The organism is Streptomyces endophyticus, from assembly GCF_035798155.1.
GTDB lineage: Bacteria > Actinomycetota > Actinomycetes > Streptomycetales > Streptomycetaceae > Streptomyces > Streptomyces endophyticus.
This window is the reverse complement of record NZ_JAOZYC010000001.1, coordinates 1-114869: the sequence shown is the minus strand read 5'-3', so window position 1 is coordinate 114869 and position 114869 is coordinate 1. Positions and strand designations below refer to the sequence as shown.

The window sequence follows — 114869 nt, the reverse complement described above, 5'->3', positions numbered from 1 at the left end:
GGGCGAGATAGGCCCAGCCGAAGAAGCCGAGAATGATCACGAGCGAGGCGATCGGCAGCAGACTCCCGTCCCCCAGCGCCGTGTCACCGAGCCGGGACTGCAGGATCGGCGTCAGCGAGAGCACGAGCAGCAGGTGCGGGAAGGCCAGGAACAGGTCCATGACCCGGCTGATCACCATGTCGACCTTGCCGCCGAAGTAGCCGGCGGCGGCGCCGAGCACGGTGCCGAGGACGACGGAGACGACGGTCGCGAGCAGCGCGATGACCAGCGAGACCCGGGCGCCGTGTGCCATGCGCGCGAAGGTGTCGCGGCCCAGGCCCGGTTCGAGCCCGAGCCAGTGCTCGCCGGAGGGGTAGCGGTAGTAGGACAGCGGCAGGCCCGGCGTGCCGTAGTCGTCCAGCACGTCCGGGCTGGTGCTGGTGGTGTACGCGTCCTGGCCCTCGATCGCGGTGAGCAGCGGGGCCAGCACCGCGAAAAGGATCATGAGCACCACCACGACGAGCGCGGCGAGGGCGATCCGGCTGCGACGGATGCGCAGCCAGGCGGTGCCGAGGAGGGAGCGGGCGGCGACCACGGGCGGGCCCGAAGTCACCGCCGCCGAGGGCGAGTTGGGCTCGGCGACGCCGTCGGCGTCGGAGGGCGGCCGAGCGGGCAGCACTGGGGAATCCGTCACGTCGCGTGATCCATTCGGCGCAAGGGGGAAGGTTGGCGGGACGGTATACCAGCTGGGTCGGGCAGCGATAGGGGTAACCGCATCTTGGTATACCGAGGTGCTGAACTAAGCCGCACAGGCGGACATTTAGGCGCCCGTTCGCGCTCCCCGGGTAACCGACGGGCACTCCCGTGGACACCACCTTCCCAACCCGGTATACCAACTCGTACGATCGACCACGTCCGCAACACCCCCACCTCAGGAGGCACTTATGCGCACCCGCTGGCGCGCCCGACACGTCCTCGCCCACCAGGACGGCGGCCACGCGCTGCTGCGGGACGGCGAGGTGGTGTGGCAGGACGACACCGTGATCTACGTCGGACCGCGGTACGAGGGCGAGGTCGACGAGGAGCGCGACCTGGGCGAGTCCCTGGTGATGCCGGGCCTCATCGACCTCGACGCGCTCACCGACGTGGACCACCTCGTCCTGGACTCCTGGGCCGGGCCCGAGCGGGGCAAGGGACTGCAGTGGTCGATGGACTACTTCACCCACCGCCGCCACGACGTTTTCACCCCGCAGGAGCGGGCCACCATCCGCGAGTACGCGCTCGCCCAGCTCGCACTGCACGGCATCACCACCTTCATGCCGATCGCCTCCGAGGTGCACAGCCGCTGGGCCGAGCCCTACGACGAACTGGTCGACATGGCGGGCACCGCGCGCCGCATCGGCCTGCGCGGCTACCTCGGCCCGGCCTACCGCTCCGGGGTCAACGTCGTCCTGCCGGACGGCACCCGCGACGTGGCCTTCGACGAGGAGGAGGGCCGCGCGGGCCTGCGCGACGCCGTCCGCTTCCTGGACCACCTCGACGAGCGAGCCGACCCGCTGCTCACCGGCGTCCTGCTCCCCTGCCGCATCGAGACACTGACCGAGGAACTGCTCGGGGAGACGGCCCGGATCGCACGCGAGCGCGGGGCCCTGATCCGGCTGCACGCGCTCCAGGGCCTGGCCGAGCGCGAGATCATCCAGCGTCGGCACGACGGCCTGACGCCGCTCGAACTCCTCGACAAGCACGGCCTGTTGGGCCCGAACCTGCTCATCCCGCACACGGTGCTGCTCGACCGGCACCCGGCCGTCCACGGCGAGGACCGCGGCGACCTGGCGCTGCTCGCCGCCAGTGGCATCTCGGTGATCCACTGCCCGCAGACGTCCCTGCGCTACAGCGAGATGCTGCACTCGTTCCGCGCCTACCGCGAGGCCGGGGTCAACCTGTGCCTGGGCACCGACTCCTTCCCGCCGGACCTGATCCGCGGCATGGACGTCGGCGTCCACCTGGCGAAGATCGCCGAGGGGCGCTCGGACGCCGCGCCCGCCGAGCACTACGTGGAGGCGGCCACGCTGGGCGGCGCCCGCGCCCTCGGCCGCGAGGACCTGGGCCGGATCGCCGTCGGCGCCCAGGCGGACCTGGTCGCCTTCTCCCTGGACGACATCCGCGACGGGGTCATGGACGACCCGGTCCGTACGTTCCTGCTCAACGGCACGGCGCGGCAGGCCACGAACTCGGTCGTCGCGGGCAACCCGGTGCTGGTCGACGGCGCGCTGCCCGGCACGGACCTGCCGCGACTGGCGCGCGACGCGCAGGCCCTGTTCGAGAAGATGCGCGCGGCCTACAGCGAGCGCGACACCGAGCGCCGTGACACCGGCACGCTCTTCCCGCCGACGTTCCCCGCGTTCCGTGCGGCCGGCTCGGCCGGGCCCGAGAGCGGGTCGCCCGCGTGACACTCACGGCAGAACGCGCCGGAGCCGGGACCGGGACCGCCTCGCAGGTGGAGCGCACCGAGGAGCTGATCCGGGCCGGCGTCCACTCCGGCGCGTACCCGCCCGACTCGCGGCTTCGGGAGCGCGAGCTGGCGGAGGCGCTCGGTGTCTCGCGGGTCCCGGTCCGCGAGGCGCTGATGCGGCTCGCGGCCGAGGGGCTCGTCGAACTGGAGCCGCGCCGGGGCGCCCGCGTGCGCCGGCTGACCCTCCGGGACGTCGAGGAACTCTTCGACCTGCGCCTGAGCCTGGAGGTGTTCGCGGCACGCCGGGCGGCGGAGATCGTCGCGGGCGGGGGCGGTCACGACGGCCTGCGGAGCGTGATGGCCGAGGCCGACGCGGCGACCCGGAGCGCGGACCAGGCCGGCATCGCGGCCGCGAACACGGCCTTCCACGCCGAGCTGATCACCATGACGGACAACCGGCTGCTCCAGTCCTCGTTCCAGCGCTCGCTCGGCCTGATGCACTGGCTGTTCCGGCTCACGGCCACCGAGCACGGCGCCGCACAGCACCGCACCGAGCACGAGCAGATCTGCCGGGCGATCGGCGACGGCCGCCCCCGCCTCGCCGAGGCGCTCACCTACTCGCACATCGACATCCGACGGGAGCCGGTGCTGCGGGCGTTGGCGAAGGTGCTGCCCGCGGAGTAGTCCCGGACGTGCCTCTACCTACCGGGCCGACCCCCCGTTAGCATGTTCGAACTGCGACGATCACCCAGATCGCCGCAGTTGCCCGCATCCGGAACCAAGCCACCAAGTCGGACAATTGAAGACCACACCACCTCCCCTGTCCCTGCCGCACCAGCGCGGCGCCGAGCCCCGGCCGCCCGCCTGGCGGCAGCCGCGCACCCTCCTGTGGATCGCGGCCGGACTGGCGACGCTCGGCTTCCACATCGCCCTGGAGTTCGTGGCGCGCCGCTACGGGCAGCCGGGGCCGATCACCGTGGAGGCCCAAGAGCTGATCTTCGCGCCGCACTCGGGGCCGCTGCTGTACGGCGGCCTGGCGCTGACGATGGTGGTGCTCACCTGGCGGCAGCGGCTGATCGCGGCGTGCGCGGCGGTCGGCATCGACATCGTGTTCTGGCTCGTGCGGTTGATCGTCGGCGCCGACATGAACTTCGGCAACGGCGCGCTGTGGGTGATCCTGGGCATCGCCGTCCTCGGCCTCGCCCGCCACACCGGCCGGGAGAGATCGGTCCTCCTCAAGGGCGCGGGCCTCGGCCTTCTTCTGGTCTTCGGCCACAAGACCGGCGACACCTGGCTCCTCATCACCTCCGAGACCCGCCCGATGGTCCTCGACCAGTACGTGGCCGCCGCCGACCACGCCCTCGCCAACCCGTCGTGGCTGGTCGGCCAGTTGGTCGAGATGACCTCGCCGATCAGCAGCGGCCTGCTCACCGTCGTCTACGGGCAGCTGCCCATGGCCGCCGCCCTCGTCGGCGTGTACCAGCTGCGCCACGTGGCGGCGGAACGCCGCTTCCCTGCCCACCACTTGGTGCGCACCTTCCTGGCCATCGGCCTCCTCGGGCCGGCCATCTACATGCTCTTCCCGGTCGTCGGCCCGCTCTACGCCTTCGGCCCCGACGGCGGCCACTGGGCGGTGGCCGACATCTGGCCGAACACCCTCCCGGCGCTCGGTGTCCCGCACCCGTTCCCGTTCGACGAGATCACCCCGCGCAACTGCATGCCGAGCCTGCACACCGCGTGGGCCATCACCCTGTTCATCCACACCCGCGAGGGCGCCCGCGCGATGCGCTGGGCCGGGACCTTCTGGCTGGTCGGCACCCTCACCGCGACCCTGGGCTTCGGCTACCACTACGGCGTGGACCTGCTCGCCGGCACGGTCTTCGCCCTGTCCATCGAGGCCTCGATGCGCGCCTTCGCGCGCGGCTGGGACCGCCAGGCCACGCTGATGGTGAGCTACGGGGCCGCCGCCCTCACCATGCTGCTCGTGTCCTACCGCTACCTCCCGACCCATATGGCCGCCCACCCCTGGGCGTTCGGCCCCCTGCTCCTCCTCCTTACGGGCTCCGTGGTCCTCCTCTACGTACGGACGACCAGGCAGTGGGGCCCGAAGGCCACGCCTCCGTCACCGCGCCCGTCGAAGGCGGGCTCGGCGGACCCGCAGCCGGAACTCGCATAGCCTCATCGCCAGGAGAAGAAGGTCAACTGGCGCCGCTCACAGCCGACTTGCGGCACGGGTGACGAACGGCGCCGGTACCCTCGGGCCATGTCCCAGACCACCGTGGCGCGCTTCTACGACGAACTGGCCGACGACTACCACCTGATCTACCCGGACTGGGACGCGAGCCTCCGGCGGCAGGGTGCGGCCCTGGACGCCGTGATCGGCCGGGGCGGCGCCGAGGTGCTCGACTGCTCCTGCGGCATCGGCACCCAGGCCATCGGTCTGGCGCTGCTCGGGCACCACGTGACCGGGACCGACCTCAGCCCCCGTGCCGCGGCCCGCGCCGCCCGTGAGGCCGCGGCCCGGGGGCTGCCGCTGCACACGGCCGCCGCCGACATGCGGCAACTCCCCTTCGCCGAGAGCCGGTTCGACGTCGTCGTGTGCGCCGACAACGCGCTGCCGCACCTGCTCACCGCGCAGGACGTGCGCACCGCCCTGGCCGAGATGCGCCGCGTACTGCGCCCCGACGGGCTGCTGTTGGTCAGCACGCGGCCGTACGAGGACCTGCTGCGCGAGCGCCCCGCCTCGACGCCTCCGCAGGTCCACGCGCCCGGCCCCGACAGTGCGGGGCGGACGGTCACCTTTCAGCTCTGGCACTGGCACGACGACGGCGAGCACTACGACGTGGAGCACTTCCAGCTCCTCCCGGACGCGGGAGAGGACTGGCGTGTCCGGGTGCGCCGGGCCCCCTACTGGGCCCTCGGTCAGGAGCGGCTGGCCGGGATCGCGGCGGACGCCGGGTTCGTCGACGGCGAGTGGCGGGCGCCGCGGGAATCCGGCTTCTTCCAACCGCTGTTCGTGGCCCGCTCCGGCGCGTAGGACCTTCCTCAGCCGGTGAAGACCAGGCTGACGTTGTGGCCGCCGAACCCGAAGGAGTTGGCCAGCGCGGCCGACCACTGCCCGGTGCGCCGCTCACCGTGGACCACATCCAGGTCCACGCGCGGGTCGAGTGTGTCGAGGTTGCGCGTGGCCGGCAACGCACCGTCCCTGAGCGCGAAGAGCGCGGCCATGGCGCCCACCGTCCCGGACGCGCCCAGCATGTGACCGGTCATCGACTTGGTCGCCGTGACCGCGGCGTGCCTGCCGATCACGCGGCCGATCGCCGCGGCCTCCGCCACGTCACCGGACTCCGTGGAGGTGGCATGGGCGTGCACGACCCCGATGTCCGCCGGAGCCACGTCCGCGTCGCGCAGCGCCAGTTCCATGGCGAAGGACTGGCCGTCCGCGTCGGACGCCGTGATGTGCTCGGCGCTCGAACTCACCGCGCTGCCGGCCAGCGTGCCGTGGACGCGGGCGCCACGGGCCCGCGCGAACTCGGGGCGTTCGAGCACCATCATCCCCGCACCCTCGCCCATGACGAACCCGGACCGCTCGGCGTCGAACGGACGGGACACCGTCTCCGGGTCCTGCGACCGCGTCGACAGCGCCTTCATCTGGGCGAACGCCGCGAGAGTGAAGGGGTGCAGGCACGCCTCCACACCACCGGCGACCACCACGTCCGCCCGCCCGGCGCGGATCAGGTCCTGCCCCATGGCCAGGGCCTCCGCTCCGGACGCACACGCGCTCACCGGGGTCCTGGCGCCGCCCTTCGCGCCCAGGTCCATGCTCACCCAGGCCGCGGGGCCGTTCGGCATCAGCATGGGGACGGTGAAGGGGGAGAGCCGGCGGATCCCGGAGGCCTCGAAGATGTCGTCCTGCCCCAGCGTGGTGAGCACACCACCGGTCCCGGTGCCGATGACGACGGCGAGCCGCTCCGGCGCGACCTGCGGGGCGCCGGCGTCCTGCCATGCCTCGCGCGCGCTGAGGAGCGCCATCTGCTCGCCGCGGTCCAGCTTCCTGGCCTCGGGCCGCGGAAGCAGTGAGGCGGGGTCCACGGTGAGTCCGGCCGCGACGTGCACGGGCAGCTCCTCGGCCCACTCCTCCTCCAGGAGCCGCACCCCCGACTTGCCGTCCAGCAGCCCCGCCCACGACGCCGGCGCATCGGCTCCCAGAGGCGTCATCGCGCCGACGCCCGTCACTTGCACATGACCGTTCCGAGTCACGTGACCCTCCTCGCATTGTTCAGATGCTACATAGTTGCCGCTCTGGCCTCCCAGCGATCATGCCAGCGGTCAGCGCGACTATCAGGCAAGGAGTCGACCGATTCCTCCGCGCAGCATTGTCGGGTTACGACAAGTACCTCACCACTCACCCGCACACCGCGAACACCCACTCCCGGGACCCGACCCCTTGATTTCCGAGATCGTACGTGCTCGGATCATCTCGGCAGGCGGGTTCGGAAGAACCCCCGGTGACGCCCTCGTACGGCGTCCGCCGCGGTGCTCCCGCATGCCTTCGCACCCTCCGCACCACCCGCACGTGCCATGTACGTCCGCGCTCGTCTCCCGGAGGAACACCCGATGTTCGACTTCTCGTCCGTCGACGTCCTCGACGCCTTCACCCGTGAACTGCAGCTGTGCAAGGTCCGCGAGGGAGAGCACGTCGTCGTGCTCTCCGAGCCCGGCAGCCGTGGTGACTACGTCGCCGCCGCGTTCGGCGCCGCCAAGAGCCTCGGCGCCCACGTCGTGTCCGCCACGGTGCCCGGCGGCAGCCCCGCCCCGCTGCCCAGCACCCACACGGGCGCGGGCCCCGGCCTCGTGTCCGTCCTCAACGACACCGCCGCGCAGGAGCTGTTGAAGGCGGCCGACCTGGTCGTGGACCTGACCCGCGAGGGCTTCATCCACGCCCCGCTGCAACAGGACATCCTCAAGACCGGCACCCGCATCATCTTCGTCTGCGACGCGCCCGACGTCCTCGTCCGCAACCTGCCGACCGAGCAGGACAAGGTGCGCGTCCAGGAGGGCGTGGACCGGGTCCGCGCCTCGTCCGTCATGCGCGTGACCTCCGAGGCCGGCACCGACCTGACGGTCCAACTGGCCGAATCCCACCCGGAGTTCCAGACCGGCTTCGCCGACGACCCGGGCCGCTGGGACCACTGGCCGAGCACGATGGTGCTGTGCTGGCCGGAGATTTCCGACGGGCAGATCGTGCTCGCCGAAGGTGACATCCTGCTGCCGTTCAAGGAGTACGTGCAGCGTCCCGTCACGCTCCATGTGTCGGGCGGCCACATCCAGGAGGTCACCGGCGGCGCCGAGGCCAAGCTGCTCAACACCTTCTTCGACGACTCGCACGACAAGTGGGCCCGCAGCCTCTCCCACATGGGCTGGGGCCTGATGAAGTCCGCCGACTGGTTCGCCACCGCGATGTACGGCAAGGACGAGTTGATGGGCATGGACGCCCGCGCCTTCGCCGGCAACTTCCTGTGGTCCACGGGCCCGCACCCGCACCTCCAGCGTGACTCCTACGCCCACCTCGACATCGCGATGCGCGGCTGCACGGTCAGCCTGGACGGCACGGACGTCGTCACCGCAGGACACCTCGTCGAAGGCTGAACCCCGGTTCCCCACCCCCCCAACGCCGCATCCCTGGAGGAGTCTTGCCTCTCAGCCAGTCCTACGAAGTCACCGTCGTCGGCGGCGGTCTCGGCGGCCTCACCGCCGCCCTGGCCCTGCGCCACAAGGGACTGCGCGTCACCGTCCTCGAACAGGCCGCCGAGCTCGGCGAGGTGGGCGCCGGCATCCAGACCGCGCCGAACGCCAGCCGGGTCCTGATGCGCCTCGGCCTGCGCAAGCAGCTGGAGGCCATCCGCACCGAGCCGCAGGACCAGGTGCGCCGCCGCTGGCAGGACGGCAGCATCATCGGGCTCACGCCGCTGGGCCGCCGCGTCCAGGAGGAGTTCAACGCCCCCTACTGGCACTACCACCGCGCCGATCTGCACCGCACCATCCTCCACGCCTGCACCGACCCGCTGGGCCCGGGCCCCGCCGTCGAGATCGTCACCGGGGCGCGCGTCGTGGAACTGGACCGTACGTCCCCGGACCGTCCCGTCGCCGTCACCGCCGACGGCACCCGGCACGAAACCGATGTCCTGGTCGGCGCCGACGGCATCCACTCCCGCGTCCGCGACCTCATCGGCGCCGAGGACACCCTCGTCTTCTCCGGCGACATGGCCTTCCGCACCCTGATACCCGGCGAGCTGCTCCAGGCCGACCCGGCCACCCGCTTCCTCTTCGACCGCTACCAGAGCACCATCTGGTACGGCCCCGGGCGCCATCTCGTCCACTACCTGATCCGTGGCGGCGAGTGGCTCAACATCGTCGGCTGCGTCCCGTGGAAGGACGAGTACGGCGAGAAGACGACCTTCTCCGGCACCACCGAGATGCTCGTCGACGCCTACGCCGAGTGGGACGACCGCGCCCCGGCCATGCTCGCCAAGGCCAAGGGCGACATCACCTGCTTCCCGCTCTACCACCGCCGCCGCGACCCGAACTGGGTCGACGGCCGCGTGGCCCTCCTCGGCGACGCCTGCCACGCGATGCTCCCCTACCAGGCGCAGGGGGCCTCGCAGGCCATGGAGGACGGGGCCGTGCTCGCCGAGGAGCTCGGCGCGGTGACCCGCGAGGGCATCGCCGGTGCGCTTCAGCGGTACGTCAACCGCCGCGCCCGGCACGCCGGAATGGTCCAGCAGGCCTCGCTGCGCAACCAGGTCTTCTACCGCTTCCCCGACGGCCCGGACCAGCAGGCCCGCGACGCCAAGCTCGGCGAGCGCTACGACGGCGAGTCCGACGTCTCCTACGACTGGCTGTGGCGCGGTACCCCGCTGGACACCTCCGACGACGAGTCCTTCGCCTACCGCCACCACCACTGAGCCGAATCCCCGGCCAGATCCTGCGGCCGGATCCCGCGGCCAGATCCCTCGCCCTGGAGGCCCCGTGCCAACCCCGTACGACCCCGCCACCGACCGCGTCTACGAACGCGCCGGATTCGGCGCCGCCGTTGCCCGCGGCCACCGTCCCGCCCTGATCGTGGTCGACCTGACGCGCGGCTTCACCGAGCCGGGCTTCGCCACCGGCAGCGATCTGACCGCCCCCGTCGAGGCCACGGCGGAACTGGTGCGCGCGGCCCGCGCCGGCGGCGTACCCGTGGTGTGGACGGTCATCGCCTACACACCGGCCGAGGCCGAGGGCGACTCGGTCACCTGGCTCGCCAAGGCGCCCGGCATGCGCGCCCTGCGCGAGGGCGGCGAGGCCGTCGCCCTGGACCCCCGACTGCCGTACGAGGAGGGGGACCAGTTCATCGTGAAGAAGGGTGCGTCGGCGTTCTTCGGCACCGCGCTGGCCTCCCTTCTCACCGGTCTCGGCTGCGACACGGCGGTCGTGTGCGGCGCCACGACGAGCGGCTGTGTGCGCGCCACGGCGGTGGACGCGGTGCAGTACGGCTGGCCGGTGCTCGTACCGGCCGAGGCCTGCGGCGACCGGGCCGCGGGGCCGCACGAGGCGGCGCTCTTCGACATCCAGGCCAAGTACGGGGATGTCGTGGGCCACGAGGACATGGTGAAGTACCTGACGACGAAGGGAGTTTGAGATCATGAACGCGTCTTCCGGAGCCGCACAGGATGCCGGGCAGGATGCCGGGCACGACCGCGAAGCTCGACGGCCGGAGCGTTTCCTCACGCAGCCGGGCCTCGCGGACCTCGCCGACATCCCGGCCGTCAGCCGCTGGGCCCGCAGCGGGGACGTGCGGCTGCACGTCCTGGACTACGGCGGCGACGGCGTCCCCCTGCTGATCCTGCCCGGCATCACCAGCCCGGCGGTCACCATGGACTTCGTCGCCCGTGAACTGACGGATCTGGCAAGGCCGTTGGTCCTCGACATCCGCGGCCGAGGTCTCAGCGACGACGCCGATGACCACTGCCTCGACACCCTGGCCGCCGACACGGAAGCCGTTATCCAGCAGCTGGAACTGGCGGACCCCGTACTGTTCGGCCACTCCATGGGCGCCCGGATCGCCGCCGCCACCGCGGTGCGGGACCATGTCCCGCTCGGCGGAACGCTGTTGGTGGACCCGCCGATGAGCGGGCCCGGCCGGGGACCGTACCCGACGACGCTCGCGGCGTTCACGCGCCAGCTGTCGCAGGCCAGGCGCGGTACGGATGCCGACGAGGTCGGCGGCTTCTGGCCGACCTGGCCGCGCCGCGAGCTGGAGCTGCGGGCCCGCTGGCTCGCGAGCTGCGGCCTGGAGGCGATCGAGCGCGCCCACCAGGGCTTCGAGAGCGAGGACTTCTTCGCCTGGTGGCCCCAGGTACCGGGTCCCACGACGCTGCTGTACGGGGCGAACAGCCCCGTCGTCACCGCCGAGGGCGCCGCCGAGGCCGCCGCCGCGAACACCACGGCGCGCATGGTTCGCATCCCGGACGCAGGACATATGGTCTTCTGGGACAACCCGGCACCGGCCCTGGACCTGCTGCGCACCGCGCTGCGGCAGACCCTCTCGCCGGAGCCGGACCACGCCATGACCACTCCACACGACAGCGGTGCCATGACCTCGCCCTCCACCCCCGAACAGGCCGACGACGTCGCCACCCCCGACGAACTCAGCCACGCCCCGGGCTTCCTGGCCCGCCGCATGTACCAGGCCTATCTCGCCGCCTGGCTGCACGACGTCGACGCGACGCTGACCGGGCCGCAGTTCGCCGTCCTGCAGATCACCGGCGAGAACCCGGGCTGCGACCAGCGCTCCATCGCCGACCTGGTCGCGCTCGACACCTCGACGATGGCCGATGTCGCCCGGCGCCTGGAGAACCGGGGCCTGCTGTCCCGCACCCCCTCACCCGCCGACGCCCGGCGCAAGCTCCTCAACCTCACCGAGGAGGGCCGCGCCACCGTGCACGACGCGAACCTGCGGGCCCGCAAGCTGGACGAGGAGCTGCTGCGGCCGATCCCGGCGGAGCAGCGCGCCGACGTCCTGCGGCACCTTGCGGTCCTCGCCGATCACTGGGAGCGGCTCGGCCAGGAGCACTGACCTCCGCGACCGAACCTCCGTAGTCACGCGTCCGAAGAACACACGCAGGCCCCCGCCCTCATCAGGCATGCCTCAAAACTTGGAGCGAACCATGCCGGACCACCACATAGGGATGATCGTCCCCAGCTCGAACCTCACGATGGAGACCGAGCTCCCCCGCCTGATGCGGGCGCGCGAGGCCGTCTCCCCCGAGGACCGCTTCGTCTTCCACAGCAGCCGGATGCGCATGAAGCACGTCACCCCCGAAGAGCTGCGGGCGATGAACGCGCAGACGGAGCGCGCCGTCCTGGAACTGGCCGACGCCCGGCCGGACGTCGTGGCCACTGCCTGTCTCGTCGCCATCATGGCGCAGGGCCCCGGCCACCACTGCACGGCCGAGGACGAGATCAAGGACGTGCTGCGCGCCCAGGAGGCGCTGGTGCCCGTGGTCTCCAGCGCCGGTGCGCTGCTCGACGGGATCGCCGCGCTGGGCGCGAAGAAGGTCGCCATCGTCACGCCCTACATGAAGCCGCTGACCCGCAAGGTCGCCGACTACATCGAGGACGCGGGCGTCGAGGTGGTGGACGCGCTGAGCCTGGAGGTGCCGGACAATCTGGCCGTCGCCCGGCTGGACCCGCAGGACCTGCGCGAGCACTACAAGCGCCTCAAGCTCGGCGACGCGGACGCGCTGGTGCTGTCCGCGTGCGTACAGATGCCGTCCCTGCCGGCGATCCAGCCGGTCGAGGACGAGCTGGGGCTCCCGGTCCTGTCGGCGGCCACCGCCACCGCGTTCCGGATCCTGTCCGAGCTCGGCCTGCCGCCGCTGGCGCCGAACGCGGGCAGCCTGCTGGCCGCTCCGACCGCGCCGTGAAACCACCGCGTTAACTCCGTGCGCGACCCCTTGCCAAGGGCAATCGTACGTGCTCGGATTAACTCCAATCCCGCTCCCCCGCCTCATCAGAAACTCAGGCACCTCCCGTCGCAGTTCGTCCCCGACACGACCCTGTGGAGCGCACGTGAGAACAGGCGATCAGATCGTTCAGGATCTCCCCTGGAGATGGAACGTCCAGGGCAAGATCTTCATCATCGGAGGTCTCGGCTACCTCTTCGACGCGTACGACATCGCCCTGAACGGCTTCCTCATGCCGCTCCTGGGCCAGCACTTCGACCTGTCCCTCGGTGCACGAGGGCTCGTCGCCACCGCCAACCTGGTGGGCATGGCCGTGGGTGCCATCGCCTGGGGCGCGGTCGCCGACCGGATCGGCCGCAAGAAGGCGTTCAGTGTCACCCTGCTGATCTTCGCCCTGTTCTCGGTCCTGGGCGCGCTCTCCCCCACGTACCCGGTCTTCCTGCTGCTGCGCTTCCTCGCGGGAGTCGGGCTCGGCGGCTGCATCCCGGTCGACTACGCGCTGGTCGGCGAGTTCTCGCCGCGCAAGTACCGGGGCCGGATCCTCACCGCGCTGGACGCGTGGTGGCCGGTGGGGGTGACCCTGTGCGGGCTCGTCTCCACGGCCATGCTCACCCTCGACGGCAACTGGCGCTGGATGCTCGCCACCATGGTGCTGCCCGCGCTGCTGCTGTTCTGGGCCCGCCGCGGCATCCCCGAGTCACCCATCTACCTGACGAAGAAGGGCCGCGAGGCCGAGGCACGGATCGTCATCGACGACCTGGTGGCCCGCACGGGCGCGCCGGTCGAGCCGTACGTCATCCCCGAGCCGGTGCCGGACGAGGGGCCGCGCGGGGTGGCCGCTGCCGCCCAACAGCTGCGCAACATCTGGTCGTTCAGCCCGCGCATCACCTCGGTGGCCTGGCTGCTGTTCGCCACCATCATGCTCGTGTACTACGCGGCGCTGAGCTGGATGCCCTCGATCCTCAAGGAGGAGGGGCAGGGTGACACCGCCGCCTTCATGAGCACGACGCTGATGAGCGGAGTGGGCATCATCGGTGTCCTCGTCTCGACGGCCCTCGTCGACCTGGTCGGCCGCAAGTGGCTGATCGGTGTCTCGGCCCCGGTCGCCTCGCTCGCCCTCGTGATCTTCGCGATCGTGCGGGACATGCCGACCGGCTCGGTCGTGACCATCGGCGTGTTCGGCTTCCTCGCCCAACTCGCCATCCCCGCCCTGTACGCGTACGTGTCCGAGCTGTACCCGACCGAGCTGCGGGCCAGCGGCTTCGGCTGGGCGTCCTCGGTCAGCCGGGCGCTCACCGGTTTCGCCCCGCTGTTCTTTGGTTCGGTGCTGTGGCCCCTGCTGGGCCTTCCGTTGACGTTCGCGGTGCTCGGCGCGGCCGTGCTCCTCGCCGTCGGCTGGATGGCCGTGGCCGCGCCGGAGACGAAGGGACGGGAACTGGACGATCCGGACCTCGACGACGGCAGCGGGTCATCCCCGCGTCAGGAAAACCAGGAAGACCAGAAAGACCAGGAGAACCATGAAACCAGCCCCCTTCGGCTACCACAGGGCTCGTGACGTCGACGGCGCGACCCGGCTGCTCGCCGAGCTCGGCGATGACGCGAAGGTCATCGCCGGCGGCCAGAGCCTGGTCGCCATGATGAACTTCCGGCTCGCACGGCCCGGACACCTGGTCGACATCGCCGGCCTGCGCGAGCTCGACGGGATGCACCGGGACGCGGCGGGCGCGCTGCACATCGGGGCGCTCACCACCCATCACACGGTGGAGAGCGACCCGGAGGGTGTGCTCGGCCACGAGTTCGCGGTGCTGCGCGAGGCCATGCGGTGGATCGGGCACCTGCCCATCCGCACGCGCGGCACGATCGGCGGCAGTATCGCGCACGCGGACGCCACCGCCGAGTGGTGTCTGCTCGCCCTCGTTCTCCGGGCGGAGTTCGTCGCCCGCGGGCCACGCGGTGAGCGCCGCGTCGCGGCCGGGGACTTCTTCCTCGGCTACTACACGAGCGTGCTCGACCCGGACGAGCTGCTGGTCGAGGTCGTCTTCCCGCGCCCGGCCCCGCACGCCGCGCTCACCGAGTTCGCCGAGCGCCAGGGCGACTTCGCTCTGGTGTCCGCCGCCGTGGACCTCGACGTGACGGACGGTTCCGTACGCGGCGGGCGGGTGGCGCTCGGCGGGGTCGCGGCTTCGGTGGTCCGGGTGCCGGAGGCGGAGGCGGTGCTCGCGCGCGGCGGCACCTTCGCCGACTGCGCGCAGGCCGCGTCCGAGGCCGTCGAGCCCCCGTCGGACGCCTCGGGCAGCGCGCACTACCGCAAGCAGCTTGTCCGCACGCTGGTCCTGCGTGCCTGTGAGGAGGCGATGAGCCGATGACACATCCGGTGACACATCCGGTGACACATCCGGCAGACACCAAGGGGCAGTTGACCGGACGGTCGGTGCCGCGCCGCGAGGACCCGCGACTGCTGACCGGGCGCGGCCGGTTCGTCGACGACATCGCGCTGCCCGGCATGCTGCACGCCCAGTTCGTGCGCAGCACCGTCGCGCACGGCGAGCTCGCCTCCGTCGATCTGACGGCGGTGCGTGAGGTGCCGGGCGTGGTCGCGGCCTTCACCGCCGCGGACCTGGACCTCACCGACATCACCGCCGAACTCGGCCGCCCCCGCACGGAGTTCGTGCCCACGGCCATGCCGGTGCTCGCCCGCGACCGGGTGCGCTACGTCGGCGAGCCGGTCGCGATCGTGGTGGCGCGCGACGCGTACGCCGCCGAGGACGGCCTGGAGGCGGCCAAGGTGCGCTACACGACGCTGCCCCCGGTCACCTCCGAGGCCGAGGCCCTGGCGCCCGGCGCCCCGCGCGTCCACGAGGAGGCCGCGCGCAACACCTTGGTGGACGTCTCCCTGTTCGCCACGGAGGGCATCGACGAGGTCTTCGACGCCGCCGATTGTGTCGTGCGGGTCGAGTCGCGCACCGGCCGCCAGAACGCTCTCCCGCTGGAGACGCGCGGGGCCGTCGCCCACTGGGACGACCGGGAGGAGCAGCTCGTCCTCAACACCTGTACCCAGGTCCCGCACCAGGTCAGGACGGTGGCCTCGCGCTGCCTGCGCCTCGACGAGCGGGCGGTGCGGGTCGTCGTGCCCGACATGGGCGGCGGCTTCGGCCAGAAGTGTGTCGTGGGCCGCGAGGAGATCGCCGCGGCCGCCGCGGCGCTGCGCCTGCGCCGGCCGGTGAAGTGGATCGAGGACCGCAAGGACGCGCTGTCCGCCTCGTTCCTCGCCCGCGAGCAGCACTACGACGTCCGGGCCGCCTTCGACGCGGACGGGCACATCCTGGGGCTCGACGCGGACGTGGTGTGCGACATGGGCGCGTACTCCTGCTACCCGTTCACCGCCGGCATCGAGCCGCTGATGGCCTCGGCGGAGATGCCCGGTGTCTACAAGGTGCCCGCCTACCGGGTGCGCGGCCGGGCGGTCACCACCAACAAGGCGCCCACCGCCCCGTATCGCGGGGTGAGCCGCCCGCAGTACGTGATGGTGATGGAGCGTCTCTTCGAGCGCGCCGCCCGCGAGTTGGGCCTGGACGCGGTCGAGATCCGCCGCCGCAATGTCATCACCGAGTTCCCGTACACGGGCGTCAACAACATCACGTACGACCCGGGCTCCTACCTGGAGTCGCTCGACCTGTGCGAGCGGCTCGTCAAGGACGAGGGCTGGTACGAGAAGCGGGCCGCCGCGGCCGCCGAGGGCCGCTACCTCGGCATCGGGTACTCCTGCTTCAGCGAGCGCACCGGATACGGGTCCACGGCCTTCGCGCAGCGCAAGATGCAGGTCGTCCCCGGCTTCGACATCTCCGAGGTGCGGATGGACACCAGCGGCGCGCTCACCGTCACCAGCGGCACGATGAGCCACGGGCAGAGCCACGAGACGACCCTCGCGCAGATCGCCGCCGATGAACTCGGCCTGGAATTGCGGAAGGTGAAGCTGCATCAGGGCGACACCGACCGGATCACGTACGGCTACGGCACGTTCGCCAGCCGCTCCGTCACCATCGGCGGCAGCGCGGTGCGGCTCGCCGCGGCCAAGCTCGGCGAGAAGCTGTGCCGGATCGCGGCGGCGCTGTGGGAGTGCGACCCGGGCGAGGTGGAGCTGACGCGCGGCGGTGTGCGGCGCGCGGACGGCAGCGTCCTCACGTACGAGGAGCTGGCCGACGTCGCGTACCTGCGCGCGCACCTGCTGCCCCGTGACATCGAGCCGGGGCTGAGCGCGACCGCCACCTTCGACGTGTTCAACGACGGCACCTTCTCCAACGCCACCCACGCCGTCGTCGTCGAACTCCACCAGGGCACCGGGCAGGTGGAGATCCTGCGGTACGTGTGCGTCGAGGACTGCGGTGTCGCCATCAACCCGCAGGTCGTGGAGGGGCAGTGCCGTGGTGGCATCGCCCAGGGCATCGCGGGCGCGCTGTTCGAGCAGGTGACGTACGACGCGCAGGGCGAGCCCTCGGCGACCAGCTTCATGGACTACAAGGTGCCGACCGCCCACGAGATCCCCGACGTGCTCATCCACCACCTCGAAACGCCATGCACGTTCAACGAGACCGGCGCCAAGGGCGCGGGCGAGGGCGGCACCATCGGCGCGCCCGCCGCGGTCCTCAACGCCGTCAACGACGCGCTGCGGCCCACCGGCATCGAACTGGACCACACCCCGATCACCCCGGAGACGGTGCACCGCGCCCTGAACCTGGAGTCCTCGAACTTGGAGCCCTCCATATGACCAGCCCCATGACCAGCCCCATGACCAGCTCCGACAACCTGCTCCTGCTCACGCTGAACGTCAACGGCGAGGAGCACGAGGTGATCACCGAGCCGCGCCGCACGCTCGTCGACGTGCTCCGCCACGACCTGCGGCTCACCGGCACACATGTCGGCTGCGAGCACGGTATATGCGGGGCCTGCACGGTCCTGGTCGACGACCGGCCCGCGCGGGCCTGCCTGATGTTCGCCGCGCAGGCCGAGGGCGCCCGGATCCGCACGGTCGAGTCCCTCGCGGACCCGGCGACCGGTGAACTGGGCGATCTGCAGCGGTCGTTCACCGAGCACCACGGCCTGCAGTGCGGCTTCTGCACGCCCGGTTTCCTGATGCTCGCGGACGGGTTCCTCGCCGAGCGTCCGGAGGCGACCAAGGAGGAGATCCGGGAGGTCGTGGCCGCCAACCTGTGCCGGTGCACCGGCTACCAGACCATCGTCGAGGCGATCGACTCCTGCGCCACGGCCCGCCGCGCCGCGTGCGCGAAGACCTGCACCACGATCGAGGAGACAGCATGCAGCTGACCAACACCGTCGTCGTCAACGCCGCTCCGGACGCGGTGTTCGCGCTCGTCAGCGACGTGGAGAAGGTGGCGTCCTGCATGCCGGGCGCGGCCCTTGAGGGCCGGGACGGCGATGCCTGGCGGGGTGCCGTCAAGGTCAAGGTGGGCCCGATCAGCGCCGCGTACGCGGGCACGGTGCGCTTCCTGGAGGTCGATCCGGAGAAGCGCCGCCTGCGCGTGCACGCCAGCGGCGCCGACACCCACGGCAACGGGGACGCCGAGGCCGAGGTGGTCCTGGACATCGGCGAGGCACCGGAAGGCGCGCGCCTCGAACTCAACACGGATCTGCTGATCCGCGGCAAGCTGGCCCAGTTCGGCAAGGGCGCGATCGCCACGGTCTCGGACAGGATCCTTCAGCAGTTCGCGCAGAACCTGGGGAATCTGCTGCTCGATCCGGGGACCGCCCCGGTCGGTTCCCCCGCTGCCGCGACAAAGGCGGCCACCACGACCGGCACGACCAACACCACCGCGCCCGCGCCCGCTCCGGCCGAACTCGACGGCCTCTCGCTCGTCGCGGGCCCCCTTCTCGCCAAGTACGGCCCGGTCGCCGCCGGCCTCGCCGTCGGGCTGTTCCAGGGCTGGATGCTCGGCAAGCTGCGGGCGCAGTCGGCCCAGCTGAAGGACCTGCGCCGGCGAGGGTGACTCGCGCGTGCGGTCACCTGCCGTACGCCGCCGCCTCCCGCGCCGTCGTGCGCAGCAGCGGAACCATGGCGTGGAGTTCCTCGCGGCCCGTGAGGACGACGGTGGCGCCGAGGGAGAGGGCGAGCTGGGGAGGCCCGCCGTCCGGGTCGGTGGCAGGGACGCACAGGGCGATGGAGCGGACCCCGCGCTCGTTCTCCTCCTCGGCCTCCGCCCAGCCGAGCTCCCGGACGCGGGCCAGTTCGGCGCGCAGCTCGTCCGGATCGCTGAGCGTGTTCGGCGAGCTGCGGGGCAGCGGACCGGCCAGCAGACGCTCCTGGTCGGCCTCCGGCCGGGCCGCGACGAGGGCCTTGCCCATCGAGGTGGCGTGCCAGGGGTTGCGCGTGCCCTCGTCGCTGCGCAGTTGCAGGTGCTGGCTGCCCTGGACGGAGCGGACGAGGAGGACCTGGTCGCCGTCGAGGATGCCCGCGATGACGACCAGGCCCGTGCGCTCCGCCAACTGCCGCATGGGGCCCAGGAGATGGTTGAACCCGGCAGGGGTGCGGTGGAAGCCGTGCGCCAGCTCCAGGGCGCGCAGCCCCAGGGCGTAGGTGCGTGCGCTGGAGTCGTGGACGACGAAGCCCTCGTCGGTCATCCGCGCGAGCAGCCGGTGTGCGCTGCTCACCGGCAGCTGCGCGGCGCGCGCGGCGGCGCTGACGCCGAGGCCCTCGGGGTGCCGGGAGAGCGTGGTCAGCAGCCTGAGCCCGCGGCCGAGCATGTCATCGCCCATGGTTCACGCCCGCCCCCACCTGTGTCTTCGTCGCCGGATTGCTCGATTGGTCGCTGCCGAAGTTTACGTGGCGTGCTGTTCGCCGAGCTTGGCAGCCGGCGTCTCCAGCTCCGAGGGCCGTCGTACGAAGGCCATCAGCGCGGCCGAGATCAGGGTGCCGATCGCCATGACGGCGAAGGCGCCCATGTCCCCCATGGAGCTGCCGCGGATCCAGCCGACGAGGTACGTGCCGACGAACGAGCCAAGCGCGCCAAAGGAGTTGACGAGGGCGATGGCCGCGCCGGAGACGTTCTTGGGCGCCTGGTCGGCGACGAGCGCGAAGTACGGCCCGTAGGGCGCGTACAGGCACAGGCCCGCGACGATCAGGAGCACGAACGACATCGCGAACGAGGAGTGCGCGAGGTAGGAGCCGTACAGCGCGAGGGCGGCGACCACCAGCCAGGGCCAGATCGCCAGGCGCCGCTTTCCGCTGCGGTCGGAGAGCTGGGAGTTGACGAGCATCGCGATCGAGGCGAAGAGGTACGGGACCGCCGAGAGGAGCCCGGTGGCGCCGATGCCCTGCCCCGACGCCTCCTTGATGATCGAGGGCAGCCAGAACACGAACCCGTACACGCCGATCGACCAGCAGAAGTACTGGGCGGCCAGGATGAGCACCGGACGTGAGGAGAGCACCTTGCGGTATTCGGCGGTGCGGGCGACGGCGACGGTCGGTTCCTTCGCCAACTCCGCGTCCAGCTCGGCCCGTTCACTGTCGGGCAGCCACCCGGCCTCCGCGGGATGGTCCTTGATCAGCTTGAGGCAGAGCAGGCCCCACACGACGGCCGGCAGGCCCTCGATGATGAACATCTCGCGCCAGCTGGTGGCCTCGATGATCAGTCCGGAGACGGCGGAGAGCCACATCACGGTGACCGGGTTGCCCAGGATCAGGAAGGTGTTGGCACGCCCGCGCTCGCGCTGCGTGAACCAGCGGCCGAGCAGCATCACCATGGACGGCATGACCGCGCCCTCGACCACGCCGAGCAGGAAGCGCACGACGACCAGCCACGTCGGGCTGTGCAGCAGTCCCTGAACGGCGGCGAGCACGCCCCAGGCGATGGTCGAGTACGCGACGAGGCGGCGGGCGCTGCGGCGCTCGGCGTAGATGGTGCCGGGGATCTGGAAGAAGAAGTAGCCCAGGAAGAAGGAGGCGGCGACCAGCGCGTCCATGCCGCTGGACATGTTGAGGTCATCGGCCATGCCGCCGGCCGAGCCGATCGAGTAGTTCGACCGGTCCAGATACGCCAGCGAGTACGTGACGAAGGCGATCGGGATCATGTGCTTGGTCCGCGTGGACGACCAGAATCCACTGCCGCGTGCGGCGCGGGACGACGTCGCTGTCATCCGTCACACCTCCTGATTTCCGTGAGGGTTTTCTGAGGGGGTTCCCGAGGGGATTCCCGTGGCACTTTTCCGTGGGGTAGAAAGTGTTCTGTGGGACGGAAAGACGTTAGGGTCGACGCGTCGCCAGGTCAACAGCCTTGGCCGATCCGCTATTTGCCGCGCTTCGGCTGATGCCGCCCGGAAAGGTGCATGTATGCCCAGCCACGACTCCACCCACATGTCCGCCCGAACCGGACCCGGTTCCGAAGCGCCGGACGTGCTGGTGCCCTGGCCCGACCTCGACCGCGCGCACGGCTCCTGGCCGGACGGTGTGCGCGTCCATGTGTGGGACGGGGTGGAACCGGTCGGTCTCGATGCGGAGCAGCTCGCCCGGATCGGCTACTGGGCCATGCCGTACGCGACACCGGGCGCCGAGAAGCTCCTCCCTCAGCTCCCCGGGCTGCGCGCCGTGCAGTCGTTGAGCGCGGGCGTGGAGAAGCTGCGGCCGCTGCTGCCCGAGGGGGTGGCCCTGCACAACGGTCGCGGGCTGCACGACGCGAGCGCCGCCGAGCACGCCCTGGCGCTGACCCTCGCCGCGCAGCGGGACCTGCCGCGCTGGGTGCGCGATCAGGACGGGGGCCGCTGGGATCCGCACTTCACGCGCTCCCTCGCGGACTCGCGGGTGGCGATCGTGGGCTACGGGTCCATCGGCGCGGCGCTCGAACAGCGCCTGCTCGCGTGCGAGGCCGACGTCGTGCGCGTGGCCCGCCGCGCCCGCCCCGACAGCGACGTCCACGCGGTCTCGGACCTGCCGGAGCTGCTGCCGCACGTGGACATCGCGGTGCTGGTGCTGCCCGAGAACCCGTCCACGGTGGGCCTGTTCGGCGCGGCCGAACTCGCCGCGCTCCCCGACGACGCGCTCGTCGTCAACATCGGCCGCGGCCGCACCCTGGACCCCGACGCGCTGCTCGCCGAGACCCGCACGGGACGCCTTCGTGCGGCCCTCGATGTCACGTCTCCCGAGCCGCTCCCCGCCGACCACCCGCTGCGCGCGCTGCCGGGCGTCCTCATCACGCCGCACGTGGGCGGCGGTTCGGCGACGTTCCGGCCGCGCGCCGAGCGCCTGATCGTCGAGCAGGTACGCCGCTGGGCGGGCGGCGATCCTCTGGTCAACGCGGTGGAGTAGACGGGGAAGTAGAGCCCTCACTTGCCCATCAGGAAAGCAGCGCGTAACTTTCCTGCCGGGAAAGTAAAGCGGGGACGGGAGGGCGAGACGCGTGAGCACGCCGGTCGATGCCGAACAGGCATGGAGGGACCTGCAGCGCATTCGTGTGCCGCAGGAGCGGGTGTACGACGAGGTGGAGCGGTCCGCCGCGGCCGGCTCGGGCAGCCCGTGGGCCACGGCCGCGATCATGTGGCTGTTCCTGGCAGGACTGGGCCTGGACCTGCCCGGGTGGGGCGTGGGTCTGGTCATGGCCGCGTACGTCGCGGTGCTGGGCGGTCTTGCCGTGCGCCATCAGCGGCGCAGCCGGGTGCGCCTGCACCACACCCGGTGCACACCCCGCATGTTCGCCACCTTCGTGGCGGGGGCGGTGGTGACCGGCGGGACGGTGCTCCTCTCCGGCCACCTGGTCGACTCGCTGGAACCGATGCCCGGGAGCCTGATCCAGGCCACGGTCTCGGCGGCGGTGTTCGTGCTCTTCGTGGGGCCGACGGGCCGCTGGGCGGCCAGGTCGGCGCGGGGCCACGAGGCGCGGGCGGCGAACACGGAGGCGGGCCGATGAGCGTTCCCGCGGGCTTCGACGAGCTGATCCATCCCGCCACCCGGCTTTCGGTGGTCTCACTGCTCGCCGCCACGGAGTGGGCGGAGTTCTCCTTCGTGCGCGACAGCCTCTCGCTCAGCGACTCCGCGCTCTCCAAGCAGCTGCACACCCTTGAGGAGGCCGGATATCTGGAGCTCCACAAGGAGGGCGGCGGCCGCAACCGACGCACCCGGGTGCGGCTGACGGACCGTGGGCGCACCGCCTTCGAGGGGCACGTCTCGGCGCTCCGGGCGATCGTCGAGGGCGCCGCCACCGCGGTACCCACCACATCGGGGGCGAAGCGATGAGTGCCGAGCACACATCCGAACGTCCCGTCGTCCACGCCCGCGACATCACCATGGCGTACGGCGACATCGACGTCCTGCACGGCGTGGACCTGGACATCCACCGCGGCGAGGTCTTCGCGCTGCTCGGCCCCAACGGGGCGGGGAAGACGACCACCGTCGAGATCCTGGAGGGCTTCCGGCGCCGTTCCGCGGGGGAAGTCAGCGTGCTCGGCACGGACCCGGAGCGGGGTGACGACGCGTGGCGGGCCCGGATCGGCCTCGTCCTTCAGTCCTGGCGTGATCACGGCCGCTGGCGGGTCGGCGAGTTGCTGAGGCACTTCGCCACGTACTACCCCGACCCGCGCGACCCGGCCGAACTGCTGGCCCTCGTCGGTCTCACCGACCAGGCCGACCGGCAGGTGGCCCGGCTGTCCGGCGGACAGCGGCGACGCCTCGACGTCGCGCTCGGCATCGTCGGCCGCCCCGAACTCCTCTTCCTGGACGAGCCGACCACCGGTTTCGACCCCGAGGCGCGGTACGAGTTCCACGCCCTGGTCGAGCGTCTGGCCCGGGACGAGGGCGTCACCATCCTGCTCACCACCCACGACCTGGTGGAGGCGGAGCGGCTCGCCGACCGGATCGCCATGCTGGTCGGCGGCCGGATCCGGGCCTGCGGCACACCCGCGGAACTGGCCCGGCGGGCCGCCGCCCGCGCCGAGGTCCGCTGGACGTCCGACGACGGGACGGCGCGCCGCGAGCGCACCGCGGATCCCTCGCAGCTCGTCTGGGACCTGCACCGGCACGCGCCCGGCCCGATCGCCGACCTGGAGGTCCGGCGGCCGACGCTCGAGGACACGTATCTGCACATGGTGAACCTGGCGGCCGACGGCACGGACATGGGCCCGGAGCCGGACGAGGACGAGGACGAGGACGAGGACGGGGAGACACGGGCCGCGTGAGGAAGACACCCATGACGAACAGTTGGCGTGCCGGGATCCAGCGCGGCGGCATCGAACTGCGGCACCTCGTGCGCAACGGCAAGGAGATGTCCGGCCACCTGACAAACGTGGTCGTCGCGCTGGTCATCGCCGCCTACATCAGCAGCGACGTGCCGGGCACTCAGACGCCGATGTCCCACCTGGTGGTGGCCGGCTTCGCCGCGTACCTCCTCTTCCAGGTCGGTCTTGTCACGCTCCCGCAGATCCTCGTGACGGAGCGGGAGGAGGGCGCCCTGCTGCGGCTGCGTGCCACGCCCGGCGGGATTCCGGCGTACCTGGTCGCCAAGTGCCTGCTGATCGTGGTCGTTTCGGTCGCCACCTTGGCGCTTCTCCTGGCGGTCGCCGCGCTGGTGGCCGACGGTCCTGTGCCACAGGGGCCCGGCGGCTGGCTGACGCTGGCGTGGGTCACCGCGCTCGGGCTGCTGGCCGTCGTGCCGCTCGGTGCCGCCATCGGCGCGGTGCTGCCCAATCCGCGTGAGGCGCTGGCCCTGATCATGCTGCCGGTGATGGGGCTGCTGGTCACCTCCGGGGCGGTGTTCCCGATCACCGTGCTGCCCGTTCCGCTGCAACAGGTGGCGTCGGTCTTCCCGCTCAAGTGGATGGCGCAGGGCCTGCGTTCGGCGCTCCTGCCGGATGCGGCGCGGGCCGCCGAGCCGGCCGGTTCCTGGGAACTCCCCATGGTCGCCCTGGTCCTGGCCGCCTGGGCCGTCCTCGGCTTCCTCCTGGCGATCCCCCTGCTGCGCCGCGCCGCCCGCCGCGAATCCGGCTCCCGCCTGACGGAACGACACCGGAAGGCGGCGCTCCCGAGCTGAAGCTTGCCGTACAGCCTGGGCAGCGGTTCGCCCTCGGTGATCCAGTTGCGCCGGTCGCGTTCCCCAGGTCCGCCACCGATATCGAGGCGGCCGCGGTCAGAACGTGACCAGGATCTTGCCCAGGAGCCCTCCCGCCTCGAAGCGTTCGTGGGCGGCCCGGATGTCCTCCAGCGAGTAGCGGGCGGCGATGCGCACACGGAGTTCGCCGGTGTCGACCAGCTTGGCGATCGACGCGAGGTCGGCCGCGCTCTCCTGGACGTAGCTCTTGCGCGCTCCCGGCACGTCGGGCAACGGCTCGTCGGAGATCGATACGTAGCGGCCCCCGACGGCGAGGGCGGCGGACGCGTCGAGCCCCGCGGTGTCGAGGACGACCGGGTAGTGGCCGCGCGGCAGGTCCGCCGGGCGGTGCCAGACGTGCTCGGCGCCCAACTCCACCGCCGCCGCCTCGTGTTCGGGGCGGGACACCAGGGCGTCGGAGTGGACACCCATCGAGCGGGCCAGTTGGACGGCCAGGCCGCCGACCGCCCCGGCGGCTCCGACGATCAGGACGCGCTCCCCTGCCGCCAGTTCGGCGTTGCGCAGGGCCTGGAGGGCGGTCACTCCTGCCAGTGGCAGCGCTGCCGCGTCCGCCAGGGGGACACCGGTCGGCGCGGCGGTCACCAGGTGGCCCGGCAGGGCGACCAGGTCGGCCCACGTGCCCCGGCCCGTGGCGATCTGGGCGGACATCGCGATCACCTCGTCGCCCACCTGGTGCGAAGGGTCGTTGCTCGCGACCACGCGGCCGGAGATGTCCCAGCCGAGCGTGGCCGGCAGCGGCGGGCCGACCTCCCAGGCGCGGGTCTTCCAGTCGACCGGGTTCAGGCTGGTGGCCGTGGTGCGGATGAGGACCTCGTCGGCGGCGAGGACGGGCTCGGCGATGTCGTCGACGGTCAGGACGTCGGGGCCGCCGTGGCGGTCGATCCGGATGGCGCGCATGGTGTGAAGGCCCTTCCAGGGGTGCGGTGTTGGTCCACGTGACCGAGGAGACCGCCGACCGGCGACCTCCCCCGCTCACACCTGGAACGCTAAAGTCTCACATCGGTGTGAGAGTCAAGCCGAGTCGAGGAGGATCACGTGCGGATCGGTGAGCTGTCCCGCAGGACGGGTGTCCACGAGCGGCTGCTGCGCTACTACGAGGAGCAGCGGCTGCTCCATCCCGTGCGGCGCCCCAGCGGCTACCGCGAATACGGCGAGGCCGACGTGCACATCGTGCGCCGCATCCGCAGCCTGCTCGCCGCGGGCCTGAGCACCGCCACCATCGCCACGATCCTGCCGTGCCTGCGCGACGAGGACGAGCGCCTGGTGCCGACCTGTCCCGACCTCGTCGGCGACCTGCTCAAGGAGCGGGCCCGCATCTCTCGGGCCATCACCGATCTGCAAACCTCCCGTTCCGCGCTCGACGATGTCATCGCCGCCGCCCCGGCCGACATCGCCGAGCGCGCGAGAGGCGCCCTCACCACGGGCTGACCGTCACCCCGCCTGCGCCAGTGCCACCGTCCGTCCGCCGAGCGCCGCCGAGAACCGGTCCGTGACCTCGGCGAGTGCCTCGGCGGACGGCTTGGCGACGGCCAGTTCTCCGTTCTCGCCGACGGTGACGTCCCGGTCGAGGGTGAACCAGCCCGGCAGGATGTGGTGCGGGCCCATCGAGTTCAGGACGGGGCGCAGGGCGTAGTCGAGGGCCAGGACGTGGGCCGTGGTGCCGCCCGTCGCCAGGGGCAGCACGGTCTTCCCGGCCAGGGCGTACTGCGGGAGCAGGTCGAGGAGCGACTTCAACAGGCCGGAGTAGGCGGCCTTGTAGACGGGCGTGCCGATGACGATGCCGTCCGCCCGCTCGAACCGGGCGACGGCGTCGACGATGGCCGGGTGTCCGAACTCCGCGCCCAGCAGCGCGTCGGCCGGCAGGGTGCGTACCTGCAAGGAGGTCACTTCGTGCCCCTGGCCGCGCAGCCGTTCGTCGAGATGTTCCAGGAGTCGCGCCGTGCGGGACGTGGCGGAGGGGCTGCCGGAGACGGAGAGGATGGTGGCCATGGTGGGGCCTTTCGTGAGAGGTGGGGGGCGGGAGAGGGCGGGCGGCTACGGACACCGCCGGGCGGCGCCGTTCACCATGCGCTCGACACGACCGTGACCGCGGGTGTCAGGCCTTCGCGCAGCGCTTCGAGGAATCCCACGACCTCCGCGGCCACCGAGCGGTGCTGCTTGTCGTTGAGTACGTCGTGGTGGGCACCGTGGACGACGGCCAGGCGGGCGGAGGCCGACTTCTGTGCCGTGAGCGCGAGGGCGTCGCGGTCCGCCAGCGGGTCGGCGTCGCCGACCAGGAGCAGCTGCGGGAGGTCCGCCGCGCTGTCGTGGGCCAGCTCCAACACCCGTTCCGGCACGGGTGTGTTCAGCTCCCCGCGGCGTACGAGGGCGTCGTCCGTGAGCACGCCACGGTGTGTCGGGCAGGAGGTGCGGACGTCGAGTTCCTCGTCCCACGCCTCGGCGGTGGCGGCCGCCCGGCCCGGCAGTCCCGCCAGGACCACGGCGTCCGCGCGCAGCCGGCGCGCCCGGGCCGGGTCCGCGACGAGGGCGGCGACCGCCGCGGCTCCGCTGTCGGAGCCGACCAGGACCAGCGGGGCGGCCGCGGTGCCGCCCGCTTCGGACGCCGTGCCGTCGGCCGCTTCGGCGAGCCGCTCGACCAGGGTGTCGAGGGAGGCGTCGAGGTCGTCGCCGCTCAGGTCCGGGGTGTCGACGACCCGTACGCGGTAGGCGTCCGCGGCGAGCCGCCTGCCGAACCGTTCGTACACGGCACGTGTCTCGCCGCGGCCGGGCACCACGATGACGGTGCCGCGGGTGAGCAGGCCCTCGGGGGCGAGGTGGTCGGTGTACTGGCGGCTCATCGCAGGGCTCCAAGGGGGGCGGTCTCGGTGGTGTGGCGGTTGGCCGGGATCGGCAGGCCGAGGTGGCCGCGCAGGGTGTCGGCCTCGTACGCGGTGCGGAACAGGTCGCGCTTCTGGAGGATCGGGACGACGCCGTCGACGAAGAGCTCCAGTTCCTCCTCGGTGCGGAAGGCGAGGTTGATGCCGTCGAAGGTGCCGGCGTCGAACCACTCCTCGATCCGGTCGGCGACCGTCTCGGGCGCCCCGACGAACGGCGAGCGGCGGAACTCGGCCAGGGACTGGGCGACTTGGCGCAGGGTGAGGTTCTCGGTCCGCGCGCGATCGATGATCTTCGCGGCCCCCGTCCTGCCGCCCCGCTCGGCGAGGTGGGCGACGTCGGGGAACGGCGCGTCGAGGTCGTGGACGCTGAAGTCGTAGGCGCCGAAGGAGCGGCCGAGCAGGGCGAGGTGGCGGTCGAAGTCGTTGTCCTCCTCGAAGATCTCGCGCTCGCGGCGGCGGGCGGCATCGTCGGTGGCGGCGACGACCGGCCCGCCGTGGATGAAGATCTTGATGTGCTCGGGGTCGCGGCCGTGGGCGGCGGTGCGGCGCTTGATGTCGGCGTAGTAGTCCTGAGCCTGCTGGAGGGAGCCGCCGGGCGCGTAGATGCCCTCGGCGACACGGGCGGCCAGGTCGCGGCCCTCCTCGGAGACCCCCGCCTGGAAGATCACCGGCTGGCCCTGCGGGGAGCGCGACAGGTTGAGCGGGCCCGCGACCCTGAAGTGCTCGCCCACGTGGTTCAGTTCGTGCAGCTTCGCCGGGTCGAGGAACACATTGCGCTCGACGTCGGCGGGGAACGCGTCGTCCTCGTACGAGTCCCACAGGCCGCGGGCGACCTCGACGAACTCCAGGGCCCTGCCGTAGCGGGTGGCGTAGTCGAGGTGTTCCTCGAACCCGTAGTTGCGCGAGGTGCCGGTGTCGAAGCTGGTGACGACGTTCCAGCCGGCCCGGCCGCCGCTGATGTGGTCGAGGGAGGCGAAGCGGCGGGCCAGGTTGAACGGCGAGTTGTACGTCGAGCTGGCCGTGCCCACGAGGCCGAGGTAGCGGGTGTGCGTGGCCACGGCGGAGAGCAGGGTGAGGGGTTCGAGCCGGTTGAGGTAGTGGGAGGGGTAGGTGGCGTTGATGAACTGGCTGTCGACGACGAACAGGGCGTCGAACAGGGCGTGTTCGGCGGCCTGGGCCTGTCGTATGTAGTAGTTGATGTCGGTGCTGGCGTTGTTGGCGACGCGCGGGTCCTTCCACAGGCCGTGCTGGCCGGGGCCGCCGACGCCGTAGGGATGCAGCGCGAGGTGGATCTTCTTGCGGGGCATGGGTGTGCCTCTCTGTGGGAGCGGGCGGCGGGTGGCTCAGGCGGGCAGCAGGGCGCGCAGCGCCTCGCGTTCGGCCCGGGTGGCCGGGGCGCCGTGCAGGGTGGGTGCGGAGCCGAGCAGGAGGCGGGTGTAGGGGTGCTGCGGCTCGTTGACGACGGTGTCCGTCGCGCCGACCTCGACGAGTTCGCCCCGGTACAGGACGGCGACGCGGTCGGCGACGCCCGCGACGGAGCCGAGGTCGTGGGAGATGAACACCAGGGCCGTGCCGTCCGCTCGCAGCTCCTTGAGGATCTCCAGGATCTGGACGCGGTTGGCGGAGTCGAGGGCACTGACGGGTTCGTCGAGGATGACGAGGCGGGGGCGCGTCACCAACGCCCGTGCCACGGCGACGCGTTGGCGTTGCCCGCCGGAGAGCTCGCCGGGCAGTCGGCCCAGCAACTCCTCGCTCAGCCGCACCCGTTCGAGGTACGCGCGGATCCGCTCGGCCGCCTCGGCGCGGGGCACGCCGCCGACGCGCAGTGGCTCGCTCAGGGACTCCTCGATGGTCAGGTCCGGGTCGAGGCTGCGCAGCGGGTCCTGGAAGACGTACTGGATCACGCCCCGGCGGCGCAGGCCGCGCCATTGGCGGCGGCTGTGGGAGGTGACGTCCGCTCCCCCGATGGCGATCGTGCCGGATGTGGTGGGGACGAGGCCGAGGACGGCGCGGGCGAGCGTGGACTTGCCCGACCCGGTCTCGCCGATGAGTCCGAGCGTCTCGCCGGGAGCGACGCTGAGCGAGACCCCGCGCAGGGCCTGGCGGCGGCGCCGTCGGGGCCCGTAGTGGACGTCGAGCGAGGTGACGTCGAGAACTGAACTCGCCGCCCCGGTCGGCTTGTTGTCACTCATGCGTCCTCCTTGACGGAAGCGGCCGACGTCCCCGTGCGGAACCTTTCGAGGCCGTACAGCTCGTGTTCGGCGATGAGCAGCCGGGTGTACGCGTGCCGTGGGGCGTGCAGCACCTCGTTCGTAGGGCCCTGTTCGACGACGGTGCCCTCCTTCATGACCAGCACCTCGTCGCACAGCTGGGCCACCACGGCGAGGTCGTGGGAGACGACCACGAGGGCCAGGCCCGCGCGGTCGCGCAGGTCGGCCAGGAGGTCGAGGATCTCCGCCTGGACGGTGACGTCGAGTGCCGTCGTGGCCTCGTCGGCGATGAGGACGCGGGGCTCCGCGGCGATCGCGGTGGCGATCAGGACGCGTTGGAGCATGCCGCCGGAGAGTTCGTGGGGGTACTGGTCGTAGCTGAGTTCCGGGTCGCGCAGGTGCACGGTGCGGAGCAGCTCGATCGCCTTCCGCCGTGCCTCGCGCCGGTTCAGGCCCTTCTTCACGCGGAGCACCTCGGCGAGCTGTGCGCCGACGCGGATCGAGGGGTTGAGGTAGGAGGCCGGGTCCTGGAAGACGGCGGCGATGGTGGTGCCGCGCAGCCGGGTCCACTGCTTCGTGGTGAGGGTGGCGGTGTCGGTGCCTTCGAGTTCGACGTGGCCGCCGGTGATCTCGAAGTGCGGTGGCAGGATGCCGAGTGCGGCGCGGCAGGTGAGGGTCTTTCCGCTGCCGGACTCGCCGACGATCCCGATCGTGGTGCCGGGCCTGAGGTCGAAGCCGACGCCGTGCACGATCTCCCGGTCGGTGGCCGTGTCGGCGATGCGTACGTCGCGCAGGGACAGCACGGGGGCGGCCCGGATGTCGTCGTCGCGGTCCTGTTCGCGGGCGAGGTCGGTGGGCGCTGTGGTCATGTCGTACCTCCGGCGGGGGCGGTCTCGTCGAGGCGGTTCCGGCCGGCGCCGACGGGGGTCCGGCCGCTCGCGGCCGTGCCGGACACGTCGCGGATCGCGTCGGCGAGCAGGTTCGCGGCCCATACCGTCGCCATGATCAGGAGCGCGGGCGGGAGCGGGGCCCAGGGCTGCTGGCCGAGGTAGCCGAGGTCGGAGGCGAGCAGCCCGCCCCAGGTGGGTTCGGGCGGCTGGACGCCGATGCCGAGGAACGTCAGGCTCGACACGATCACGAACCCGGTGCCGATGGTCTGCGCGAGGGCGACCGCGAGCGGCGGCAGCACCTTCGTCCAGACATGGCGTCGGACGATCCAGCCGATCGAGGCCCCGGAGATCAACGCGGCCTCTACGTACGGGGATCGGGCCACCGCCAACGTGGCGGCGCGGGACACCCGGTAGAACAGCGGGGACACCAGCACACCCGTCACGAGCATCGCCTGCGTGATGCCATTGCCCAGCAGCGCGATCACCGCGACCGCGAACAGCAGGAACGGAAGCGCGACGAGGGTGTCGGCGAGGCGCAGCGTCAGCCACTCGAAGACCCGGCCGAGGTACACCGACAGGATTCCCGGGATCGACCCCACGACCAGTGCGGTCAGGGCGACTTCGAGCGAGCCGAGGACACTGACGCGGGATCCGTCGAGGAGCCGACTGAGCACGTCGCGGCCGAGGTAGTCGGTGCCCAGCCAGTGCTCCCCCGAGGCGGCGGCGAGGGTGTCACCGCTCGTCGCGAGGGGGCCCTGCGGGGCGAGCAGCGGACCGAAGAGGGCGAGCAGGGCGACGACGGTGAGGATGACGACGGCGATGCGGCCCGTGGTGAGGGCGAGGATGCGGCGCACCATGGTGGCTCACACCCCCCGCTGGGCGGCCGGCGTCACGCGCGCCAGGACCAGGTTGACGATCAGGTTGAAGCCGACGACGAGGACGATCGACACCACGAGCACTCCTTGTACGGCGGGTACGTCGCCTGCCTGCGCGGCGTCGTTGGCGAACCGGCCGAAGCCCTGGAGGCCGAAGATCCATTCGGTGACGACGGAGGCACCCACGAGAGCGGGGAACTTCAGGCCGAGGGTGGCGAGCGTCGGGCCGAGAGCGTTGCGCAGGACGTGCCCGAGGAAGATCCGCCGGGGGCTCAGACCCCGGACGACGGCCCCGGTGACGTAGTTCTCCAGGGAGGCGGCGATCAGGCTCGTCCGCAGTTGGCGGGCGACGTCAGCGACGACGTCGCAGCTCAGCGCGAGGGCGGGCAGCAGGATGTGCAGCGACCACGGCCCGAAGCCCTGCGCCAGTGGCACGTATCCGGCGGACGGGAACCAGCCGAGGCCGACCGCGAACACGGTGACCAGGACGATGCCGACGACGAACGCCGGCATCACCGAGATCACGGTGACGAAGCCGGTGACCGCCCGGTCGATCCAGGTGGTCCGGCGCAGTGCGGCCACGGTGCCGAGGACGAAGCCCAGGACCACCCCGATGACGAGCGCGGCGCCCGCCACGGACAGACTCACGCCGAGGCCGGTCCCGATGAGGGTCGAGATGTCGGAGCCGTTGGTCCAGCTGGTGCCCAACCGGCCGTGCAGGACGCCGTTGAACCAGTCGCCGTACTGGGCGAGGAAGGGCCGGTCGAGTCCCCACTGGGCCTCGACGCGGGCGATGGCCTCCGGGGTCGCCTTCTCCCCCAACTGGATGCGGGCCGGGCTGAGTCCACTCATCTGACGCAGCGCGAACGTCACGAACGTCGCCACCACGAAGACCGGGATGAAGATCCCCACGGAACGCCCGACGGTGGCCAGGACGCGGCCCAGGATGTGCGCGGATCTCTTCCGCGTGTCAGGCATGCCGCTCACGCCCCGGGCTTGATGGTGACGCCGGTCCAGTCGATGTGGGCCGGGTTCTTCGGGAGGCCGGAGACCGTCTTGCTCTTGGCGATAAGGTTGGGCTGGGAGTACGTGAAGACCAGCGCCTTGCTGTGCAGTCCCGCGCGGGTCGCGGCCTGGAGGACCTTCTGGTAGTCGGGGTCGTCGATGCGGGTCTCACGGACCTTCGCGATGGCGTCCTTGAAGCCCTTCGGCTCGTACGGGGTGCTGAGGTTGAGGGGTCCGTCGGGGCCGAAGTGCGCGGTGAGGGTCTGCGCGGCGGAGTCGCGGCCGGTCGTCGCGTACAGGGAGAACGTCAGGTCCTTGGCGAAGAACGGCGTCGCCCAGTTCTTGTCTATCTTGATGTCGACCTTGATGCCGACCTTGGCGAGCTGCGACTGCACGATCTCGGCGTCGGGCTGCTCCTCCGGGATGACGAGGTCGAGCTTGATGTCACCCGCCTTGTAGCCGGCCTGGGCGAGCAGCTTCTTCGACTTCGCAGGGTCGTACGGGTAGGCGTTGGCCGACGTGGGGTCGTAGGCCGTGTATCCCTTGGGGAACGGCTGGTCGGTCTCCTGCCCGTAGCCGAACGTCAGCTTGTCCACGAACTCCTGACGGTTGATCGCATGGCGGACCGCGTCGACGACCTTGTCGTTGTCGAACGGCTTCTTGTTGACGTTCAGGCTGATGTTGGAGGCGTTGAAGCCGGGCTGTACGAAGACGTCGAGGCCGGCCTTCTTGGCGGCGTCCGCCTGGCTGGGCTCGATGTCGGCGAAGTTGTAGACGCCGGTCTGCAGGCCGGAGACGACGGTGGAGGCGTCGGGTGCCGAGGTCAGTTCGACCTGGTCGATGTGGATGTTCTTGGCGTCCCAGTACTTCGGGTTCTTCTTCAGGACGGCCTTGGTGCCCGGGATGAGCTGGGTGACGGTGAACGGTCCGGCACCGACGGGCTGCTGGTCGAGCTTCGCGGGCGACCTGGCCGCCTTGGGGCTGGCTATCTGCAGGACCCGCTGTCCGAGCAACTGCGGTATCTGGTAGTCGACTTGATTGAGGTCGACGATCGCGTCGAGCCCCTTCGCGCGCACCGATTCGATCGAGGTGAGGTCGCCGAACAGCGCCGAGTTCTTCTGCTTCTTGGCCCGCTCGATCGCGGCCTTGACCGCGGCCCCGTCGACGGGTTCGCCGTCGCTGAACTTCTGTCCCGGGCGCAGATGGAAGGTGATCCGGTCGCCGCGCTTGTTGTAGTCCCAGCTCTTGGCGAGGTCGGGGACCGCGTCGCCCTTCTCGTCGGTGCGCGTCAACGACGCGTAGACCATGGAGAGTTCACGGAACTGGGCGCCACTGCCACCGACCACCGGATCCCAGTGGGTCGGGAAGTAGGTGGAGGTCCACTTCAAGGTGGAGTCCCCGCCCGCCGCCGAGGCGCCGTCGCCACCGCATCCGCTGAGGGTGGAGACGAGGAGGAGGGCGGCCCCGGCGGCCGGGACGGCGGCCTTCAGGGATCGTCGGCGCATTCTGGGCATGGGGCGTCCGGACATGAGTGTCTCTCTGCGACGGCTCCCGCGCGTCGAGGGCAGCGCGGAGGAGCGAAGGACAAGGCACGCGCAGCCACCCCACGAAATGCGCATGGGCACACCAGTGGGCAGGGCGGAACGCGGTGAAGGGAGGCATGACGGGAGAGAGGCCCTATGGGCCGGCCGTCAGGAAAGAGCGCCCGAGGCGTCCTGGGCTCCCGGGGAGATCCAGGGAGAAGGTTCAGGCACGCGGGGAGCTACGTGGAGAGGAACGTGGTCAGCGACAGAGTGCGCTACACGTGCGCCGCAGGTCCACGTAGCGGCACACCACGCCGGGGTGCGTCGTCAGCATGCTGCACATCCTGACCTGCCCGGTCCCCGGCTGTCAATGGACACCAATTGGTGTCTCATTACGCGGGACGGCTCGATGTGCCTGGTCAACGCGTTGTCAGCGGGCTGGAGTTGCCGTGGGGCGCGTCGCCGGATGCACTTCGGCCTCGCTCGGGCAGAGCCACAGCGGGCCGTTCGCGGTATCGACACGGTCCGCGTCCGGGGGCGGCCAGGGACCGCCCGCCAGGGCCCTCCGCTCGGGTTCGGTCAGGGTGCGGTGGCGGCGCAGCGCCTCATTTGCGGGCAGCGGCGGCACCGGTGCCACCAGACCGGGGCTCAGCTCCTCCACGGCCGCGACGTACTCGCGGTACGGCCGCCACCCCGGCACCGCCCGATGCCCCGCCTCCCCGCGCACCAGCACAGTGGGCAGGGCGTACCGCAGCCCCGTCCCGTCGTCCGTCTCCTTGGCCGCGCCGGGATGCGGCGTGTCACCGGATGGCGGCGCGAGTACCTCGGCCACCGGTCGCCGGGCCTCGGCGTGGTCGGCAAGGACCTTCTCCCGTACGGCTTCTGATGTGGCGTCACGGTGCAGCCGGGCGGCGTCGAGTCCGGGGACGTCGCGTACGGCGCTCAGGGCGAGGTCGAGCGTGTCGGCGGGCTCCCCCAGGACGAACACCGTCTCGCGCAGGCGGCGCAGCGCCCGCACGGCCTCCTCCTCCCCCTGGGCCTCCGCCGCCTTCGCCACCAGGGACGCGGGCCAGGAGCTCGCCGCGACCCGGCTCAGGCGGGCGGCGTACGGGGCCCGGGTGTGCGCGCCGACCTCCTCGATGTAGCGCGCGTACCAGGCGGTTTCCGCGGCGGGGTCGGGGGCCGGGTCATCGTCGTCGTCGAAGAGGATGCAGTACACCCGGCGCCAGCGGACCCGCCCCTCCAGCGCCTGCCGCAGTCTGCGGAAGGTCGGCTCGGAGCCCCAGGCCCAGGGGCACAACGGGTCGGTGTACTCGACGACTTCGAGCCGCGGAGCCACCGGGTCGCCGCTCACGCGACGCCCTGGGCGGCGACGGGCCCCGCCCCGCTCTCGGCTTCGGCCTCGGCCTCGGCCTCCGCCAGGAGCGCCGCCACGGTCACCCCGCCCAGCACGGCGGCGGCGTCCGCCTCGATCCGCCGCCACACCTCCGGCAGCCCTCGCGCGGCGCCGGAGTAGCCGAGTCCGGTCAGTGGCTCGCCGCGCAGGGTGATCAGCTCGCCGTCGACGGCGCGGGTGACATCGAGCAGCGTGATCGTGTCGGCCGGCACACCCAGCCAGTAACCGCCCACACAACCGCGCTGGCTGCGCACCAGTCCGGCCCTGCGCAGCTCGCCCACCACCGACTTGAGGAACCGGAACGGAATCCCCTGGGCGTCGGCGATGGCCTCGCAGGTGAGCGGTCGTTCGGGGGCGCGGGCGAGTTCGAGGAGCGCGCGCGTGGCGTAGTCCGCCTTCGCGGAGATATGCATGGCCACATGATGCCCGAAGACCGCCGCGGGGCAAGGTGTGTGCGGCGGTATCCCCGAACATTGCGGGAACATTGCCGCAGGTGAGAGCCAATGGACACCTCTTGACATCTTTTCTGTCGCCGCTCTAGCGTCGCCACCATGACCGAGCCGTTGACGACACCCGGTGAGGGCTTCCACCCCCATCTCCACGACGCCCCGAACCCCTCCTCCGCTCCTCTGCGTTCGCGGCTGCACCACATCCGCGCCGACGCCCTGGACGGCGACACCGCACAGAGCGGTGGCATGCGGCGCTTCGCCGCCGTCAGCGGGAACACGGTGGGGTCCGAGAAGCTGTGGATGGGCCAGACGCACGTCGCCCCGTCGACCGCGTCCTCCGACCACCATCACGGCGAGTCCGAGACCGCGATCTACGTGGTGAGCGGACACCCGGAGTTCGTGTTCCTCGACGGCTCGGGCACGGGCGAGGACGAGGTCAGGCTGCGCACCTCACCCGGGGACTACATCTTCGTCCCGCCCTACGTGCCGCACCGCGAGGAGAACCCCGACCCCGCCGACGAGGCCGTGGTCGTCATCGCCCGTAGCACGCAGGAGGCCATCGTGGTCAACCTGCCGAAGCTGTACGCGCTTTCGGATCCGGACGACGCGTAGCCGGCTCTGCGAGGATGGCCCCATGGAATCGATCTCCTTCCCCGGAGCCAAGGCGCCGTCCTCCAACGTCGTGCTCGGCCTGATGCGCATCGCCGAGCTCGACGACAAGGATGTCCGCGCCCTCTACGACAGCGCCCGCGACGCCGGGATCAACAGCTTCGACCACGCCGACATCTACGGGCCCACCCGGCACGCCTGCGAGGAGCGCTTCGGCGAGGCGGTCACGCTGAGCGCCGCGGAGCGCGATGCGATCGTCATCCAGAGCAAGGTCGGCATCCGGCCCGGCTTCTTCGACTTCTCGCGCGAGCACATCGTGCGCACGGTCGACGAGTCACTCGCGGCGCTGCGCACCGGCTATCTCGACATGCTGCTCCTGCACCGTCCCGACACCCTCGTCGAGCCGGAGGAGGTCGCGGCGGCCTTCGACGAGCTGCACGCGGCGGGCAAGGTCGTGAACTTCGGCGTCTCCAACCACACGCCGGGCCAGGTCGAGCTGCTGAAGACGGCGGTGCGCCAGCCGCTCGTCGCCAACCAGGTGCAACTGAGCATCACGCACGCCCCGTTGATCGCCTCCGGTGTCGCCGCCAACATGGCCGGGCTCGACCAGTCGGTGAGCCGTGACAACGGGCTGCTCGACTACTCGCGCCTGCACAAGATGACCCTGCAGGCGTGGTCGCCGTTCCAGAAGGGCTTCTTCGACGGCGTCTTCATCGGCGACCGTGAGAACTACGCGGAGCTCAACACCGCGCTCGACGAGCTGGCCGCCAAGTACGAGGTGACACCGACCGGCATCGCGGTCGCCTGGATCACCCGGCACCCCGCCGACATGCAGGTCGTGCTCGGCACCACCAACCCGGGACGGGTCGCCGAGTCCGCGGCGGGCTCGGACATCCCCCTGACCCGCGAGGAGTGGTACCGCCTGTTCCGCGCGGCGGGTCACACGCTGCCGTAGGGCACCGTCGGCGGACCCGGGCGAGGCCGCTGGGCGATCCCCAGCTGGGAAAAGTGTCGCAGTCGTACGTATAACTGCGACACTTTTCCCAGCACACCATGTGCTCCGGGCCGGGGAAGCCGTGTTCACTCGCAGTGCTGCCGCGGTCGTTCCCCTTCGGGCTGTGCGGCCACCGTCGCCGAGGAGCGCGCCCCCACCGCCGGAGCGAGGAAGACGGCCACCGTGGTGAACGCGAGCACGACCACCATGGCCGTCCGCAGCCCGTAGTGCTCCCCGAGGAAGCCGAGGCACGGCGGTCCGACGAGGAACGCGATGTAGCCGAGCATCGCCACCAGGCTCACCCGCGCCGCCGGGTTCTCGCCCGAGTCGCCGGCCGCCGAGAGCGCCACGGGGAAGCCGAGCGAGGCACCGAGCCCCCAGAACAGCACGGCCGCGCTGGCGAGGGCGGCGGAGTCGGAGAAGACGACCAGGGCGATGCCGAGCGTCGCCGATACGGCGCTGGCGCGGACGACGGGCTTGCGGCCGAACCGGCCGATGAAGTACCCGCCGACGAACCGGCCGATGGTCATCGCGGCGGCGAAGCCGGTGAAGACGGCCGAGCCGAGCGCGGGGTCCATGTCGTGGCCGTCGACCATGAGCAGCGGCAGCCAGTCGTTCGCGGCTCCCTCGGCGAGCGCCATGGCGAGGATGATGCCGCCGAGGAGCAGCAGCTGCCGGTCCCGCCACACCTTCGCCTTGGAGGCGCCGTCCGCTGAGCCCTCCATCGGCGAGCCGCCCGACGCCTTGCCGACGCCGGAGGGGACGGCCCGGATCGCGTAGCCGAACATGGCGGTGGTGACCACCGCGACGGCGATCAGGTGCCACTGCACCGGCACCTCGACTGCCGTGCACAGGATGCCGATCGCCGCTCCCACGACCGTCCCCAGGCTGAAGAAGCCGTGCAGCGTCGGCAGGACGGTGCGCGCGGTGATCCGTTCCACCTCGGCGCCGTCGACGTTGATGGCGACCTCTCCCCCGCCCATTCCTGCGCCGAAGAGGAGCAGTCCCGCGGTGACGAGGGGCGCGGAGGACGCCATCGCGCCGAGGCCGATGACCGCCATGCTGACGGTGATCAGCACCGTCGCCACGCCCATGACGGGCCGCGAGCCGAACCGGCCGACGAGCGTGCCGGAGCACAGGATGCCGATCATCGAGCCGACCGAGAGCCCGAAGAGGATGAGGCCCATCTGCGCGGTGGACGCGCCCAGTTGGTCCCGTACGTCGGGTGTGCGCGTCACCCATGACGACATCGACAGGCCGGGTATGAGGAAGAAGAGGAACAGTGCCGTCCGCCTGCGGCGGGTGTCCATGTCCATCGGTAGCGTGCTCTCTCTTGCGTGGAGATCGAGAAAAGGATCATCGCCACGCTCCCACATCCGGGGAGCGCATCAGTAGGGGCGGCACCCGCCGACCTTGGCGGGTGCCGCCCCAGGGCAGCTCTTGGAGGTGAGTTACGCCTCCGGGTGCGTCAGCCTGATGTCGAGCTCGCCCGGCTCCGCGTCGCCCACCCGCAGCGTCTGCGCGGCCGGCGGGTACCCCGTGGCGATGACGGAGTAGTCGCCCGCGTCGAGGTCGGTGAAGGCGTACGCGCCGTCCGATCCCGTCGTCGTCGTGGCGATCACATTGCCCGCCGCGTCGACCAGGGTGACCCGCGCGTCGGCCAACGGGCCGTCCTCCGTGCCGGCCCGGACCACGCCCTGTACCCGCTTGCCGACCCCGAGCACCAGCTCGACCTGGGTCACGCCCTGCGCGCCCGTCTCGACCTGCTGCGCCGTGGGGCGGAAGCCGGGTGCGTTGACGGCGAGCGTGAACAGGCCGTTCACCAGGCCGCCGCAGGCGAAGTCGCCGTGCAGTCCGGTGCGCGCGGTGGCCACGACCTCGCCGCGGACGTCCGTCACGACGACCAGCGCCTCGGGCACCGGGCGTCCGCCGGATTCGCGCACCAGGCCCGCGAGTCCGCCGGTGCCGGTGAGCAGGATGTCGTGGGAGAGGAGTTCCCCGTCCACGCTGACCGTCGAGGCCTGCGGCTGGTGCCCGTCGGCCGCGACGATCAGCACGTAGGTTCCCGCGCCGGGTACGTCGAGGCTGTAGGCGCCGCCGGAGTCGGTGACGGAGCGGCTGATCTGCCGCCCGCCCGTCGAGATCAGCGTGATCGCGGCGCGCGCCACGACCTCGCCGCCGCCGGTGCGGACGGTGCCGAGGATGCCGTTGCCGTTCGGGGTGAACGACCGCGCGCCGTCGCCGACTTCCGCGGCCGACGCCGTCGCCAGATGCTTCTGCGGCTGCGCCGCGCCCTGCGCGCCGACCGAGGCCGTCACGAGCTCGCGCTCCGGCTCGGTCGGGTGCGGCAGCGCGCCGTCGGGCACCTCATCGGCGGGCCGCGCGGCGCGGGCCTCGTCGAGCTCGCGCAGGCCCTCGCCCTCGACGTCGACGTTCGGCAGCGCGCGGTCCAGCCACTTGGGCAGCCACCAGGCGCCGCGTCCGATGAGCGCGAGGACCGCGGGGACGATCGCCATGCGCACGATGAACGCGTCGAAGAAGACGGCGACGGCGAGCCCGAAGCCGATCATCTTGATCATGGATTCGGTCGAGCCGATGAAGCCCGCGAACACGGCCATCATGATGACCGCGGCCGCCGTGACCACGCGGGCGCTGTACCGGAACCCGGTGACGATCGCCTCCTTGGCCGTCTCGCCGTGGACGTACGCCTCGCGCATCCGTGTCACGAGGAAGACCTCGTAGTCCATCGCGAGTCCGAAGACGACACCCACCATGAAGATCGGCATCATCGACATCACGGGCCCGGTCTCCTCGACGCCCATGAGGTCGGCGAGCCAGCCCCACTGGAACACGGCGACGACGGCGCCGAGCGCGGCGAGGACGGACAGCAGGAAGCCGAGCGCAGCCTTCAGCGGCACCAGGATCGAGCGGAAGACGACGATCAGGAGCAGGAAGGCGAGGCCGACGACGAGCGCGAGGTACGGAAGCAGCGCGTCGTTGAGCTTCTGCGACACGTCGATGTTCATCGCGGTGGAGCCGGTGACCATCAGCTCGGCGCCCGTGTCGGCCTTGATGCCGTCACCCGCGTCGCGGATGTTCTGCACCAGGTCCTCGGTGTCGGTCGAGGTCGGCTTCGACTTCGGGACGACGCTGAGCATCGCGGTGTCACCGGACTTGTTGAACGTCGCCGGGGTCACCACGGCGACGTCGCCGAGTCCCTTGACGGTCTTGGTGACATCGTCGACGGCGGACTTCGGCCGGTCGCTGCCCTTGGCGTCGACGACGACCATCAGCGGCCCGTTGAAGCCGGGGCCGAAGCCCTCGGAGAGCAGGTCGTACGCCTTGCGCTGCGTGGTGTCGGTGGGCTGCGAACCGTCGTCGGGCAGGCCGAGTTCGAGGGACGTGGCCGGTACGGCGGCCGTACCCAGGGCGATCACGCCGAGCAGCAGCACGGCGACCGGGTGCTTCACGACGAGGCGCGCCCAGCGGGTGCCCAGGGCGGGCTTGGGCTCGGCGTGCTCCCCGTGGACGTGGCCCTGCTCCTGCGCCGTGCGCTGTGCCTTGCGTTCCTTGCGCTTGCTCTTGGCTCCGGCGGGGCGCACCCGGCTCCGGGCGATGCCGAGCAGCGCGGGGATCAGGGTCAGGGCGACGAGCACGGCGACGACGACGGTGCCGGCGGCGGCGAAGCCCATCTTCGTCAGCATCGGGATGTTCACGACGGCGAGGCCGACGAGGGCGATGACGACGGTCAGCCCGGCGAAGACGACGGCGGACCCGGCGGTACCGGCGGCCCGTCCGGCGGCTTCCTCGCGCTCGCGCCCCTCGGCCAGTTCGGCCCGGTACCGGGACACGATGAACAGCGCGTAGTCGATGCCGACCGCGAGGCCGATCATCATCGCGAGCGTCGACGTCGTCGAGTCCAGGTCGAGCGGCTTGGCGAGCGCGGTGATGGCGGAGACACCGATGCCGACGCCGAACAGCGCGGAGACCAGCGGCAGTCCGGCCGCGATCAGCGAGCCGAGGGTGATGACGAGGACGACGGCGGCGACCACGACGCCGATGACCTCGGTCGAGCCGGTCTCGGGCACGGCCTGGAGCGCGTCGCCGCCGACCTCGACGGTGAGGCCGGAGTCACGGGCGTCCTGCGCCGTGTCCTTCAGCGCGTCGCGCGAGGATTCCTCCAGCTCCATGCCGGAGACCTTGTACGACACCTGCGCGTACGCGATGGTGCCGTCGCGGCTGACGGCCTTGGCCTTGAACGGGTCGGTCGCGCTCTGGACCTCGGAGCCACCGCCGAGTTCCTTGACGGTGTCGCGCACCACGCTCTGGTTGGCGGCGGAGGTGATCTTCTCTCCGTCCGGCGCCTTGAACACGACGCGCGCGGTGGCGCCGTCGGCGCTGCCGCCGGGGAACCGTTGTTCCAGCAGGTCGAAGGCCTTCTGGGCCTCGGTGCCCGGGATCGAGAAGGAGGAGGATGCGGCCGTGGGGGCCTGGGAGGCTCCCACGCCCACGGCGGCGAGGACCACCACCCAGAAGAGGGCGACGAAGTACCGTCGCCTGAAGGCGAATCGGCCCATTTTGTAGAGGAATCGAGCCACGAGGGCGTACTCCCGGTCAGGTCGTTTTTGGTGCTGGGCAGGGGACTTCGGCCCGACGACGGTGAGCGGTGGCGTCAGGTGCAGAGGTGCAGAGGGGGGAACTCTGTGGTGTGTGGGTGGGGGGATCAGGCGCAGAGGGCGGGGAGGACCACTGCGTCGATGTATGAGATGAGGTACTCCTGGGTGGGCGGCAGTTCGTCGATCATGCCGCGGGTCGCCATGGCGCCGACCATCATGTGCAGCGTGTAGTCCATCGCCGGGTTGTCCTGGCGGATCTCGCCGCGGGCGACGGCTCTCTGGAGGACCTGGTCCAGCTCCTCCAGCTCCGGTTCGATCAGCAACTCCCGGAACGCGCGCAGCAGATCCGGGTCACTGTGCATCGCCATGGCGAGCCCTCGCATCAGCGCCGTCGACTCCTCGACCGAGCAGTCGTCGTGCCGGCCGGCGAGCGTGTGGAGGTCCCCGCGCAGGGTGCCGGTGTCGATCTCCGAGATGTCGACCGGCTTGTGGTGCCGCATCGCCTTGACGACGAGCGCGGCCTTTCCGCCCCACTGGCGGTAGAGCGTGGCCTTGCTGGACCGGGTGCGGGCCGCGACGGCGTCCATGGTCAGCGCGTCGTAACCGACTTCACGCAACAGCCCGAGCACGGCGTCGTACAACTCGGCCTCGCGCTCCGCCGTCATGCGTCTGCGCCGCACGGTGCCGGTCTCGGGCACGCAGCATCACGTCCACATCTCTCAGGCGCCGGGTGCGCGCCGAACGAAACGGTTTCGTACGTCGGCAGAGTATCCCGCCGCCGAGATGAAACGAAACCGTTTCGTACGTGGCACGGATCACGCCCTGTGCCAGGGTGAGGCCCCATGAGCGAAGCGATCACGTACACATGGCGCGACCCGGTCCACGACGAGGAGATGGTCGACCTGGTCCGGTCCCACGGCGGCAACGACGTCGCCGGCTGGTGGGCCAAGGTCCAGAAGTACAGCCTCGGCTGGGTGACGGCCCGCGACGCGGACCGGCTCCTCGTCGGCTTCGTGAACGTGGCGTGGGACGGCGGCGACCACGCCTTCCTGATCGACACCAAGACCCGGGGCACACACCAGCATCGCGGCATCGGCACGGCCGTCGTGCGCCTAGCGGCGTCCAGTGCGCGGGAGTCGGGCTGCGAGTGGCTCCACGTCGACTTCGAGCCCGAACTCCGCGACTTCTACTTCGAGGCGTGCGGATTCCGGCCCACGGATGCGGGCCTGATCCATCTGCGCCCGTGAGACTCAGAGCCAGTTCACCGGCTCTCAGCCCTTGGCGCGCCCCCTTTCGCGCAGCGAGGCGACGGTGACTCCGGGGGACAGCCGCCCCTCTGCCACCTTGAGCTGGATGATCGCGGCGCGGCCGCACGCCAGCGCGCGGTCGAGGGCCGGGGCGAACTCCTCGGTGGTGGTGACCGTTTCGCCGTGGGCGCCGAAGGCCTGGGCGTAGACGGCGAAGTCCGGGTTGCCGAGGGCCGTGCCGCTCACGCGGCCCGGATACTCCCGCTCCTGGTGCACGCGGATGGTGCCGTACTGGGCGTTGTCCAGGACGAGGATCAGCGGGGCCGCGCCCTCGGCCACGGCGGTGGCCAGTTCCTGGCCGTTCATGAGGAAGCAGCCGTCACCCGCGACGGAGACGACGCGGCGGTCCGGGTGCGCGATGGCGGCCGACACCGCGGCGGGGACGCCGTAGCCCATCGAGCCGTTGCGCGGGCCGAGTTGGCGCATGCCGTCGCGGTACGTCAGGAAGCGCTGCGCCCAGATGGCGTGGTTGCCCGCGCCGAACGTGACGATGGTGTCTCCCGGGAGCCGGTCGTCGAGGTGGGCGAAGACCGCGCCGAGGTCGAGCGGGTCGCCGTCCGGCTCCGGGGTGCGGGCGGCCAGGTGCTCCGCGCGGGCCTGCTTCGTGCGCTCTGCCCAGGGCACGGGCGCGGCGGGGCTCAGGGTGCGTATCGCGGTGCCGAAGGCCTCGGGGGCGGCGAGCAGGGTGAGTTCGGCGCGGTGCACGACGCCGGGCGGCTGTGCCTCGGGAAGCACCTGCACCAGGCGCGGGCCCGCCTCGTCGCCGCCGACCGTGGCCAGCGCCCGGTACCCGTCCGTCGTGACGTCCCCGGGCGCCGCGCCGACACTCACCAGCAGGTCCGCCTCGCGCACCCGCTCGGCGAGGGCCTTGGCGCGCCCGTAGCCGAGGTTGCCGACGTAGACGTCGGCCTCGTTGTCCATCAGGTCCTGGCAGCGGAAGTCCACGGCGACGGGCAGCGACCATGCCTCGGCCCACGCGCGGACGTCGGCGCGTGCCCGGTCCGTCCAGCGGCTGCCCCCGAGCAGCACCACCGGCCGCTCGGCCGCGGCCAACAGGCCTTCCAGTACCGCCAGTTCCTCGGCCGACACACCGCCCTGCGGCACCGGCAGCGGCCTGGCGTCGGCCACCTCGACGACATCCGTCAGCATGTCCTCCGGCAGCCCGACGACCACGGGCCCCGGCCGTCCGCTGCGGGCGACGGCGAAGGCGCGGGCCACATACTCGGGGATGCGGGCCGCGTCGTCGATCGTCTCGACGAGCTTGGCGTTCGTGCCGAACGTGCCGCGCAGGTCCAGCTCCTGGAACGCGTGCCGGTCGGTGTGGTCGCGCGGCACGAGGCCGACGAAGAGGATCAGCGGGGTGGCGTCCTGGTGGGCGGTGTGCAGGGCGACCAGCGCGTTGGTGGCGCCGGGCCCCCGCGTCGTGAAGCACACGCCGGGGCGCCCGGTGAGTTTGCCGGAGGCCTCCGCCATGTACCCGGCGCCGCCTTCGTGGCGGCACACCACCATGCGGACCGGCACGTCGTACAGGGCGTCGAGGACGGCGAGGTAGCTCTCGCCGGGCACTCCGTAGACGGTGTCGACGTCGTGGGCCCGGAGCTGGTCGACGAGGACCTGGCCACCGGTGCGGGCGGGATGGTGCACGGTCATGCTGCAACCTTTGCGTTCAGTGAGTCGCTGGAGGGAAGGGAGCCGTGCCGGCGCAGCACGGTGCCGGCCGCGACGGACCCGGCGACGGTGCAGGCGGCCACGAGGACGAGGAGCAGCGCGGCGCCCCACGAGGCGCCGCCCGCCGCGCCGGTGACCGAGGCGGCGATGAGCGGGATGAAGCCGCCGAGGACACCGGCGAGGTTGTACGACATGGCCACCGCGCTGTAGCGGAACTCCTCGGGGAAGAGCGAGGCGACGACCGCGCCGATCGGGCCGTACGGGATGGAGAGCGCGCCGATGCCGAGCGCGACACCGAGGTACACCAGCGGGGTCTGCCCGGTGTCGACGAGCCAGAAGGCGGGGAACGCGGCCGCCATGGTGACGGCGGCGCCGATGGCGCACACCTTCCACGAGCCGATGCGGTCGGCGAGGCGTCCGCCGATGATGATGACCACGACCTCGACGACGGCGCCGACGACGGTGGCGTTGAGCATCGTCTGTTTGTCGATGCCGAGTTCGCCGGTGCCGTAGCTGATGATGAACGTCGTCATGAGGAAGAAGCCGCCGACGCCGAGGAGCGCGGCCCCGATGCCGACGATCATGCGGCCCCAGGTGCGGCGGAACGCCTCGACGAGCGGCGCGGGCGGCGGGCCGTTGCGCTCCGCGTCGTCCTGCATGGCGCGGAAGACCGGGGACTCCTCGATGCGTACGCGCAGGTAGAGCGCGAAGCCGAGCAGCGGGAACGCGGCGAGGAACGGCAGCCGCCAGCCCCAGGAGTAGAAGGCGTCGTCGGGCAGCATGCCGACGAGGGCGAAGGCGCCGCTGGACAGCAACGTGCCGACGGGCGAGCCCAGTTGGGGCACGGAGGAGTAGCTGCCGTGCTTCTCCTTCGGGGTGTGCTCCAGCGTGAGCAGCATCGCGCCCGACCACTCGCCGCCGACGGAGATGCCCTGGACGAAGCGGAGGACGGTGAGCAGGACCGGCGCCCAGATGCCGATGGTGTCGTACGAGGGCAGCAGGCCGATACAGCCCGTGGTGGCGCCCATCATGACGACGGTGATGATGAGGGACACCTTGCGCCCGTAGCGGTCGCCGACGTGGCCGAAGATCGCGGCGCCGATGGGCCGGGCCACGAAGCCGACGGCGAACGTGCCGAAGGAGGCGAGGGTGCCCGCGGCCGCGTTCAGGTCGGTGAAGAACAGCTTGTTGAAGACGAGCGCGGCGGCGGTGCCGTAGAGGAAGTAGTCGTACCACTCCAGGGCGGTGCCGCTGAACGCGGCGAACAACAGCCTTCGGATGTCCTTCACCGGGGGCTTTGTGGAGTTGCTCACGGGGTCTCCTGGGGAGGGGCGGCCGGGGTGGCCGGAGCGGAAGGGGGACCGTGGCGTGCGGGGGTGCGGGTGAGGTGGTGCGGGTCGTGGGCGGGGTCGCCGCCCACGACGGTGGCGAGGACGCCGATCGCGCCGATGCGGTCGGGGTCCGTGCGGACGGGGTCGCCGTCCAGGACGGTGAGGTCGGCCAGATACCCGGGGGCGAGGCGCCCCTTGCGCCCGCCGAAGCCGGTGGCGAGGGCCGAGCCCTCGGTCCAGGCGCGCAGCGCGGCGAGGGCCGGAACGCCTTCGTCGGGACCGTACGGCACCTTTGTTTCGGTCAGCCGCACGACCATCGACTGGATCGCGGGCAGCGGCGCGCCCGGTGCCACGGGCCGGTCGGAGCTGCCGGGGACGGGCAGCCCGAGGTCGAGGAAGGAGCGCATCCGGTACGACCACGGGGTGCGTTCGGGGCCGAGCGCGGCGGCCATGGCGTCGCCGAAGGTGTGCAGGAAGTTGTGCTGCGGGACGGGGACGACGCCGAGTTCGGCGAAGCGGGCGAGCTGCTCGGGGCGGACGACGCCGGCGTGCTCGATACGGTGCCGGACGCCGGGGCGGGACCGTTCCTTGTGGGCGCGGGCGAAGGCGTCGAGGGCCAGGTCGACGGCGCGGTCGCCGATGGCGTGCGCGGCCACCGTCCAGCCGGAGCGGTGCGCGGCGACGACGAGGTCGGTCATGGAGCCGGCGTCGCCCTGGAAGTAACCGGTGGGTCGGTCCTCGTTGTGCGGGCACCCGCAGAAGGGTTCGGTGACGGCCGCCGTCCTCCCCAGCAGCGAGCCGTCCAGGAAGATCTTGACCGGGCCGAGGGAGAGCGTGTCGTCGCCGAAGCCGGTGCGCATGCCGAGGTCGAGGCCGAGCGTGATGTCGTCGTCGGTGTGCGCGGTGAGCGGGTGCAGCACGTCAGAGGCGGCCATCAGTTGGGCGCGGGTGTGCAACCGGCCGCTCTCGCGGGCGAGTTGGTAGGCGGCCACCTCGACCGGGGTCTGCCCGATCCAGCCGCCGCCGATCCCGGCCTCGGTGAAGCTGGTGACACCTTCGGTGAGGTAGTGCCGGGTCGCCGCGTCGACGGCGTCTGCGACGGTCTCCACCGGGTACGGCAGCACCTGGCGCTGCGCGAGGCTCTGCGCTGTCTCCTCCAACAGGCCGTCGGGGCGGCCGTGTTCGTCGCGGGAGACGACGCCGCCGTCCGGGTCCTGGAATCCGTCCGCCAGCGCTCCGGCGGCGTGCAGCACGGGTGTGTTGACGACGCAGGCGTGCCCGGAGGTGTGCTTGATCCAGACGGGCCGGCCGCCCGCCGCGCGGTCGAGGGCGTCGCGGTGCGGCCAGCGGCCTCCGCAGTTGTTGTGGTCGAGCCCGGCGCCCAGCACCCAGGCGTCCGGGGCGAGTCCTTCGGCGTGTGCGGCCACGGCGGCGTACACGTCGTCGACGGAGCGGGCCGTGGAGACGTCGAGCTGGGTGAGGTTGAGGCCGAACCAGGCGGTGTGGCAGTGCGCGTCGTTGAAGCCGGGGACGACGGTGGCGCCGCCCGCGTCGAGAACCTTGCGCGCGCCGAGTCCGGCCACGTCCTCGTCGAGTCCGACGACGACGCCGTTCAGGACGCCGAGCGCTGTGGCGGTGGGCCGGTCGGGGTCGAGGGTGCGGATGTGGGCGTTGCGGACGAGCAGATCGAGCTGCATGAGACAGAAGCCCCCTCGGGTCTCAGGCGAAGTGGTGCAGCTGCGCGAGCGGCAGCTCGGTGGCGGCCGGCGTCCCGGTCTCGACCCCGTCGACGAGGACGGGCGCGGGCTCGCGGGGCACCACGACCCGAGGCGTCGCCGTGTTGTGCAGCATGTCGGCACGGGTCAGGCCGCGGCTGTCGCGGATCGGGGCGTACGTGAGTCCGCTCGGCAGGGCGGCCCGCGCGGCGCGGTCGGTGAGGGCGGCCTCGGCGACGAAGACCTTGGCGAGCCGGGCGGGCGCGGCACCGAGTGACCCGAAGTAGGGCTTGTAGGCGCGCGGTTGGGTGAGCCGGGTCGACCCCGAGCCCGAGCCGGTGTTGCCCCACGCCACGAACCCGGACTTGATGACCAGCTCGGGCTTGGTGCCGAACCATTTGGGGTCCCACAGCACCAGGTCGGCCATCCGCCCGGCCTGCACGGTGCCGACCTCGTGGGCGAGTCCGTGCGCGAGCGCCGGGTTGAGCGTGATCTTCGCGAGGTAGCGCAACACCCGTGTGTTGTCCGGGTGTTCCACTCCCCCGCCGCCGTTCGCGAGGGCCTGGACGTGGGCGAGCTGCCAGGTCCTGCGCACGGTCTCGGCGATCCGGCCCATGCCCATGGAATCTGAGTTGACGATGGAGATGGCGCCGAGGTCGTGCAGGGCGTTCTCGGCGGCGATGGCGTGCTCGCGGATCCGGCCCTTCGAGATGGCGACATCGCTCGCGGAGGCGTGGTTCTGCCGGTGCACAGTCATCGTCATCGGGAACAGCTCGCCGACCGTGTTGGGCGTGTACGGCACGGTGGGTGTGGTCGACGAGGGCAGGATGTTCGGCTCGGAGAGGATCTCCAGGAGGTCGGGGTGACCGCCGCCGCCCTCCACGTGGTACGCGTGCACGGTGCGGCCGCGGGTGGCGCCGAGGGTGTCCCTCAAGTACCCCGACTCGTTCATGGAGTCGGTGTGCAGCGCGACCGGGAGGTCGGCCTGTTCGGCGGTGTCCAGGCAGGTGTCGATGATGCGCGGGGTCGCCCCGAAGTCCTCATGGATCTTGAAGCCGCCGGCCCCGGCGAGCGTGATCTCGTCGAGCAGCGCCCGTGAACTGGACGAACCGCGGGCCAGGAAGGCGATGTTGAGCGGGGTGCCCTGCCAGGCGCTCATCAGCGTGTGCAGGTTGTGGGTCGGGTTGCAGCCGATCTCCCACACGCCGCCGAGCCCCATGCCGACGAGCGTGGTGACTCCGGCGGACAGCGCGGCGGGCGCGACCTCCGGCGAGGACAGGTGGACGTGGCTGTCGACGACACCGGGCGTGGCGATGAGCCCCTCCCCCGGCACCACGGAGGTGTGCGAGTCGATGGCGTACTCGACGTCCATCACGTCCGGGTTGCCGACGCCGCCGACGGAGACGATCCGGCCGTCCTTGATGCCGATGTCGGTCTTGCGCACGCCGAGCACGGGGTCCATGAGGACGACTCCGGCGACGACCATGTCGAGGGCGGAATCGCGGTCCGAGCGCGGCGAGGCGAGGAGTCCGTCGCGGACCGTCTTGCCGCAGCCGCCGAGGAGTTCGTCGCCGGGGGTGCCGTCGTCGGCCTCGACCTCCACCCACAGGCAGGTGTCGCCGAGCCGGATCCGGTCGCCGGTGGTGGGCCCGTACAGGGCGTGGTACGTGCGGCGGTCGACGCTGGTCATGCGCGCTCCTGGGTCGTACGGGTCTTGCGGCTGGCGGGGATGACGACGACTTCGCGCCGCTCGCCGGGTTCGAAGGCGAGGGCGGTGCCGGCGGCGATGTCGAGCCGCAGCCCGCGGGCGGCCTCGCGGTCGAGTTCGAGCGCCTGGTTGACCTCGTGCAGCGGGTAGTGCGAGGAGATGTAGACGACGCGGTCGCCGGTGTTGCGGAGGGTGAGCGTGGTGCGCGGGCGGCCCACGTTGATCTCGACGGGCGTCTCGCCGGTGCGCACGGCGCCCGGCCCCTCGACACTGACGGGGCCGATCGGCCGGTCGACGGCGACCAGGGAAGTGCCGCTCGGGAACAGCGCCTCCACCTGCACGGTCGTCACGATGTCGGCGACCCCGTCCAGCACGTCGTCGACGGTGAGCACCCGCTCCGCCGCCTCGATCACCTCGTCCAGGCTCAGCCCGTCCCAGGCGGCCTCCAGGATCTCGTCGCAGATCAGGGCGATCGCCTCGGGGGCGTTGAGCCGGCGTCCACGCGCACGGCGGCGGCGCGCGAGTTCGGCGACGGTGAACAGCTGGAGCCGTTCCTGTTCTCGAGGGGTCAAGTGCACGGTCGGATGGCCCTCCTGGTCGGCGGGCCCCGGACGCTGCGCCCAGGGATCGCACCAGCATCCTCGGCACCGGGCACGGAACCAACGTTGAAACATCGCCCCCGCGCCACCGAGAATTGGTCACATGCACAATTCCGAAGGCGGGGGCCGCCCCGGCCTGCCCCCGACCTCGCCGCGCATCGCGGAACTCGCCGGGCAGTGTCTGGACAATGTGGACGACCTGATCGGCGAGTGGCTGGGGATGGTCGGCCCGGTGCGCACCGCGTACGCGACCCAGGTGCCCGACGTCCAGTTCCGCGATTCGGCCTGGCAGGCCTTCGAGCTGCTACTGCGCACGGTGGCGCGGCTGCCGGTGCCGCCGCACGTCGCGGACGTCTCACGGCGGGTGGGCGAGGAGCGCGCCCGCCAGGGCGTCCCGCTCGACGCGCTCCTGGAGGCGGCACGCCTCGACTTCCGGGTGGTGTGGCAGGCGCTCGTGAACCGGGCACGGCCGGAGGACATGGCCGATCTGGCGGGCTCGGCGTACCACGTGTGGGAGGCGGTCGAGCGGCACGTCACCGGGATCATGACGGCGTATCAGCGCACGGTCCTGGAGATGGGGCGCCGCGAGGAGGACGAGCGGCGCATGTGGTTCGCCCGGCTCCTGGAGACCGAGGGCCGCAACCCGACCGTCGTGCGCGACGCGGGCCGCGCCCTGGGTCTGGCGGACGACGGCCGGTTCCTGTGCGCGGCGTCGTCCGCTGCGGCCGGGCCCGGCCTGCACCGTGCGGGCCTCGCCCTGCGCGGGGCGGGGGCGGCCGTGCAGCAGCAGATGGTCGGCGGCGACGCGGTCCTGGTGGTGCAGCTCAGCGGGCGCGTCACCCGCGCGTTCCTCCTGGACCAGTTGCAGGACTCGCCGTGCGGGATAGCCCCGCAGGCGACCGGGCTTGCCGCCGTGCCGCGGGCGACGGTCCTCGCGGTGGCGACGGCGCAGGTGCTGCCCGCCGACACGCGCTCGCCGCGCCTCCTGGAGGACAGCTGGCTCGACGTCCTCGCCCATCGGGCCGGTGACTTCGGCCGCGACCTGGCCGCCGACGTGCTGGGCGCGCTGCGCGGTCCCGGTGTCACGCGCGGCGAGGCGGACCGTCTGCTGCACACCGTCCGCACCCATCTGGCGGGCTCCGGCTCCATCGCGGACACGGCCGACACGCTCTACTGCCACCGCAACACGGTGCAGCACCGCTTCAACCGGTTCCTTGAGCTGACCGGTCGCGATCTGCGCCGCCCCGCGGACGCGGCGCTGCTGGCGGTGGCGCTGCGCGTGCGGTGAGCGTGAATTGGTTAGCGTTCCGGTGTGCCAGAGGACAAGAAGGACCCCGCTGACCAGGGGACAGAGAAGAAGCGCCGGCTCAGCCGCCGCGGCAGGCTGATCGTGGTCGCCGTCGTGGCCCTCGCCGTCGTCGCGGCCGTCGTCGTGCCGCTGGTGGTGATCTTCGGCGGGAAGGAGCCCACACGGTCCGAGAAGCTCGTGATCCCCGAGGGGTACCGCGCGAGCCAGGTGTACGAGGCCGTGGACAAGGCGCTCGCCGTCGACGACGGGACCACGAAGAAGGCCGCGGCAAACGTGCACTTCACACTGCCGAGCGCGGCGGACGGCAACCCTGAGGGCTATCTGTTTCCGGCCACGTACCCCGTGGACAAGAACACCACCCCGACGTCCCTCTTGGCCTACATGAACAACACCGCCAACCAGCGACTGAAGGCCGACCACGTCACGGAGGGCTCGGACAAGAACGGCGTCTCCGTCTACGAGACGGTCGTCATCGCCAGCATCGTGCAGGCGGAGGCCGACACCCACGAGGACATGGGGAAGGTCGCCCGGGTCATCTACAACCGGCTCGACCAGGGCATGCCGCTCCAGATGGACTCCACCATCAACTACGCCCTGAACCGCTCGACCCTCGACACCAGCCACGCCGACACCAGGACGGACAGCCCGTACAACACGTACGCGCACAAGGGCCTGCCACCCACGCCCATCGGGAATCCGGGCCAGGACGCCCTGGACGCGGCGATCGCGCCGCCCAAGGGCGACTGGCTGTACTTCGTGACGGTCGCGCCCGGGGACACCCGGTTCACCGACAGCTATGAGGAACAGAAGAAGAACGTCGAGGAGTTCAACTCGCGTCAGGCGAGCGCGAAGGAGTAGCGCGCGAGGTGGGGCGCGAAGGCGGGGTGCTCGGAGAGGCGTCGCAGGTACGCCGAGAGCCGGGGATGGCCGGTGGTCCGTCGTGCGCTGTCGGGGTGCACGAGGGTCGACCACAACCGCACGTCGGCGAGGGTGAGTTGGCCGCCCAGTACGTACTCCCTGCCCGCGAGCCGCCGTTCGAGGACGCTCAGGGCGCGCAGCAGGGTGGCGAGTCCGGTGTCGTCGCCGCGCCGGGCGGACGCGGTGATGCCCCGCTCGCACAGCCGGCCCACCGCGTCGATGGCCTCCTCGGAGCCGCGCGGGAGGAGGTCGGGGCCGTGGCTGCCGAAGTGCCGGGCCAGGTCGCGCAGGATGTCCCCGGGGTGGGTGCTGACGATCCGTCCGGTCCACTCGTCGCTGAGGACCGGCACGAGGGCGGGCCCGGGGTACTGGTGGGACGTGGCCTCGTACAGGGGGGCCAGGGCCCGGTGCCCGCCGCCGGGCGCGTCGGGCACACCGGACAGCAGGGTCACCGGGAGGGTGTCGTCGAGGTGGAGCAGGCTGTGGGTGACGGAGATCTGAAGACAGTGCGGGCAGCCGGGTGACAGATGGAGGCGGTAGCGGTGCGGGGCGGCGTAGTAGCCGCTGCGCGCGTCGCAGCCGATCCTGCTCCGGAAGGGGGGCACGGTGGACGGGGCCGGTGCGGACATGCGTCTCCCTGGGGGTGCTCGATCACGGACGTACGCGCAGGCGTACGGAAGTGTCAGGCGTGGGCGGCGACTTGGCCGCCGCCGTGGGGAGAACTCGCCGCGCTGCAGACCCGCACGAGATCGATGTGACGGCGGGACGTGAGCCGGGGCAGGGCCCCGACGGCGGCGCGGACAGCCGAGCTGCCGGGGTCGCGCGCCGCACCGTCCATCATTCCCTACCGTTTCACTAGGATTCCCTTAGAGGAGTGTGTGGCCGTGTGGACTCCGCGTCAAGAGCGCTTCCACTCCTCGGCCAGCAGCTCGTAGGAGCGGACCCGGTCGGCGTGGTCGTGGGTGATCGTCGTGATGAGCAGCTCGTCGGCTCCGGTCGCCTCCTGGAGCTGGGCGAGGCGGCGGACGACAGTGCTCGGCGAGCCGACGAACTGGGTGTCGATGCGGTCCTGCACGAGGGCCCGGTCGGCGTCGCTCCACGCGTACTTGCGCGCCTCTTCCGGTGTCGGGAAGTCGATGGCTCCTTCTGCGTTGCGGATGCTGCGCACCCACGGGGCGTAGCCGGTGGCGAGTTCGCGGGCGGTGGCGTCGTCCTCGGCGACGACGACGTCGGCGGAGACACTGACGTACGGCTCGTCGAGGGCGTCGGAGGGCTTGAAGAAGGACCGGTAGCCCTCCACCGCCTCCAGCACCGTGGCGGGGCTGACGTGGTAGTTCGCGGCGAACGGCAGTCCGCGCGCGCCCGCCACCTCGGCGCTCTCGCCGCCGCTGCTGCCGAGGATCCACACGTCGACGTCGGCGCCCTCCCCGGGCACGACGTGTGCCTCGATGCCGTCCGGGGATATGTAGGCGCCGGCGAGCAGGGCGAGGATGTCGTCGATCTGCTCGGCGTAGTCCTGCGCCTGTGCGCCCGGCTGCTGGAGCAGCTTTCGTTGCAGCGCGACGCGGGGCGAGCCGAGGAGGTGCTCGAAGGAGAAGCGGGGCGGGATGACGAGGCCGTTGGGTGCGGCGCCGTCGACGACCGGGGTCGCGGTCGGCCGCGGCGAGGTGGGCTGCGCGGGCGGCCGTCCGCCCGAGCGGCCGAGCCCCAGGTCGATGCGCCCGGGGTGCAGCGCGTCGAGGAGCCCGAACTCCTCCACCGTGGACAGCGCGGTGCGGTGTCCGAGCTGCACGGCGCCGGAGCCGAGCCGGATGGTCTCGGTGGCGGAGGCGGTCAGGGCGAGGACGACAGCGGGCGAGGTGCCGGCGACACCGGGGTTGAGGTGGTGCTCGGCGAACCAGTGGCGGGCGTAGCCGAACCGCTCGGCCTGCTGGGCGAGGTCGATGGAGTTGCGCAGGGCGTCGCCCGCGGTCGAGCCGGACGGGACCGGGACCAGGTCGAGGACGGCGAGGGGGATGTCAGACACGGGAGAACTCCTCGGTGGTCGCGGGGGCGTCGTCGGGGTGGGCCAGGCCGAGGTGGTCGCGCAGGGTCGTGCCCTCGTACTCCGTGCGGAAGACACCCTGTTCCTGGAGGAGCGGGACCACCCGGTCGGCGAACTCGTCCAGGCCGCCGGGGGTGAGGTGCGGGACGAGGATGAAGCCGTCGGCGGCGTCGGCCTGGACGTAGTCGTTGATGGTCTTCGCGATGGTGGCCGGGGAGCCGACGAAGTTCTGCCGGTTGCCGGTGTGGATGACGAGGTCGCGGATGGACCACTTGTTGGCGGCGGCGAGCTCGCGCCACTCGCGGGCGGTTGCGAGGGGGTCCCGGTACATGCGGACCTGGGCGCGGCCCTCGGCGATGTGGGTGTCGCTGACGTCCGGGTCGATGTCGGGCAGCGGGCCTTCCGGGTCGTACGAGGACAGGTCCCGGTTCCAGACGAACTCCAGGTGCTTGAGGGCGGTGGCCCCGCTGACCTGGTGGCGGCGCACCTCGCGGGCGAGCTCCTCGGCCTCCGCGTCGGTGTCGGCGAGGGCGAAGGTGGCGGCGGGCAGGATGAGCAGCTGGTCGGCGCGGCGGCCGTGCTTGGTGAGGCGGGACTTCACGTCCGCGTAGAAGTCCCGGCCCGCGTCGAGGGTGCCGTGCCGGCTGAAGATGGCGTCGGCCTCGGCGGCGGCGAACTCGCGGCCGTCGTCGGAGTCACCCGCCTGGAAGACGACCGGGCGGCCCTGCGGGGAGCGCGGGACGTTGAACCGGCCGTGGATGTCGAAGTGCGCTCCGGTGTGCGCGAAGGAGCCGGCCTTGGCGTCGCGCAGGAAGGCGCCGGTCTCCTGGTCGGCGAGGATCTCGTCGTCGTGCCAGGAGTCGAAGAGTTCGTTCGCGGTGGCGAGGAACTCCCGGGCGCGCGAGTAGCGTTCGCGCTGCGGGAGGAAGCCGCCGCGGCGGAAGTTCTCGCCGGTGAAGGCGTCCCAGGAGGTCACGACGTTCCAAGCGGAGCGGCCGCCGGACAGGTGGTCGAGGCTGGCGAACTGGCGGGCCACCTCGTAGGGCTCGTTGAAGGTCGAGTTGATGGTGCCGGTGAGCCCGATGCGCTCGGTGACGGCGGCGAGCGCGGCGAGGACCGTGAAGGTGTCGGGGCGGCCGACGACGTCCAAGTCGTAGATCTCCCCGCCCTGTTCGCGCAGCCGCAGCCCCTCGGCGAGGAACAGGAAGTCGAACTTGGCACGTTCGGCGGTGCGCGCGAAATGCGCGAAGGAACTGAACTCGATGTGGCTGCCGGCCCGCGGGTCGCTCCACACGGTGGTGTTGTTGACGCCGGGGAAATGGGCGGCCAGGTGGATCTGCTTCAGTGGCTTGGTCATGACTGTTCCCTCCGGCTCACGCGGCGGCGTAGCGGTTGGCGGGGCGGTCCAGGCCGAGGAGACCGCGCAGGGTGTCGGCCTCGTACGCGCGGCGGAAGACACCACGGCGCTGGAGTTCGGGGACGAGACCCCTGGTGATCGCCGGCAGGTCGTGCCCCACGACGGCGGGGCGCAGCCGGAACCCCGTGAGTCCGGCGGCTTGCAACTCCTGGAGCAGATCGGCGAGTTGGGCGGGGGTGCCCGCGAAGATCCGGGCGTCGCTCTCGTACGGTGATCCGGCGAGCGCGTCGAGCCGGTCCCTGCGGGCCGTTGCGGCGGCGGGGTCCTCGTCGAGGAACACCACCAGGTCCCCGAAGACATGCAGGGGCTCACCGGACCGCCCGGCCGTGTCCTGCTCGGCGCGGATCCGGCCCACGATGGTGCGGGCCTGCTCGGCGTCGTGCGGGGTGACGTAGCCGACGTCGGTGGCGCGGCCCACCAGGCGGTACGGGACGGTGTCGTGCGCGAGGGCGGTGACGAGCGGCTGGCCCTGCGGCGGCCGGGGTGTGATGGAGGGGCCGCGGACGCTGAAGTGGCTCCCCTCGAAGTCGATGTAGTGCAGCTTGTCCCGGTCGATGAAGCGGCCCGTCGCGGCGTCCCGGATCTCGGCGCCGTCCTCCCAGCTGTCCCAGAGCCGTCGCACGACCTCGACGTAGTCGGTGGCCTCGTCGAAGAGTTCGGTCACCAACTCCCTTGCTTCCGGGCTGTCGTAGGCCTCGATGCGGTCGATGGTGCGGCGGCCGAAGTGGTCGGCCTCGTTCGGGCGGGCGGTGACCTGTACGCGAAGTCCCGCGCGGCCCTCACTGACGTAGTCGAGGGTGGCGATCGCCTTGGAGAGGTGGAACGGTTCGGTGTGCGTGACCACGACTGTCGGGACGAGGCCGATGTGCCGGGTCAGCGGGGCGATGCGCGAGGCGATCAGTACGGCGTCGAGGCGGCCGCGGACCTGGTCGGTGCGCTCGTCGGGTTCGAGGAAGTGGCTGGACTGCGGTCCGAGTCCGTCCTCGATGGTGACGAAGTCGAGCAGGCCCCGCTCGGCCTCGGCGACGAGCTCGGCCCAGTAGTCGGCACTCAGCAGGTCGCGCGGCCGGGACACCTGCTCGCGCCACGAGGCGGGGTGCCACCCGGTGCCGTCGAGGGCGACGGCGAGGTGCAGGGAGGGAGATGGAGACACGACGGTGCCTTTCTGGAACAGCCGGCAGAAGTGACTGCAGGAGGAACTACTGGGCGGTCTTGGGCAGTCCGGGCGGGTTGATCCTCGACTTGGTCACGGCCTCGTCGGACAGCCCCCAGCGCTTGAGGACCTTCGCGTAGCTGCCGTCGTCGATGACGTGGTCGAGCGCGTCGGCGAGCGGCTTCACGAGCCCGCTGTCCTTCTTGGTGGTGGCGGCGATGAGGCCCTGGAGTTCGGCGCCCGCGCCGGAGTACGTGCCGATGACCTCGGTCTTCCCGGTGCTGGCCGCGTGGTAGGCGGCGGTCGGGTTGGGGCCGAGATAGATGTCGATGCGGCCGGACTGCAGGGCGAGATAGGTGTCGCTGTCGTTCTGGTAGTACTTGATGTCGACCGGCTTGCGGCCGGCCTTCACGTTCGCCTTGCTCCACTCGATGAGCAGCTTCTCCTGATTGGTGCCGCTGCCCACGGCGACCGTCTTGCCCGCCACGTCCTTCGGGCCCGTGACCTTCAGGCCGCTGCCCTTCTTCGCCTCGAAGCCCAGGTTGTCCTTGCGGTAGGTGGCGAAGTCGTACTTCTCCTTGCGCTCCTCGGTGACGGTGATGTTGCTCAGGCCCACGTCGTACTTGCCGCTGTCGAGGCCGACGAAGATGTTCTCCCAGGAGGCCGTGGTGCGGTGCACCTTGAGGCCGAGGACGTCGGCGACCAGGTAGGCAAGGTCGGGCTCGACGCCGATGACGGTCTTGTTGTCGGTGGCGTGGAAGCCGAGCGGCGCGGCGGAGCTGGAGGAGCCGATGACCTCCAGGGTGCCTCTCTTACGGATCTTCGCGGGCACCTCGTCGGCTATGGAGGCGACCTTGCCGGTGGTGACGCGGTGCTGCTCGGGACTGATGTTGATCTTCGTCTTGGTCCCGGACTTGCCCGCTACCTCGGTCGTGCCGCCGTCGGAGGGGTTGCTGCAGGCGGCGAGCAGGAGGGAGGCGGCGAGCGAGAGCGCGGCCGCGGTGGTGGTGCGGCGCCGGACGAGGGTGGTGGGCACGGTGGTGGTTCTCCTTGCGTACGGAACGGAGGCGGGGTGGGTCACAGGACCTTGGAGAGGAACGCGCGGGTACGTTCGTGCCGCGGGGCGTCGAGGACGGCCGCGGGTGTCCCCTGCTCCACGACGACACCGCCGTCCATGAACACCACGGTGTCGGCGACCTCGCGGGCGAAGCCGATCTCATGGGTGACGACGATCATCGTGGTGCCGGTGCTCGCCAGGTCCTTGATGACATCGAGGACCTCACCCACCAGCTCCGGGTCGAGCGCGGAGGTGGGCTCGTCGAAGAGCAGCACCTTGGGTTCGAGGGCGAGCGCGCGGGCGATGGCCACGCGCTGCTGCTGGCCGCCGGAGAGCTGACGCGGGTAGGAGTCGGCGCGGTCGCCGAGCCCCACCCGTTCCAGCAGCGCCCGTGCGGTGTCCTCCGCCGCCTTGCGCGGGCGGCGCAGGGCGGAGACGCGGGCCTCGATCAGGTTGTCGAGGACGGTCAGGTGCGGGAAGAGGTTGAAGTCCTGGAAGACGAACCCGATGTGGGTGCGCTGCTTCAGGACGTCCTTCTCCCGCAGCTCGTGCAGCTTGCTCCCCGAGCGGCGGTAGCCGATGAGTTCGCCGTCGATGCTGATCCAGCCACTGTTCACCTTCTCCAGGTGGTTGATGGTGCGCAGCAGCGTGGACTTCCCCGATCCTGACGGGCCGAGGATCACGGTGACCTCGCCGGCGTGCACGCGCAGGTCGACGCCGCGCAGCACCTCCAGCGGGCCGAAACTCTTGTGGACGTCCTGGATGTCCACCATGGGCTTGCTCATCGTCGGCCTCCCAGGGCTCGGACCCGGAGGGTCTTCGGGGCGGTGCCGCGGGCGTAGCGGCGTTCCACGTAGTGCTGGGCGATGGAAAGGAGTGAGGTCAGGACCACGTACCAGGCGGTGGCGACGAGGAGCAGCGGGATCACCCGGCCGTTGCGGCCGTAGATGACCTGGGCCTGGTAGAAGAGCTCGCCGATGGACATCACGTAGACCACCGATGTGCCCTTGAGCAGGCCGATGATCTCGTTGCCCGCCGTGGGCAGGATGGCGCGCATGGCCTGCGGAAGCACGATCCGGCGCACCTGCCTCAGGCGCGGGATGCCGAGGGCCGCGGCGGCCTCCAGCTGGCCCCGGTCGACGGAGATGACACCACCGCGGACGATCTCGGCGGCGTACGCGGCCTGGTGCAGGGTGAGGCCGATGATGGCGGCGCCGATGGTGCCGATGAGGCTGTTGCTGTCGACGGACCAGAACACCGGGCCGAAGGGGATGCCGAGGCCCAACTCCTTGTAAAGCGCGCTGAGATTGAACCAGAAGACGAGCTGGACGATCATCGGGATGGACCGGAAGATCCAGATGTACGTCCAGGCCACGGTCTGCAGCACCGGACTCTGCGAGAGCCGCATGAAGGCCAGCACGGTACCGAGAAGGAACCCCAACACCGTGGCGTAGGCGGTGAGTTGGAGCGTCACCCAGACGGCCTGCACGATCGTCTCGGACAGGACGTAGTCGCGGAAGACGTCCCATTCCCATACGGGGTTGGTCAGCAGGCCGTGCGCGAACTGGGCGACGATGACGAGCACGGCGGCGGCCGCGACCCAGCGGGCGTAGTGGCGGATGGGGACGACCTTGAGGGAGGCCGGATCGTCCGGGGTGGCCGGGGCCGGTGCCGAGGGCGCGGCGCCGGGGAGGTGCTTTTCGAACGGCAGCGGGCCGATGGACTCGGGGTCGGCCTCGGTGTCGAAGAGCGGCGTGTACCCGGTGGTCAGGTACAGGCCGCGGGCCTCGGGCTGGCGGGGCCCGGTGGTGAGGTAGATCCGCCGGTAGCCGCGCTCGTCCGCCTCGCGCTCCAGCTCGTCGACGACGCGGCGGGCGAGCCCGCGCCGCCGGTGGGCGGAGTGGGTCCAGATCCGCTTCAGCTCGGCGGTGTCGGCGTCGTAGCGGCGGAAGGCGCCGCCCGCGACGGGTTCACCGTTCTCGAGGACAAGGAGCAGCAGCCCGCCGTGGGCGGGCGTGAACTCCTCGTCGGGGTACCGGGCGATCTCGGCGTGGGCGTCCTTGCCGTACCGGGTCGAGTACTCGTCGCCGAGCTCGCGCAGCAGCGGCTCGACACGCGGGTCGGAGACGGGGACGTGAACAACCGTCAAATCACCGGATGGCGCTGGTGGTTGGGCCAGGGAGGTCATGCGCCCACCGCCGCCGGCGCCTCGGTCCCGCGTGCGGCGCGCTCGGCGTCGCGCTTGGCGACCTCCTCGCGCACGATCGGGATCACGTACCGGCCGAAGTCGATCGCGTCGTCCAGCAGGTCGTAGCCGCGCGCAGAGAGGATGTCGACACCGAGGTCGTAATAGTCGAGGAGCGCCTGGGCCACCGTCTCCGGCGTGCCGACGAGGGCGTTGGAGTTGCCCGCGCCGCCGGTCGCGGCGGCGGTCGGGGTCCACAGGGCGCGGTCGTAGCGCTCCCCCGCCTCGGCGATGGCGATGAGCCGCTGGGAGCCGGTGTTCTGGGGCTCGGCGTGCCCGTGGTGGCGCTTGCCGATGCGCTCGCCCCGCTCCTTCCGGGCCTTGATCGCGCCGACCGTGCGATGGGCCTTCTCCCAGGCCAGTTCCTCGGTCGGCGCGATGATCGGGCGGAAGGCGACCTGGATGCGCGGGGTGTCGGTGCGGCCCGCGGCCTTCGCTGCGGCCTTCACGGTCTCGATCTGCTCGGCGGTCTTCGCCAGCGGCTCGCCCCACAGGCAGTAGATGTCGGCCTCCGCGCCACCGGCGGCGTACGCGGCGGCCGAGGATCCTCCGAACGAGACGCCAGGGCGCGGCTGTTGGACGGGGAAGACATCGCTGACGAAGTCGTGGAACCGGTAGTGCTCACCCTCGTGGTCGAAGGGCTCGTGGGTGGTCCAGATCTTCTTGACGAGCTGGATGTACTCGCGGGTGCGGCTGTACCGCTCGTCCTTGGTGAGGGTGTCGCCCTCGCGCCCCTGTTCGTGGTCGTTGCCGCCGGTGATGAAGTGGACGGTGAGCCGGCCGTCGCTGATCTGGTCGAGGGTGGCGAAGGTCTTGGCGGCGAAGGTGGGGTACGAGACGTTGGGCCGGTGGGCGAGCAGGATCTGCAGGCGGTCGAGGTGGCTCGCTATGTAGGCGGCGGCCGGTGCCGGGTCCGGCGACCCGGAGCCGTACGCGAACAGCACCCGGTCCCAGTCGTGGTCCTCATGGGCGCGGGCGAGACGGAGTGTGTACTCCTTGTCGAAGGCGGCGCCGGAACGGGGAGTGGTTTCGGAGCCGTCATGGGTGGCGGCGATGCCGAGGAATTCCACGGGCATGGGGTGGGCCTTTCGGAGGCGGCGAAAACCGCATGCGGGCAGGCCGGAACAGCCGCGCGCGCAGGCGGAATTGACGACGCGTCACGGAGACGGGTCGATACGGGCGTGACGACGCGGGGCGTCGTGGAATGCGTGGGGTGGCAGCGCGCGAGGCGTCAGGGCTCGGCCCGCAACGGGGGCCCCGAAAGGGCCGCCGAGGGAGTCACCGAGAAAGAAAAGGGCCGGTCAGAGGGCCCACTGCCGCTTTAGGCGCAACACGCCGCGGAGCACACCCGACCGAAGTCGATGTAGTCACGCGAAACCAAGCGCAGGGCAGTCATGGACCAATTGAGCCGTCCAAGGGGCCGTTTCGTCAAGCCGCACTCGAATGTCGGACGGCGATGAGGCGGCGATGAGCCGGCCGGCGGGCGGTCGTCGGCCCGCTCAGACGGGGCCGGCGGCCCCCTGCCGCTGGGCACGACGGTGCTCGACACCGCTCAGTAGGCGGCTGCGCTGCTCACTGTCCGTCGCCGCGGCCACCGCGGCGAGGGCGAGCGCCGACGCCCCGTCGGTCACCGCGCGGTCCGCGCCGGGGGTGGTGCCGTGCGCCGCGAACTCGACGGTGTGCTGGCTCGCGCCCGCGGTGTCGTAGCCGATGGTGGGGTGGATCGCGGGCAGCAGGCGGGAGACGTTGCCCATGTCGGTGGACGCGGTGGTGGAGCCGTGCCGGGGCAGCGGGGTGCGGCCGAGGGAGCGGGCGGCGGCCACGTAGGCCTCGGTCAGGAACGGGTCCTGGCGCAGGTCCGCGAAGTCCCGGCCGTGCGGGGCGAGTTCGAGGTGCGCGCCGGTGGCGAGGGCGCCCGCCTCGAAGCAGGCGCGGACCCGGCGTTGGACCGCCGTGAGCTGTTCGACGGTGGGGGCCCGTACCTCGTAGCGGGCGGCGGCGGTGTCCGGGATGACGTTCGGGGCCCGGCCGCCGTCGGTGACGATGCCGTGGACCAGGGAGCCCGGTGGCAGCTGCTGGCGCAGTACGCCGATCGCGGTCTGGGCGACGGTCAGCGCGTCGAGCGCGTTCACGCCCTCCCATGGCGCGAGGGCGGCATGGGCCGGCCGGCCCCGGTAGGTGATGTCCCAGGCGCCGATCGCGAGGGAGGAGGCGCCGACGGTGTCCTCCTGTGCGGCGTGCGCCATCAGCGCCGCGGCCACGTCGTCGAAGACGCCCGCCTCGATGAGCAGCACCTTGCCGCCGATGTCCTCCTCCGCGGGCGTGCCGATGAGCCGTACGGTGACGCCGAGTCGGTCGGCGACGGCCGCGAGGCCGAGCGCCGCGCCGACCGCCGCGGCGCCGTTCACGTTGTGCCCGCAGGCATGGCCGATGCCGGGCAGCGCGTCGTACTCGGCGCAGAAGGCGAGCACCAACTCGCCGCTGCCGTACGTCGCGTCGAGCGCGGTGGGCAGCGAGTCGAGGGGGCGGGTGACCGTGAACCCGGCGGCGTCGAGCAGCTCGGCGATCTTCGTGGCCGAGAGGTATTCCTCAAGGGCGATCTCGGGTTCGGCGTGCAGGCTGTGGCTGAGGGCGATGAGCCGCTCGCGTCCGGTCCGGACCGCCCGGGTCACGTCGTCGTGCAGGGAATCCGGGGTCATCACGCGAGGCTCTCCTTCGCGACGGTGGGTACGACAGGTTCGTCCGTGGCCCCGCTCCCGTACAGCAGCGCGAGTGCCCCGCCGATGAGCGCGACCGCCGCGCAGGTGCCCCAGCTCCACACGTAGCCGGAGAGCGCGATGTGGCCGCCGAGCTGGTGTGCGGAGAAGAGGCCGCCGATCACGGCGGCGCCGATCGCCGCGCCCAGCGACAGCGCGAGTTCGTTGATGCCCACGGCCAGCGCGGTCTGCCGCTCGGGCACGATCTCCGCCGACAGGGTCCGTGTGATCGACTCGAAGACACCGGTGGCCAGGCCGACGACCAGCGCCGAGGCGACGTACTGCGGGAGCGTGGCGTGGAAGAGGATCATGCCGAGGAAGCCGAGCCCGATGAGGGCTCCGCCGGTGACCAGGACGGCGCGGTCGCCGATGCGGCGGGCCAGGCGCGGTGTGGCCGTGGAGCCGGCGAAGCCGCACACCACCATGGCCAGGGACACCGTCGCGATGGACCGCGGGCCGAGCCCCATGCCGTAGCCGACGGCGGCCGGATCGGCGCCGAGGAACAGGGCGTTGGCGCCGAGGAACCCGATCGTGCCGAAGGCCGCGCAGAACGTGTGGGCGCTGACCGCCGCGAGCCGCCGGTCCCGCAGCATGCCCACGCTCACCAGCGGCTGGGCCGCGCGGCGCTCCACCGTCACCCAGGCGAGGAACACCACCACCGCGAGGGCGCCCGTGCCCAGGGAGCGCGCCGAGGTCCACCCCCACGCACCGCCCTGCGCGAGCACCAGGACCAGTGCGACGAGGCCGATGGTCAGCAGCACCGCCGCCCCGTAGTGGAACCGGCCGCCGAACTCCCCGTCGCTGTCCGGCAGTACGAGGCCCGCGGCCAGGGCGAGCACCGCGACCGGCACGGCGGCCCACAGTCCGGCCTCGGCATGCCGCTCGCTGAGCGCGCCCGCCACGAGGCCGCCCACACCGACGGCGATGAGCAGGGCGCCGACGAGGAGCGACATCCCTGTGCGGCCGCGTTCGGGGGCGCGGGAGCGCAGGATTCCGGCCAGCAGCGGGAAGAACCCGACCACCGCGCCTTGCAGGACCATTCCCACGGCGAGTGTCACCACGGTCGGCGACACCGCCATCAGCAGCGAACCGGCCGTGACCATCGTGAGCGCCACCCGCAGCAGCCGGCGGTGACCGTACAGATCGCCGAGGCGCGAGAGCAGGGGGGTGAGCACGGCGAACGCGCACTGCGACAGCAGATAGAGATTGTTCTGGGCCACTCCGCCGATGCCGAGCCGCTGCCCCAACTCCGGGAGGAGCGGCGTGAGATAGCCCTGTACGACGCCGCTGAACACGACGACGACCGCCATCGCGCCGAGCATGCCGCGACCGGTGCCCACCGCCGATCCACCTGTGCCCATGTCTGCGCCCACCGGGACGTCCCTTCTGGCCGGAATCGAATGCGGTGGCTACTGTGCGGGCTGCGGTCGCACCGGTCCGCGGATTCGTCGGAAACGGGCAGAGGTGGGATGCCGAATGCGAGAAACGGTCACCGTGAGCGAGCTGGACCTCGCACTCGTCAACGCCCTCCAGCTGCGCCCCCGCGCCTCCTGGAGCGAACTCGCGCCGCCGCTGGGAGTCACCGCGAGCACCCTCGCCCGCCGCTGGGAACGGCTGACCGCGGAGGGGCTCGCCTGGGTGTACGCGGCGCCGGGGCGGGAGTACTCGCGCACGCGCTGCACGGCGTTCGTGCTGGTGCGCTGCCGACCCGGGACCCGCACACGTATCGCTCAGGAGCTGTCCGAGCGGGCCGAGGCCGTGACCGTCGAGCTCACCGGGCCGGGCAGCGCCGATCTGCTCATCGATGTCCTCGCCCCGGACCTGCCCGCGCTCACCCGCTTCGTGACGACACACCTCGAACCGCTGCCCGGTGTCATCGCGGTCGACTGCCTCTTCGCCACATCCCTCTACGTGGAGGGCAGCCGCTGGCGGCTCCGCTCCCTGGACCCGGGGCAGCTCAGCGCGCTCGGCCGGACGGGCGCGCGGCCGCCCGAGTCCGCGGCGACGGTCGAACTCGACGCGGTGGACCGGGCGTTGCTCGACGCCCTGGTCGGCGACGGCCGCCTCGGCCTGGCGGCGCTCGCCGCACACACCGGCACCAGCCCCGCCACCGTCCGCCGCCGCCTGCACCGGCTCAGCGACTCGGGTGTCCTCACCCTCCGCTGCGACATGGCGAACGCGCTCGCGGGGCGACCGCTGCCGGTCTCGCTGCTCGGCCGCGTCCCGGCCCGCGACATCGCCGCGGTCCACCGCGCCCTCGCCGCGCTGCCCGAGTGCCGCGTCGTCGCCGCGGTCACCGGCCGGACGAACATCTTCGCCACCCTGTGGGTGCGCGACCTCGGCGACATCCAACGCCGCGAGACCGCCCTGTGCGCACGCCTGCCGACCCTGGAGGTCACCGACCGCATCGTGGGCCTGCACACGGTCAAGCGCATGGGCCACCTGCTGGACGAGGACGGCAGACGCATCGGGGTGCGCCCGATCAGGCCGTGGTGAGCCTTCTCGACGCCCCTGCCTCGCCGCCGGGATCTTGACCACCAGGCAGTGACTGCATAACTTCGGCCAGTGATTCGATTCGATCATCTTGCGGCCAACTCTGCTGGCCGCAAACCTTGTTGTAGGGAGACGTCGAATGTGTGAGTCCTGCTGTCCCACGCCGCGCACACCCCGCATGAGCCGCGCGCAGTTCCTCCAGCTGGCCGGGGCCGGGGCCGCCGCGGTGGCCGTGTCCGGCGCGTTCGCCGGGTCCGCCTCCGCTGCCTCCTCCGCGTCCGCCGCTTCCCGGCCTGCGAAGGCCGAACGGCCGGGTCCCCTGCTCGTCGACAACGTGCGCGGCTACACGCTCGCGCGCGGCAAGCTGCGCAGATTCTCCCGGATGCTGCTCACCCCCGAAGGGCGTGTCGCCGCGCTCGACGTCGGCGCGGCCCCCAAGGGCATACGCCGCCTCGACGGGCGCGGCCGCGTCCTGCTGCCCGGACTGCACGACGCGCACGGGCACTTGTGGGGGCTGGGCGCCCTCGCCGTCGAGCTGAACCTCGTCGGGACCCGTTCCCTGAAGGAGGCGATGGACCGGCTCGCCGCGTACGACACCGCGCATCCCGACGACGCGTGGATCATCGGCCGCGGCTGGAACGAGGTCGTGTGGGGGCTCGGTCGGCTGCCCAACGCCGCCGACCTGGACGCGGTCGTCGACGACCGGCCGGTGTGGCTCGGCCGCGTGGACGGACACGCCGGTGTCGCCAACTCGGCGGCGCTGAAGGCCGTCGGGATCACCGCGGACACCCCCGACCCCGACGGCGGCCGCATCGTCCGCGACGGCGCCGGCAACGCGACCGGAGTCCTCATCGACGCGGCGCAGTCACTGGTGGAGGACAAGCTGCCCGAGCCCACTCTCGACGACGTACGCGCGCGTGCGCTCGCCGCGCAGAAGCAGCTCGGCAGCGTCGGCATGACGTCCGTGTCGGAGGCGGGCACGGACGCGAGCGGCGTCGTCGTGCTGCGCCGGCTCGCGGACGAGGGCGCGCTGACGATCCGCGTGAACGCCTTCCTCTCCTACAAGGCGTTCACCGACATCGGCGCGGACGCCCGCACCGACTCCTACGCCGACGACATGGTCCGTATCCGCACCGTCAAGCAGTACATCGACGGCGCGCTCGGCAGCCACGGCGCCGCGCTCCTCGCCCCGTACGCCGACGATCCGGACACCAGCGGGCTGCTCCAGGTGGAGCCCGAGGAGTTGCAGCGCCGCGTCGAGCAAGTGGTGCGCGGCGGCTACCAGTCGGCGGTGCACGCGATCGGCGACCGGGGCAACCGTGTCGTCCTGGACGCGTACGAGCAGACCTTCCGGCGCGTCGGTGACGCCGGGATGCGGCACCGTATCGAGCACGTACAGGTGCTCTCGCCCGAGGACATCCCGCGGCTGCGCAGGCTCGGCATCATCGCGTCGATGCAGCCGGTGCACGCCACCGACGACATGAACATGGCCGAGGACCGGATCGGCCCCGAGCGCATCAAGGGTGCCTACGCCTGGCGCACGTTGCTCGACCAGGGCACCCACCTGCCGTCCGGCTCGGACTTCCCCGTGTCGTCCGAGAACCCCTTCGACGGGCTGCACGCCGCCGTCACCCGCACCGACCGGGACGGGAAGCCGGCCGGCGGCTGGCACCCGGAGCAGGCCATGACGCCGGTGGAGGCGCTGCGTTCGTTCACGGTGGAGCCCGCGCACGCCGCCCACCAGGAACACGTCCTCGGCACGCTGGAGCCGGGCAAGTGGGGCGACTTCGTCCTCACGGACACGGACCCGTTCGACCTGCCGTCCGGCCGGGCGGTGTGGCAGACGAAGGTGCTTCAGACGTGGGTCGCGGGGAAGCGGGTCGGCGAGTACGGCGAGCTGTGACGCGCGGCGGGTCGTGACGCCCGGCGGTTCGTGACACGCGGCGGGCCGGGGCGTCACGCTCGTGCGAACGCCCGCCGCGCGTGCTCAAGGAGCGCGCGCAGCGCCGGGTTGTGCGCCCGCTTCCAGACCAGCGCGAGCAGCGCCGGTGTGTCGACGTCTTCGATGGTGCGGGCGGTGAGCCGGTCCCGGTAGCTCGCGGCCATCGACTCGCTCAGTACGGCGACGCCGAGGCCGCGGTCGGCGAGCGCCGCGATGGCGTCCGCGGCGCTGGCCTGCAGCGCGATCGTGGGGTGCAGCCCCTGCGCGCCGCACGCCTGGTCGAAGACCGTGCGCAGGCCGGTGCCGGGCGGCATGCAGACGATCGGGTGGGCGATGAGGTCCCTGAGCTCGACGCGCTGTCGCTCGGCCAGCGGGTGCCCGGTCGGGACCGCCACGACGAGCCGTTCGTCGATGATGGTCAGGGCGTCGAGGCCGTCGGGGGTGGTGTGCGCGGTGCCGATGAGCGCCAGGTCGATGTCGCCCGCGCGCACGCCCTCGACGAGCCGGTCGGAGCCGTCTTCGAGGAGCGAGAGCTCGACGCCCGGGTGCGCCTCGTGGAACTCGGCGAGGGCGTCGAACAGCGGGGTGATGGTGCAGCCGATGACCATGCCGACGGTGAGCCGCCCCCTGATCAGTTGGGACACCTCTGCCACCGCCCGGCCGATCGTCCCGGCCGCGGCGAGGGTGGCGCGGGCCTGTTCGAGCGCGGCCTTGCCCGCGACGGTGAGCGTGACGGTGCGGGCCGAGCGGTCGAACAGCTCCGCGCCGAGCTCACGCTCCAGCTGCCGGATCTGCGCGCTGACGCCGGACTGGCTGATGTGCACCCGCTGGGCGGCGCGCGTGAAGTTCTGTTCCTCGGCGACCGCGACGAAGTATTCGAGCTGCCTCAGGTCCATGAGCTTCCTCCACGACTGTCCGCCATCACCACAGATTCTAGTTTCTAGCGAAACCATCTGTTGGACTTCTGCCCGGCGGGCGGCAAAGCTGGAATCACGACAAGGACAGCCACAGCGCCAGCACCCAGGAGGAACCTCATGCCGGAGTCCGAGTACGAGAAGGCCATGCGCCCCGAGGACATCACCCGCCTGTTCGTCGAGCGCTCCAACGCGGGCGACGCGGCCGGCGTCGCCGCGCTCTACGAGGAGAACGCGGTGCTGGCCTACCCGCCCGGCCAGGAGACGGTCGGGCGCGAGGCGATCCGCGAGCTGTGGGCGAAGGTGCTGGCGAACCGCCCCCACTTCGAACCGGAACAGCCGCTGCCGACGCTCGTCAGCGGTGACATCGCCCTGACGTCGACGCCCCCGAAGGACGGCACCGGAGCCCGCGCCCAGGTCGTCCGCCGCCAGCCGGACGGCAGCTGGCTGCGCCTCCTCGACCAGCCGGAGTTCGCACCGCCCGCGAGCTGACCTGGCCGTCAGCCCAGCTTGGCCGTCTGCTTCTCGATGACGTCGGTCGGCTGCTCGTAGGACTCGCCACGGGTGACCGCCGCGATGTTGAACGACGAGAACCCGGCGAGCGTGCCGCCGACCCGTACGACGGCGATCTTGGTGTCGGCGAGCGTACCGTCCTGCTTCGTGCCGACGGTCCAGGCGACCGCGTCGTCGCCGACCGCGAGCTTCTCGCTCTCGACCCGGGTGATCTGCTGCTTCTCGCCGTCCGCCGTCATGGAGAAGCCCGCCGCGCACTTCTTGCCTGCCGCCCGCAGTGCGTCGAGGGCGCGCTGCGCGCCGTCCCCTTCGTAGGACCAGAGGGAGGCCGTGGTCCTGGTGACGTCGAGCGAGTCGATCGTCGCATCCTTGGCCTCCTTCTCGGTCATGCCCGCGAGTTCGTCCACCGAGGGCATCCCCTTCTTGGCCTTCGCGGACTCGTGCACGGCGAGCCGCTGCACGCTCACCGCGGGGTCGGCCGGGGGCAACGACGAGAGGACCTGACCGACGGGGTCGCACGCGGCCTTGCCGACGGAGACGCTGCCGGGCGCGAAGACATCCTTCTTGCCCGGGTCAGTGATCTTCTGCCCCTCCACATCCCCCTGCACGAGCACGCGCTTCTCCAACTGGGCGGCGGTGAGCGCCTTCACCGCGGCCGGCGAGGCGCTCGCCTTCCCGTCAGCCTTCTCGCCGCTCTCCTGACCGGCGCCGCAGGCAGTGACCACGAGCGAACAGGCAGCGACGGACACGGCCAGGACGGAACGACGGACGGCGGCGGAACGCATGTGGGCCTCTTTCGGTACCGAGCCCCCGCGCCGGACGCGGCACGGGGGTCACGCACACATGACCACCAAGATCGTTTGAAGGTTGTACGACGGAGCGGAGAACTTTCCGCCTGCACCGACAGCAGCGGCGGCGGTTCACCGCGCTCCGGGGAGGCGCACCAGTTGATGGACTCCGGTGAGGCCTTCGGCCGGATCGTGCTCGTGCCCTGAGACCCCTCGGCCCGCTCAGCGCGCCAGCGCCGCGCCGATCTCCCCCGCCGCGTCCGTGACCTGGGCCGCGAGGTCCGCCCTGGCGCGGCCCGCTTCGGTCAGGCGGTGGGTGGGGCCCGCGATGCTGATGGCGCCGACCGTACGGCCCGAGGCGTCGCGGAGCGGGGCGCCGATCGCGGCCCTGCCGTCCGCGTGCTCGTCGACGGCGGCGGCCCAGCCCCGGCGGCGTATCTCGTACAACTCCGCGGCCAGGGCGGCATGTTCGGTGAGGCTGCGGTCGGTGAAGGCCGGCAGCTTCTCGGGGACGTCCAGGTCGTGGTCGAAGGCGAGCAGCGTCTTGCCGACGGCCGAGGCGTGCAGCGGCAAGTGCGCGCCCATGCGCAGGACTTGGGCGCTGTCGTCGGGGCGGAAGACGTGGTGGATGACGAGAGCCCCGCCCTCGTGCGGTGTGGCGATCCAGACCGATTCGCCGCTGCGCGCGGCGAGGGTGTCGGCGCTGTGCAGGGAGCGGGCGCGCAGCTCGTTCGTGTCGAGGTCGCCGTTGCTCAGGTGGAGCAGCGAGGCGCCGATCCGGTACTTGCCGGTGGCCGGGTCCTGTTCCACCAGCCCCGCGGCGACCAGCGTGCCGAGGATGCCGTGCAGGGCCTGGGCGGGCAGGCCCATCGCGCGGGCCAGCTCCGTCACCCCGAACGGCCGGGGCCCGGACGCGAGCAGCCGCAGGACCAGCGCCGCCCGCTCCACCGACTGGATCCGCTCTGCCACGCGGGCACGGTAGCCCACCGCTGGTCGGCCACGGCCCCCGGCCCTACCTTCGTAGACGTCAAGACATCACCGGACCGACGTTTCCCGACGTTTCCCGACGATTCCCGCGGAGATGAGCACCCCATGTCGAAGATCCTGTTCGTGATGACCGGCGCCGACCACTGGACCCTGGCCGACGGCACCCAGCACCCCACCGGCTTCTGGGCCGAGGAGGCCATCGCCCCGTACGACGCGTTCAAGGCGGCGGGGCACGAGATCGTCGTGGCCACGCCGGGCGGCGTCGTCCCCACCGTCGACGCGGGCAGCCTCGCGCCCGAGTTCAACGACGGCCAGGAGAACGCGGCTCGCATGGCCGCCGCCGTGTCCGCGAACACCGAGCTGCGCTCCCCCATCAAGCTGGAGGAGGTGAACCTGGACGACTACGCCGCCGTCTTCTACCCCGGCGGACACGGCCCGATGGAGGACCTATCCGTCGACGCCGAGTCCGGCGCTCTGCTCACCCGCGCCCTGGAGTCCGGCAAGCCGCTCGGCGTCGTCTGCCACGCGCCCGCGGCGCTGCTGGCGGCCACCAAGGACGACGGCACCAACACCTTCGCCGGGTACGACGTCGCCGCGTTCACCAACGTCGAGGAGGCCCAGGCGGGCCTCGCCGACAAGGCGAAGTGGCTGCTCCAGGACCGGCTGACCGAGGCCGGCGTGAACGTCCGGGTCGGCGAGCCGTGGGCACCGCACGTGGTCGTCGACCGCAACCTGGTCACCGGGCAGAACCCGGCCTCCGCCGCCCCGCTCGCGGCCGAGCTGCTGGAGAAGCTGGCCTGACCACCGATGTCCCCCACGGATGGCACAGTGGACGCAAGTGTCCCGTTCATCACGTGGAGGTTCCCCCCGCATGCGTCTGCTGCTCATACGTCACGGCCAGACCCCGTCCAACCTCAAGCGGCTCCTGGACTCCGCGGCGCCGGGCCCCGGCCTGACACCGCTCGGCCTGGAGCAGGCGGCGGCGCTGCCGGGAACACTGGCCGATGAGCGGATCGACGCCCTGTACGCCTCCACCCTCGTACGCACGCAGCTCACCGCCGAGCCCCTGTCCCGGGCGTCCGGCCTCGACGTCGTGATCCGGGACGGGATCCGTGAGATCGCGGCCGGCGACCTGGAGATGCGCGGCGACGACGAGTCCGCGCAGAAGTACCTCAACACCGCGTTCGCCTGGTCCTCCGGCGACACCGCGCTGCGGATGCCCGGCGGCGAGACCGGCGAGGAGACGCTCGGCCGCTTCGACGCCGTGGTGGCCGAGGCGGCCAAGACGGGCGCCGACACCGTGGCCATGGTCAGCCACGGCGCCGTGATCCGGACGTGGACGGCCGCGCGGGCGGGCAACGTGGACGTCGCCTTCGTCGCCGCCCGCCCGCTGCCCAACACCGGCATCGTCGCCCTCACGGGCTCGCCTGAGCAGGGCTGGGACCTCCAGCTGTGGGAGGGGCGACCGCTCGGCCGGTGAGCCCCGCCGGGCCCTGCCCCTCAGGACCCGAGGACGGCCGGGTCGGGACCCACGCGCTCGCCGGTCTCCAGGCCTGCGAGCGCGGCCATGTCGTCCGCGGCCAGCTCGAAGTCGAAGACGGCGATGTTCTCGCGGATGCGGGACGGGGTCACCGACTTCGGGATGACGACGTTGCCGAGCTGGAGGTGCCAGCGCAGCACGATCTGCGCGGGGCTGCGGTCGTACTTGCGGGCGAGCGCGATGACGATCTCGTCGTCCAGGACGCCGTTGCCGCGGCCCAGCGGGGACCAGGCCTCCGTCGCGATGCCGTGCTTCGCGTCGTACGCGCGCAGTTCGCTCTGCTGGAGGCGCGGGTGCAGCTCGATCTGGTTGAGCGCCGGGACGACGGAGGTCTCGGCTGCGAGCCGGTCCAGGTGCTCCGGCAGGAAGTTGGAGACGCCGATGGCGCGCGCCCGGCCACTGGCGAGGATCTCCTCGAACACCTGCCACGTCTCGACGTACTTGTCGCGCGACGGCACCGGCCAGTGGATCAGGTACAGGTCGACGTAGTCCATGCCGAGCCGGTCCAGCGAGGCGTCGAACGCGCGCAGCGCGGTGTCCCGGCCCTGCTCGGTGTTCCACAGCTTCGTGGTGACGAAGACGTCCTCGCGGGCCAGGCCGGAGTCGGCGATGGCGCGACCGGTGCCCTTCTCGTTCTCGTACAGGGCCGCCGTGTCGATGCTGCGGTAGCCGGCCTCCAGGGCGCTCGTGACCGCGGCGTGCGCCTCGTCGTCGGGGATCTGGAAGACGCCGAAGCCGAGCTGCGGCACGGTCACGCCGTTGTTGAGGGTGACCTCGGGAATGGTGCTCATGACTCGTGTGTCCTTACGTGGTGAAACTCAAGTCCGGTGTCTCGCACGACGGGCGCACGTCCCTGGAGGCGCACGCCCGCCCCCTACAACCTACGTCCGTCGAGTGCTATTCCGTTGACACGTTGACGTTTCATGCTCAAACATTGGGCAAACCAAGCACGCTCTTGCACATTGGCAGCACTCAGTCCGGGTTCCATACGAACAAAGGACATGAAACGTGCGCATTTTGCCCCGTAGATCGGGAAGGCGTGGAACCCAACCCGCCTCCCTCGTCGCAGGCTTCGTCGTCGGACTGCTCGTCGCCGCCAGCACGACGGTGCTCGCCACGAGCGGCGGGCCCGACCCCGGCTCCGATCCGCAGGAGAAGCCCACCACCACCTGGCTCACCGCGAAGGTCGCCGAGGCGATGGGGACCCGGGACACCGTCACATGGGTGCCCACCGGGGCGTTCGCGAACTCCGCGGAGGTGCGCGTGCCGCGGTATCCGATGAAGGCGATCGAGGGCAAGGACACCAAGGAGCTGAAGCTGTCGGCGGTGCGGGGGGAGCAGGTCTCCGGGCAGCTCGCCATCGCGTCGGGCACACCACTGCGCGGCGTATCGGCCCGAGTCGGTGAACTGACGGGCCCGGAGGGCGTCCGGCTCGGCGGGGACGCGGCCTGGCGCGCCCAGGTCCGGTTCGTGAAGTACGTGCCCGTACAGCGCTCCAAGTCGGAGCTGGACTGGTCCGCCACCATCGACCAGGTGAGCTCACCGACCGAGGTGTCCGGCGACCGCAACCCGGATGTCGTGGGGGACGCGCTGGAGGAGCGGTCGGCCGTCGACGTTCCCGCGTACGCGGCACAGCCGTTGTGGTTCACCTTCCGCATCCCCAAGGGCACTCCGGCCGGCACGTATAAGGGGACCGTCGCGGTCACCGCGAACGGGAAGACCCAGACCACGTACCCGCTGACCATCGAGGTCGCGGACGTGACCTTGCCCGATCCGGCCGACTACCGGTTCTTCCTGGACGTCTGGGCGCAGCCGGACACCATCGCCGAGGCGCACCACGTCGCGCCGTGGTCGGCGAAGCACTGGAAGCTCATCGACACGTACAACCGGGACCTGGCGAGCCGCGGGCAGAAGGTCATCAACACCACCATCGTCGACAACCCCTGGCACTACCCGTGGCCGGGGGACAGCCGGAAGTCGCAGACGGCGACCCCGTACTCCAGCATGGTCGGCTGGAGTTGGGACGGGGACCGGTTCCACTTCGACTTCGACCGCTGGGACAAGTACGTCGCCGCCGCCGAGCGCGCCGGGCTCGGCCCGGACATCGGCGCGTTCTCCATGCTGGCCTTCCAGGACAAGGAACACCTGACCTACGTCGACTCCCGCACCGGCAAGAAGGCGTACGAGAACGTCGAGTTGGGCGGCGAGCGCTGGCGCGAGGCGTGGGGCACCTTCCTGCGCGCGTTCGAGGACCATCTGCGGGACACGGGGCGCCTCGACCACACGTGGCTGTCCTTCGACGAGCGGCCCGTCGAGACGATGAAGGTCGTACGGGACTTCGTGCACGAGGTCGCGCCCGCCTTCGACCGGCGCATCTCGGTCGCCGGTTCCATCAGCACGGAGCCCATTGCCTCGAACCTCTCCGTCGACTGGGGCGGCATCGACAAGATGACGCCCGAGAAGATCGCGGAGCGCCGCAAGGCGGGCAAGATCACCACGTTCTACGTGTACGGGGTGCCGGACCACCCCAACACCTTCTCGTACTCCCCCGCGGTCGAGGCCCGGATGCTGCCGTGGATCTCGGCCCGGCGACAGCTCGACGGGCTGCTGCGCTGGTCGTGGAACAGCTGGACCTCCGACCCGTTCGAGCAGCCGGTGCACATCTTCACCCAGGGCGACGAGTACCTCGTCTACCCGGGGGCCAACGGGCCGATGTCGAGCATCCGGTGGGAACAACTCAAGGAAGGGATAGAGGACTTCGAGCTGATCGCGCAGTTGCGGGACAAGCTCGCGAACAGCGGCACCGACGGTGACAGCGAAGCGCTGAAGACCGCCCTCGATCTCGCCACCCGCAACCTCGACGGCCGCACCAAGGACGTCACGGACATCGAGAAGGCCAGAGAGGCCGTCATTCGGGAGTTGACCTCGTGACCCGACCCTCACCTCAGCAGCCGAACCGGCCCCGGCCGAACCGGCCCCGCCTGAGCCGCAGACGGCTGCTGTCGAGCACGGCGATCGTGCTGGGTGTCACCACCGCCCTGCCCGCATCGGGCACGGCCGCCTTCGCCGCCGGCAGCGTCGGCAGCCCCGGCTTCGACACCGGGCCCGCCGACGCGGCGCTGCGCCGGCTGCTGCCCCGCCACCACGACCAGGTCACCTTCCGCCCGTCGAGCCGCGAAGGCGCGGCCGACCGGTTCCGGGTCTCCGGCGCCCGAGGGCGCATCGCCGTCGAGGGATCGACCCCGGCCGTCCTCCTCGCCGGCCTGCACCGCTATCTGCGCGATGTCGCGCACGCCTCCGTCACCTGGAACGGCGAGCAGCTGAACCTGCCCGAGCAACTTCCGGCGCCGTCCGCTGAGTTGACGGCTTCGGCGAACGTCTCGCACCGGTTCGCGTTGAACGACACCAACGACGGCTACACCGGCCCCTACCGCGACTGGGACGCCTGGCAGCGCGAGCTGGACATCCTCGCGCTGCACGGCTTCAACGAGGTCCTGGTGACGACCGGCGTGGAAGCCGCCTACTTCGACGCGTTCCGGCGGTTCGGGTACACCGAGGCCGAGCTGCTGGCGTGGATCCCGGCGCCGGCGCACCAGCCGTGGTGGCTGCTACAGAACATGTCCGGGTTCGGCGGCCCGGTCAGCCGGCACCTGCTGGAGCGGCGCGCCGACCTCGGTCGCAACATCGCCGACCGCGTACGGGAGTTGGGCATGACACCGGTGCTGCCGGGCTGGTTCGGCACCGTACCCGACGACTTCCCCGAGCGGGTCGACGGGGCGAAGGTCGTCCCGCAGGGCACCTGGGGCGGGTTCGAGCGACCCGACTGGCTCGACCCGCGCACCACGGCCTTCACCGAAGTGGGCGCCGAGTTCTACGCCCGGCTCGACGCACGGCTCGGCGCCACCTCCATGTACAAGATGGACCTGCTGCACGAGGGCGGCCGGCCCGGCGACGTACCGGTCGGCGAGGCCGCGCGCGCCGTCGAGAAGGCCCTGCGCGCCGCCCACCCCGAGGCCGTGTGGGCGATCCTCGGCTGGCAGACCAATCCGCGCCGCGAGATCCTCGACGCCGTCGACCGCGACCGGATGCTCATCGTCGACGGCCTGTCCGACCGGTACGCCACGGTGACCGACCGGGAGAGCGACTGGGCCGACACCCCGTACACGTACGGCAGCATCTGGAACTTCGGCGGGCACACCACGCTCGGCGCCAACACCCCGGACTGGGTGGAGAGTTACCCGCGCTGGCGCGACAAGGACGGCAGCCGGTTGTCCGGGATCGCCGCGATGCCGGAGGGGGCCGACAACAACCCCGCGGCACTCGCGCTCCTCGGCGACCTCGCGTGGACGGCGGGCAGCGTCGACCTGGACGACTGGTTCGGGCGGTGGGCGGCGGCCCGGTACGGCGGATCCGACCGGCACGCGGCCGCGGCCTGGCGGGTGCTGCGCGAGACGGCGTACGGGATGCGCCGCACCGACTCCTGGAGCGAGGCACCCGACGGCCTGTTCGGGGCCCGCCCGGCGCTGAACGTACGGTCCGCCGCCGCGTGGAGCCCGCAAGCCGAGCGCTACGACACCGCCGCCTTCGACCGGGCGCTGACCGAACTCCTCGCCGTCGACAAGGAGTTGCGGAACAGCTCCGCCTATCGGCACGACCTCCTCGACGTCGCCCGGCAGGTACTCGCCAACCGCAGCCGGGTACTGCTGCCACAGATCAGCGCGGCGTACGAGGTGCGCGACACGGCGCTGTTCGGGCAGTTGACCCGGACGTGGCTCGACTGGATGAAGCTCCTCGACGACGCACTGGCCACCTCGGAGCAGCATCTGCTGGGCCGGTGGCTCGCCGAGGCCCGCGCATGGGGAGCCGACCGCGCGGAACAGGACCTGCTGGAGTACGACGCCCGGTCGATCCTCACCACCTGGGGCGGCCGGGCCAGCAGCGACGAAGGACTGCGCGACTACGCCAACCGGGAGTGGTCGGGCCTCGTCACCGGCCTCTATCTCCCGCGCTGGCGCAGGTACTTCACCGAGCTGTCGGACGCGCTCGCCGAGGACCGGGAGCCCGCCGGGATCGACTGGTTCGCGATGGACGACAAGTGGGCGCACGGGCACGAGACGTATCCGCGGCGCCCCTCGGGGTCGATCGAGCGGCTCGCGCGCCGGATCCACGACACTCTCGCGGGCGCCGCGCACCAGGCCACGCTGACCGCCTCCGCCGCGCACGCCGCCGTCTCCGCCGACGAGCCGGTCACCGTCGAGGTCGCGTTCACCAACCGCAACGGCCTCGCGGCGGCGCGGGACGTCGCCCTCTCCCTCGATCTGCCCGACGGTCTCACCGCCCGCGCGGAAGGCCCGGTCGTCGCGGCCGCGGTGGCTCCCGGCGAGACGTTCACGGGACGCTTCACGGTGTCACTGACGGGCGCGGCGGACGGGCTCGTGCTCCGGGTGCGCGCCGACGCCGCGTACCGGATGGGCACCGCGCACGGCGCGGCGGTCGACGCGGTCCGGCTCCTGGCCGGCACCGGGGTCAAGGACCCGTACCGCACGGCGTCGTTCAACGACGCGGTGTTCGGCCAGTCCGGCGACGCCTTCGCGATCGAGGGCGGCGGCGCCGATCTGTGGGGCGGCACGGACGAGTTCGGCGCGATCTACCGCCCGGGCGCCCTCACGGACGGATCCTCCGCCACGGTCCGGGTCACTGCCCAGGACCGCACCGGCGGCTGGGCGCGCGCGGGCCTCATCGTCCGCAACGACCTCACCGCGAAGGGGAGTTCGGGATACGTCAATCTCGCCGTCACCCCGTCCAACGGGTGCGCACTGTCCTGGGACACCGACGGCAACGGCCGCCTCGACTCCGTCACGACGGCGGGCAGCTCGGTCACGGCCCCGGTGCGACTCCGCCTGACCCGCCAAGGTGCCTCGTACAAGGGCGAGTTCAGCACCGACGGCATCACATGGACGACGGTCGGCACGGCGACGCCTGCGGGGGCGGCAGCCGGTGGGCAGGACGTGGGGGCGTTCATGAGCGCGGCGAACGGTGGGAGTGGGGCAAGGGGGATCGCGGAGTTCGACGGGTTGCGGATCTAGTCAGACGAACACCGCCACCGTCAGGATGATCGGGAGCGAGATCAGCGAGGCCAGTGTCATCGGGACGGTGTGGGTCTTGATGGTGCCCCGCGTGGAGAAGCCGAGCAGCGACTGGAACATCCAGAAGAAGTTGCTGGACACGTGGGGCACGAAGAGGGCGCCCGAGCCGGCCGCCAGTGCCACCAGGACCAGCGGGGTGTCCAGGTGGCCCGCGATGGGGGCGAGGATGCCCGCGGCGGTGATGCCCGCCACCGAGATGGAGCCGAGCGCGATGTGCAGCACCGCGGCCATGATCCAGACCAGCAGCAGCGGCGGGAGGATCCCGGAGGAGAAGAGGTCGCCGAGCGTCCTGCCCATGCCCGAGCGCTCGATGATGGCTCCGAGCGAACCGCTGATCCCGCTGAGCACCAGGATGGAACCGCACTGCGCCAGCGACTTCCCGATGACGTCACCGATCTCCTCCCTGGACCGCACGCGACGCGCCAACACGTAGGCCACGGTGGTGCCGAGGAGCAGTGCCACCACCGGGTCGGTGAGGAATCCGACCGGCGCCACGTCCAGGGAGAGACCGTCGGCGAGTGCGCCGCCCGCGATGAGGACGAGGACGAGCAGGACCGGGGTGACGGCCAGGGCGAGGGGCAGCGGGCGGGGCTTCCGCGTGTGTGTCTGTGTCTGTGTCTGTGTTGGTGTTTGTGGCAGCTCGGCCGGGGCGTCCGTGACGGTTCCAACGGCCGCCCTTCCAGCGGGAGTTGGGGTAACTGGCGGGGCGGAGTCGGGCGCGGGCGCGTCCGGCTCCTCACTCGCGTCAACCGCCTCGCCGTCCTCGATCTCGTCGGTCGCCGGGTCCCACGTCATCCAGCGCAGGACGACCGAGAAGACGAACACGGTCAGCAGCGCCGTCGGCAGCGCGACGACGAGGCCGAGCAGGAACATCTGCCCCAGCGGGACGTCCAGGATGCCCGCGATGGCCACGGCCGCGACGCCCGGCGCCACGAACACCAGGCCCACCTCGATGCCCGCGGTGAGTGCGCCGCCCATCAGGGCGCGGCCCCGTGCGCCGAGCTTCGGGGCGAGGCGGCGCGCGAGGGGCGCCGAGAGCACGAGCAGCACATCCGAGTAGATCGCCGTGAACAGCGAACTCAGCGTCACGGCGAAGACGTAGGGAATGCTGCGCCGGCCGAACGCCTTGAGTGTCGTCCCGACGAGCCGCTGCATCGTGTCGGCCGCCGTAAGCAGCGCGCCGAGCATGACACCAAGCGACACGAGGATGCCGATCTCCCCCATGACATCCGCGAAGCCGTCCGCGACCGCGTCCGGTGTGCCCTTCGCCCCGACCGAGGTGGTCAGGCCCAGGAAGAGGGTGCCGAAGAGCAGCGCGAGCACCGGCGGTAGCTTCAGCCACGTGATCGCGACGACGATGCCGCCGATGGCGACCGCCGTGCTCAAGAACAACAGGGCTTCGTGGGACACGGGCAGGCTCCGCTCTCGTTTTCGCTCCGTTGCGAACTGCCGTACATCGTGACGACGGTCACCTCTCGCGTCCAAGACTCATTTGCAGCCCGACCGATAACGTCGGCCTATCGAACGACCGTCATCGCGGGAGCGGAACAGGAAGACCATGGACGTACGGCAGTTGCGCCACTTCCTGGCGGTCGTGGACCACGGCAGCGTGCACCGGGCCGCGGAGCGGCTCTTCGTGGCGCAGCCGTCGGTGACGCAGACCATCCGCCGCCTGGAGGCCGCGCTCGGGACCAGCCTGTTCCTGCGGCAGGGGCGGGGCCTGGTGCTGAGTCCCTCGGGCGCGGCGCTTGTCGGTCCCGCCCGGGAAGTGGTGCGCTCGCTCGACGTGGCCCGGGAGACGGTCATGGCCGTGGACGGGCTGCGGGGCGGGCAGTTGCGGATCGCGTCCATGCCGTCCCAGGTCGTCAGCCCGCTGACGGGGCTCATCGCCGCGTACGCCGAGGCGTATCCGCAGGTGCAGGTGGCGGTGGTGGCCGCGGCCCGGCCGGACGATGTGCGCGACGCGCTCGGCAGAGGTGTCGCGGAGGTGGGTGTGCTCGCCGCGGCCGGGGCGCACGAGGCGTACGCGGATCTGGACCGGGTTCCCATCGAGACGCAGTCGTTCGTGCTCGTGGCGCGCGACGACGCCGCCCTGCCCGAGGGTGAACACCCGCTTGCCGTCGAGGAGTTGCCCGCGCTCCGGCTCGTCGCCGGGCAGCCGGGGACGGGCATGCGCCGCGTCGCCGACGCCATCGTCGCCGCGACCGACTCCCGTATCGCGGTCGAGATCGAGCATCGCGAGGGGCTGCTGCCACTGGTCATGGCGGGCGTGGGGGTGGCCGTCGTCGCCGACTCGTGGCGCCCGCTCGCGGACACGGTCGGGCTGCGTGTGCGCAGGCTCGCCATCGAGGACACGCTCGACGTCGGGCTCGTGTGGCGCAGACACCGGCTGAGCCCGGCGGCCGCGGCGTTCATCGACGTGATCGAGAAGTCGCGCGCCGAAGGGCGGCAGGGCGCTCCGGCCAACCGATAGGCGGGCGTTATCGAACGGGCTGCAAACGCGTCTTGGACAGCCCGGGACGCCACGGCATTCCATGGTCACCATGACGACCACTCGCCACCGCATCGCTCTCATCCCTGGTGACGGCATCGGCACCGAGGTGCTGCCGCCCGCCTGCGCCGTCCTCGACGCCGTCGGCAAGCGCCACGGCCTCGCCTTCTCCTACGACTCGTTCGACTGGTCCTGCGAGCGCTACCTCGCCGAGGGCGCGATGATGCCGACGGACGGCCTGGGCCGGATCCGCCACCACGACGCGGTCCTCCTCGGCGCGGTCGGCTGGCCGGGAGTCGCCGACCACGTCTCGCTCTGGGGACTGCTGATCCCCATCCGTCGCCAGTTCCGCCAGTACGTGAACCTGCGTCCCATCAAGGTGCTGGAGGGCGTCCCTAGCCCGGTGGCGAAGGCGGGCGCGGACGTGGACTTCGTCGTCGTACGCGAGAACGTCGAGGGCGAGTACTCGGAGATCGGCGGGCGGCTCAACCGCGGGTTCCCCAACGAAATGGCCGTCCAGGAAGCGGTGTTCACCCGCCCCGGCGTGGAGCGCATCCTCGACTACGCGTTCACCACCGCGCAGCGCCGCGAAGGACACCTGGTCTCGGCGACCAAGTCCAACGGCATCGTGCACACCATGCCGTTCTGGGACGAGCTGGTGCGCGAGGCCGGTGAGCGGTTCCCGGACGTGGAGTGGCGGCAGGAGCACATCGACGCGCTCGTCGCGAAGATCGTCCTCGACCCGTCCCGCTACGACGTGATCGTCGGCTCCAACCTCTTCGGCGACATCCTCTCCGACCTCGCGGCCGCCGTCGCGGGCAGCATCGGCATCGCGCCCGCGGCCAACCTCAACCCCGAGCGCGAGTACCCGTCGATGTTCGAACCCGTCCACGGCTCGGCGCCCGACATCGCGGGCCGCGGCATCGCCAACCCGCTCGGCGCGATCTGGTGCGCCTCGATGATGCTCGACCACCTCGGCCACCCCGAGGCCGCGGCCGAGGTCTTCGACGCGTTCGCCTCCGTCCTCGCGACGACGGACGCGCGGACCGCCGACCTGGGCGGGACGGCGACGACGAAGGAGTTCACGCAGCTCGTGCTCGGGGCCGTCACGGACCGGTGATCGTGTTCCATCGGCGAGTCGCCCTCCCCCGATCTCTGTAGCCTGAACGCCGGTTGCGCATCGGGGGGGGAGTTGACCGTGGAGAGCATGCTGTCGGTGGGCCTCGGGGCCGGTATCGGGCTCCTGGGTGTCGTGTTCGGCTCGTGGTTCACCGCGCGCCGCCAGGACCGGATGTGGCTGCGCGAGCAGAAACTCAAGGCCGGAGCCGGTTTCAACACGGCCGTGGTGCAGCTGATCGACCACCTCAAGGAATCACGGCTGGGCGACGACGGCCCGGGCGCCAACGAGTTGGCGAACCGGCTGCAGGAGGCCCGGTCGACGCTCTACCTGCTGTGCGCCGACGACACCGTCGTGCTCGCCGACACTCTCGTCCGCCGGGTCTGGGGAATCAGGCCCACTGCCGGCTCGGACGTCCGCAGGGCCGAGTACCACGAGACGGTGGCCCTCCTGCGCCGCTTCACCCAGCGGCTCCGGCAGGAGATCGCCGGATCGTAAAGGGCGGCCTCGGGGCACTGTGGCCTCAGCGCATCACCGTCGCCAGTACGTCGTCCCCCAGGGCTCGTACGACGTCCGTCGCCAGTCGGTGGCGGACGAGTTTGCCGTCGCGGGTCGAGCGGACCAGGCCCGCCTCGCGGAGTTGGCGCAGGGTGCGGGAGACCTGGGGTTCGGTGGAGCCCAGGCGGGTGGCCAGTTCGGAGGTGGTGATCGGTTCGCCGAGGAGGTGCCGGCACAGTTCCATGCGGCCGGGTGAGGCGAGTGCCGTGAGCCGGTCGTGCAGGGCGCGCAGGGAGAGTTGGCCGGGCCCGGAGGGCGCCGCGGCGCGGACCGCGTACTGGACGACGACACAGGACGGGTCCTCGTCCTTGACGACGAGGTGCGGCCAGACGCGGACCGAGGGGACGAGGACGAGCGGGCGCCGGCCGACGACCACCTCGTCGATCTGGAGCTTGTCGAGGCGGATCCGGGCTCCCGGTCCGACGCGCGACGCGGTGGGGAGCAGTTCGGTGAGCACGTCGACGGGTGGGCGGGCCCTGGCGAGCCGGCGCCGGACCTCACGGGTGTGCTCGTCGAGCGCGGGGCGCAGGGTGTGCCAGTCGTCCGCGAAGAACGCGGAGTCGGCGGCGCGCAGCACCGCGAGAAGCCGGGCGCGGAACGCCGCCGGGTCCGCGACCAGTTCGGCGGCCAGGTCGCCTCTGGAGTGCGAGCGCCGACGGCACTGGCGTACGTACTCCTCGGCGGCCTCGGTGCCGGGGCGCAGTTCGTGGGCGGCGGGCGCGGGCCGGGAGGTGGCACCGAGCACGCCGGGTGCGACGAGGCCGAGGAATTCCGTGCGGGGGAGGTCCTCGATGGCCGCGAGCTCCTCCGGGAGTCCCGCCGCGACGGGGAGCGTACGAGGGTAGAAGAGGCGGCAGCGGAAGCGGGCCCACAGCGGGGCGAAGACCGCGAGTTCGTCACGGAGCACCGGGTCCACCGCGGCGGCGCGGGCGGTCCAGTCGGCGGCCTCGGGGTGGTGCTCGGGTTCGGCGAGGATGTGCAGGCTCGCCATGAGTTCGGACAGCGCGGAGGGCCCGGCCGCGATGTCCGCGGGGCCGAGCCCTCCGACGTCGATGATGATGCTCACGGCACCAGGGTACGAAGGCACTCCCGTGTCATCGGACCGCTGCCCCCGGCCCCAGCGGAATGCCGAGCAGGTACCAGGCGAAGAAGAGGACGACCCACACCACGAGCATCGCCATCGCGACCGGCAGCGTGAAGGAGACCAGCGTGCCGATGCCCGCCTTGCGCCGCAGCGTCTGCAGATAGCCGACGGCGAGGGCGAAGGTGGTGCCCATCGGGCTGATGGAGTTGGTGCACGAGTCTGCGATCCGGTACAGCGCCATGGTGGTGGCGGGGCTGGTGCCGAGCAGCATCATCATCGAGATGAGCGCCGGGGCGACCAGTGACCAGAGGGCGGAACCGCTGGTGATCAGCAGGTTGATCAGGGAGATCGCGATCAGCAGCAGGAGGAAGAGGACGAGCGTGGGCACGCCCAGGTGCTCGATGAAATCGGCCCCCTTCACGGCGAGCACGGTGGCGATGTTCGTCCACTGGAACAGCGCGAGGAACTGCGAGACGGCCAGGAAGAGGACGAGCAGCGGGGCGATGTCCCGGACTCCCTCGGCCATGAGGGCGGGCACGTCGCGACTGCTCTCGATGCGGCCGGTCGCCCTGCCGAACACGTAGCCGATGAGGATGAAGAACACGGCGACGAAGACGGACACGCTGTTGAGGAGGGTCGACTCGACGATGGAGCCGCCCTTGCCGCGCAGCGGGGAGTCGACCGGGAGCATCGCGGCGATGAGGAGGACGGCGTAGCCGAGAGCGGCCAGGCCGGTGCGCTTGAGTGCGCGGAGCTCGGTGGCGTCGTCGATTCCTGCGGTGATGACGGTCTGCCGGGCCTTCTCCTCCAGATCCGCGTCCGGCACGAGCAGATGCTCGCGCTTGGTGAGCACCTTCTCGGTGACGAAGGCGACGGTGCAGGCCAGGATGAACGCCGACGTCGTGGAGAAGTACACGTTGTCGGTGGCCCGGACGACAAAGTCGGCGTCCACCAGGTGTGCGGCCTCGGTGGCGACGGAGGCGTAGAGCACGTCGCTGGAGGTGATCAGCGGGTTGGCGTCGCCGGCGGCGTTGATCGACACGAAGGCCACGATCATGCCGAGCATGGGCGAGCGGCCGACCGCGCGGAACGCCATGGCGCCGAGCGGAATCAGCACGACGTACGCGGAGTCGGACAGGAACTTGCACAGCACACCGCACAGGGCGACACCAAGGGTGACCCAGCGCGGGGAGACATTGGACAGCATCCGCCGCGCCAACGCCTCGAACAGGCCGGCCCGTTCGGCGACGGCGACGCCCAGCATCACGACGAGCACCGTGCCGAGCGGGCCGAAGGTGACGAAGTTGTCCACCGCGCCGTTGACGAGGTCGCGGACGGCGTCGCCGGATATCGCGCTGCGCACGGCGATGGTGCCGTCCTTGGACGGGTCGGCGACCTGCGCCCCGGCTGCCGCGAGTGCCCAGCTGACGACCGCGACGACGCCCGCCATGATCCAGAAGAGCCAGAAGGGATGCGGCAGCGCGTTGCCCGCCCGCTCGATGAAATCGAGCAGCCGCGAGCCGCCGCCCCCGGTGGGCGGGCGTTCGGGTCGCACCTCACGGCGAGCGGTCGCGCTCATGGATTCTCCTGGGTTCGAAGGGGGCCACGCCGGGCGGGCGCACAGGTCACGCCTGCGCTGATCGCCCGTCGCTGATCGCTGAAAGCGGCAGGGCGGCGGGCACACAGTACGAAGGGGATACGCACGGCGTCACGGCCTGACGGAACAGTTGACGTGATTGCGGCAAGTGATCCACCGCGCGTCGGCCGCGACCTACGGTTGCGGCCGTGACCTCGCAAGACACCCTCAAAGCCGCCCGCACCCCCCGTCCGCTGCACGCCGACGGCACGCTGTGGCGCAGGCCCCTGACCGTCCCCATGCGCGACGGGGCCCGCCTCGCCGCGGACCTCTACACCGCAGGCTCCGAGCCCGAACCCGCGCCGCTTCCGGTGCTGTTGGAGCGGACCCCGTACGGCAAGCGCGAGCAGCGTGGCTCGGACCAGGACCGGCACGACGCCCCGGTGCCACGGCCCGAGGACATCGCACGGCACTTCACGGACGCCGGGTACCACGTCGTACGGCAGGACTGCCGTGGGCGCGGGGAGTCGGAGGGGACGTTCGTGAAGTACCTCGGGGAGGGCCCGGACGGTGCCGACACCGTGGAGTGGATCCGGGCGCAGCCGTGGTGCGACGGCCGGGTGGTGATGACCGGGGTGTCCTACTCCGCGCACGTCCAGGCCGCCGCTGCGGCGGAGGCCCCGGCCGGTCTCGCGGCAATGTTCCAGGACTCGGGCGGCTTCGCCTCGGCGTACGAGGCGGGCATGCGGATGGGCGGCGCCTTCGAGCTGAAGCAGGCCACGTGGGCGTTGCGGCACGGGGCGAACAGCCCCGAGGCGGCAACCGATCCGGTCCTGGCGGAGGAGATGCGCCGCCTGGACGTGGCGGGCTGGTTCACCGCGCTGCCGTGGCGGCCGGGTTCGTCACCGCTGCGGCATCTCCCGGCGTACGAGGCGTTCCTGCTGGAGCAGTGGCGCGAGGACGCCTTCGGTGACTACTACCGCAACCCCGCGCTCTACGGCCGCGGTTCCTACGACCGCTTCCCCGACGTCCCGAGCCTCCACATGGGCAGTTGGTACGACCCTTATGTCCGGTCGACCATCGAGAACTTCACGGAGCTGCGGGCGCGCAAGAAGGCGCCCGCGTACCTGGTGATGGGTCCGTGGACGCACGGTCACCGCTGCGAGACGTTCTCCGGAGACGTCGACTTCGGACCGGCGTCGACGCTGTCGGGGAACCTGGCCGAGTCGTATCTCGCGTTCCGCAGCCGGTGGTTCGACCAGGCGCTCGGGCGGGAGGTCTCCCCCCGTGACACCTTCCCGGCCGTGCAGTACTTCCTGATGGGTGGCGGGGACGGCCGCCGGGACGCGGCGGGGCGCATGCGCCACGGCGGCGAGTGGCGCGAGGACACGGCCTGGCCGCCGTCCGGAACCCGCCCGGTGTCCCTGTACCTGCACACCGACGGCGCCCTCTCCCCCGCCCCGTCCATCGCCTCCGAGGCATCGGTGGCGTACGACTTCGATCCGCGGAACCCGGTGCCGACCATGGGCGGGCAGGTGACCTCGGGCGAACCGGTCATGACGGGCGGCGCGTACGACCAGAACGCGCCGGACGCCCGGACGTTCGGGGCCGCCGAGCCCTATCTGCCGCTCGACGCCCGCCCCGATGTCATCAGCGTCCTCACACCACCGCTGGACCGGGACGTGGTGGTCGCGGGTCCGGTCTCGGTGAAGCTGTACGTGTCGTCCTCCGCGCCCGACACCGACTTCACCGTCAAGCTCATCGACCAGTACCCGCCCAACCCCGACCATCCGCACGGCTTCGCCATGAACCTCACCGACGGAATCTTCCGCTGCCGCTTCCACCGCTCCTTCGAACGGCCCGAGCCCCTCGCCCCCGGTGAGGTGTACGAGATCGAGGTGACGGCACCCGACACGGCGAACCGCTTCGCCGCAGGCCACCGCATCCGGCTGGACGTCTCCTCCAGCAACTTCCCCCGCTTCGACGTCAACACCAACACCGGCGAACCCGAGGCGGCCGCGCGGCGCAGCACGATCGCCGTCAACCGGGTGCACATGGACGCCGTGCGACCGTCCGCGCTGCGGGTGTGGGTGGAGGGCGAGGAGGACGTGCTGGGCTGACCGCCCGACATCCCCCGGTCCCAGTCAGCCGTCCGCCCGGTTCAGGTCCTCCCGTGCGGCCGCGACGAACGACTCCTTCGCGTGGCGCAGGTCGTCCTGTGTGTCATGTCGGCGCAGCGCGTCGACGACATGGTGCGCCGCGTCGGCGACCGTCGGCGGGGCCTCCAGGGTCAGCGCGCTCAACGCGCGGTACAGGCGCGGTTCGTCCTCGGCGGTTCCGAGGCCCGTGCGTGCGGCGACGATGCCGCTCTCCGCGGCCCCCAGGAACTCCGCGTACGTGCCGCGCCGCGCCTCGCGGGCGGCGCGCTGCTCGTCGGCGCCGAGTGTCATGCGGACCGATGTGAGCAGCGCGTCCGCCTGGCGGTCACCGGAGTGCCGGGCCGCCTCCGCCTGCCGGAGGCCGGCGGAGCGGCCGTACCAGCCCGTGACGACGCTGCCCGCGATCGCGGAGCCGGCCGCGATCAACGCCACTCCCCAGTCACTCATCCCCCGCCACACCTTTCCCCGTCCACCGCGCCGCGCGCGGTACCCCTCGAACACCCGACGGTAGGATCGGATCATGTCGCCGGACGACGCACAAGAACCAGCCCCCATCTGCGGAAACGACACCGCAGCAGCCCCGCCCCCACTAGACTGGACAATTTCCGGGCGACGGGCGACGGGCGACGGGCGACGGGCGACGGGCGACGGGCGACGGGCGACGGGCGACGGGCGACGGGCGACCGGCAGCGGACCGTTCTTCTTGCCGCGCGGTCGGCCGTAGCGCTCTACCGGCTCCTCGATGTGCTTCCCGCGCTCGCCGGTGACGACCGTGTCACCCGCTGCTTCACCCTCGTTCCCGGTTCGGACTTCGGCGCCGACGCGCTGGCGGCCATCGAAGAGGTGGGTGCCCGCACCGTGCCGTGGAGCGAGGCGGTGTCGCGGACGTACGACCTGGTCATCGCCGCGAGCCCCAAGGGCGACCTGGGACAGCTGCGGGGCCCGCACGTCCTGCTGCCGCACGGGGCCGGGTTCAACAAGACCATTCCGTACGAGGGTTCGGCCGACTCCGCGTCCGGCCTCGACCCGGTGTATCTGAGCCGTGCCGAAGGCGCGGCGCCCATCGCCCTGCACGCCCTGGCCCACCCCGCTCAACTCACCCGCCTCACGACCGTGGCCCCGCAGGCGGCACGCCGCGCGAAGGTCGTCGGCGATCCCACGCTGGAGCGCGTCCTCGCCTCCCGCTCACACCGCGACCGGTATCGGGCCGCGCTGGGCACGGGGCCCCGCACGCTCGTCGCGCTCACGTCCACCTGGGGGCCCGAGTCGCTGCTCCGGCGCCGGCCCGACCTCCCCGCGCTACTTGCCGCCCATCTCCCGTACGACGCTTACCAGTTGGCGCTCATCGTGCACCCCAACGAGTGGAGCAGGATCGGCGCGTTCGAGCTCGGGCAGCGGCTCGCGCCCGCCCTCGCGGCCGGGATGCTGTTGCCGCACCCCCGCGACGAGTGGGCTTCGGTCCTGGTCGCGGCCGACGCCCTGATCACCGACCACGGTTCCGCGGCCCTGTACTACGCCGCCGCCGACGACAGACCCGTCGTCGCCGCCTGCCGGGGTGGCGACGAGCTGCTCCCCAGCAGCCCCATGGACGTACTCCTGGGCGGTGTACCGGAGTTGGGCCCAGCGGATGACCTGCCGAAGGCGCTGCGGGCGTACCGTCCGGGCCGCGCGGCCGAAGCCGCCCGTGCCGCCTTCGCCCACCGGCACGACGCCCTGCGGCGGCTGCGCGACGAGCTCTACACCCTGCTCGACCTCACTCCACCGGACCACCCCTCCCCCGCCGCGGCCCCCTTGCCACTGCCCGACACACCACGCCGCACACCCTTCGCCTTCGACGTGCACGTCGAGTTCACCGAGGACTCCACCAGCATCACGCGACACCCCGCCGGGATGGGCGCGCCGGGACATCACCTCGCCGTGGAGCAAGGGGCGGCGAGCGAGCAACTCGCCCGCTCCGCAGGGCTCCTGTACCGCCGATCGCTGGTCGGCCCCGCCGACGGTGCGGGCCTCAGCCGGACCTTCGACGGGTGGGCACGGCAGACCCTGTCCGACTATCCGGGATGCCGCACGGCCGCCGCCGTCCTGCCCACGGGGCGCTGCCTGCTGCGCGTACGCGGGCACGAACGGCCCTACGTCCTCGAAGCCGGGCCCGCCACCGAGAACGGCCGCGTCGCCCGCGCGGACCCGGCCGCCACGGTGTCGGCCGCGCACGCATGGCTGACCACCACCACATCCACGACCGGCGCCGACACCACACTGACGTGCGTGGTCGGTTAGCACGCGTTCCCCGTTCGCCTGCGACCCGCAACGCCCGACGAGGCCCAACAGGAGATCTAGGTGCAACGACCACGAACGTTGACGGGCGCCTGGCTGCCGGCTGCCATTCGCGCTTACTCGGGGGCGTGGTCGGGGGCGGCAGTACGGCCGGCCAGGATGCGCAGGGCGTCTTCGGAGTCGCTGCCGGGCTCGGCGCCGTAGGTGAAGAGGATCAGGCCGTCGCCGGGCAGGTCAAGCGTTTCGTAGGAGAGGTGGAGAAGGCCGGCGTCAGGATGGTGGATGACCTTGGCGCCTCGGTGGAACTGGAGGATGTCGTGGTCGGCCCAGCGGGTGCGGAACGCCTGGCTGTGGGTGGACAGTTCCGCGACGAGATCGGTGAGGCCCTTGCCGTACGGGCCGCGGCCGGCCTGGGCGTGCAGGAGGGCGACGAGGTTGTCTGCCGCGCTCTCCCAGTCGCCCCAGAACTGGTGGGAGCGGGGGTCGAGGAAGGTGAACCGCGCATGGTTGGGGGTGGCACTCCCGGCAGACTCGATCATGGGGGCGTAGAGGATGCGGCCTACGGCGTTGGCGGCCAGCACGTCACCGCAGCCGTTCACGACGAAGGCCGGGCCGGTCATGGAGTCCAGAAGGTGCTGAACATTCGGCCGCACCGTGTCAGCGGCGGCCGGACGGCGCCGCCGGTGTCCCGTACCGGAAGTGCGGGCGAGACTCTCCAGATGGGTGCGGTCGTGCTCGCTGAGGCGCAGCGCCCGGGCAAGGGAGTCCAGAACCTGGTCCGACACCCCGGACAGGTCGCCGCGCTCCAGCCGGGCGTAGTACTCGACGCTGATCCCGGCGAGCCGGGCGACCTCGGCGCGCCGTAGCCCCGGTACCCGGCGGGTGCCCTGGGCGGGCAGCCCCGCCTCCTGGGGACTGATTCCGGCGCGGCGGGAGGTCAGAAACGCCCGGGTCTCGGCTGCATGGTCCACGGGAGCCAGGTTAGGGGGATTCTCCTGGTGGAGAGGGTGCGGAAGAGTCACGGAGGGGTGTAATGCCAGTACACCCTTCACCAGTGGCTTCCCCCCAGTCCGAGAGCTAGGTTCCCATGAGTAAGGGGGCGTATCGGGCGATTTCGCCATGAGGCAGAAAGTGAAGGTGAAACTGGCATGGCCGACACCTCTGAAATGATCAATGGCCTGGTCGGCGGGATGTTCACCCACCCGGTCCGGACACCGCTCCTGCACACTCCGGATGAGTACGGGATGGCCTACGAGGACGTCACCTTCCCGTCCCTGGACGGCACCCCGCTGGAGGCGTGGTGGATCCCCGCCCCCGGCTCGGACAAGCTGATCGTCGCCAACCATCCGCTGCCGATGAACCGCTATGGCTTCCCCTCGCACCTGGAGCCATGGAAGTCGATGGTCCCCGGCGGCAACGACTTCGAGGTCAACCTTCTGCCGGAGTACAAGCACCTGCACGACGCCGGCTACAACATCCTGACCTACGACGCACGGAACCACGGCCACAGTGGTGCCGCCAACGGCGGGCTCTTCACCTGGGGCCTGTTCGAGTCCCGTGATGTCGCCGGCTCGCTGCGGTACGTCAAGTCCCGGCCCGACACCGCCGGTATGACGCTCGGTCTGCTCAGCCGCTGCATGGGCGGCAACTCCACCTATGTCGCGATGGCCGGCCACCCCGAACTCTTCGAGGACGTCCGCTGCCTGGTCAACCCGCAGCCGGTCTCACTGCGTGTGATGGCCGGACAGGCCCTCGGCGCGATGGGCATCGCGGACCGGATCGACGACTTCGACCGGGCGTTCCAGCTGGTCACCAGCTTCACCATCGACCAGGTGTCGCCCATCGAGTACGCCAAGAGCTGCCAGGTGCCCACCTTCATCACCCAGGTCCGCGACGACGTACTCACCCGGCCCGAAGACGTACAGGCGATCTTCGACGCGATCCCCGTCGTCGACAAGAAGCTGTTCTGGATCGAAGGCAGCACCCGTCGCTGGGACGGCTACACCTACTTCTCCGAACACCCGGAGCAGATGCTCGACTGGTTCGACACGCACATGAACTGATTCGAGAATCCACCGCCCGTGCTTCTGCCACCGGACTCATTCGCCCGTGGCCAGCCCGTTGCGCCGACGGATGTCGTCCGCGGCCTGCCGGTGCTCCGCCGCTTCCGCGGGCCGTCCGTCCGCCTCCGCCAGGTCCGCCAGGGCGTCGCGCACGCGGGCCTCGTCGAACCCTGATCCCCGGGCTTGCGCGCCCTCCAGGGACTCCTCGTACAGATGCCGCGCCTCGGCCCGTCGGCCGAGCCCGGAGAGTACGCCGGCCAGGGCGAAGCCCGTGCGGCGCGTCATGCGTTCACGCTGCTGCGCACGCGCGGCGTCGTGTGCCTCCGTGAGCAGGCGTTGCGCGGCGTCCGTGGCACCCAGTCGTGCCTGCGCCTCGCCCATGCGGTAGGTCTGGAGCATGACGCCGTACGGGTTGGGGACCGCACGGTGCATGTCACGGCATGCCTCGAAGTCCCGTGCGGCTTCGGCCCAGTTGCCCTGTGCGCTCTTGAGCATGCCGTGGAACTCCGCGACCGAGGCGGCCAGTTTGCGCTCCGTCTCCGTTCCGCCGAGCAGGCGTGCCGCCGACGACGCGGCGTCGAGCTCGTCCGCGGCCGCCGCATGCTCGCCCGACTCCCAGAGCTGTCGGGCGAGTTGGCATCGCGTACGCACCAGCCAGGCGGCGCTCCCGCCGTGCCGGACCGCCGCGTCCCGCGAGAGTTTCAGCGCGTCGACGACCTCGCCCCGGCCCGGGTGGTCCAGGGCGTACGTCCACAGGGGCTCCGACAGGGCCACGGCCTCGGCGTCCATGCCGAGGGCGTGGGCGAGGCGTACGCAGGCGAACAAGGTGTGCCGTTCGGCGAAGAGCCACGTGGTGCCCTGTGCGGCGGCGTCCGACAGGGGTACGTCGGGCGCGTCGGGCAGGGGTGCCGTGCGGTCCGTCACCACCAGGCGGGGGCCCGCCGCGAGCAGGTCGGCCCGCTGGGCCTGGCGCACGTACCAGCGCAGCACCCGGACCCGGGCCTCCTCCGCCTCGCCCGCCGCCGCGGCGCGGTGCGAGCTGCGCAGGGCGTGCGCGTGCAGGGGGCCGGGGAGCCGCATCCGTCCGCCGCCCGCGCGCAGGTCCAGGACCCCCGCCCGGTCGAGCTCTTCGAGGGCTTCCTCGCAGGCGTCGGGGCCGAGGCCGAGCAGGGCCGTGGCCGACTCGGACGTAAACGTGGCTCCCGGGTGGTGGGGCAGCAGCCGGTACAGGCATGCGGCCGCATCGGACAGCGCTCCGTACGCCGCGTCCCAGACCCGCTCGACGCCGGGCACCCCCTTCTCGCCCCATTCGCCGCGCAGTTGGTCGATCAGCCGGGGCAGCGGTCGCAGCCGGTGCGAGCGGATCCAGCGGCCCGCGACGTGCAGGGCGGTGGGGAGTCCGTCGCACAGGCCGATGAGTGCACGCACGGCTGCCGGGTCGGTGGCGAGGCGGTCGTCGCGGACGATCAGGTCGAGGAGTTCGGTCGCCGCCTGTTCCGTGAGCGGCTGGAGCGGCATGCCGATCGCTGCGCCGTCCTCCAGGTCGTACAGCGGCCCGTGACTCGCCACGATCACGAGGCTCGCGCCGGAGGCCGGGAGCAGCGGGACGAGTTCGGAGGCGTACCGGACGTTGTCGACGATCAGTACCAGCTTCAGGTCCGCCGTCATGCTCCAGTACTGCTTGCACCGCGCCTTGAACGGGCGGGCTACCAGGCCCACTTCGACGTTCAGCGACTGAAGCAGCTGTGCGAGTACGTCACCGGGGTCGAGTACACCGTCGAGCCGGAAGTCGTCGAGGTCCACCGAGAGGACCCCGTCGGGGTACCGGTCGCGCACCGTCCGGGCGATCACGTACGCGAGCTCCGACTTGCCGAGCCCGGCCGGGCCGCTCAACGACATGACCAGCGGCCGGGACCGGCCCTGCCAGTCCTCCACGGCGCGCAGCGCCCGCTCCCGCTCGGCGTGTCGGTTGACGAAGTGCACCGGCTCCGGCGGAAGTTCGATCCTCACGGGCTCCCTCTCAGCTGTGACGTCCGGTCAACTGGGCGTACCACCAGGAACTTTACTAGCCCGGACCGACGAAACAGTGGAGCCGTCAGCGCAGTTCCACGGCCGCCGCGCACAGATCGTCGAGGGCGGCCAGCACGAGGGGGGCCAGTTCGCCGGGGACCTCGTCGCGGGCGGGGTCGACCCATGCGGCGAAGCCGAGCTTGAAGGCGAGTACGCCGAGTTCCGCGGCGACCTGCGCCGTGGGTTCCAGGACGTCACGGCCTCGTAGGGCCTCGACCATGGCGGCGGCCATGCCGATGCTCTTCAGCGCGTTGCGCTCCTGCAACTCCGCGTTCGCCTCGATCGCCGCGTGCAGCAGCGGGCCCAGTTCGCGGTTGAAGGAGGTCATCTCTCCCGAGGCGCGCTCAAGGCCCGCCGCGACGGCCTCGACCGGGGTCGCGTCGTCGGGGGCCTGGGCGATGCCCTCGACCAGCAGGCGGCTGAGGGTCTTCTGTCCCGCCGTGAGGATCTCCCGCTTGTCGGCGAAGTGCCGGTGGAACGTGCTGCGGGTGAGGCCCGCGCGCTCGGCGATCTGGGCGACCGTCGTGTCGTCGTAGCCCTGCTCGGCGAACAGGTTCAGCGCCGCCACGACCAGGCGCTGCCGGGCATCCGGCTTCCATCTCGGCATACGCCCATCCTAAGTGATGCGACACATGTCGCATCAGCGGGTGTACCGTGATTGGTGATGCGACACATGTCGCATCACCAATCCTCGCACCTTGGAGTCGACCATGCGCGTCTTCATCACCGGCGGTACGGGCCTGATCGGCTCGGCCGTCGTCGCGGAACTGCTCGCGGCGGGTCACGCGGTCACCGCCCTCGCCCGCTCCGACGCCTCCGCCGAGAAGGCCACGGCCGCCGGCGCGGACGTGGTCCGTGGTGGTCTCACCGATCTCGACGTGCTGCGCACCGGCGCCGAGCAGGCGGACGGCGTCGTCCACCTCGCCTTCAGCAACGACTTCAGCTCACCGGAGGCGCTCGCGCGGGCCGTCGCCGAGGAGGGGGCCGCGCTCGCGGCGCTCGGCGACGCCCTCGTCGGCTCCGACCGGCCGCTCGTCACCGTGTCGGGTACGCCGTGGGTGGCGGGGCGGGCCTCGACCGAGGAGGACCCGCTGCCCACGGACGGGCCCGTCGGCGGGCGCAGCGTATCGGTGCAGCGCGCCCTCGGCCTCGCCTCGCGCGGCGTGCGCAGCTCGGCGATCCGGCTGCCGCGCACCGTGCACAACGAGGGCGACGGCGGCTTCGCCGGACTGGTCACCCAGATCGCCCGCCGAACCGGCGTCGCCGGCTACCCGGGGGACGGCACGCAGCGCTGGCCCGCCGTCCACGCGCTCGACGCCGCCGTCCTGTTCCGGCTCGCCCTGGAGAAGGCTCCCGCCGGTACGGCATGGCATGCCGTCGCCGACGAAGGCGATGCCGTAGGGGACATCACCGCGGTCATCGGGCGGCGTCTCGGTATCCCGTCCGAGTCCGTGCCGGAGGAGAACTTCGGACCGCTCGGGCCGATCTTCGCGACCGACCAGCCGTCGAGCAGCGCACACACCCGCGCCGCTCTCGGCTGGCAGCCGACCCACCCTGGCCTGCTCGAGGACCTGGAGAAGATCGAGCCCTGACACATCCGGTCGGCCGTGCGGTCAGGCCGTGGGGCCGTTGAACTCGGCGGCCACCGCGCGCAGTCCGCGCACCCCGTACTCGATGACGGGCTCCGCCTGCGGGCCGAAGCGCGGCGAGTGGTTGCCGGGGATGCCCGGACGCACCTGCGTCGGGTCCTCGCCCTCGTAGAGCTTGGGGTCGAGGCTGCCCCACATCCAGAACACCGACGGGCACTCCAGCGCCGTGCCGAAGAGGCCGAAGTCCTCGCTGCCGGAGAGCGGGCGCGCCATGTGCTGCACGCCTTCGTCGCCGTAGACGGACAGCAGGGCGGTGCGGACGCGCTCGGTGGCGTCGTCGTCGTTGACGGTGAGCGGGAAGGCGTTGAGCGGCTCGAACTCCGGCTCGCGCGGGGCGCCCGCGGTCTCGGCCTCGCCGCGGACGATGCGTTCGATGGCGGCGAGGACCCGCTCGCGGACCTTCGGGTCGAAGGTCCGGACGTTGACCTTGAGTTCGGCGCTGTCCGGGATGATGTTCTCCTTGTGGCCCGCCCGGAACGAGCCGACCGTCACCACCGCCGCGTCCTGAGCGGCGATCTCCCGGGAGACCACCGTTTGCAGCCGGGTCACCACGTGCGCGCCGAGCACGATCGGGTCGACCGTCAGCTCGGGCTGGGAGCCGTGTCCCCCGGAGCCGAACAGCCGGATGCGGAAGCTGTCCGCGGCCGACATGGTCGTGCCGGGGCGCAGCGCCACCGTGCCGGTGGGCAGCGGGCTGACGTGCTGGCCGAGGCAGACGTCCGGGCGCGGGAAGCGGTCGGCGAAGCCGTCGTCGACCATGGCCTGCGCACCCGCCGCGATCTCCTCGCCGGGCTGGAACACGGCGAGGAGCGTGCCGCGCCAGGACGTGCGGTCCGCCGCGTACAGGGCGGTCGCGCCGAGCAGCGCGGTGACGTGGTGGTCGTGGCCGCAGCCGTGCATCACCGGCACCTCGTGGCCGTCCGGGCCCGTCGCGGTGTCGGTCGAGGCGTAGGGCAGGCCCGTGTCCTCGGCCAGCGGCAGTCCGTCGGTGTCGGCGCGCAGCAGGACCGTGGGGCCCTCGCCGTTGGTGAGCGTGCCGACGACGCCGGTGGTGCCGACGTGCTCCGTGACCTCCCAGCCCTGGGCGCGCAGCACGGTCGCGATGATCGCGGCGGTGCGGGTCTCGTGCATCGACAGTTCGGGGTGGGCGTGCAGGTCCCGGTAGAGCTCGCCGAGGGCGGGCAGCAGCTGCGGCAGCCCCTCGTCGGCGGGGGTGCCTGCGGGCAGCGTGAGCCGGGCGGGATCGACCGGGCAGGCGGGGGACGTGGAAGTGGTCATGTGGCAAAGCTCCTTCGCTGAATGGGGAGGGCGGGTGATCAGTCCCGGACGGCGGGGCCGAGCCGGGAGCGCAGGGCTTCGGAGGTCTGCGGGGCGATGAGTGCGAGGCCGGCGGTGAGCGCCGCCCCGAGGGCCAGGACGGAGAAGGCGACGGCGAACGAGTAGGTGTCCGCGAGATATCCCATCAGCATCGGCACCAGGATGCCCGCGGACTGGCCGCCGAAGTTGATCATTCCGGAGGCCGCGCCGCTCAGCCGGGTCGACAGCGTCCGCAGCGGCACCGCGAAGATCGGCGTGAAGCAGAACGTGCAGGCGGCGAAGGCGAGACACAGCAGGGTCTCGAACGCGACCAGGCCCTCGGCCTGCGTCATCGCGAGCACCGCCACGCCGGCGACGGTCATGGACGGCGCGACGAGCAGCGCGGGGCGGCCCTTCAGCCTGTCCGCGCACCAGCCGCTGAGAATCATGGTCAGGCCGCCGAAGAGCGCGGGCAGCGCGGTGAGCAGACCCGAACTCTCCAGCGAGAGCCCGCGCTCGGTCTGCAGATACGACGGCACCCAGGAGTTGAGGCCCCAGGCGAGCATGCCGTAGCCGAACAGCATCCCCACGTACAGCCACATCGCCGGGGTGGCGAGCAGCGCACGCGTTCCGCCGCCGCCCCCGGCGGCCTCGGTCCGTGCGGTCGGCCGCGCCGGGGGGCAGCAGGAGTTGTACGAGGACGAAGGTCGCGACGCCGAGTCCCGCGACGGCGTAGAACGACATGCGCCAGCCCCACAGGGCGATGACGGGTCCCGCGATCAGCGGCGCGACGACCGCGCCGAAGGAGTTGGACGAGGAGATCCAGCCGCTCGCCGTCATCCGCTCGCGGGAGCCGGTGCGTTCGGCGACGGCCTTCATCGCGGCGGCGGGGAAGATGCCCTGCCCGGCGCCGAACAGCACCCGGATCACGACGAGCGCGGCGAACGACCAGGCGGTCCCGGTCAGCGCCGTGAACACCGACCAGATGAGCATCGCCCACAGCAGGATCCGCTTGGATCCGAACCGGTCGGCGAGCAGTCCGCCGGGGATCTGGCACGCCGCGTAGGCCAGGAAGAACGCGGAGAGCACCATGCCCTGCTGGGTACGGTCGATGCCGAACTCGGTGCCGATGTGCGGCAGCGCGAGGTTGATCACGAGCCGGTCGATGTAGTCGACGATCCAGGCCAGGAACAGCAGGCCGACGGTCGTCTTCGCGGCCCGGTCGAGCCGGACCCGGCCCTCGGCGGGCTCGGGGCGCGCGGCGGGCGCGTCGGTCGGTGTATCGGTGGCGCTCACGGCGGCTCCACGGTGTGTGTCGCGGGTGGGTCCTGATCCAAACGACAGGCCCCAGGGGTGGGCGCGCACGCCGTACCTGCGGACGGGTCCACGTCCGGGCAGGCGCGCACATCCGTACGGCGGGCGTCCGCCCCTGTGGTGGGGCCGCCGCACGGGTGGGTGCGAGTGGCCCCACAATGGTCGCCATGCCGCCCGCCCCCGCATCGATGCCGGAATCCATCGCCCTTGAGACGCAGGATTCCGTCTCCGCAACTGCCGACATGTGCGACTCCCGCACCACCGACACCGCCGACTCGGGCGCCGCTGTCGTAGGCGACCCCGCCGCCACCGGCGACATGTACGACCTCGACGAGACGGACATGGCGCTCGTCGACGCCTTGCAGACCAGCCCCCGTGGCCCCTGGTCGCGGATCGGCGCGGTCCTCGGCATCGACGCCACCACCGCCGCCCGCCGTTGGGACCGGTTGCGCGCCTCCGGGCTCGCCTGGAGCACCGCGTACGAGTCGTGGGAGCGGCACGGGCGGGGGCAGCGCCTCTGCATGGCCTTCGCCGATGTGGCCGTGGCCCCCGGCAGCCTGGCCGCCGCCACGGAGGCGGCGTGCGCGGACCCGCGCGTGGCCAGTGTCGAGCGGACCACCGGGGGCGGCACCACCGGCAGCGACGGCGCCCTCTTCCTCACCGTGTCCTGCTCCGGTACGGCCGCCCTGACGCGCTTCGCCGACGGCCCGCTCGCCGGGCTGCCGGGTGCGCGCGACGTCCAGCTCTCCGTGGTGCTGCACAGTTACCGGGAAGGCGCGGACTGGAAGGTGCACGCGCTCGACCGCGGCCAGCGCTCCCGTCTGGCGTCGGCCGTCGCGGCTCATGCGGCGGCCCCGCAGCACGGCGACGCCGACCGCGCGCTGCTCCGCTCCCTGTCCTGCGACGCCCGCCGGTCCTACAGCGATCTCGCCCGGGACACCGGGGCCAGCGAGGCGACGGTGCGCCGCCGCCTGACCCGGATGCTGGGCTCGGGCCAGGTCAGGATCCGCTGCGACGTGTCGCACCTGGCGGCGGGCCGACCGGTCATCAGCACGTACCGGGTCGCCGTGCCGTCGGCCGAACTCGACGCGGCGGGGCATCTGGTGGCCGCGTTGCCCGGTGTCCGGCTGTGCATGGCGGTGACCGGCGAGGCCAATCTGCTGGTGTCGACCTGGGCGCGCTCGCTGAGTGACGCCGCCGGCTTCGAGGTCCGCCTCGGCTCCCGGCTCCCCGGTGCCCGAATCCTGCGCCGCGATGTCACCCTGCTGACCGCGAAGCGGATGGGGCGCCTGCTGGACGACGACGGGCGCGCCCGGGGGCACGTCCCGGTGGACCATCTCCTCTGATCCGCCCCTGACGGCTCATCAACTCCCGGGCAGCAGCACCGCCTTCAGTGCCCGACCCGCCCTCTGCTCCGCCACCGCCCGGTCGAACTCCCCGAGCCCGTACGTCGTCACCAGTTCGTCCAGCGGCAGCCGCCCCTTCTCGTACCGCCCGATCAGCTCCGGTACGAGCTGTGACGGTTCCGCGTCCCCCTCGACGCAGCCGCGGAGTTGGAGCCCCCGCAGCATCAGGTCCCGTACGTCGATCTCGGCCCTGGCGGGGCCGAGGCCGACCACGGCGAGCGTGCCGCGTGGCTGGAGCAGCGCGAGGGCGCGGGTGAGCAGTTCCGGGCGGCCGGTGGTGTCGAGGGCGTGGGTCACCGACGGGAGCGGGTCGTCCAGGGAGGCCACCGCGAGCGCCCCGAACCCGGTCGCGAGGTCGCGGCGCGCGGCCACCGGCTCCGCCACCACGACCTCCACGCCCTCGGACAGCGCGGTCAGCACCGCCGCCGTGCCGACCGCGCCCGCGCCGACCACCAGGAGCCGGTCCCCGGGCCCCGGTCGCAGGACGTTGAGGACCGACCCCGCCCCGGTCAGGAATCCGCAGCCCAGTGGGGCGGCGACCCACGGCGGTACGTCGCCGACGGGCACGCAGGAACGGGCGTCGACGAGCGCGGCCGTGGCGAAGGACGACTGGCCGAAGAAGGACCCGAACACCGGGGCACCGTCCACGCGGATCGTGGGTGTGCCGTCGGGGCGCCGTCCCGAGTTGTTGAGGGTGGTCGCGAGCGCGCAGTAGGCCGGGTGGCCCGACCGGCACTGGGCGCAGCGGCCGCAGTGCGCGAACGAGAGCACGACCCGGTCCCCCACCTCCAGGCCCGCGACCTCCGACCCGAGGCGCTGCACGACGCCGCAGCCCTCGTGGCCGAGCACCGCCGGGCGGTCGCCGAGCGCCTTCCGGGTGGCGAGGTCGGTGTGGCAGACGCCGACCGCCTCGATCCGGACGAGCACCTCGTGCGGGCGCGGGTCGTCGAGTTCGGCCTCGACGAGTGCGCTGGGCGCGGTGCCGCGCGAGAGCAGTACCGAGGCCTTCATGTCAGTACCGCGGCCTTCATGTACGGTCCGGGGTTTCGCGTTTCGGGGTTTCGTGTTCCAAGGCTTCGCGTTCCAGGCCGAAGTAGAAGTGCCTGCCGTCCACGAGCACGACGCCGGGCTTGCCATTCATCACGCCCATGAGCGTGGTGTCGTCGACCCGCTTGAAGTGGTCGAACACGGGCATCCCGTCGTACACCATCGTGGCGGTCACCTCGCCGCGGAACTCGACGTTCCACAGGCTGGCCTCGCCGCGGCCCGCCTTGATGTCGGAGTAGAGGCTGCCGTCCTCGGCGCGGCACATCAGCGGTTTGGCGTCGTCGAGCGCGTCGAACCGCTTGCCGTGCCAGCGGCTGGCCGCCAGCACCTTCTCGATGGGGTGGCCGGTCAGGAAGGCGAAGCCGCGCCAGGAGCCGAGGAGCGCGGACGCCTCGACCGTCTCCAAGTCCGCCCACAGGGCGTCGAGTTCGGCCGGGTCCACCCGGCCCTCCACCGCGCGGAGCGCCTTCCACCGTTCGCCCACGCCGCTCATCGGACCCCCAGCCTGCGCAGCAGGGCCAGTTGGCCGTTGGTCCGGCGGATGAAGGATGTCACCGAGCTCTCCTCTGGTTTCGTCGGGCCGAGAGGAAGGAGTCGCTGCGTGGCGAGCGTCTGGCTCTCGGTGTACTTGCGGATTCCCTCGGCCCCGTGGCGCCGGCCGAGTCCGCTGTCGCCCATGCCGCCCATCCCCGCCTCGATGCTGCCGGCGGCCGCGGCGGCGCCGTCGTTGATGTTCACCGAGCCGGAGCGGATCCGGCGTGCGAGCCGGGCGGCCTCGCGGGTGTCCTTGGACCAGATCGACGCGGAGAGGCCGTAACTGCCCTGGTTGGCCAGGTCGACCGCCTCGTCGTCGGACGCGTAGGGGTAGAGCGAGACGACCGGGCCGAAGGTCTCCTCGCCGCACACGGCCATCTCCGGCGTGACACCTTCGAGGACGGTGGGTTCGTAGAAGAGCGGGCCGATGTCCGGGCGGGCCTTGCCGCCCGCGAGCACCGTCGCCCCCTTTGCCACCGCCCCGTCGACATGGGACCCGACGGCCGCGAGCTGCGCCTTCGACGTGAGGGAGCCGATGTCCGCCGAGTAGTCGTAGGTCCGGCCGAGGCGCAACGCCCGTGTCGCGCGGACAAGTTCGTCACGGAAGGCGTCGTAGACCTTCTGGTGTACGTAGACGCGCTCGATGTGGATGCACATCTGCCCGGTGTTGGCGAAGGCGGCCGCCACCGTGCCGGCCGCGGCCGCCGTGATGTCGGCGTCCGCACGCACGATCAGCGGGTTCTTGCCGCCGAGTTCGAGGGAGGCGCCGACCAGGCGGCGCGCGGCGCGCTCCCCGACGGCGCGTCCGGTGGCGGTCGAGCCGGTGAAGCAGACGTAGTCGACGGCGTCGACGAGGGCGGTGCCGACCACGGAGCCGGGGCCGGTCACGATCTGCCACAGGTCGGTGGGCAGCCCGGCCTCCGCCATCAGGTCCCGCGTCCACAGCAGGGTCAGCGCGGTCTGTGAATCCGCCTTGGAGACCACGGCGTTGCCGGCGAGGAGGGCGGGCAGTACGTCTCCGACGCCGAGGTAGAGGGGGTAGTTCCAGGGCGAGATGACGCCGACGACCCCCTTCGGCACCCGCACCTCCTGGACCCTGGTCGCGCCGGGGATCATCCCGCGTACGCGGTGCGGCGCCAGGTAGTGCCGGGCGCGCCGCGCGTAGTGCCGGGCGATCGTCACGACCTGGGCCACCTCCATCCACGCGTGGTAGCGCGCCTTGCCCGTCTCCCACTGGATCAGGTCGAGCGCCTGGTCCTGCCGCTTCAACAGCAGGTCGTGGAAGGCGAGTACGAGGTCGGCGCGGCGCTTCGCGGGTGTTCCCGCCCATGCCGCCTGCGCGACGCGGGCGCCCGCCACCGCCTCCGCCACATCCTCGGGTGTGCACGTGGGAACGGCCGCGGTCGGCGACAGGTCGAACGGGGCCAGTGCCGCCAGCGGTTCGGGGCCCTCGGCCTCGTCGCGTTTCGCGTCGCGGCGCACCCCGCCGCACCATCGCGCGATCGACTCGTCCGTCACCCACGCGGGGCGGGCCTGGTCCGTGCTCATGCGGACTCCTCGCTCGTACGGGACCGGTACTCCGGTTCGCACCGGTCACTTCGATGCCCTGTCGGCACTCTTGCCGACTCTCTTGTCGATGACTGCGCGCCTCGCTATGTTAATCAGAAATCACATCCTGGAACAAGATTTGAAGCGTGGCGGAGACCCCAACACCCAGCACATCCGGGCTTGTTGAACCGCCTGGCCAACCAGGGAAGCGAGTAAGTCAATGACAGATCTGAGCCGCAGAAACATCCTGTCGCTCGGTGCCGCGCTGGGACTCGTGGGCGCGACGGGTACCGCCACCAACGCATGGGCCTGGTCGCCGACGGGCTCGGTCGCGGGCTCCGGAGCGGGCACCGACCCCGAGTACGTGTGGGACGACGCCATCGACCCGCTGATGGCCAAGATCATCACCAGTGGTCGGGTCCCGGCCGTGAACAAGGCGATGGAACCGTGGGTGAACAACAACGACCCACTGCCCACCGGCCTGCCGGCCGAGCTCACCACGTACCTCCAGGGAGTCAACAAGCTCCCCTCCTGGGCGGATCCGAAGAAGCTGGCCCGCGCCGCCGACTTCAACCGGCGCAAGGACACCTACCTCTTCCTGCTCTACGGGCTCGGCAGCGGGATCATGAGCACCGTGATCCCGCGCGAGGCGAAGAGCGTCTACTGGTCGGCGGGCGGCGCCGACATGCAGGACCGCGCGGCCAAGACGTTCACGTTCGGCTACGACCTGGCCCAGCTGAAGGGCCTGGAGCCCGAGGGCCAGTTCATCGTCACCGCCAACAAGACACGCCTGGTGCACGCCGCGGTGCGGCACATGCTGCCGCAGTCCCCGCACTGGTCGGCGGTCGCGGACCAGAAGATCCCGATCAGCAACGCCGACATCCTGGTCACCTTCCACAGCCTCGGCACGTTCGTGCACAGGAAGCTGCTCGAGTGGAAGGTCCCGTTCCCGGCCGAGGACCAGGAGGCGTTCCTGCACAGCTGGCAGGTCGCCCTGCACCTGCTCGGCGTGCGCACCGAGTACATCCCCAAGTCGTGGGACGAGGCGTACAAGCAGTCGGCGCAGGTGCTCACGCCGATCCTCTCCCCCACCACCGAGGGCATCGAACTGGCCGAGGATCTGCTCGGGTTGACCGCCCAGATCGACCTCGGCGTCACGCGCGGGTTCCTCAACGAGTTCGTGCGCTACGTCCTCAGCAACGAGATCGGCGACTGGCTGGGGCTCAAGCGCGACTACGCCTCGGCGACCCTTATCCGCGCCGTGTGGCCGGCCTTCATCCTCTTCCGTGAAGGGCTGAACCCGGTCGCGCCCAGCGCCTTCTACATGTTCGACCAGTTCGTCCGCGCGCTGGCCATGGCGTTCCTGAACAAGGGCGCGTCGGGGCAGACCACGCCCATCGTGATCCCGACGCACAACCGACAGGACTGAACCCGGCTCCCCCAGACGGGCGTTGGGGCTCTCCGCTCAGAGCCCCAGCGCCCGCACCACGAGCCCCGCCACCGTGGCCCGGTGCTCGGCGCTGTCGCGCCACCGCATGCTCCGCCCGGCCTCGACCACGACGCCGAACCCGGCGTGCACCAGGACACGGGCCTGCCGCGGGTCGAGCTCGGGGCGGGCCGCCCTCAACTGCCGTTCCCATACGGCGATGTGCTCGCGCTGCGCCAGTACCAAGGGGCGCTGCAGCTCGGCCGGCAGGCCGACGAACTCGGCCTCGGCGACGCTCGTCAGCGCGGTGTGTTCGAAGCTGTAGGCCACGTACGTGGCCGCCAGCGCCGCCACGGCCTCGTGCGGGTCGGCCGTCCCCTCCAGGTTCTGGTCCACCGCCTGCGCCAGCAGCTCCGCCGCTTGCTGGCAGGCCGCCGCCAGGATGTCGACCTTGCCCGGGTAGTGGCGGTAGAGCGCGGACGGGGCCAGGCCCACCGCCTCCGCGATCTGTCCGTTCGTGACGCTGGCGAACCCGTCGCGCGCGAACAGCGGGACGGCGGCCGCGAGGATCTCCGCGCGCCGCGAGCGCGCCACCGGGAGAGCCGGGAGTTCGATGGTCCGCTCGCGGCTCTTGCCCTGCGGGGCGGGGGCAGGGCACGTCGCGACGAGCCGCTGGGCGCACTCCAACAGCAGTCCCTCGACGCGGCGTTGAGCGATGGAGGTGTGGTGCATCGTGATGGACCCGATCGCGCCGAGCGCCGCCACGACCCGCAACTCCGCGCGCTCGCCCGGGTGTTCCCGGCGCACCGCCTCGGTCACCCGCCCGACGACGCGCGCGAACTTGCCCCGCAGCAGCCGGCGGTCCTCGCGGTTGAGGTACCGGGCCTCCCACCGGTACACACCACCCTCCGCGCGACGCTTCACGGTGATCCGGATGAGGGCCGTGAGCAGCTCCGCCGCGTCCGCCTCGGGCGGCAGCTCGTCCAGCGTGGCGACGAGGCCGTCCACCATGGCGTGCGCGCACTCGGAGAACAGCGCGTACTTGTTCGGGAAGTGTCGGTACAGGGCCGCCGCGGTGATGCCCACGCCGGAGGCGATCTCCTCCATGGACGCCGCGTGGTAGCCGCGTTCGCTGAAGAGTCGCCCGGCCGCCTCGACGATCAGCTGCCTGCGGTTGCGGGGACGAGTGGCAGGCATCGGCTCCGCGGTCATGACCGGGCTGACGAGTGCGGGGGCAGAGACAGAGGCGGGGCCATGCGAGCCAGTCAATCACACGCCGGGACACGCGCCATGGCGTGCGCAAAGCTCCGTACAGGCGAGCGTGTACATGCGCCCGCGTCAACTCTTGGTCATGATTTTCGGTGGACTGCCGTTCGCCCCGAGCGTGCCGCTTAGCATCGGGCCGTCCCGCACCGTACGACCTCTTGCTCGCGCCGAACGACCCCTCGGAGGACCGGATGTCGATGCCCCGCCCCGGGTGGCGGCGTGGACAACGGTGGCTGTTCGCTGGGGTGCTCGTCGTCCTGCTCTGTCTGCTGGTGGCCAATGTCATCGCGCTCACGCGGCATCCGCAGGACCGCGCCGAGGCCTCCAGCGGACCGCGGCGCACGCTGGTCGAGGTCTCGGGGAGCCACTGCGGCAAGGGCTGGGACGCGCCCGCTCCGGGCGTGCAGGTCTTCGCGCTGCACAACACCTCCGCCGCCTCCGCCGAGGTGTTCCTGGAGAATCCGCGCAGCCACGTCATGTACGGCGAGGTGGAGGACATCGGGCCGGGCACGACACGGGAGTTGACGGTGCGGCTCGGCAGGGGCGCGTACGCGTTCAAGTGTCTGCCCGAGGACGCGGACGCCGTCACCGGGCCCACCGTCCGCATCCGCAAGGGGCGTTCGGGGCCCGCCGCCGCGCCGGTCACCACGCACGACCTGATCCCGCCGGCGATCGCCTACCAGAAGTGGGTCGGCGAAGGGCTCGACAAGGTGGCCCGGCTGGCGGAGACACTGCGCGACGCCGTCGACCGGGGCGACCTCGGCGCGGCCCGCACGGCATGGCTGCCCGCCCACCTCCAGTACGAGCGGATGGGCGCGGCCTACGACGCGTTCGGCGACGCCGACGGACGGATCAACGGCACGGACGCAGGCCTGCCGGGCGGCACCCACGACAAGGACTTCACCGGCTTCCACCGCGTCGAGTTCGGGCTGTGGCACGGACAGTCGGCCCACGAACTGCGCGCGCCCGCGGCCGCGTTGCTGAAGGCGGTCACCGCGCTGCGCGAGGACTGGGCGCAGACCCGGATGGGCCCGGCTCAACTGGGCCTGCGGGCGCACGAGATCCTGGAGAACACGGTGCAGTTCGAGCTGACGGGGCGTACGGACTTCGGCAGCGGCAGCAATCTCGCCACGGCCCGCGCCAACGTGGACGGCACCAGCGAGGTCCTCTCCCGCCTGCACCCGATCCTGGCCCGGCGCTACGCCCATCTCCCCTCGCTGGAGGGGGACTTGAGGGATGCCGGACGTACCCTCGACGGACTCCGCGACGACGGTCATTGGCCGCCACTGGAGCGACTCAGCCGAACACAACGCGAGCGTGTCGACGCCCGGTTCGGCGACCTCGTCGAACACCTCGCCTCGGTGGCGACGCTGTGCGATCCACGGAGGACGGTGTGAGCGGGGCGGGTGGTGTCGCGCGGCGCGGGCTGCTGCGGGGTGCCGCGCTCGCCGGGGTCGGGCTCACGGCGGGTGGCGCCGCGGCCCCGGTCGGAGCGCCGACTGCCACCCCCGTCGCGCCCGTCGCCGCGTTCCACGGTGCCCGGCAGGCCTCCGTCGTCGCGGCGCAGCGCCGGGCGACCGCCTTCGTCTCCCTCGATGTCACCGCCGACGGCCGGGCCGAACTCGCGGACGCGCTGCGTACGTTGACCGACCGGTGCCGGTTCCTCGCCTCGGGCGGGACCCCGGAGCCCGCCGGGATCACCGCGCCGCCCGCCGACTCGGGGGTCCTGGGCGAGCGGCTGCCGGGCGGGGCCCTTGCGGTGACCGTGGGTGTCGGGGCGTCGCTGTTCGACGAGCGGTTCGGGCTCGGCAGGCGCAGGCCGCGCCGGCTCGCCGCGATGCCCGCCTTCCCCGACGACGACCTCGACCCCGACCGGTGCCACGGCGACCTGAGCCTGCAACTGCACGCCGACGACCGGGACACGGTGCTGCACGCGCTGCGCGACATCGCCCGGCACACGCGCGGCGCGCTCCAGGTGCGTTGGCGCATGGACGGCTTCACCAGCCCGCCGCGCCCCTCGGGGACGCCGCGCAATCTGCTGGGGTTCAAGGACGGCACCGCCAACCCGGACACCGCCGACACCCGTGCGATGGACCGCCTGGTGTGGGTCGGCAAGGACAGCGGTGAGCCGGAGTGGGCGGTCGGGGGCAGCTATCAAGTGGTCCGGTTGATAAGGATGTTGGTTGAGTTCTGGGACCGGGTGTCGCTCAGCGAGCAGGAGCGGATGTTCGGGCGTTCCCGTGCGTCGGGCGCGCCGTTGGACGGTGACGCGGAGCACGACGCGCCGAAGTTCGTCGACGACCCCAAGGGCGACGTCATCCCGCTGGACGCGCACATCCGGCTCGCCAACCCGCGCACACCGGACACCGCGGGCCAGCGGATCCTGCGCCGCGCGTACAACTACGACCGGGGCACGGACGCCAACGGCAACCTCGACATGGGCCTGCTGTTCTGCTGCTACCAGCACGACCCGCGGCGGCAGTTCGAGACCGTGCAGAAGCGGCTCGCGGGCGAACCGCTCACGGACTACGTCTCCCCGTTCGGCGGCGGCTATTTCTTCGCGCTGCCGGGCGTGCGCGACGCCGACGACTGGTTCGGCCGCGCGCTGCTGTCCTGAGGCGACTCCCAAGCGGGGCTCACCACTGCGGAAAGCTTCCGCTCACAAGCGGTCAACAGGTGGTCAAGATCTGCCCCGTGGTTATAGATGCAGGGTTCACTCAAGTGCCACCGTACTTGCGCATGCACGCCGTCGACATGGGTCGGAGGACGAACATCCATGGCCAGCAAGGCAAGTAGATCCGGGTCAGCGACCGGGAGATCAGCGATACGAGGCCTGGGCGCGCTGGCGGGAGCCGCCGCACTCACCGTGCTCGGCGGCGCCTCCCCCACGTGGGCCGCCGCACCCACGGGGCACTCCTCCGGCACCGCCACCCCCGTCAAGCACGTGGTCGTGCTCTTCGACGAGAACAACTCCTTCGACCACTACTTCGCGACGTATCCGAAGGCCGCGAACACCGACGGCACGAAGTTCACCCCGGCCAAGGGCACGCCGAGGAACATCGACACCCTCGCGCACGCGGGCCTGCTGAAGAAGAACCCCAACCAGTACACCCCGAAGCGGCTGACCCCGGACCACGCGGTGACCTGCGACCAGAACCACTCCTACGGGCCCGAGCAGTACGCGTACAACGGCGGCAAGGCCGACAAGTTCGTGCAGAACACCGAGGTCGACAAGTGCAGCGGCGGCCTGTTCGGCGAACCGGGCCTGGTGATGGACTACTTCGACGGCAACACCGTCACCGCGCTGTGGAACTACGCCCAGCACTACTCCCTGAGCGACCGCTCCTACGGCTCGAACTACGGCCCGTCGACGCCCGGAGCCATCAACCTCGCCTCCGGGAACACACACGGGGTCATCTCCACGGACCCGGCCTCCGGCACCGAGAACCCCAAGCAGACCGATACGCCGGACAAGACCGCGGTCCAGTCGCCGGACGCGCACGGCGTCGGCACGATGATCAATGACCCCGACCCGTCGTTCGACGACTGCTCCGACAAGAACCACTCCGCCACCAGCGCGCTCGCCACCATGCGGGGCAGGAACATCGGCGACCTGCTCAACACCCGCAAGGTGTCCTGGGGTTGGTTCCAGGGCGGATTCCGGCCGAGCTCCGCGTGGAACGGCGAGGACGGCTCGTACGCGAAGTGCGAGGACGCGCACGCCAACGTCGGCGGTGCGTCGACCCTCGACTACAGCCCGCACCACAACCCGTTCGCCTACTACAAGTCGACGGCGAACCCGCACCACTTGGCGCCCAAGAGCGTCGCGGAGATCGGCAACGCAGGTCCCGCCAACCACAATTACGACCTGACCGACTTCTCCGCCGCCGCGAAGGCGGGCCACCTGCCGGCGGTCAGCTTCGTCAAGGCGAGCGCGTACCAGGACGGGCACGCCGGCTACTCCGACCCGGTCGACGAGCAGCACTTCCTGGTGAACCAGATCAACGCGGTGCAGAGCTCGCCGCAGTGGAAGTCGACCGCGATCGTCGTCGCGTACGACGACTCCGACGGCTGGTACGACCACGCCTACATCCCGCCGCGCAACGGCTCGAAGGACGCCACGGTCGGCTCCAACGGCAAGGCCGCCGACTCCCCCGCCTGCCAGAACGGCCCGGCGGCGGCCGGGGGTTACCAGGACCGCTGCGGCCCCGGCACCCGGCAGCCACTGCTCGTGATCTCCCCGTACAGCAAGGTCAACAAGGTCGACCACACCATGACCGACCAGGCGTCCATCATCCGCTTCATCGAGGACAACTGGCACACCGGCCGGATCGGCGACCACTCCTTCGACGCCACCGCGGGCCCGCTGTCCGGCATGTTCGACTTCAAGCACCCGAACAACAAACAGCTGCTGCTGAACGCGGACGGCTCGGTGAAGTCCGTCGGCGCGGTCAAGGACATCGCCCCGGTCACCACGCACATCACGCCGGGCCCGCCGATGGAGAACACGGCCGCGACGAGCGACGGCTTCCCGGCGCTCCCGGTGAGTCTCGGCGTGGCCGCGCTGCTCGCCACCGGCGCCACCGGCACGTACCTCACCCTGCGACGCAGGCAACGCACCACCGCCTGACGCCCCTGACTGCCCGGCACGGTCCAGCGCCCCCTGGACCGTGCCGGGCGGGCCCTCCGCGGCCTACTGACCGCTGATGTTGACCATCCAGTTGATGCCGAAGCTGTCGGTACACATGCCGAACTCGTCGCCCCACATCTGCTTCTCCAGAGGCATGGCGACCGTTCCGTTGGCGGCCAGCTTGTCCCAGTAGCCGTGCAGCGCCACGGAGTCGTCGCCGCTGACGCTGACCGAGATGTTGGTGCCGGCGGGGTGTCCGAGCCCATGATCGTGAACCCGGCCGGTGTCTCCAGGAGGGCGTGCATGATCTTGTCGGCGAAGTCGGCGGGTGCCCCACCGCCACCGGCGGACCCGAAGGTGTTCAGGACGAGCTCGCCACCGAACACATCCTTGTAGAACTCCATGGCCTGACGGGCGTCCCCGTCGAAGGCGATGTACGGGTTGAGGCGAGAAGCCACAGCGGGTTCCTTTCACGGGGTGCTACGTGTGAGTGCTACGGACTCCCGCATTATTCGGCGTCCCCTCCGCCCGCGCACGGTGAAGCTCGGCCATCAGGTCCTCCAGCGAGTGCCCGTCCTCGTCGGCCCCGTGGGTCTCGGCGGTACGGACGAACATGGCCTGCTCGTACGCGGACAGCGCGGCCTCCACGTCGCCGGGGTGCGCGGCGAGGGCCCGGGCGAGCTCGGCTCCGTCGAGCATCGCCAGGTTGGCACCCTCGCCGTTCGGGGGCGCGAGGTGGGCGGCGTCGCCCAGCAGAGTGACGCCCGGGACCCGCTCCCACCGGTGCTCGGTCGGCAGCGCGTACAGGGGGCGCAGCGTCGGCGCGCCCTCGGCCTCCGTGATCAGCGCGGAGAGCTCCGGCGCCCAGGCCCGGAACTCCCTGGCGATGCGCTCGGTGGCCGCGGCGGCGTCGGTGAAGTCGATGGCGTCGAACCACTCCCGCGGCTCTTCGAGGCCCACGTAGGCGTGCAGGGTGCCGGCCCGCTCCCGGTGCGCGAAGAGCTCCCGGCCCGGCTTCAGCGAGATCATCATCCCGCCGCCGACCGCCTTCGCCGTGGCCGGGTGCCGGGTGTCGGCCTCGTACAGGTAGGTCTCGACGACCGACTTGCCGGTGTACGCGGGGGTGGCGGAGGAGAGCAGCGGGCGGACCCGGGACCAGGCGCCGTCCGCGCCGACCAGCAGGCCGGTGACGACGGTGGAGCCGTCGGCGAAGGTCACCTCGTGGCGGCTCTCGCCGAGGGCGCGGACGCCGCTGACCTTGTGGCCCCAGCGGACGGTGCCGGCCGGGAGGGAGTCGAGCAGGATCTGGCGCAGCTCGCCGCGGTAGACCTCGGGGCGGCCGCCGGTGCCGTCGTCGTCCTTTTCGAACAGTACGGTGCCGTCCGGTTCGAGGACCCGCATGGCCTCGTGCCCCTCCAGCACGAGCGCGCGGAACTCGTCCATCAGGTCGGCCGCCTCGACGGCGAGCTGACCGTTGTAGTCGTGGATGTCGAGCAGCCCGCCCTGCGCGCGTGCGGCCGGCGAGGGCTCCCCCTCGTAGACGGTGGCGGGTATGCCGTTGAGGTGCAGGACGCGGGCGAGGGTGAGGCCGCCGAGACCGGCGCCGATGATGGTGACGTGTGTGCTGTCCGTGGTCATGGCTGGGGTCCTTCCGGATCGTGCGTGGGCCGCGGGGCGTGCTGCCCGCGACCGGCGCCGTTGTCGCACGGCGCCGACCGGAACCAATCTCCCTGCGGCCCACGACAGATCACCTACAGACCACCGACCGCCGCCGACAGCTCACCGACAGCGGCCCCCACCGGCCGGAGCCCTCAGCGCAGCACCTCGAACGCCCAGTAGTCCGCAGGCCCTTCGGCCGTGTACGGCACGTCCTGCCGCCGTTCGACGACCTTGAGGACCCCGTCGTCGGCCTGCCGCCGCACGTACTCGACGAAGTCCGAACCGGCCAGGTACTTCGAGAAGGTGCTCACCAGGACGAGGCCGCCGGGCTTGGTGACGCGCAGCAGCCCCTGCACCCCGGTCGGCGGCACGTGGCCCAGCGTGAAGACACCGCAGCACACGGACACGTCGTAGCTGTTGTCCGCGAACTCCACCAGCCCCCGGTTCATGTCCACGCCCGCGGTCAGCGAGCGGTAGATGCCGGTCCTGCGAGCCTCGGTGACCATGCCCTCGCTGAGGTCGAAGCCGTCGATCACGGTGACACCGCGCCGCGCGAGCACGCCCCCGACCAGGCCCGTTCCGCAGCCCGCGTCGAGGACCACGGACCCGGCCCCGATCGCACCCGGATGGTCGTCCGCCAGGGAGCCGAACAGCTCGCCGATCTCGTCGGGGCCCCGGTAGTCGGTGGTGCGCAGGTCCTCGTCGTACGAGGCCGCCCATTCCCCGTAGTACGAGTCGATGCGGTCGGGAACGCCGTCGAGGCCGTGCGCCTTCTTGATCCGGTCCTGGCTCTGTGACACCCAAGTCTCCCTTTTCGTCGGACGGTTCACGCCCCTGGCGGGCCCGTCTCGACCCGCCCAGGGGTGACCGTCACGCCGCTACCCGGAAAGACCGGATCCGAACCCGACCAGGGTGTCGACCGACGGTGTGCGGCCGCTACAGCCGGTGGGTGGCGGTGGTGAAGCGCGCCAGGGTGTCCGGCAGCGGGTCGATGCCGATACCGGGGCCCGACGGCACCGTGAGGCAGCCGTCCTTGTCGAGCACGAACGGCTCGGTGATGTCCTCCGCGTAGTAGCGGCTGGAGGCCGAGGTGTCGCCGGGCAGGGTGAAGCCGGGCAGCGCGGCGAGCGCCAGGTTGGGGGCGCGGCCGATGCCCGTCTCCAGCATGCCGCCGCACCACACCGGCACACCGTTGGCGACCGCGACGTCGTGGATACGGCGGGCCTCCAGGTAGCCGCCGACACGGGCCGGTTTGACGTTGATGATCCGGCAGGCCTCCATGGCGATGGCCGTGGCGGCGTCCCGCGCGCTGTGGATCGACTCGTCCAGGCAGACCGGGGTGGTGATGCGCCGCTGGAGCTGCGCGTGGGCGCGCAGGTCGTTCTCGGTGAGCGGCTCCTCGATGAGCAGCAGCCCGAACTCGTCCAGTTTCCGCAGGTGTTCGGCGTCGGCGAGGGTGTACGCGGTGTTGGCGTCCACCTGGAGCGGGAGCGCGTCGCCGAAGCGCTCGCGCACCGCGCGCAGCGGCTCCAGGTCCCAGCCGGGCTCGATCTTCAGCTTGATGCGGACGTAGCCCTCGGCGAGATACTCCTCGACGTCGTCCAGGAGTTCCGGGATGGAGTTCTTGATGCCGACGGAGACACCCGCGGGCACCCGCTGTCCGGTGGCCGAGCCGAGGTAGGTGGCCAACGGCATGTTGTGGGCGCGGAGTTCGGCGTCGAGCAGCGCCGTCTCCAGGGCGGCCTTCGCCAGCTCGTTGCCCTTGACGGGTTCCATCGCTGCCCCGGCCGCCGCCGCTCGCGGCTCGGGCAGGGCCTTCACGCGCGGCAGCAGGAAGTCGCGGATGACGATCTCGGCGCCCGCGATGAACTCGGAGCAGTACAGCGGGTCGGGGTCGCCGGCGAATTCCGACCAGCCCTCGGCCTCGTCGGTCACCACGTGCAGCAGGAAGGCGTCCTTGCTGCCCATGCTGCCGAACGAGGTACGGAACGGCTTGACCAGCGGAATCGCGATGTGCAGCAGCTCTACGCGTTCGATCTTCATGCCGGGTCCTCCTGGGCGGTGAGGGCGGTCGGGGCGGTGGGGTGGGTGCCGTGGGTGAGCAGGTACCAGCCGTCGCGGGACATCGCGGTCGCCCGCAGGCCCTCCGCGTACGCCGAGGTGAAGACGTCACGCACGGCGTGCCGCCAGCGCAGTGCGGTGTCCGGGTCACTGGCGCGCAGGGCGACGATGTCCTCGGGGACGCGGCACCACAGCCGGGTCGCGTCGCGGGCGGCGAGCGGTCCGCCGTCGGGGGCCTTGGCGAGCACCGCGGCCTCGGCGCGGCCCTCGGCCGGGTCGGTGGCGTGCGGGGCGTCGGCGGTCAGGTCCCACAGGGCGGTGAGGCGGTCGGTCTCGTCGCCGTTGTTGATGCCGTCGTCCATCGGCCCGTAGAAGTCGATCTGGTACTCGCTGGCGACCGCGCCGAGCTTCACCAGGTTGAAGCGGGCGTTCCTGGCGACGAGCGGGTCGAAGGTCCAGCGCATGGTGCGGGCGCCCCGGTCGAGGGCCCAGGCGCGCTGGGCCTGCTTGACGGCGTGGCCCGTGCCGCGGTCGGAGACGGCCGCCGCGGCGGCGAGCGAGTACACGTCCCGCTCTGCCGGTGGCCCGAACACGGCGACCGAGGCACCGACCACGGCGCCGCCCGACCGGGCCGCGTGCACGGCGCCGCCCGCGTGGGCGACGCTGTGCAGCACATCGGTGTGGAAGGGCGGGGCGTCGCGGGGCATCTGCCACACGTCGGCGAGGAAGTCGGCCACCGCCCGCAGCCCTGCCACGTCGTCGACGGTCGAGGTCGTCAGATCGTTCATGGCACGAGTCTCGGGGCGGACGGCGGGGAGGGCTTTGTGGCAGGGGCCAATCATCGGCGTCTAGCCTGTTGCGATCGGCCAATCCCCCGCACCCGCCGTCGGCGAAAGGTTCACCCATGGACACCTGCACTCTGGGAAACCTCCTCGACGCGCTCGGCGGCTCCACGTTGCGCCTGCTCAGCGCCCCGCGCGGCCGCACCGTCCCCGTCACCGAGGTGCTGCTGCACGACCCGCACGCCCCGCTGCCGGAGCGGGCGCCGGGCGCGCTGCTCCTCGCCGTCGGCGTGCGCGCGGGCGAGGCGGGGCCGCTGGTGCGCG

At 71.6% G+C, this 114869-nt stretch carries 97 protein-coding genes and 5 pseudogenes (1 of these 102 running past the window's edge); 45 read left to right on the top strand and 57 right to left on the bottom strand.

Features of this window, described 5'->3' with window-relative positions; genetic code table 11:
• Window positions 1-658 carry the 5' portion of an ABC transporter permease gene (locus OKJ99_RS00510; protein ID WP_407700625.1) on the bottom strand. 380 nt of this gene lie to the left of the window's left edge, so only the first 658 of its 1038 coding nucleotides appear in the window; the start codon lies at window positions 656-658; its stop codon lies beyond the left edge, outside the window.
• 265 nt (window positions 659-923) lie between these two features.
• Between OKJ99_RS00510 and OKJ99_RS00505 the strand changes: the two genes are divergently transcribed.
• The 4 genes from OKJ99_RS00505 to OKJ99_RS00490 all read left to right on the top strand — a co-directional run bounded on the left by OKJ99_RS00505 (window position 924) and on the right by OKJ99_RS00490 (window position 5468).
• A complete protein-coding gene (locus OKJ99_RS00505) occupies window positions 924-2429 on the top strand; it encodes a chlorohydrolase family protein (RefSeq protein ID WP_326013560.1) in 1506 nt (501 codons plus the stop codon).
• Complete coding sequence (locus tag OKJ99_RS00500; protein WP_407700621.1) at window positions 2426-3115, top strand: GntR family transcriptional regulator; 690 nt, start codon at window positions 2426-2428, stop codon at window positions 3113-3115. Before OKJ99_RS00505 ends, OKJ99_RS00500 begins: the two co-directional genes overlap by 4 nt.
• A 115-nt stretch (window positions 3116-3230) precedes the next feature.
• The gene (locus tag OKJ99_RS00495) at window positions 3231-4607 is read left to right on the top strand and encodes a phosphatase PAP2 family protein (protein ID WP_407700620.1); all 1377 of its coding nucleotides are present in this window, start codon (window positions 3231-3233) and stop codon (window positions 4605-4607) included.
• Between the two features lie 87 nt (window positions 4608-4694).
• Window positions 4695-5468: a class I SAM-dependent methyltransferase gene (locus OKJ99_RS00490; protein WP_326013559.1), complete on the top strand. Its 774-nt coding sequence runs from the start codon at window positions 4695-4697 to the stop codon at window positions 5466-5468.
• A gap of 8 nt (window positions 5469-5476) precedes the next feature.
• Here OKJ99_RS00490 and OKJ99_RS00485 read toward each other — a convergent pair whose 3' ends face one another.
• A complete protein-coding gene (locus OKJ99_RS00485) occupies window positions 5477-6691 on the bottom strand; it encodes a beta-ketoacyl-[acyl-carrier-protein] synthase family protein (protein WP_326013558.1) in 1215 nt (404 codons plus the stop codon).
• Between the two features lie 357 nt (window positions 6692-7048).
• Between OKJ99_RS00485 and OKJ99_RS00480 the strand changes: the two genes are divergently transcribed.
• From OKJ99_RS00480 to OKJ99_RS00435, 10 genes are all read left to right on the top strand, one after another.
• A complete protein-coding gene (locus OKJ99_RS00480) occupies window positions 7049-8080 on the top strand; it encodes a hypothetical protein (protein ID WP_326013557.1) in 1032 nt (343 codons plus the stop codon).
• Between the two features lie 44 nt (window positions 8081-8124).
• Window positions 8125-9396: an FAD-dependent monooxygenase gene (locus OKJ99_RS00475; RefSeq protein WP_326013556.1), complete on the top strand. Its 1272-nt coding sequence runs from the start codon at window positions 8125-8127 to the stop codon at window positions 9394-9396.
• A gap of 64 nt (window positions 9397-9460) precedes the next feature.
• Window positions 9461-10111 carry an isochorismatase family protein gene (locus OKJ99_RS00470; protein WP_326013555.1) on the top strand — a complete coding sequence of 217 codons (651 nt, stop codon included), beginning with the start codon at window positions 9461-9463 and terminating at the stop codon, window positions 10109-10111.
• 4 nt (window positions 10112-10115) lie between these two features.
• The gene (locus tag OKJ99_RS00465; RefSeq protein WP_326013554.1) at window positions 10116-11549 is read left to right on the top strand and encodes an alpha/beta fold hydrolase; all 1434 of its coding nucleotides are present in this window, start codon (window positions 10116-10118) and stop codon (window positions 11547-11549) included.
• 91 nt (window positions 11550-11640) lie between these two features.
• Window positions 11641-12399: a maleate cis-trans isomerase family protein gene (locus OKJ99_RS00460; RefSeq protein ID WP_326013553.1), complete on the top strand. Its 759-nt coding sequence runs from the start codon at window positions 11641-11643 to the stop codon at window positions 12397-12399.
• A 145-nt stretch (window positions 12400-12544) separates the two neighbouring features.
• On the top strand, window positions 12545-13993 hold the full coding sequence (locus tag OKJ99_RS00455) for an MFS transporter (RefSeq protein WP_326013552.1): 1449 nt from the start codon (window positions 12545-12547) through the stop codon (window positions 13991-13993).
• Window positions 13956-14804, top strand: a complete 849-nt coding sequence (locus OKJ99_RS00450) for an FAD binding domain-containing protein (protein ID WP_326013551.1) — start codon at window positions 13956-13958, stop codon at window positions 14802-14804. The genes OKJ99_RS00455 and OKJ99_RS00450 overlap by 38 nt, the downstream gene beginning before the upstream one ends.
• Window positions 14801-17203, top strand: coding sequence for a xanthine dehydrogenase family protein molybdopterin-binding subunit (locus tag OKJ99_RS00445; protein ID WP_326013549.1), 2403 nt, complete (start codon window positions 14801-14803; stop codon window positions 17201-17203). The genes OKJ99_RS00450 and OKJ99_RS00445 overlap by 4 nt, the downstream gene beginning before the upstream one ends.
• 8 nt (window positions 17204-17211) lie before the next feature.
• Complete coding sequence (locus tag OKJ99_RS00440) at window positions 17212-17760, top strand: (2Fe-2S)-binding protein (protein WP_326013548.1); 549 nt, start codon at window positions 17212-17214, stop codon at window positions 17758-17760.
• Window positions 17751-18440: an SRPBCC family protein gene (locus tag OKJ99_RS00435; RefSeq protein ID WP_326013547.1), complete on the top strand. Its 690-nt coding sequence runs from the start codon at window positions 17751-17753 to the stop codon at window positions 18438-18440. Before OKJ99_RS00440 ends, OKJ99_RS00435 begins: the two co-directional genes overlap by 10 nt.
• 13 nt (window positions 18441-18453) lie before the next feature.
• Here OKJ99_RS00435 and OKJ99_RS00430 read toward each other — a convergent pair whose 3' ends face one another.
• Window positions 18454-19206, bottom strand: coding sequence for an IclR family transcriptional regulator (locus tag OKJ99_RS00430; protein WP_326013545.1), 753 nt, complete (start codon window positions 19204-19206; stop codon window positions 18454-18456).
• A 63-nt stretch (window positions 19207-19269) separates the two neighbouring features.
• Window positions 19270-20586: an MFS transporter gene (locus tag OKJ99_RS00425; protein ID WP_326013544.1), complete on the bottom strand. Its 1317-nt coding sequence runs from the start codon at window positions 20584-20586 to the stop codon at window positions 19270-19272.
• 193 nt (window positions 20587-20779) lie between these two features.
• Between OKJ99_RS00425 and OKJ99_RS00420 the strand changes: the two genes are divergently transcribed.
• The 5 genes from OKJ99_RS00420 (at window position 20780) to OKJ99_RS00400 (ending at window position 24464) form a co-directional block, all read left to right on the top strand.
• Complete coding sequence (locus tag OKJ99_RS00420) at window positions 20780-21751, top strand: 2-hydroxyacid dehydrogenase (RefSeq protein WP_326013543.1); 972 nt, start codon at window positions 20780-20782, stop codon at window positions 21749-21751.
• Between the two features lie 91 nt (window positions 21752-21842).
• Window positions 21843-22349 (top strand): hypothetical protein, encoded by a 507-nt coding sequence (locus OKJ99_RS00415; protein WP_326013542.1) that lies wholly within the window; start codon window positions 21843-21845, stop codon window positions 22347-22349.
• Window positions 22346-22675, top strand: a complete 330-nt coding sequence (locus OKJ99_RS00410; protein ID WP_326013541.1) for a transcriptional regulator — start codon at window positions 22346-22348, stop codon at window positions 22673-22675. The genes OKJ99_RS00415 and OKJ99_RS00410 overlap by 4 nt, the downstream gene beginning before the upstream one ends.
• Entirely contained in the window at window positions 22672-23613 is a 942-nt protein-coding gene (locus OKJ99_RS00405) for an ABC transporter ATP-binding protein (RefSeq protein WP_326013540.1), read from the top strand. The genes OKJ99_RS00410 and OKJ99_RS00405 overlap by 4 nt, the downstream gene beginning before the upstream one ends.
• An 11-nt stretch (window positions 23614-23624) precedes the next feature.
• Window positions 23625-24464, top strand: coding sequence for an ABC transporter permease (locus OKJ99_RS00400; protein ID WP_326013539.1), 840 nt, complete (start codon window positions 23625-23627; stop codon window positions 24462-24464).
• 96 nt (window positions 24465-24560) lie between these two features.
• Here OKJ99_RS00400 and OKJ99_RS00395 read toward each other — a convergent pair whose 3' ends face one another.
• Window positions 24561-25439 carry an NADP-dependent oxidoreductase gene (locus OKJ99_RS00395; protein WP_326013537.1) on the bottom strand — a complete coding sequence of 293 codons (879 nt, stop codon included), beginning with the start codon at window positions 25437-25439 and terminating at the stop codon, window positions 24561-24563.
• 138 nt (window positions 25440-25577) lie between these two features.
• Between OKJ99_RS00395 and OKJ99_RS00390 the strand changes: the two genes are divergently transcribed.
• Window positions 25578-25970, top strand: a complete 393-nt coding sequence (locus OKJ99_RS00390) for a MerR family transcriptional regulator (protein WP_326013536.1) — start codon at window positions 25578-25580, stop codon at window positions 25968-25970.
• A gap of 3 nt (window positions 25971-25973) precedes the next feature.
• Here the strand turns inward: OKJ99_RS00390 and ssuE are convergent, their stop codons facing one another.
• The 10 genes from ssuE to OKJ99_RS00340 form a co-directional block, all read right to left on the bottom strand.
• On the bottom strand, window positions 25974-26531 hold the full coding sequence (gene ssuE / locus OKJ99_RS00385; RefSeq protein WP_326013535.1) for an NADPH-dependent FMN reductase: 558 nt from the start codon (window positions 26529-26531) through the stop codon (window positions 25974-25976).
• A 71-nt stretch (window positions 26532-26602) separates the two neighbouring features.
• Window positions 26603-27379 (bottom strand): alpha/beta hydrolase, encoded by a 777-nt coding sequence (locus tag OKJ99_RS00380; RefSeq protein WP_326013534.1) that lies wholly within the window; start codon window positions 27377-27379, stop codon window positions 26603-26605.
• Complete coding sequence (locus OKJ99_RS00375) at window positions 27376-28725, bottom strand: NtaA/DmoA family FMN-dependent monooxygenase (RefSeq protein WP_326013533.1); 1350 nt, start codon at window positions 28723-28725, stop codon at window positions 27376-27378. The genes OKJ99_RS00380 and OKJ99_RS00375 overlap by 4 nt, the downstream gene beginning before the upstream one ends.
• 36 nt (window positions 28726-28761) lie before the next feature.
• Window positions 28762-29610: an ABC transporter ATP-binding protein gene (locus tag OKJ99_RS00370; protein ID WP_326013532.1), complete on the bottom strand. Its 849-nt coding sequence runs from the start codon at window positions 29608-29610 to the stop codon at window positions 28762-28764.
• Window positions 29607-30497 (bottom strand): ABC transporter ATP-binding protein, encoded by an 891-nt coding sequence (locus OKJ99_RS00365; RefSeq protein ID WP_326013531.1) that lies wholly within the window; start codon window positions 30495-30497, stop codon window positions 29607-29609. The genes OKJ99_RS00370 and OKJ99_RS00365 overlap by 4 nt, the downstream gene beginning before the upstream one ends.
• Window positions 30494-31375, bottom strand: a complete 882-nt coding sequence (locus OKJ99_RS00360) for an ABC transporter permease (RefSeq protein ID WP_326013530.1) — start codon at window positions 31373-31375, stop codon at window positions 30494-30496. The genes OKJ99_RS00365 and OKJ99_RS00360 overlap by 4 nt, the downstream gene beginning before the upstream one ends.
• A 6-nt stretch (window positions 31376-31381) precedes the next feature.
• Window positions 31382-32371 carry an ABC transporter permease gene (locus OKJ99_RS00355; RefSeq protein ID WP_326013529.1) on the bottom strand — a complete coding sequence of 330 codons (990 nt, stop codon included), beginning with the start codon at window positions 32369-32371 and terminating at the stop codon, window positions 31382-31384.
• Between the two features lie 5 nt (window positions 32372-32376).
• The gene (locus OKJ99_RS00350; protein ID WP_326013528.1) at window positions 32377-33903 is read right to left on the bottom strand and encodes an ABC transporter substrate-binding protein; all 1527 of its coding nucleotides are present in this window, start codon (window positions 33901-33903) and stop codon (window positions 32377-32379) included.
• 448 nt (window positions 33904-34351) lie between these two features.
• The gene (locus tag OKJ99_RS00345; protein WP_326013527.1) at window positions 34352-35275 is read right to left on the bottom strand and encodes a DsbA family oxidoreductase; all 924 of its coding nucleotides are present in this window, start codon (window positions 35273-35275) and stop codon (window positions 34352-34354) included.
• On the bottom strand, window positions 35272-35730 hold the full coding sequence (locus OKJ99_RS00340) for an RrF2 family transcriptional regulator (protein ID WP_326013526.1): 459 nt from the start codon (window positions 35728-35730) through the stop codon (window positions 35272-35274). The genes OKJ99_RS00345 and OKJ99_RS00340 overlap by 4 nt, the downstream gene beginning before the upstream one ends.
• Before the next feature lie 138 nt (window positions 35731-35868).
• On the opposite strand from OKJ99_RS00340, the gene OKJ99_RS00335 reads away from it, so the two are divergent.
• Window positions 35869-36378: a cupin domain-containing protein gene (locus OKJ99_RS00335; protein ID WP_326013525.1), complete on the top strand. Its 510-nt coding sequence runs from the start codon at window positions 35869-35871 to the stop codon at window positions 36376-36378.
• Between the two features lie 22 nt (window positions 36379-36400).
• Entirely contained in the window at window positions 36401-37330 is a 930-nt protein-coding gene (locus OKJ99_RS00330) for an aldo/keto reductase (RefSeq protein ID WP_326013524.1), read from the top strand.
• Between the two features lie 125 nt (window positions 37331-37455).
• Here OKJ99_RS00330 and OKJ99_RS00325 read toward each other — a convergent pair whose 3' ends face one another.
• From OKJ99_RS00325 to OKJ99_RS00310, 4 genes and pseudogenes are all read right to left on the bottom strand, one after another.
• Window positions 37456-38685, bottom strand: a complete 1230-nt coding sequence (locus OKJ99_RS00325; protein ID WP_326013523.1) for an MFS transporter — start codon at window positions 38683-38685, stop codon at window positions 37456-37458.
• A gap of 135 nt (window positions 38686-38820) precedes the next feature.
• Window positions 38821-39687 carry an MSCRAMM family protein gene (locus tag OKJ99_RS00320; RefSeq protein WP_326013826.1) on the bottom strand — a complete coding sequence of 289 codons (867 nt, stop codon included), beginning with the start codon at window positions 39685-39687 and terminating at the stop codon, window positions 38821-38823.
• 75 nt (window positions 39688-39762) lie between these two features.
• Window positions 39763-41967 (bottom strand): annotated as a pseudogene (locus OKJ99_RS00315) (MMPL family transporter); the annotation flags it as partial.
• Between the two features lie 125 nt (window positions 41968-42092).
• Complete coding sequence (locus OKJ99_RS00310; protein WP_326013521.1) at window positions 42093-42683, bottom strand: TetR/AcrR family transcriptional regulator; 591 nt, start codon at window positions 42681-42683, stop codon at window positions 42093-42095.
• A gap of 144 nt (window positions 42684-42827) precedes the next feature.
• On the opposite strand from OKJ99_RS00310, the gene OKJ99_RS00305 reads away from it, so the two are divergent.
• Window positions 42828-43232, top strand: a complete 405-nt coding sequence (locus OKJ99_RS00305) for a GNAT family N-acetyltransferase (protein WP_326013520.1) — start codon at window positions 42828-42830, stop codon at window positions 43230-43232.
• Window positions 43233-43256: 24 nt separating this feature from the next.
• On the opposite strand, the gene OKJ99_RS00300 is transcribed toward OKJ99_RS00305, so the two are convergent.
• Genes OKJ99_RS00300 through ureA form a run of 5 tightly spaced genes read right to left on the bottom strand, consistent with a single transcriptional unit; the run spans window position 43257 to window position 50292 of the window.
• The gene (locus tag OKJ99_RS00300; protein WP_326013519.1) at window positions 43257-44942 is read right to left on the bottom strand and encodes a thiamine pyrophosphate-dependent enzyme; all 1686 of its coding nucleotides are present in this window, start codon (window positions 44940-44942) and stop codon (window positions 43257-43259) included.
• On the bottom strand, window positions 44939-46273 hold the full coding sequence (locus tag OKJ99_RS00295) for an MFS transporter (protein ID WP_326013518.1): 1335 nt from the start codon (window positions 46271-46273) through the stop codon (window positions 44939-44941). The genes OKJ99_RS00300 and OKJ99_RS00295 overlap by 4 nt, the downstream gene beginning before the upstream one ends.
• On the bottom strand, window positions 46270-47988 hold the full coding sequence (locus OKJ99_RS00290) for an amidohydrolase (protein ID WP_326013517.1): 1719 nt from the start codon (window positions 47986-47988) through the stop codon (window positions 46270-46272). Before OKJ99_RS00290 ends, OKJ99_RS00295 begins: the two co-directional genes overlap by 4 nt.
• A 22-nt stretch (window positions 47989-48010) precedes the next feature.
• Window positions 48011-49696, bottom strand: a complete 1686-nt coding sequence (locus OKJ99_RS00285) for an urease subunit alpha (protein WP_326013516.1) — start codon at window positions 49694-49696, stop codon at window positions 48011-48013.
• The gene (gene ureA, locus OKJ99_RS00280) at window positions 49693-50292 is read right to left on the bottom strand and encodes an urease subunit gamma (RefSeq protein WP_326013515.1); all 600 of its coding nucleotides are present in this window, start codon (window positions 50290-50292) and stop codon (window positions 49693-49695) included. The genes OKJ99_RS00285 and ureA overlap by 4 nt, the downstream gene beginning before the upstream one ends.
• A 124-nt stretch (window positions 50293-50416) precedes the next feature.
• Here ureA and OKJ99_RS00275 point away from each other — a divergent pair, with 124 nt between their 5' ends.
• On the top strand, window positions 50417-51601 hold the full coding sequence (locus OKJ99_RS00275) for a PucR family transcriptional regulator (protein WP_326013514.1): 1185 nt from the start codon (window positions 50417-50419) through the stop codon (window positions 51599-51601).
• Between the two features lie 24 nt (window positions 51602-51625).
• The gene (gene mltG, locus OKJ99_RS00270) at window positions 51626-52480 is read left to right on the top strand and encodes an endolytic transglycosylase MltG (RefSeq protein ID WP_326013513.1); all 855 of its coding nucleotides are present in this window, start codon (window positions 51626-51628) and stop codon (window positions 52478-52480) included.
• Here mltG and OKJ99_RS00265 read toward each other — a convergent pair.
• From OKJ99_RS00265 to OKJ99_RS00215, 11 genes and pseudogenes are all read right to left on the bottom strand, one after another.
• Window positions 52459-53169 (bottom strand): glutathione S-transferase C-terminal domain-containing protein, encoded by a 711-nt coding sequence (locus tag OKJ99_RS00265; RefSeq protein ID WP_326013512.1) that lies wholly within the window; start codon window positions 53167-53169, stop codon window positions 52459-52461. The two genes, mltG and OKJ99_RS00265, sit on opposite strands and share 22 nt — an antisense overlap.
• 269 nt (window positions 53170-53438) lie before the next feature.
• Window positions 53439-54566: an LLM class flavin-dependent oxidoreductase gene (locus OKJ99_RS00260; protein WP_326013511.1), complete on the bottom strand. Its 1128-nt coding sequence runs from the start codon at window positions 54564-54566 to the stop codon at window positions 53439-53441.
• A complete protein-coding gene (locus OKJ99_RS00255) occupies window positions 54559-55941 on the bottom strand; it encodes an NtaA/DmoA family FMN-dependent monooxygenase (RefSeq protein WP_326013510.1) in 1383 nt (460 codons plus the stop codon). Before OKJ99_RS00255 ends, OKJ99_RS00260 begins: the two co-directional genes overlap by 8 nt.
• A gap of 16 nt (window positions 55942-55957) precedes the next feature.
• A complete protein-coding gene (locus OKJ99_RS00250) occupies window positions 55958-57154 on the bottom strand; it encodes an LLM class flavin-dependent oxidoreductase (protein WP_326013509.1) in 1197 nt (398 codons plus the stop codon).
• Window positions 57155-57200: 46 nt separating this feature from the next.
• Window positions 57201-58190 carry an ABC transporter substrate-binding protein gene (locus tag OKJ99_RS00245; RefSeq protein WP_326013508.1) on the bottom strand — a complete coding sequence of 330 codons (990 nt, stop codon included), beginning with the start codon at window positions 58188-58190 and terminating at the stop codon, window positions 57201-57203.
• A 41-nt stretch (window positions 58191-58231) separates the two neighbouring features.
• Window positions 58232-58996, bottom strand: coding sequence for an amino acid ABC transporter ATP-binding protein (locus tag OKJ99_RS00240; RefSeq protein ID WP_326013507.1), 765 nt, complete (start codon window positions 58994-58996; stop codon window positions 58232-58234).
• Entirely contained in the window at window positions 58993-59922 is a 930-nt protein-coding gene (locus tag OKJ99_RS00235; protein ID WP_326013824.1) for an amino acid ABC transporter permease, read from the bottom strand. The genes OKJ99_RS00240 and OKJ99_RS00235 overlap by 4 nt, the downstream gene beginning before the upstream one ends.
• A 36-nt stretch (window positions 59923-59958) precedes the next feature.
• Window positions 59959-60399 (bottom strand): annotated as a pseudogene (locus tag OKJ99_RS00230) (GNAT family N-acetyltransferase); the annotation flags it as partial.
• The gene (locus OKJ99_RS00225; protein ID WP_326013506.1) at window positions 60396-61532 is read right to left on the bottom strand and encodes an LLM class flavin-dependent oxidoreductase; all 1137 of its coding nucleotides are present in this window, start codon (window positions 61530-61532) and stop codon (window positions 60396-60398) included. The gene OKJ99_RS00225 and the pseudogene OKJ99_RS00230, both read right to left, overlap by 4 nt.
• Window positions 61533-61955: 423 nt before the next feature.
• Complete coding sequence (locus OKJ99_RS00220) at window positions 61956-63155, bottom strand: amidohydrolase (protein ID WP_326013505.1); 1200 nt, start codon at window positions 63153-63155, stop codon at window positions 61956-61958.
• Window positions 63155-64552 carry an MFS transporter gene (locus OKJ99_RS00215; protein ID WP_326013504.1) on the bottom strand — a complete coding sequence of 466 codons (1398 nt, stop codon included), beginning with the start codon at window positions 64550-64552 and terminating at the stop codon, window positions 63155-63157. Before OKJ99_RS00215 ends, OKJ99_RS00220 begins: the two co-directional genes overlap by 1 nt.
• 154 nt (window positions 64553-64706) lie before the next feature.
• Here OKJ99_RS00215 and OKJ99_RS00210 point away from each other — a divergent pair, with 154 nt between their 5' ends.
• Entirely contained in the window at window positions 64707-65708 is a 1002-nt protein-coding gene (locus OKJ99_RS00210) for an Lrp/AsnC family transcriptional regulator (protein WP_326013503.1), read from the top strand.
• A gap of 175 nt (window positions 65709-65883) precedes the next feature.
• Window positions 65884-67608, top strand: coding sequence for an amidohydrolase (locus OKJ99_RS00205; protein ID WP_326013501.1), 1725 nt, complete (start codon window positions 65884-65886; stop codon window positions 67606-67608).
• 53 nt (window positions 67609-67661) lie between these two features.
• Here OKJ99_RS00205 and OKJ99_RS00200 read toward each other — a convergent pair whose 3' ends face one another.
• On the bottom strand, window positions 67662-68543 hold the full coding sequence (locus tag OKJ99_RS00200) for a LysR family transcriptional regulator (RefSeq protein WP_326013500.1): 882 nt from the start codon (window positions 68541-68543) through the stop codon (window positions 67662-67664).
• A gap of 138 nt (window positions 68544-68681) precedes the next feature.
• On the opposite strand from OKJ99_RS00200, the gene OKJ99_RS00195 reads away from it, so the two are divergent.
• A complete protein-coding gene (locus OKJ99_RS00195; RefSeq protein WP_326013499.1) occupies window positions 68682-69053 on the top strand; it encodes a YybH family protein in 372 nt (123 codons plus the stop codon).
• Between the two features lie 8 nt (window positions 69054-69061).
• Here the strand turns inward: OKJ99_RS00195 and OKJ99_RS00190 are convergent, their stop codons facing one another.
• Together OKJ99_RS00190 and OKJ99_RS00185 are read right to left on the bottom strand one after the other, a co-directional pair.
• The gene (locus OKJ99_RS00190) at window positions 69062-69859 is read right to left on the bottom strand and encodes a hypothetical protein (protein WP_326013498.1); all 798 of its coding nucleotides are present in this window, start codon (window positions 69857-69859) and stop codon (window positions 69062-69064) included.
• A gap of 225 nt (window positions 69860-70084) precedes the next feature.
• Complete coding sequence (locus tag OKJ99_RS00185) at window positions 70085-70831, bottom strand: IclR family transcriptional regulator (protein WP_326013496.1); 747 nt, start codon at window positions 70829-70831, stop codon at window positions 70085-70087.
• 123 nt (window positions 70832-70954) lie between these two features.
• Between OKJ99_RS00185 and OKJ99_RS00180 the strand changes: the two genes are divergently transcribed.
• Window positions 70955-71650 (top strand): type 1 glutamine amidotransferase domain-containing protein, encoded by a 696-nt coding sequence (locus OKJ99_RS00180; protein ID WP_326013495.1) that lies wholly within the window; start codon window positions 70955-70957, stop codon window positions 71648-71650.
• A 70-nt stretch (window positions 71651-71720) separates the two neighbouring features.
• A complete protein-coding gene (locus tag OKJ99_RS00175; RefSeq protein ID WP_326013494.1) occupies window positions 71721-72329 on the top strand; it encodes a histidine phosphatase family protein in 609 nt (202 codons plus the stop codon).
• A 20-nt stretch (window positions 72330-72349) separates the two neighbouring features.
• On the opposite strand, the gene OKJ99_RS00170 is transcribed toward OKJ99_RS00175, so the two are convergent.
• Window positions 72350-73180, bottom strand: a complete 831-nt coding sequence (locus OKJ99_RS00170) for an aldo/keto reductase (RefSeq protein ID WP_326013493.1) — start codon at window positions 73178-73180, stop codon at window positions 72350-72352.
• Window positions 73181-73397: 217 nt separating this feature from the next.
• Between OKJ99_RS00170 and OKJ99_RS00165 the strand changes: the two genes are divergently transcribed.
• Complete coding sequence (locus OKJ99_RS00165; RefSeq protein WP_326013492.1) at window positions 73398-75320, top strand: DUF4091 domain-containing protein; 1923 nt, start codon at window positions 73398-73400, stop codon at window positions 75318-75320.
• Window positions 75317-78475, top strand: coding sequence for an alpha-N-acetylglucosaminidase TIM-barrel domain-containing protein (locus OKJ99_RS00160; protein WP_326013491.1), 3159 nt, complete (start codon window positions 75317-75319; stop codon window positions 78473-78475). Before OKJ99_RS00165 ends, OKJ99_RS00160 begins: the two co-directional genes overlap by 4 nt.
• Here OKJ99_RS00160 and OKJ99_RS00155 read toward each other — a convergent pair whose 3' ends face one another.
• The gene (locus tag OKJ99_RS00155) at window positions 78476-79945 is read right to left on the bottom strand and encodes a GntP family permease (RefSeq protein WP_326013490.1); all 1470 of its coding nucleotides are present in this window, start codon (window positions 79943-79945) and stop codon (window positions 78476-78478) included.
• A 148-nt stretch (window positions 79946-80093) separates the two neighbouring features.
• Here OKJ99_RS00155 and OKJ99_RS00150 point away from each other — a divergent pair, with 148 nt between their 5' ends.
• The 3 genes from OKJ99_RS00150 (at window position 80094) to OKJ99_RS00140 (ending at window position 82641) form a co-directional block, all read left to right on the top strand.
• Window positions 80094-81008, top strand: coding sequence for a LysR family transcriptional regulator (locus OKJ99_RS00150; protein ID WP_326013489.1), 915 nt, complete (start codon window positions 80094-80096; stop codon window positions 81006-81008).
• Window positions 81009-81078: 70 nt separating this feature from the next.
• A complete protein-coding gene (locus OKJ99_RS00145; protein ID WP_326013488.1) occupies window positions 81079-82146 on the top strand; it encodes a tartrate dehydrogenase in 1068 nt (355 codons plus the stop codon).
• Window positions 82147-82224: 78 nt separating this feature from the next.
• Entirely contained in the window at window positions 82225-82641 is a 417-nt protein-coding gene (locus OKJ99_RS00140; RefSeq protein WP_326013487.1) for a hypothetical protein, read from the top strand.
• A 25-nt stretch (window positions 82642-82666) separates the two neighbouring features.
• Here the strand turns inward: OKJ99_RS00140 and OKJ99_RS00135 are convergent, their stop codons facing one another.
• Together OKJ99_RS00135 and OKJ99_RS00130 are read right to left on the bottom strand one after the other, a co-directional pair.
• A complete protein-coding gene (locus tag OKJ99_RS00135) occupies window positions 82667-83767 on the bottom strand; it encodes an ArsR/SmtB family transcription factor (RefSeq protein ID WP_326013486.1) in 1101 nt (366 codons plus the stop codon).
• A gap of 28 nt (window positions 83768-83795) precedes the next feature.
• Window positions 83796-85364, bottom strand: a complete 1569-nt coding sequence (locus OKJ99_RS00130) for an AbgT family transporter (protein ID WP_326013484.1) — start codon at window positions 85362-85364, stop codon at window positions 83796-83798.
• A gap of 206 nt (window positions 85365-85570) precedes the next feature.
• Between OKJ99_RS00130 and OKJ99_RS00125 the strand changes: the two genes are divergently transcribed.
• Window positions 85571-87481 (top strand): CocE/NonD family hydrolase, encoded by a 1911-nt coding sequence (locus tag OKJ99_RS00125; protein ID WP_326013483.1) that lies wholly within the window; start codon window positions 85571-85573, stop codon window positions 87479-87481.
• A gap of 24 nt (window positions 87482-87505) precedes the next feature.
• Here OKJ99_RS00125 and OKJ99_RS00120 read toward each other — a convergent pair whose 3' ends face one another.
• Window positions 87506-87967, bottom strand: coding sequence for a hypothetical protein (locus OKJ99_RS00120; protein ID WP_326013482.1), 462 nt, complete (start codon window positions 87965-87967; stop codon window positions 87506-87508).
• 297 nt (window positions 87968-88264) lie between these two features.
• On the opposite strand from OKJ99_RS00120, the gene OKJ99_RS00115 reads away from it, so the two are divergent.
• The gene (locus OKJ99_RS00115; protein ID WP_326013481.1) at window positions 88265-89797 is read left to right on the top strand and encodes a translation initiation factor 2; all 1533 of its coding nucleotides are present in this window, start codon (window positions 88265-88267) and stop codon (window positions 89795-89797) included.
• A 113-nt stretch (window positions 89798-89910) separates the two neighbouring features.
• Here the strand turns inward: OKJ99_RS00115 and OKJ99_RS00110 are convergent, their stop codons facing one another.
• The gene (locus tag OKJ99_RS00110) at window positions 89911-90765 is read right to left on the bottom strand and encodes a helix-turn-helix domain-containing protein (protein ID WP_326013480.1); all 855 of its coding nucleotides are present in this window, start codon (window positions 90763-90765) and stop codon (window positions 89911-89913) included.
• A gap of 177 nt (window positions 90766-90942) precedes the next feature.
• Between OKJ99_RS00110 and OKJ99_RS00105 the strand changes: the two genes are divergently transcribed.
• A complete protein-coding gene (locus tag OKJ99_RS00105; RefSeq protein WP_326013479.1) occupies window positions 90943-91857 on the top strand; it encodes an alpha/beta hydrolase family protein in 915 nt (304 codons plus the stop codon).
• A gap of 36 nt (window positions 91858-91893) precedes the next feature.
• Here OKJ99_RS00105 and OKJ99_RS00100 read toward each other — a convergent pair whose 3' ends face one another.
• Together OKJ99_RS00100 and OKJ99_RS00095 are read right to left on the bottom strand one after the other, a co-directional pair.
• Window positions 91894-93867 carry a hypothetical protein gene (locus OKJ99_RS00100; protein WP_326013478.1) on the bottom strand — a complete coding sequence of 658 codons (1974 nt, stop codon included), beginning with the start codon at window positions 93865-93867 and terminating at the stop codon, window positions 91894-91896.
• Between the two features lie 85 nt (window positions 93868-93952).
• Window positions 93953-94534 (bottom strand): TetR/AcrR family transcriptional regulator, encoded by a 582-nt coding sequence (locus OKJ99_RS00095; RefSeq protein ID WP_326013477.1) that lies wholly within the window; start codon window positions 94532-94534, stop codon window positions 93953-93955.
• Between the two features lie 103 nt (window positions 94535-94637).
• Here OKJ99_RS00095 and OKJ99_RS00090 point away from each other — a divergent pair, with 103 nt between their 5' ends.
• Complete coding sequence (locus OKJ99_RS00090) at window positions 94638-95519, top strand: SDR family oxidoreductase (protein WP_326013475.1); 882 nt, start codon at window positions 94638-94640, stop codon at window positions 95517-95519.
• A gap of 21 nt (window positions 95520-95540) precedes the next feature.
• Here OKJ99_RS00090 and OKJ99_RS00085 read toward each other — a convergent pair whose 3' ends face one another.
• Both OKJ99_RS00085 and OKJ99_RS00080 read right to left on the bottom strand, forming a co-directional pair.
• The gene (locus OKJ99_RS00085; protein ID WP_326013474.1) at window positions 95541-96854 is read right to left on the bottom strand and encodes an amidohydrolase; all 1314 of its coding nucleotides are present in this window, start codon (window positions 96852-96854) and stop codon (window positions 95541-95543) included.
• A gap of 38 nt (window positions 96855-96892) precedes the next feature.
• Window positions 96893-98372, bottom strand: a pseudogene (locus OKJ99_RS00080) (MFS transporter).
• Here OKJ99_RS00080 and OKJ99_RS00075 point away from each other — a divergent pair.
• Window positions 98354-99532 (top strand): Lrp/AsnC family transcriptional regulator, encoded by a 1179-nt coding sequence (locus tag OKJ99_RS00075; protein WP_326013473.1) that lies wholly within the window; start codon window positions 98354-98356, stop codon window positions 99530-99532. The pseudogene OKJ99_RS00080 and the gene OKJ99_RS00075 overlap by 19 nt on opposite strands.
• Window positions 99533-99550: 18 nt before the next feature.
• Here OKJ99_RS00075 and OKJ99_RS00070 read toward each other — a convergent pair whose 3' ends face one another.
• From OKJ99_RS00070 to OKJ99_RS00060, 3 genes are read right to left on the bottom strand one after another with little or no spacing between them, the layout of a single operon-like run.
• Window positions 99551-100603 carry an NAD(P)-dependent alcohol dehydrogenase gene (locus tag OKJ99_RS00070; RefSeq protein ID WP_326013472.1) on the bottom strand — a complete coding sequence of 351 codons (1053 nt, stop codon included), beginning with the start codon at window positions 100601-100603 and terminating at the stop codon, window positions 99551-99553.
• Window positions 100604-100619: 16 nt separating this feature from the next.
• Window positions 100620-101132, bottom strand: a complete 513-nt coding sequence (locus OKJ99_RS00065; RefSeq protein ID WP_326013471.1) for a DUF4334 domain-containing protein — start codon at window positions 101130-101132, stop codon at window positions 100620-100622.
• A complete protein-coding gene (locus OKJ99_RS00060; protein WP_326013469.1) occupies window positions 101129-102721 on the bottom strand; it encodes a succinic semialdehyde dehydrogenase in 1593 nt (530 codons plus the stop codon). Before OKJ99_RS00060 ends, OKJ99_RS00065 begins: the two co-directional genes overlap by 4 nt.
• Before the next feature lie 220 nt (window positions 102722-102941).
• Between OKJ99_RS00060 and OKJ99_RS00055 the strand changes: the two genes are divergently transcribed.
• The gene (locus OKJ99_RS00055; RefSeq protein WP_326013467.1) at window positions 102942-104150 is read left to right on the top strand and encodes an oxygenase MpaB family protein; all 1209 of its coding nucleotides are present in this window, start codon (window positions 102942-102944) and stop codon (window positions 104148-104150) included.
• Window positions 104151-104186: 36 nt separating this feature from the next.
• Here the strand turns inward: OKJ99_RS00055 and OKJ99_RS00050 are convergent, their stop codons facing one another.
• Entirely contained in the window at window positions 104187-105359 is a 1173-nt protein-coding gene (locus OKJ99_RS00050) for a TetR/AcrR family transcriptional regulator (RefSeq protein WP_326013465.1), read from the bottom strand.
• A 245-nt stretch (window positions 105360-105604) separates the two neighbouring features.
• Between OKJ99_RS00050 and OKJ99_RS00045 the strand changes: the two genes are divergently transcribed.
• From OKJ99_RS00045 to OKJ99_RS00035, 3 genes are all read left to right on the top strand, one after another.
• A complete protein-coding gene (locus OKJ99_RS00045) occupies window positions 105605-106810 on the top strand; it encodes an EfeM/EfeO family lipoprotein (RefSeq protein WP_407700624.1) in 1206 nt (401 codons plus the stop codon).
• On the top strand, window positions 106807-108030 hold the full coding sequence (gene efeB, locus OKJ99_RS00040; RefSeq protein ID WP_326013462.1) for an iron uptake transporter deferrochelatase/peroxidase subunit: 1224 nt from the start codon (window positions 106807-106809) through the stop codon (window positions 108028-108030). The genes OKJ99_RS00045 and efeB overlap by 4 nt, the downstream gene beginning before the upstream one ends.
• A 159-nt stretch (window positions 108031-108189) precedes the next feature.
• Window positions 108190-110043 (top strand): phospholipase C, encoded by a 1854-nt coding sequence (locus OKJ99_RS00035; RefSeq protein ID WP_326013461.1) that lies wholly within the window; start codon window positions 108190-108192, stop codon window positions 110041-110043.
• 63 nt (window positions 110044-110106) lie between these two features.
• Here OKJ99_RS00035 and OKJ99_RS00030 read toward each other — a convergent pair.
• From OKJ99_RS00030 to OKJ99_RS00010, 5 genes and pseudogenes are all read right to left on the bottom strand, one after another.
• Window positions 110107-110501: pseudogene (locus tag OKJ99_RS00030) on the bottom strand (VOC family protein).
• A 22-nt stretch (window positions 110502-110523) separates the two neighbouring features.
• Window positions 110524-111681 carry an FAD-dependent oxidoreductase gene (locus OKJ99_RS00025; RefSeq protein ID WP_326013460.1) on the bottom strand — a complete coding sequence of 386 codons (1158 nt, stop codon included), beginning with the start codon at window positions 111679-111681 and terminating at the stop codon, window positions 110524-110526.
• Between the two features lie 173 nt (window positions 111682-111854).
• Window positions 111855-112502, bottom strand: coding sequence for a class I SAM-dependent DNA methyltransferase (locus OKJ99_RS00020; protein ID WP_326013459.1), 648 nt, complete (start codon window positions 112500-112502; stop codon window positions 111855-111857).
• A 136-nt stretch (window positions 112503-112638) separates the two neighbouring features.
• Window positions 112639-113745 (bottom strand): o-succinylbenzoate synthase, encoded by a 1107-nt coding sequence (menC, locus tag OKJ99_RS00015; protein ID WP_326013457.1) that lies wholly within the window; start codon window positions 113743-113745, stop codon window positions 112639-112641.
• Window positions 113742-114551, bottom strand: coding sequence for a chorismate synthase (locus OKJ99_RS00010; protein WP_326013455.1), 810 nt, complete (start codon window positions 114549-114551; stop codon window positions 113742-113744). Before OKJ99_RS00010 ends, menC begins: the two co-directional genes overlap by 4 nt.
• A 116-nt stretch (window positions 114552-114667) precedes the next feature.
• Here OKJ99_RS00010 and OKJ99_RS00005 point away from each other — a divergent pair.
• Window positions 114668-114869: pseudogene (locus OKJ99_RS00005) on the top strand (PucR family transcriptional regulator); the annotation flags it as partial.

Excerpts from the sequence above, each read along its gene's own strand:
- OKJ99_RS00180 (WP_326013495.1), top strand. The coding sequence starts at position 70,955 with ATGTCGAAGATCCTGTTCGTGATGACCGGCGCCGACCACTGGACCCTG.
- OKJ99_RS00460 (WP_326013553.1), top strand. The coding sequence starts at position 11,641 with ATGCCGGACCACCACATAGGGATGATCGTCCCCAGCTCGAACCTCACG.
- OKJ99_RS00195 (WP_326013499.1), top strand. The coding sequence starts at position 68,682 with ATGCCGGAGTCCGAGTACGAGAAGGCCATGCGCCCCGAGGACATCACC.
- OKJ99_RS00170 (WP_326013493.1), bottom strand. The coding sequence starts at position 73,180 with ATGAGCACCATTCCCGAGGTCACCCTCAACAACGGCGTGACCGTGCCG.
- OKJ99_RS00075 (WP_326013473.1), top strand. The coding sequence starts at position 98,354 with ATGCCGCCCGCCCCCGCATCGATGCCGGAATCCATCGCCCTTGAGACG.
- OKJ99_RS00300 (WP_326013519.1), bottom strand. The coding sequence starts at position 44,942 with ATGACCGTGCACCATCCCGCCCGCACCGGTGGCCAGGTCCTCGTCGAC.
- OKJ99_RS00450 (WP_326013551.1), top strand. The coding sequence starts at position 13,956 with ATGAAACCAGCCCCCTTCGGCTACCACAGGGCTCGTGACGTCGACGGC.
- OKJ99_RS00050 (WP_326013465.1), bottom strand. The coding sequence starts at position 105,359 with ATGACCGCGGAGCCGATGCCTGCCACTCGTCCCCGCAACCGCAGGCAG.
- OKJ99_RS00370 (WP_326013532.1), bottom strand. The coding sequence starts at position 29,610 with ATGAGTGACAACAAGCCGACCGGGGCGGCGAGTTCAGTTCTCGACGTC.
- ssuE (WP_326013535.1), bottom strand. The coding sequence starts at position 26,531 with ATGGCCACCATCCTCTCCGTCTCCGGCAGCCCCTCCGCCACGTCCCGC.
- OKJ99_RS00350 (WP_326013528.1), bottom strand. The coding sequence starts at position 33,903 with ATGCGCCGACGATCCCTGAAGGCCGCCGTCCCGGCCGCCGGGGCCGCC.
- OKJ99_RS00055 (WP_326013467.1), top strand. The coding sequence starts at position 102,942 with ATGACAGATCTGAGCCGCAGAAACATCCTGTCGCTCGGTGCCGCGCTG.
- OKJ99_RS00435 (WP_326013547.1), top strand. The coding sequence starts at position 17,751 with ATGCAGCTGACCAACACCGTCGTCGTCAACGCCGCTCCGGACGCGGTG.
- OKJ99_RS00130 (WP_326013484.1), bottom strand. The coding sequence starts at position 85,364 with ATGAGCGCGACCGCTCGCCGTGAGGTGCGACCCGAACGCCCGCCCACC.
- OKJ99_RS00190 (WP_326013498.1), bottom strand. The coding sequence starts at position 69,859 with ATGCGTTCCGCCGCCGTCCGTCGTTCCGTCCTGGCCGTGTCCGTCGCT.
- OKJ99_RS00375 (WP_326013533.1), bottom strand. The coding sequence starts at position 28,725 with ATGCCCCGCAAGAAGATCCACCTCGCGCTGCATCCCTACGGCGTCGGC.
- OKJ99_RS00060 (WP_326013469.1), bottom strand. The coding sequence starts at position 102,721 with ATGAGCACGGACCAGGCCCGCCCCGCGTGGGTGACGGACGAGTCGATC.
- OKJ99_RS00200 (WP_326013500.1), bottom strand. The coding sequence starts at position 68,543 with ATGGACCTGAGGCAGCTCGAATACTTCGTCGCGGTCGCCGAGGAACAG.
- OKJ99_RS00225 (WP_326013506.1), bottom strand. The coding sequence starts at position 61,532 with ATGCCCGTGGAATTCCTCGGCATCGCCGCCACCCATGACGGCTCCGAA.
- OKJ99_RS00430 (WP_326013545.1), bottom strand. The coding sequence starts at position 19,206 with ATGGGCGATGACATGCTCGGCCGCGGGCTCAGGCTGCTGACCACGCTC.
- OKJ99_RS00335 (WP_326013525.1), top strand. The coding sequence starts at position 35,869 with ATGACCGAGCCGTTGACGACACCCGGTGAGGGCTTCCACCCCCATCTC.
- OKJ99_RS00490 (WP_326013559.1), top strand. The coding sequence starts at position 4,695 with ATGTCCCAGACCACCGTGGCGCGCTTCTACGACGAACTGGCCGACGAC.
- OKJ99_RS00400 (WP_326013539.1), top strand. The coding sequence starts at position 23,625 with ATGACGAACAGTTGGCGTGCCGGGATCCAGCGCGGCGGCATCGAACTG.
- OKJ99_RS00120 (WP_326013482.1), bottom strand. The coding sequence starts at position 87,967 with ATGAGTGACTGGGGAGTGGCGTTGATCGCGGCCGGCTCCGCGATCGCG.
- OKJ99_RS00265 (WP_326013512.1), bottom strand. The coding sequence starts at position 53,169 with ATGTCCGCACCGGCCCCGTCCACCGTGCCCCCCTTCCGGAGCAGGATC.
- OKJ99_RS00365 (WP_326013531.1), bottom strand. The coding sequence starts at position 30,497 with ATGACCACAGCGCCCACCGACCTCGCCCGCGAACAGGACCGCGACGAC.
- OKJ99_RS00145 (WP_326013488.1), top strand. The coding sequence starts at position 81,079 with ATGACGACCACTCGCCACCGCATCGCTCTCATCCCTGGTGACGGCATC.
- OKJ99_RS00085 (WP_326013474.1), bottom strand. The coding sequence starts at position 96,854 with ATGACCACTTCCACGTCCCCCGCCTGCCCGGTCGATCCCGCCCGGCTC.
- OKJ99_RS00045 (WP_407700624.1), top strand. The coding sequence starts at position 105,605 with ATGTCGATGCCCCGCCCCGGGTGGCGGCGTGGACAACGGTGGCTGTTC.
- OKJ99_RS00070 (WP_326013472.1), bottom strand. The coding sequence starts at position 100,603 with ATGAAGGCCTCGGTACTGCTCTCGCGCGGCACCGCGCCCAGCGCACTC.
- OKJ99_RS00340 (WP_326013526.1), bottom strand. The coding sequence starts at position 35,730 with ATGCATATCTCCGCGAAGGCGGACTACGCCACGCGCGCGCTCCTCGAA.
- OKJ99_RS00255 (WP_326013510.1), bottom strand. The coding sequence starts at position 55,941 with ATGACCAAGCCACTGAAGCAGATCCACCTGGCCGCCCATTTCCCCGGC.
- OKJ99_RS00010 (WP_326013455.1), bottom strand. The coding sequence starts at position 114,551 with ATGAACGATCTGACGACCTCGACCGTCGACGACGTGGCAGGGCTGCGG.
- OKJ99_RS00305 (WP_326013520.1), top strand. The coding sequence starts at position 42,828 with ATGAGCGAAGCGATCACGTACACATGGCGCGACCCGGTCCACGACGAG.
- OKJ99_RS00220 (WP_326013505.1), bottom strand. The coding sequence starts at position 63,155 with ATGACCCCGGATTCCCTGCACGACGACGTGACCCGGGCGGTCCGGACC.
- OKJ99_RS00065 (WP_326013471.1), bottom strand. The coding sequence starts at position 101,132 with ATGAGCGGCGTGGGCGAACGGTGGAAGGCGCTCCGCGCGGTGGAGGGC.
- menC (WP_326013457.1), bottom strand. The coding sequence starts at position 113,745 with ATGAAGATCGAACGCGTAGAGCTGCTGCACATCGCGATTCCGCTGGTC.
- OKJ99_RS00505 (WP_326013560.1), top strand. The coding sequence starts at position 924 with ATGCGCACCCGCTGGCGCGCCCGACACGTCCTCGCCCACCAGGACGGC.
- OKJ99_RS00105 (WP_326013479.1), top strand. The coding sequence starts at position 90,943 with ATGGCCGACACCTCTGAAATGATCAATGGCCTGGTCGGCGGGATGTTC.
- OKJ99_RS00355 (WP_326013529.1), bottom strand. The coding sequence starts at position 32,371 with ATGCCTGACACGCGGAAGAGATCCGCGCACATCCTGGGCCGCGTCCTG.
- OKJ99_RS00095 (WP_326013477.1), bottom strand. The coding sequence starts at position 94,534 with ATGCCGAGATGGAAGCCGGATGCCCGGCAGCGCCTGGTCGTGGCGGCG.
- OKJ99_RS00285 (WP_326013516.1), bottom strand. The coding sequence starts at position 49,696 with ATGACCAGCGTCGACCGCCGCACGTACCACGCCCTGTACGGGCCCACC.
- OKJ99_RS00420 (WP_326013543.1), top strand. The coding sequence starts at position 20,780 with ATGCCCAGCCACGACTCCACCCACATGTCCGCCCGAACCGGACCCGGT.
- OKJ99_RS00330 (WP_326013524.1), top strand. The coding sequence starts at position 36,401 with ATGGAATCGATCTCCTTCCCCGGAGCCAAGGCGCCGTCCTCCAACGTC.
- OKJ99_RS00035 (WP_326013461.1), top strand. The coding sequence starts at position 108,190 with ATGGCCAGCAAGGCAAGTAGATCCGGGTCAGCGACCGGGAGATCAGCG.
- OKJ99_RS00425 (WP_326013544.1), bottom strand. The coding sequence starts at position 20,586 with ATGACAGCGACGTCGTCCCGCGCCGCACGCGGCAGTGGATTCTGGTCG.
- OKJ99_RS00445 (WP_326013549.1), top strand. The coding sequence starts at position 14,801 with ATGACACATCCGGTGACACATCCGGTGACACATCCGGCAGACACCAAG.
- OKJ99_RS00395 (WP_326013537.1), bottom strand. The coding sequence starts at position 25,439 with ATGCGCGCCATCCGGATCGACCGCCACGGCGGCCCCGACGTCCTGACC.
- OKJ99_RS00440 (WP_326013548.1), top strand. The coding sequence starts at position 17,212 with ATGACCAGCCCCATGACCAGCTCCGACAACCTGCTCCTGCTCACGCTG.
- OKJ99_RS00205 (WP_326013501.1), top strand. The coding sequence starts at position 65,884 with ATGAGCCGCGCGCAGTTCCTCCAGCTGGCCGGGGCCGGGGCCGCCGCG.
- OKJ99_RS00465 (WP_326013554.1), top strand. The coding sequence starts at position 10,116 with ATGAACGCGTCTTCCGGAGCCGCACAGGATGCCGGGCAGGATGCCGGG.
- OKJ99_RS00025 (WP_326013460.1), bottom strand. The coding sequence starts at position 111,681 with ATGACCACGGACAGCACACACGTCACCATCATCGGCGCCGGTCTCGGC.
- OKJ99_RS00480 (WP_326013557.1), top strand. The coding sequence starts at position 7,049 with ATGTTCGACTTCTCGTCCGTCGACGTCCTCGACGCCTTCACCCGTGAA.
- OKJ99_RS00090 (WP_326013475.1), top strand. The coding sequence starts at position 94,638 with ATGCGCGTCTTCATCACCGGCGGTACGGGCCTGATCGGCTCGGCCGTC.
- OKJ99_RS00150 (WP_326013489.1), top strand. The coding sequence starts at position 80,094 with ATGGACGTACGGCAGTTGCGCCACTTCCTGGCGGTCGTGGACCACGGC.
- OKJ99_RS00175 (WP_326013494.1), top strand. The coding sequence starts at position 71,721 with ATGCGTCTGCTGCTCATACGTCACGGCCAGACCCCGTCCAACCTCAAG.
- OKJ99_RS00275 (WP_326013514.1), top strand. The coding sequence starts at position 50,417 with ATGCACAATTCCGAAGGCGGGGGCCGCCCCGGCCTGCCCCCGACCTCG.
- OKJ99_RS00380 (WP_326013534.1), bottom strand. The coding sequence starts at position 27,379 with ATGAGCCGCCAGTACACCGACCACCTCGCCCCCGAGGGCCTGCTCACC.
- OKJ99_RS00410 (WP_326013541.1), top strand. The coding sequence starts at position 22,346 with ATGAGCGTTCCCGCGGGCTTCGACGAGCTGATCCATCCCGCCACCCGG.
- OKJ99_RS00325 (WP_326013523.1), bottom strand. The coding sequence starts at position 38,685 with ATGGACATGGACACCCGCCGCAGGCGGACGGCACTGTTCCTCTTCTTC.
- OKJ99_RS00360 (WP_326013530.1), bottom strand. The coding sequence starts at position 31,375 with ATGGTGCGCCGCATCCTCGCCCTCACCACGGGCCGCATCGCCGTCGTC.
- OKJ99_RS00405 (WP_326013540.1), top strand. The coding sequence starts at position 22,672 with ATGAGTGCCGAGCACACATCCGAACGTCCCGTCGTCCACGCCCGCGAC.
- OKJ99_RS00290 (WP_326013517.1), bottom strand. The coding sequence starts at position 47,988 with ATGCAGCTCGATCTGCTCGTCCGCAACGCCCACATCCGCACCCTCGAC.
- OKJ99_RS00240 (WP_326013507.1), bottom strand. The coding sequence starts at position 58,996 with ATGAGCAAGCCCATGGTGGACATCCAGGACGTCCACAAGAGTTTCGGC.